The sequence below is a fragment of the Pseudomonas sp. 18175 genome, assembly GCF_050432925.1.
Lineage (GTDB): Bacteria > Pseudomonadota > Gammaproteobacteria > Pseudomonadales > Pseudomonadaceae > Aquipseudomonas.
In genome coordinates this window covers 280877-385735 of sequence record NZ_JBKFTO010000003.1, presented here as the reverse complement: position 1 = coordinate 385735, position 104859 = coordinate 280877, and the positions used below count along the sequence as shown (strand labels likewise).

88 protein-coding genes and 1 pseudogene (1 of these 89 running past the window's edge) are annotated in these 104859 nt (G+C 60.5%); 50 read left to right on the top strand and 39 right to left on the bottom strand.

Annotation, left to right across the window (positions count from 1 at the left end; genetic code table 11):
- Positions 1-214: 214 nt before the first annotated feature.
- Complete coding sequence (locus tag ACLD1Y_RS06740; protein WP_429476561.1) at positions 215-1657, bottom strand: aldehyde dehydrogenase family protein; 1443 nt, start codon at positions 1655-1657, stop codon at positions 215-217.
- Positions 1654-3279 (bottom strand): 5-guanidino-2-oxopentanoate decarboxylase, encoded by a 1626-nt coding sequence (locus tag ACLD1Y_RS06735; protein ID WP_429476559.1) that lies wholly within the window; start codon positions 3277-3279, stop codon positions 1654-1656. Before ACLD1Y_RS06735 ends, ACLD1Y_RS06740 begins: the two co-directional genes overlap by 4 nt.
- A gap of 111 nt (positions 3280-3390) precedes the next feature.
- Here ACLD1Y_RS06735 and ACLD1Y_RS06730 point away from each other — a divergent pair, with 111 nt between their 5' ends.
- Positions 3391-4254, top strand: coding sequence for a LysR substrate-binding domain-containing protein (locus ACLD1Y_RS06730; protein ID WP_429476556.1), 864 nt, complete (start codon positions 3391-3393; stop codon positions 4252-4254).
- Positions 4255-4499: 245 nt separating this feature from the next.
- Here the strand turns inward: ACLD1Y_RS06730 and ACLD1Y_RS06725 are convergent, their stop codons facing one another.
- Positions 4500-5114 (bottom strand): NAD(P)-dependent oxidoreductase, encoded by a 615-nt coding sequence (locus ACLD1Y_RS06725; RefSeq protein WP_429476553.1) that lies wholly within the window; start codon positions 5112-5114, stop codon positions 4500-4502.
- A gap of 32 nt (positions 5115-5146) precedes the next feature.
- Positions 5147-6013 (bottom strand): MBL fold metallo-hydrolase, encoded by an 867-nt coding sequence (locus ACLD1Y_RS06720; protein ID WP_429476551.1) that lies wholly within the window; start codon positions 6011-6013, stop codon positions 5147-5149.
- A gap of 105 nt (positions 6014-6118) precedes the next feature.
- Between ACLD1Y_RS06720 and ACLD1Y_RS06715 the strand changes: the two genes are divergently transcribed.
- Positions 6119-7024, top strand: a complete 906-nt coding sequence (locus ACLD1Y_RS06715) for a LysR family transcriptional regulator (RefSeq protein ID WP_429476549.1) — start codon at positions 6119-6121, stop codon at positions 7022-7024.
- A 100-nt stretch (positions 7025-7124) separates the two neighbouring features.
- A complete protein-coding gene (locus ACLD1Y_RS06710) occupies positions 7125-7304 on the top strand; it encodes a hypothetical protein (protein WP_429476546.1) in 180 nt (59 codons plus the stop codon).
- Positions 7305-7437: 133 nt separating this feature from the next.
- Here the strand turns inward: ACLD1Y_RS06710 and ACLD1Y_RS06705 are convergent, their stop codons facing one another.
- Positions 7438-8316 (bottom strand): helix-turn-helix domain-containing protein, encoded by an 879-nt coding sequence (locus ACLD1Y_RS06705; RefSeq protein WP_429476544.1) that lies wholly within the window; start codon positions 8314-8316, stop codon positions 7438-7440.
- Between the two features lie 180 nt (positions 8317-8496).
- Between ACLD1Y_RS06705 and pobA the strand changes: the two genes are divergently transcribed.
- Together pobA and ACLD1Y_RS06695 are read left to right on the top strand one after the other, a co-directional pair.
- Positions 8497-9690, top strand: a complete 1194-nt coding sequence (pobA, locus tag ACLD1Y_RS06700; protein WP_429476542.1) for a 4-hydroxybenzoate 3-monooxygenase — start codon at positions 8497-8499, stop codon at positions 9688-9690.
- Between the two features lie 129 nt (positions 9691-9819).
- Entirely contained in the window at positions 9820-11274 is a 1455-nt protein-coding gene (locus tag ACLD1Y_RS06695) for an MDR family MFS transporter (protein ID WP_429476580.1), read from the top strand.
- Positions 11275-11419: 145 nt separating this feature from the next.
- Here the strand turns inward: ACLD1Y_RS06695 and ACLD1Y_RS06690 are convergent, their stop codons facing one another.
- Positions 11420-12259: a cache domain-containing protein gene (locus ACLD1Y_RS06690; protein WP_429476540.1), complete on the bottom strand. Its 840-nt coding sequence runs from the start codon at positions 12257-12259 to the stop codon at positions 11420-11422.
- A 318-nt stretch (positions 12260-12577) separates the two neighbouring features.
- Here ACLD1Y_RS06690 and ACLD1Y_RS06685 point away from each other — a divergent pair, with 318 nt between their 5' ends.
- The 7 genes from ACLD1Y_RS06685 to ACLD1Y_RS06655 all read left to right on the top strand — a co-directional run bounded on the left by ACLD1Y_RS06685 (position 12578) and on the right by ACLD1Y_RS06655 (position 24983).
- A complete protein-coding gene (locus ACLD1Y_RS06685) occupies positions 12578-13948 on the top strand; it encodes a glutamine synthetase family protein (RefSeq protein ID WP_429476538.1) in 1371 nt (456 codons plus the stop codon).
- A gap of 90 nt (positions 13949-14038) precedes the next feature.
- A complete protein-coding gene (locus ACLD1Y_RS06680) occupies positions 14039-14638 on the top strand; it encodes a class I SAM-dependent methyltransferase (RefSeq protein WP_429476536.1) in 600 nt (199 codons plus the stop codon).
- A gap of 122 nt (positions 14639-14760) precedes the next feature.
- The gene (gene rnd / locus ACLD1Y_RS06675) at positions 14761-15894 is read left to right on the top strand and encodes a ribonuclease D (protein ID WP_429476534.1); all 1134 of its coding nucleotides are present in this window, start codon (positions 14761-14763) and stop codon (positions 15892-15894) included.
- On the top strand, positions 15891-16184 hold the full coding sequence (locus ACLD1Y_RS06670; protein WP_429476532.1) for a YcgL domain-containing protein: 294 nt from the start codon (positions 15891-15893) through the stop codon (positions 16182-16184). Before rnd ends, ACLD1Y_RS06670 begins: the two co-directional genes overlap by 4 nt.
- 107 nt (positions 16185-16291) lie before the next feature.
- On the top strand, positions 16292-17224 hold the full coding sequence (locus ACLD1Y_RS06665) for a D-2-hydroxyacid dehydrogenase (RefSeq protein ID WP_429476530.1): 933 nt from the start codon (positions 16292-16294) through the stop codon (positions 17222-17224).
- Between the two features lie 136 nt (positions 17225-17360).
- Positions 17361-20531, top strand: a complete 3171-nt coding sequence (locus tag ACLD1Y_RS06660; protein ID WP_429476528.1) for a hypothetical protein — start codon at positions 17361-17363, stop codon at positions 20529-20531.
- A 45-nt stretch (positions 20532-20576) separates the two neighbouring features.
- Positions 20577-24983 carry an SET domain-containing protein-lysine N-methyltransferase gene (locus ACLD1Y_RS06655; protein ID WP_429476526.1) on the top strand — a complete coding sequence of 1469 codons (4407 nt, stop codon included), beginning with the start codon at positions 20577-20579 and terminating at the stop codon, positions 24981-24983.
- A gap of 48 nt (positions 24984-25031) precedes the next feature.
- Here ACLD1Y_RS06655 and ACLD1Y_RS06650 read toward each other — a convergent pair whose 3' ends face one another.
- Positions 25032-25616 carry a nitroreductase family protein gene (locus ACLD1Y_RS06650; protein ID WP_429476524.1) on the bottom strand — a complete coding sequence of 195 codons (585 nt, stop codon included), beginning with the start codon at positions 25614-25616 and terminating at the stop codon, positions 25032-25034.
- 156 nt (positions 25617-25772) lie between these two features.
- Between ACLD1Y_RS06650 and ACLD1Y_RS06645 the strand changes: the two genes are divergently transcribed.
- Positions 25773-26222, top strand: coding sequence for a YcgN family cysteine cluster protein (locus ACLD1Y_RS06645; RefSeq protein ID WP_065950524.1), 450 nt, complete (start codon positions 25773-25775; stop codon positions 26220-26222).
- A gap of 13 nt (positions 26223-26235) precedes the next feature.
- A complete protein-coding gene (locus ACLD1Y_RS06640) occupies positions 26236-27456 on the top strand; it encodes a hypothetical protein (protein WP_429476522.1) in 1221 nt (406 codons plus the stop codon).
- Positions 27457-27599: 143 nt separating this feature from the next.
- Here the strand turns inward: ACLD1Y_RS06640 and ACLD1Y_RS06635 are convergent, their stop codons facing one another.
- The 4 genes from ACLD1Y_RS06635 to ACLD1Y_RS06620 form a co-directional block, all read right to left on the bottom strand.
- Entirely contained in the window at positions 27600-27941 is a 342-nt protein-coding gene (locus tag ACLD1Y_RS06635; RefSeq protein ID WP_429476520.1) for a YgaP family membrane protein, read from the bottom strand.
- Positions 27942-28008: 67 nt separating this feature from the next.
- Positions 28009-28476 carry an RNA methyltransferase gene (locus tag ACLD1Y_RS06630; RefSeq protein WP_003189607.1) on the bottom strand — a complete coding sequence of 156 codons (468 nt, stop codon included), beginning with the start codon at positions 28474-28476 and terminating at the stop codon, positions 28009-28011.
- 194 nt (positions 28477-28670) lie between these two features.
- Positions 28671-29045, bottom strand: a complete 375-nt coding sequence (locus ACLD1Y_RS06625) for a YajD family HNH nuclease (protein WP_003210675.1) — start codon at positions 29043-29045, stop codon at positions 28671-28673.
- A gap of 60 nt (positions 29046-29105) precedes the next feature.
- On the bottom strand, positions 29106-29792 hold the full coding sequence (locus tag ACLD1Y_RS06620; protein ID WP_032888736.1) for a spermidine synthase: 687 nt from the start codon (positions 29790-29792) through the stop codon (positions 29106-29108).
- A gap of 78 nt (positions 29793-29870) precedes the next feature.
- Between ACLD1Y_RS06620 and ACLD1Y_RS06615 the strand changes: the two genes are divergently transcribed.
- Positions 29871-30149: a hypothetical protein gene (locus ACLD1Y_RS06615; RefSeq protein WP_429476517.1), complete on the top strand. Its 279-nt coding sequence runs from the start codon at positions 29871-29873 to the stop codon at positions 30147-30149.
- Here ACLD1Y_RS06615 and ACLD1Y_RS06610 read toward each other — a convergent pair.
- Together ACLD1Y_RS06610 and ACLD1Y_RS06605 are read right to left on the bottom strand one after the other, a co-directional pair.
- Positions 30146-30619, bottom strand: coding sequence for a cyclic nucleotide-binding domain-containing protein (locus tag ACLD1Y_RS06610; RefSeq protein WP_429476515.1), 474 nt, complete (start codon positions 30617-30619; stop codon positions 30146-30148). The two genes, ACLD1Y_RS06615 and ACLD1Y_RS06610, sit on opposite strands and share 4 nt — an antisense overlap.
- Positions 30620-30685: 66 nt before the next feature.
- Positions 30686-32728 carry a S9 family peptidase gene (locus tag ACLD1Y_RS06605; protein ID WP_429476513.1) on the bottom strand — a complete coding sequence of 681 codons (2043 nt, stop codon included), beginning with the start codon at positions 32726-32728 and terminating at the stop codon, positions 30686-30688.
- 24 nt (positions 32729-32752) lie between these two features.
- Between ACLD1Y_RS06605 and ACLD1Y_RS06600 the strand changes: the two genes are divergently transcribed.
- Genes ACLD1Y_RS06600 through ACLD1Y_RS06590 form a run of 3 tightly spaced genes read left to right on the top strand, consistent with a single transcriptional unit; the run spans position 32753 to position 34635 of the window.
- The gene (locus tag ACLD1Y_RS06600) at positions 32753-33283 is read left to right on the top strand and encodes an MFS transporter (protein ID WP_429476511.1); all 531 of its coding nucleotides are present in this window, start codon (positions 32753-32755) and stop codon (positions 33281-33283) included.
- A 21-nt stretch (positions 33284-33304) separates the two neighbouring features.
- A complete protein-coding gene (locus ACLD1Y_RS06595; RefSeq protein WP_024074057.1) occupies positions 33305-34081 on the top strand; it encodes a class II glutamine amidotransferase in 777 nt (258 codons plus the stop codon).
- 11 nt (positions 34082-34092) lie between these two features.
- Entirely contained in the window at positions 34093-34635 is a 543-nt protein-coding gene (locus ACLD1Y_RS06590) for a DUF2937 family protein (protein ID WP_429476509.1), read from the top strand.
- A 127-nt stretch (positions 34636-34762) separates the two neighbouring features.
- On the opposite strand, the gene ACLD1Y_RS06585 is transcribed toward ACLD1Y_RS06590, so the two are convergent.
- The gene (locus ACLD1Y_RS06585) at positions 34763-35683 is read right to left on the bottom strand and encodes a LysR family transcriptional regulator (RefSeq protein ID WP_429476507.1); all 921 of its coding nucleotides are present in this window, start codon (positions 35681-35683) and stop codon (positions 34763-34765) included.
- A gap of 176 nt (positions 35684-35859) precedes the next feature.
- Between ACLD1Y_RS06585 and ACLD1Y_RS06580 the strand changes: the two genes are divergently transcribed.
- Genes ACLD1Y_RS06580 through ACLD1Y_RS06570 form a run of 3 tightly spaced genes read left to right on the top strand, consistent with a single transcriptional unit; the run spans position 35860 to position 38212 of the window.
- Entirely contained in the window at positions 35860-36600 is a 741-nt protein-coding gene (locus tag ACLD1Y_RS06580; protein ID WP_429476505.1) for a 5-oxoprolinase subunit PxpA, read from the top strand.
- Positions 36597-37301, top strand: coding sequence for a 5-oxoprolinase subunit PxpB (pxpB, locus tag ACLD1Y_RS06575; RefSeq protein WP_429476503.1), 705 nt, complete (start codon positions 36597-36599; stop codon positions 37299-37301). The genes ACLD1Y_RS06580 and pxpB overlap by 4 nt, the downstream gene beginning before the upstream one ends.
- A complete protein-coding gene (locus ACLD1Y_RS06570) occupies positions 37298-38212 on the top strand; it encodes a biotin-dependent carboxyltransferase family protein (RefSeq protein WP_429476501.1) in 915 nt (304 codons plus the stop codon). The genes pxpB and ACLD1Y_RS06570 overlap by 4 nt, the downstream gene beginning before the upstream one ends.
- A gap of 105 nt (positions 38213-38317) precedes the next feature.
- Here the strand turns inward: ACLD1Y_RS06570 and ACLD1Y_RS06565 are convergent, their stop codons facing one another.
- The 3 genes from ACLD1Y_RS06565 to ACLD1Y_RS06555 form a co-directional block, all read right to left on the bottom strand.
- Positions 38318-39496, bottom strand: coding sequence for a vWA domain-containing protein (locus tag ACLD1Y_RS06565; protein WP_017736274.1), 1179 nt, complete (start codon positions 39494-39496; stop codon positions 38318-38320).
- The gene (locus ACLD1Y_RS06560; protein WP_003210690.1) at positions 39496-40341 is read right to left on the bottom strand and encodes an AAA family ATPase; all 846 of its coding nucleotides are present in this window, start codon (positions 40339-40341) and stop codon (positions 39496-39498) included. Before ACLD1Y_RS06560 ends, ACLD1Y_RS06565 begins: the two co-directional genes overlap by 1 nt.
- Positions 40342-40557: 216 nt before the next feature.
- The gene (locus tag ACLD1Y_RS06555) at positions 40558-41634 is read right to left on the bottom strand and encodes a DUF748 domain-containing protein (RefSeq protein WP_429476498.1); all 1077 of its coding nucleotides are present in this window, start codon (positions 41632-41634) and stop codon (positions 40558-40560) included.
- A 125-nt stretch (positions 41635-41759) separates the two neighbouring features.
- Here ACLD1Y_RS06555 and cysK point away from each other — a divergent pair, with 125 nt between their 5' ends.
- A complete protein-coding gene (gene cysK / locus ACLD1Y_RS06550) occupies positions 41760-42734 on the top strand; it encodes a cysteine synthase A (RefSeq protein ID WP_429476496.1) in 975 nt (324 codons plus the stop codon).
- 194 nt (positions 42735-42928) lie between these two features.
- Entirely contained in the window at positions 42929-43864 is a 936-nt protein-coding gene (locus ACLD1Y_RS06545; RefSeq protein ID WP_429476494.1) for an aspartyl/asparaginyl beta-hydroxylase domain-containing protein, read from the top strand.
- Between the two features lie 73 nt (positions 43865-43937).
- Here ACLD1Y_RS06545 and acnA read toward each other — a convergent pair whose 3' ends face one another.
- Positions 43938-46679: an aconitate hydratase AcnA gene (acnA, locus tag ACLD1Y_RS06540; RefSeq protein ID WP_429476492.1), complete on the bottom strand. Its 2742-nt coding sequence runs from the start codon at positions 46677-46679 to the stop codon at positions 43938-43940.
- A gap of 196 nt (positions 46680-46875) precedes the next feature.
- Between acnA and rlmM the strand changes: the two genes are divergently transcribed.
- Complete coding sequence (rlmM, locus tag ACLD1Y_RS06535) at positions 46876-47952, top strand: 23S rRNA (cytidine(2498)-2'-O)-methyltransferase RlmM (RefSeq protein ID WP_429476490.1); 1077 nt, start codon at positions 46876-46878, stop codon at positions 47950-47952.
- A 143-nt stretch (positions 47953-48095) separates the two neighbouring features.
- Entirely contained in the window at positions 48096-48347 is a 252-nt protein-coding gene (gene tusA / locus ACLD1Y_RS06530; protein WP_429476488.1) for a sulfurtransferase TusA, read from the top strand.
- On the opposite strand, the gene ACLD1Y_RS06525 is transcribed toward tusA, so the two are convergent.
- Complete coding sequence (locus ACLD1Y_RS06525) at positions 48344-49738, bottom strand: MATE family efflux transporter (RefSeq protein WP_429476486.1); 1395 nt, start codon at positions 49736-49738, stop codon at positions 48344-48346. The two genes, tusA and ACLD1Y_RS06525, sit on opposite strands and share 4 nt — an antisense overlap.
- 161 nt (positions 49739-49899) lie before the next feature.
- Here ACLD1Y_RS06525 and pdxB point away from each other — a divergent pair, with 161 nt between their 5' ends.
- Positions 49900-51042, top strand: a complete 1143-nt coding sequence (gene pdxB, locus ACLD1Y_RS06520) for a 4-phosphoerythronate dehydrogenase PdxB (protein ID WP_429476484.1) — start codon at positions 49900-49902, stop codon at positions 51040-51042.
- 53 nt (positions 51043-51095) lie between these two features.
- Here the strand turns inward: pdxB and ACLD1Y_RS06515 are convergent, their stop codons facing one another.
- A complete protein-coding gene (locus ACLD1Y_RS06515; RefSeq protein WP_429476482.1) occupies positions 51096-51269 on the bottom strand; it encodes a PA1571 family protein in 174 nt (57 codons plus the stop codon).
- A 236-nt stretch (positions 51270-51505) separates the two neighbouring features.
- Between ACLD1Y_RS06515 and ACLD1Y_RS06510 the strand changes: the two genes are divergently transcribed.
- Both ACLD1Y_RS06510 and ACLD1Y_RS06505 read left to right on the top strand, forming a co-directional pair.
- Entirely contained in the window at positions 51506-53281 is a 1776-nt protein-coding gene (locus tag ACLD1Y_RS06510) for an ABC transporter transmembrane domain-containing protein (protein WP_429476480.1), read from the top strand.
- Positions 53282-53344: 63 nt separating this feature from the next.
- Positions 53345-54109: pseudogene (locus tag ACLD1Y_RS06505) on the top strand (Fic family protein); the annotation flags it as partial.
- Between the two features lie 65 nt (positions 54110-54174).
- On the opposite strand, the gene ACLD1Y_RS06500 reads toward ACLD1Y_RS06505, so the two are convergent.
- Positions 54175-56103 (bottom strand): transglycosylase SLT domain-containing protein, encoded by a 1929-nt coding sequence (locus ACLD1Y_RS06500; RefSeq protein ID WP_429476478.1) that lies wholly within the window; start codon positions 56101-56103, stop codon positions 54175-54177.
- Positions 56104-56316: 213 nt separating this feature from the next.
- Between ACLD1Y_RS06500 and ACLD1Y_RS06495 the strand changes: the two genes are divergently transcribed.
- Positions 56317-58239, top strand: a complete 1923-nt coding sequence (locus ACLD1Y_RS06495) for an ATP-binding cassette domain-containing protein (RefSeq protein ID WP_429476476.1) — start codon at positions 56317-56319, stop codon at positions 58237-58239.
- A gap of 218 nt (positions 58240-58457) precedes the next feature.
- Here ACLD1Y_RS06495 and ACLD1Y_RS06490 read toward each other — a convergent pair whose 3' ends face one another.
- On the bottom strand, positions 58458-58898 hold the full coding sequence (locus ACLD1Y_RS06490; protein WP_429476474.1) for a universal stress protein: 441 nt from the start codon (positions 58896-58898) through the stop codon (positions 58458-58460).
- Positions 58899-59003: 105 nt separating this feature from the next.
- On the opposite strand from ACLD1Y_RS06490, the gene ACLD1Y_RS06485 reads away from it, so the two are divergent.
- The 7 genes from ACLD1Y_RS06485 to ACLD1Y_RS06455 all read left to right on the top strand — a co-directional run bounded on the left by ACLD1Y_RS06485 (position 59004) and on the right by ACLD1Y_RS06455 (position 67411).
- Complete coding sequence (locus ACLD1Y_RS06485) at positions 59004-59441, top strand: hypothetical protein (protein ID WP_176995336.1); 438 nt, start codon at positions 59004-59006, stop codon at positions 59439-59441.
- A 485-nt stretch (positions 59442-59926) separates the two neighbouring features.
- Positions 59927-62074: a fatty acid oxidation complex subunit alpha FadB gene (fadB, locus tag ACLD1Y_RS06480; protein ID WP_429476472.1), complete on the top strand. Its 2148-nt coding sequence runs from the start codon at positions 59927-59929 to the stop codon at positions 62072-62074.
- 29 nt (positions 62075-62103) lie between these two features.
- Positions 62104-63279, top strand: coding sequence for an acetyl-CoA C-acyltransferase FadA (gene fadA / locus ACLD1Y_RS06475; RefSeq protein WP_012722845.1), 1176 nt, complete (start codon positions 62104-62106; stop codon positions 63277-63279).
- Between the two features lie 97 nt (positions 63280-63376).
- Positions 63377-63613, top strand: coding sequence for a DUF1653 domain-containing protein (locus tag ACLD1Y_RS06470; protein ID WP_159959419.1), 237 nt, complete (start codon positions 63377-63379; stop codon positions 63611-63613).
- Positions 63614-63727: 114 nt separating this feature from the next.
- Positions 63728-66349, top strand: coding sequence for a type I DNA topoisomerase (gene topA, locus ACLD1Y_RS06465; RefSeq protein ID WP_429476469.1), 2622 nt, complete (start codon positions 63728-63730; stop codon positions 66347-66349).
- Positions 66350-66525: 176 nt separating this feature from the next.
- Entirely contained in the window at positions 66526-67047 is a 522-nt protein-coding gene (locus tag ACLD1Y_RS06460; RefSeq protein WP_429476467.1) for a DUF6586 family protein, read from the top strand.
- 130 nt (positions 67048-67177) lie between these two features.
- Positions 67178-67411, top strand: a complete 234-nt coding sequence (locus tag ACLD1Y_RS06455) for a hypothetical protein (protein WP_159959413.1) — start codon at positions 67178-67180, stop codon at positions 67409-67411.
- 151 nt (positions 67412-67562) lie between these two features.
- On the opposite strand, the gene sulA is transcribed toward ACLD1Y_RS06455, so the two are convergent.
- On the bottom strand, positions 67563-68036 hold the full coding sequence (gene sulA, locus ACLD1Y_RS06450; protein ID WP_058425063.1) for an SOS-induced cell division inhibitor SulA: 474 nt from the start codon (positions 68034-68036) through the stop codon (positions 67563-67565).
- Between the two features lie 10 nt (positions 68037-68046).
- The gene (gene lexA, locus ACLD1Y_RS06445; protein WP_003172575.1) at positions 68047-68655 is read right to left on the bottom strand and encodes a transcriptional repressor LexA; all 609 of its coding nucleotides are present in this window, start codon (positions 68653-68655) and stop codon (positions 68047-68049) included.
- Positions 68656-68918: 263 nt separating this feature from the next.
- Here lexA and ACLD1Y_RS06440 point away from each other — a divergent pair, with 263 nt between their 5' ends.
- The 3 genes from ACLD1Y_RS06440 (at position 68919) to ACLD1Y_RS06430 (ending at position 74203) form a co-directional block, all read left to right on the top strand.
- Positions 68919-69626, top strand: a complete 708-nt coding sequence (locus ACLD1Y_RS06440) for a TetR family transcriptional regulator (protein WP_429476463.1) — start codon at positions 68919-68921, stop codon at positions 69624-69626.
- Positions 69627-69761: 135 nt separating this feature from the next.
- Positions 69762-70772: a beta-N-acetylhexosaminidase gene (gene nagZ, locus ACLD1Y_RS06435; RefSeq protein WP_429476461.1), complete on the top strand. Its 1011-nt coding sequence runs from the start codon at positions 69762-69764 to the stop codon at positions 70770-70772.
- A 125-nt stretch (positions 70773-70897) separates the two neighbouring features.
- Positions 70898-74203: an SNF2-related protein gene (locus tag ACLD1Y_RS06430; protein WP_429476459.1), complete on the top strand. Its 3306-nt coding sequence runs from the start codon at positions 70898-70900 to the stop codon at positions 74201-74203.
- 113 nt (positions 74204-74316) lie between these two features.
- On the opposite strand, the gene ACLD1Y_RS06425 is transcribed toward ACLD1Y_RS06430, so the two are convergent.
- From ACLD1Y_RS06425 to mfd, 3 genes are read right to left on the bottom strand one after another with little or no spacing between them, the layout of a single operon-like run.
- Positions 74317-77007 (bottom strand): DEAD/DEAH box helicase, encoded by a 2691-nt coding sequence (locus ACLD1Y_RS06425; protein WP_429476457.1) that lies wholly within the window; start codon positions 77005-77007, stop codon positions 74317-74319.
- A 9-nt stretch (positions 77008-77016) separates the two neighbouring features.
- Entirely contained in the window at positions 77017-77583 is a 567-nt protein-coding gene (locus tag ACLD1Y_RS06420) for a CsiV family protein (protein WP_429476455.1), read from the bottom strand.
- 11 nt (positions 77584-77594) lie between these two features.
- On the bottom strand, positions 77595-81044 hold the full coding sequence (mfd, locus tag ACLD1Y_RS06415) for a transcription-repair coupling factor (protein ID WP_429476453.1): 3450 nt from the start codon (positions 81042-81044) through the stop codon (positions 77595-77597).
- Between the two features lie 340 nt (positions 81045-81384).
- Between mfd and ACLD1Y_RS06410 the strand changes: the two genes are divergently transcribed.
- Positions 81385-82848: a glyceraldehyde-3-phosphate dehydrogenase gene (locus tag ACLD1Y_RS06410; protein ID WP_429476451.1), complete on the top strand. Its 1464-nt coding sequence runs from the start codon at positions 81385-81387 to the stop codon at positions 82846-82848.
- A 197-nt stretch (positions 82849-83045) separates the two neighbouring features.
- Here the strand turns inward: ACLD1Y_RS06410 and ACLD1Y_RS06405 are convergent, their stop codons facing one another.
- Positions 83046-83567: a chalcone isomerase family protein gene (locus ACLD1Y_RS06405; protein ID WP_429476449.1), complete on the bottom strand. Its 522-nt coding sequence runs from the start codon at positions 83565-83567 to the stop codon at positions 83046-83048.
- Between the two features lie 235 nt (positions 83568-83802).
- On the opposite strand from ACLD1Y_RS06405, the gene sthA reads away from it, so the two are divergent.
- Positions 83803-85197, top strand: coding sequence for a Si-specific NAD(P)(+) transhydrogenase (gene sthA / locus ACLD1Y_RS06400; protein ID WP_429476447.1), 1395 nt, complete (start codon positions 83803-83805; stop codon positions 85195-85197).
- A gap of 42 nt (positions 85198-85239) precedes the next feature.
- Here sthA and ACLD1Y_RS06395 read toward each other — a convergent pair whose 3' ends face one another.
- Together ACLD1Y_RS06395 and ACLD1Y_RS06390 are read right to left on the bottom strand one after the other, a co-directional pair.
- Entirely contained in the window at positions 85240-85962 is a 723-nt protein-coding gene (locus ACLD1Y_RS06395) for a glycerophosphodiester phosphodiesterase (RefSeq protein ID WP_429476445.1), read from the bottom strand.
- 44 nt (positions 85963-86006) lie between these two features.
- Positions 86007-86591, bottom strand: a complete 585-nt coding sequence (locus ACLD1Y_RS06390) for a PilZ domain-containing protein (protein WP_429476443.1) — start codon at positions 86589-86591, stop codon at positions 86007-86009.
- 94 nt (positions 86592-86685) lie between these two features.
- Here ACLD1Y_RS06390 and ACLD1Y_RS06385 point away from each other — a divergent pair, with 94 nt between their 5' ends.
- The 3 genes from ACLD1Y_RS06385 to ACLD1Y_RS06375 are packed head-to-tail and all read left to right on the top strand — an operon-like array spanning position 86686 to position 89930.
- Positions 86686-87936, top strand: coding sequence for a lipoprotein-releasing ABC transporter permease subunit (locus ACLD1Y_RS06385; RefSeq protein WP_429476441.1), 1251 nt, complete (start codon positions 86686-86688; stop codon positions 87934-87936).
- Positions 87937-87943: 7 nt separating this feature from the next.
- On the top strand, positions 87944-88627 hold the full coding sequence (gene lolD / locus ACLD1Y_RS06380) for a lipoprotein-releasing ABC transporter ATP-binding protein LolD (RefSeq protein ID WP_017477213.1): 684 nt from the start codon (positions 87944-87946) through the stop codon (positions 88625-88627).
- A 58-nt stretch (positions 88628-88685) separates the two neighbouring features.
- A complete protein-coding gene (locus ACLD1Y_RS06375; protein ID WP_429476439.1) occupies positions 88686-89930 on the top strand; it encodes a lipoprotein-releasing ABC transporter permease subunit in 1245 nt (414 codons plus the stop codon).
- A gap of 105 nt (positions 89931-90035) precedes the next feature.
- Here ACLD1Y_RS06375 and ACLD1Y_RS06370 read toward each other — a convergent pair whose 3' ends face one another.
- Together ACLD1Y_RS06370 and ACLD1Y_RS06365 are read right to left on the bottom strand one after the other, a co-directional pair.
- The gene (locus ACLD1Y_RS06370; protein WP_429476578.1) at positions 90036-91382 is read right to left on the bottom strand and encodes a heavy metal sensor histidine kinase; all 1347 of its coding nucleotides are present in this window, start codon (positions 91380-91382) and stop codon (positions 90036-90038) included.
- Positions 91379-92059, bottom strand: coding sequence for a heavy metal response regulator transcription factor (locus ACLD1Y_RS06365; RefSeq protein ID WP_429476437.1), 681 nt, complete (start codon positions 92057-92059; stop codon positions 91379-91381). The genes ACLD1Y_RS06370 and ACLD1Y_RS06365 overlap by 4 nt, the downstream gene beginning before the upstream one ends.
- A gap of 156 nt (positions 92060-92215) precedes the next feature.
- Here ACLD1Y_RS06365 and ACLD1Y_RS06360 point away from each other — a divergent pair, with 156 nt between their 5' ends.
- The gene (locus ACLD1Y_RS06360) at positions 92216-92728 is read left to right on the top strand and encodes a cupredoxin domain-containing protein (protein WP_429476435.1); all 513 of its coding nucleotides are present in this window, start codon (positions 92216-92218) and stop codon (positions 92726-92728) included.
- A gap of 61 nt (positions 92729-92789) precedes the next feature.
- Positions 92790-93620 carry an NADPH-dependent 7-cyano-7-deazaguanine reductase QueF gene (gene queF / locus ACLD1Y_RS06355; RefSeq protein ID WP_429476434.1) on the top strand — a complete coding sequence of 277 codons (831 nt, stop codon included), beginning with the start codon at positions 92790-92792 and terminating at the stop codon, positions 93618-93620.
- Between the two features lie 137 nt (positions 93621-93757).
- Here queF and ACLD1Y_RS06350 read toward each other — a convergent pair whose 3' ends face one another.
- Entirely contained in the window at positions 93758-94024 is a 267-nt protein-coding gene (locus tag ACLD1Y_RS06350) for a DUF4404 family protein (RefSeq protein WP_429476432.1), read from the bottom strand.
- A gap of 110 nt (positions 94025-94134) precedes the next feature.
- Positions 94135-94743 carry an HAD family phosphatase gene (locus tag ACLD1Y_RS06345; protein WP_429476430.1) on the bottom strand — a complete coding sequence of 203 codons (609 nt, stop codon included), beginning with the start codon at positions 94741-94743 and terminating at the stop codon, positions 94135-94137.
- 195 nt (positions 94744-94938) lie between these two features.
- Between ACLD1Y_RS06345 and ACLD1Y_RS06340 the strand changes: the two genes are divergently transcribed.
- Positions 94939-95628: an MlaA family lipoprotein gene (locus ACLD1Y_RS06340; RefSeq protein WP_429476428.1), complete on the top strand. Its 690-nt coding sequence runs from the start codon at positions 94939-94941 to the stop codon at positions 95626-95628.
- A gap of 61 nt (positions 95629-95689) precedes the next feature.
- On the opposite strand, the gene ACLD1Y_RS06335 is transcribed toward ACLD1Y_RS06340, so the two are convergent.
- A complete protein-coding gene (locus tag ACLD1Y_RS06335) occupies positions 95690-95986 on the bottom strand; it encodes a PilZ domain-containing protein (protein ID WP_429476426.1) in 297 nt (98 codons plus the stop codon).
- A 276-nt stretch (positions 95987-96262) separates the two neighbouring features.
- On the opposite strand from ACLD1Y_RS06335, the gene rssB reads away from it, so the two are divergent.
- Together rssB and rssC are read left to right on the top strand one after the other, a co-directional pair.
- The gene (gene rssB, locus ACLD1Y_RS06330; protein ID WP_429476424.1) at positions 96263-97444 is read left to right on the top strand and encodes a two-component system response regulator RssB; all 1182 of its coding nucleotides are present in this window, start codon (positions 96263-96265) and stop codon (positions 97442-97444) included.
- Positions 97444-97926, top strand: a complete 483-nt coding sequence (rssC, locus tag ACLD1Y_RS06325; RefSeq protein WP_003172602.1) for an anti-sigma factor antagonist RssC — start codon at positions 97444-97446, stop codon at positions 97924-97926. The genes rssB and rssC overlap by 1 nt, the downstream gene beginning before the upstream one ends.
- A 310-nt stretch (positions 97927-98236) precedes the next feature.
- On the opposite strand, the gene tal is transcribed toward rssC, so the two are convergent.
- The 4 genes from tal to ACLD1Y_RS06305 all read right to left on the bottom strand — a co-directional run bounded on the left by tal (position 98237) and on the right by ACLD1Y_RS06305 (position 102627).
- Entirely contained in the window at positions 98237-99163 is a 927-nt protein-coding gene (gene tal, locus ACLD1Y_RS06320) for a transaldolase (RefSeq protein WP_429476422.1), read from the bottom strand.
- A 176-nt stretch (positions 99164-99339) separates the two neighbouring features.
- A complete protein-coding gene (gene dusA, locus ACLD1Y_RS06315; protein ID WP_429476420.1) occupies positions 99340-100335 on the bottom strand; it encodes a tRNA dihydrouridine(20/20a) synthase DusA in 996 nt (331 codons plus the stop codon).
- 86 nt (positions 100336-100421) lie between these two features.
- A complete protein-coding gene (locus ACLD1Y_RS06310) occupies positions 100422-101240 on the bottom strand; it encodes a lipopolysaccharide kinase InaA family protein (protein WP_429476418.1) in 819 nt (272 codons plus the stop codon).
- Positions 101241-101439: 199 nt separating this feature from the next.
- A complete protein-coding gene (locus ACLD1Y_RS06305) occupies positions 101440-102627 on the bottom strand; it encodes an MFS transporter (protein ID WP_429476416.1) in 1188 nt (395 codons plus the stop codon).
- Between the two features lie 178 nt (positions 102628-102805).
- On the opposite strand from ACLD1Y_RS06305, the gene ACLD1Y_RS06300 reads away from it, so the two are divergent.
- Positions 102806-104859: the 5' portion of an ATP-binding protein gene (locus ACLD1Y_RS06300; protein ID WP_429476414.1), read on the top strand. Its footprint extends 763 nt past the window's final position; only the first 2054 of its 2817 coding nucleotides appear in the window; the start codon lies at positions 102806-102808; its stop codon lies off the right edge, out of view.

Below are 104859 nucleotides of genomic sequence, written 5' to 3'. Positions count from 1 at the left end.
CGAGCCTAGGCGAGGCACCGAGTGGTGGGGCAAGAGCCCTTTGGTTACTTTGGGGCTTTTCCAAAGTGACCCGCCGTAAGGGCGGAACCCATATCAGCCATCACCCAAATAACGGATATGTACTCCGACCAAAAAGCTCCAGCGCCCAACACACAGCTATCGCAGGCAAGCCAGCTCCCACAGTGGTCACCATTTCACCTGGGGATTCTCGGTGTCAGAGGGACCTAATCACATGCTTGATCTCCTGAAACGCCGCCAACCCCCAAGGCCCCAGTTCACGACCAATACTGCTCTGCTTGTAACCGCCCCACGCCGTCTGCGGGAAGATCACCTGCGGCGCATTGATCCACACCATCCCGGCCTGCAACGCGTTGGCCACCCGCTCGGCCGTTTCGGCATTGGCACTGACCACACTGGCCACCAGGCCAAAATCACTGCTGTTGGCCAAGGCCACTGCCTCACTCTCAGTGGCAAAGCGCCTTACACACAGCACCGGGCCAAAGATCTCTTCGTTCCACAACGCGCTGTCCAATGGCACATCGGTAAATACTGTCGGACGAATGAAAAAACCGTTCGGCAGATCCACTGGGCGTTCACCCCCGCACAGCAACCGCGCACCGTCTTCGATGCCACGCTGGATATGCCCCAGCACCTTTTGGTACTGCGCCCGGTTGATCAGCGCGCCCATTTCCACATCGTCGGCAAACGGATCGGCAACGCGAATGCATTCAGCCCGCGCCTGTAAACGAAGCAGGAATTCATCCGCCAGGCTGTCGGCCACCAACACGCGACTGGTGGCGGAACACATCTGCCCGGCGTTGAAAAAACCACCGCCGCACGCCAGTTCAACCGCCAGGTCGAGGTCGGCATCGGCCATGACCAGCAACGACGACTTACCACCCAACTCCAGGCTTACGCCCTTGATGGTTTCGGCGGCGCGTTGCATCACCTGCACGCCGACCGCGTTACTGCCGGTGAAGGAAATTTTGGCCACACGTGGGTCCGCCGCCAGCGGCGCACCCACGGCCAGGCCAGTCCCGCAGACGAGGTTGAAAACCCCCGCCGGCACGCCCGCGTCGGCAATGATCTGCGCCAATTTCAGCTCGGCCAACGGCGTGACTTCTGAGGGCTTGAGTACCACGCAACAACCGGCGGCCAAGGCCGGGGCGAGTTTCCAGGCGGTGGTCACCATCGGGAAATTCCACGGCACGATCAGGCCTACCACGCCGCACGGTTCGCGGCGCAGGCGGGCGCTGAAATTCGCGCTGGGCAGTGCCACCGGGCGGTCCTGCCCGGCGTCCAGCGCTTCGGCGACAGCGGCGTAATACTCGAACGTGGCGATCACGTCGTCCACATCGATACCCGCTTCAAACAGCGGCTTGCCGTTGTTGCTCGACTGCACCTGCATCAGCGGTTCGCGCTGCGCGCTCACACCTTGGGCGATCCTGCGCAACAGTGCGGCGCGATCACGCCCGGTGCTTTTCGACCAGTCGATAAACGCCGCGCTGGCGGCATCCACTGCCAGTCTCACTGCCAACGCATCGCCCACGCTGACCTGGGCCAACGTCGCCTCGCTGGCAGGGTTGATCACGTCCAGCACGGCCTGGCCTTCACGCCAACTTCCGTCGATATACACACCGTTCAACACCGCGCTCATACCGCTACCTCCTTCATCCAAAGTGCCTGGTCAATTTCAATCAGTGTCGGTCCCTGGCGATCTGCGGCGGCGCGCAAGGCGCTGCGCAAGTGCTCGATGCCCTGGATGCTTTCGGCGGCGCAGCCCAGTGCCTTGGCCACGCCGATAAAGTTGGGGGTGTAGATGTCCACGCCAACCGGTTCGATAGCGCGGTTGACCATGTACTTCTTGATCTCTTCGTACCCCTGGTTATTCCACAACAGCACGATGATCGGCGTGCGCGCCTCCACGGCGCTGGCCAGTTCCGGCAGGGTGAATTGCAGGCCGCCGTCACCGATCAGGCACACCACCGGTTGCCCATCGCCACGCCCCAGCCAGGCGCCGATGGCCGCCGGCAAGGCGTAGCCCAAGGTGCCGTAGCCGGTGGAGGAGTTGAACCAGCGGCGCGGATGGTCGGGGTTCAGAGTGAGATTGCCGCTGTACACCGGCTGGGTGGAATCGCCTACCAGCACGGCGCCGGGCAGCGCCTGCAACACGGTGTTGAGAAACTGGGTTTGCGCGCGGGTGGCGGCGTCCCATGCGGGGTTTAATTCGGCCCACAAGCGGGCGACACGCTGGGTGCCCCAGCTGCCATCGCGAGCAGCTAATTCCGTATTGTTCAACTCGGCCAAGAGCGCTTTGGCGGCAATTTGTGCATCGGCTACCAACGCCACGTGCGGCGGGTAGTTGCGCACGGTCTGGTCGGGGTCGATATCGATGCGCAGCAAGGCGCCTGGAATCTCGAAACCGCCGGCAAAGGTGATGTCATAGTCGGTCTCTGCCAGCTCGGTGCCGATGGCCAATACCACGTCGGCTTCGGCTACCAGAGCGCGGGTGGCGACCAGGCTTTGGGTCGAGCCGATCAGCAGCGGGTGGGCGCCGGGCAACATGCCTTTGGCGTTGATGGTCAGCGCCACCGGCGCGCCGAGGGTTTCGGCCAGGCGGGTCAGCTCGGGTGCTGCATCGATGGCACCGCCACCCGCCAGGATCAACGGCCGCTTGGCCGCTGCCAGCAACTGGCTCATCTGCTTCACCGCCTGCGGCGCCGCCCCGGCGCGGGCTACGCTCACCGGCTTGCTACCCAACAGGGCGTCGGCGTTTTCCACCAGCACATCCAAGGGGATCTCGATATGCACCGGGCGCGGCCGCCCGGCCTGGAACAACGCAAATGCCCGCGCCAGTACACCGGGCAACTCTGCGGCTGACATCAAGGTATGGGAGAACGCCGCCACGCCCGCCATCATCGCGCCCTGGTTCGGCAGCTCATGCAACTTGCCGCGCCCGCCGCCCAATTGGCTGCGCGACTGCACGCTGGAAATCACCAGCATCGGGATCGAGTCGGCGTAGGCCTGGCCCATGGCCGTGGTGATATTGGTCATGCCGGGGCCAGTGATGATGAAGCACACGCCGGGCTTGCCGCGGGTGCGCGCATAGCCGTCGGCCATGAAACCGGCGCCCTGTTCGTGGCGCGGGGTGACGTGACGGATGCCGGAGCGGGCCAGGCCGCGATACAGCTCCACGGTATGCACGCCGGGGATGCCGAACACCTGGTCCACACCGTAGCCTTCGAGGAGGTTGACCAATACTTCGCCGCAGGTCGCCATTGAGGTCGCTCTTGTTATGGATTCAAGGCGGTATTGGACCGGCTGGCCGCTAGCGGCAACAATCGATAAAAAGTCATACTAGCTATGTCCTCACGTCATGGCTGTGCCCCGATGAAACGCCTCCCGCCCCTGCCTGCGTTGCACACCTTTTGGGTCACCGCCCAGTGCTGCAACTTCACCCGCGCCGCTGAGCAATTGCACATCACCCAAGGCGCGGTGAGCCGCCAGGTTGCCGGGCTGGAAAACCACTTGGGCTACGCCCTGTTCCAGCGCCAGGCGCGGGGCTTGAGCCTGACCGAAGAAGGCCGCGAATGGTCACTGCGGGCGCAGCAGGTATTTGGCCTGATCGGCGACGCCGTGGAACAGATCGGCCGCCGCCGCCAGACCCTGCAACTCAAGGCCTCCACCTGCGTGATGCGCTGGCTGCTGCCGCGCTTGATGCAATGGCAAAAGGAGCGTCCGGATGTGCCGGTGGAACTCACCACCACCGTGGCCTACACCGTGGACTTTCGGCGTGAGCAATTCGATGCGGCGGTGATCTATGCGCCCATCGCCGAGCAGTCAGCCCAGGCGCGGCATTTGTTTGATGAGCAACTGACACCGGTGTGCGCACCGGCGTTGCTCGGCGGGTTAGGCCGCCCGGCAGACTTACAGCAACAGGTGCTGCTGCACCCCACGCGGGACGAGCGGGATTGGGCGTTGTGGCTCAAAGCGGCGAATACGCGGCTGAGTAATCTGGCCCAGGGGCATCATTTCGAAACCCTGGACTTGGCCATGACAGTGGCGTCCCAGGGGTCAGGCGTGGCGATTGGCGACAGTGCATTGATTGGCGAGGATTTGAAGGCGGGGCGCTTGGTGATGCCGTTTGAACTGCGGGTGCCGACGGGGATGGGGTATTACCTGGTGTATCCGCCGGGGACGCAGCCGTCGCAAGAGCTTGAGGCTCTGATGAATTGGCTCGTGAGCCNTTGGTGATGCCGTTTGAACTGCGGGTGCCGACGGGGATGGGGTATTACCTGGTGTATCCGCCGGGGACGCAGCCGTCGCAAGAGCTTGAGGCTCTGATGAATTGGCTCGTGAGCCAGGCACAACAGCCCTGACACTGTGGATCAAAATGTGGGAGGGGGCTTGCTCCCGATAGCAGTGGATCAGTTACAGATGTATTGACTGGCACACTGCAATCGGGAGCAAGCCCCCTCCCACATTTTTACAGCGTGGTATCAGTAACCCACGGTAAAACGCTGGCGGGAGTGCTTGGGCGATTCGACTTCATCGATCAAGGCGATGGCGTAGTCGGCAAAGCTGATCCAGCTACGACCTTCACTGCTCACCAGCAACTCATCTTTACCCAAGCGGAATTTACCGGTGCGTTCGGTCTCTACAAACTCCGCCGACGGCGACAGGAACGTCCAATCCAGCTCCTTTTCTTGACGCAGCGCTTCAAGAAACTCAGCGCCCGCACTGGCTTCGGCTTTGTATTCCTCTGGGAAACCCTCGCTGTCGATCACGCGAGTACCGTCTGGAAGCAACAATGAACCCGCGCCGCCCACCACCAACAAACGTTTTACACCGGCCTTCTTCACCGGGCCGATCACGGCGCTGGCGGGCAGGGTGGCGAAGTGTGCGGCGCTGATCACCACATCGCTGCCGCTGATGGCCTGTTGCAGGGCTTGGGCGTCCAGCGCGTCGGCTTGCTTGACCGTGACCCCAGGGCGCGCGGCGATCTTGTCGGTATTACGCGCAATAGCCACCACGCTATGCCCACGGCGCAGCGCTTCTTCCAGCAGTTGGCTACCGGCACGGCCGGTGGCACCAATGATTGCAATCTTGCTCATGACGTTCTCCAGTTAGTTAGGGTTTAAGCCATTCACCACTTCATTTCGCCCTTGGCGACTTTGGCGCTCAGTTCAAGCGAACTTTCGTCGGCAAGGGTGGGGTAACGCTTTTTCATCGCCGCGATCAGGGCGGTAGAGTCCTTGGCCTTGGCGGTCTCGGCGTCAAAGGCCTTGATGTAATCGGCCGTGAACGCCACTGATGCCAGGGTTGGCGTGCCCAGGTAGTGACCTGGAATCACCGTGCGCGGTTTCAACTGTTGGATGCGTTGCAGTGTAGCCAGCCAGTCTTTATGAGACTGGGCACTCTGGGTGTCGGCCATCCACAGGTGGATGTTTTCGGCGACGACCACGCCACCGATCACGGCCTTGATCGAAGGAATCCACACAAAACTGCGATCCGGCTGCGGGCCTTCGAGGCCGATCACTTCCAGTTGCTGGCCTTCAAGGCTCAGGCTGTGGCCGTCGAGCACGGCTGGCACGATGGTTTTGGCGGGCTTGTCGGCGCCCATTTTCGGGCCCCAGAATTCCAGTTTGCCGGCCACCGTGGCCTTGATGTGGTCGACCACCGGCTGCGGCGCCAGCACCTTGGCGTCGGGGAACGCCGCGGTCAGGGTGTCCAGGCCGAAGTAGTAGTCCGGGTCGCCATGGCTGATGTAGATGGTGGTCAGGTGCTTGCCGCTGGCGCGGATTTTTTGCACCAATTGTTCGGCTTGGCCTTTGCCGAACTGCGCGTCCACCAGGATCGCGTCCTTGGCACCGCTGACCAACACCGAGGTGACCGGGAAGATCGCTGCTTCGCCAGGGTTGTAGACGTCGAGAGTCAGGTCGGCCGCCGCCGCGTGGGCGGCGAAGGCCAGGGCGGCGGTCGCCAGGGTCAAGCGCTTGAAAGTCGAGAACATGGGGCAGCTCCTGCCATCGTTAAGGGATGCACAGAGCTTAGTTGCACGAAACACAACTAAAAATGCCATGCTGGGACATAGTTTGTTTCTAAAAGCGGGCAGATCATGGATCGTCTTCAAGCAATGCGCGTGTTTGTCACGGTGGTGGACTTGGGCAGCCAGTCGGCCGCTGCCGATCACCTGGACCTGTCGCGCCCGGTGGTGTCGCGCTACCTGGCCGAGCTGGAAGACTGGGTGGGTGCGCGCCTGCTGCACCGCACCACACGCAAGCTCAGCCTGACGGCGGCCGGTAGCGAAACCCTGCCCCGGTGCCGACAAATGCTGGAGCTTGGCAGCGACATGCAGGCCGCCGTCAGCGAGCCGGATGAAGCACCCCGTGGTCTGCTGCGCTTGAGCGTCAGCACCTCATTCGGCCAGGCGCAATTGGCCGAAGCCATCGCCGAGTACGTCAAACGCTATCCGCTGGTGACGGTCGACCTGCAAATGCTCGACCGCACGGTGAACCTGGTGGACGAGCGCATCGACCTGGCCATCCGCACCAGCAGCGACCTGGACCCCAACCTGATCGCTCGCCGCCTCACGCTGTGCCGCTCAGTGGTGTGCGCGTCTCCGGCGTATCTGCTCGAACACCCACGGCCCAAACAGGTGCAAGACCTGGCACGGCATAACTGCCTCACCCATTCCTACTACGGTAAGAGCCTGTGGCATTTCGAGGTGGGCGGCGAGCCGGTGTCGGTGCCGGTGCACGGCAATATCACGGCCAACGAAGCCAGTACCTTGTTGCGCGTGACCCTGGCGGGTGCCGGCGTAGGAATGCTGCCCAGTTACCAGGCGGGCGACTACATCCGCCGTGGCGAACTGGTCCGCCTGCTACCCGAGGCCGAGCCCCGGCAGATGAACATCTACGCGGTGTACGCCTCGCGCAAGCACATGCCCTCGGCGCTGCGCAGCCTGCTGGATTTCCTGGTGCTGCGGTTTCCGGAGCTACCGGCGTGGGACGTCGGCCTGTAAGCCGATATCAAGCGGTTGAATGGCGTCCAATAATGGCAACTCGCCCCGGCTGACCTATGCTTTAAACAGCACTGTTTAGATCCGTGCTGAGGTCTGTGCCATGACTCTAAAAATCAGAAAGTACCTGATGATTTTCTTCCTGTGCGCCTTGGCCACTGCGCTGTATGGCACGGCAGCCTACCGGGTTGAGCAAACACGCATGCAGCCGGTGGCGTTTGCGATCAGTTGTCATCAGGACCAATGTGTTCCGCGTACCGGCAGTTTCAGCGCGTTGCGCTAAAGAAACTGGAGTTATGAAGAACCAAATGTGGGAGCGGGCTTGCTCGCGAATGTGGTGTGTCAGTCACCGTATGAGTTGACTGAACCGCCGCATTCGCGAGCAAGCCCGCTCCCACACTAACCCGCTTGCGCCGTTAGTTGTGTGGCGCATCAGCCTTGAGTTGCTCACGAAACGCCTTGGGTGAAAACCCGACCCGTCGGCGAAACAGCCGTGAGAAGTTGGTCGGGTCGGAAAACCCCAGCACCTCGGACATCTCGTTGATGGTCATACTGGTGTAGGTCAGCAAGCGCTTGGCTTCCAGCAACTGGCGGTCATGCATGATCTGCAACGCGGGCTGCCCGCCCAACTCCCGACAAGTCCCATTCAGGTGTGAGACCGAGATACCCAGCTTGTGGGCCAAGTCCTCAATCTTTGGGTGTTCGCGGTAGTGCTGTTCAACCAATTGAGTGAAACGCCGGAAATACTCGCGGCCACGAGGCGCTCGCGGGTGGCGGCGCTGGATGGCCTGGCGGCTGATCCACACCAGCAACACGCTGACCAGGGCGTGCATCATCATGTCCCGGGCCGGTTGGTCATCGGCGTATTCATCCTGCAGGCGGGCGAACTGATTGTTGAGGTAATGGCTGTCCTTGCCCGCCGGGTAATTGCCCAATGCCTGCAAACCGTCGACCGTTGCCCCCAGCTGCGCCTGCAAATGGCTCACCAGCGGTGCCGATAACGTCACCACGTAGCCTTCAACGTCTTCGGAAAACTTGAAACCGTGCACGCACAACGGTGGCAGTACCTGCAATGTCGCCTCATTGAGGGTGGTGCGTTGGCCTTCGATTTCCAATTGCGCCTGACCCTTGTGCACGTACAGCAACTGGCACAAATCCGCGTGCCGGTGGGGCTGGATTTCCCACTGGTATTCCCGACTGCGCCGGGAAATGGTTTCGCAGTGCAACAAATCGGGGGTGGGCCATTGCTGGTCTTCCCCGTAGAGCTTGAAGACCGGAATCGCGGTTTTGGTCATGGTTTCAATCCGATACCCAGGAGAGTGGTGCGGTAATCGCCCCGATTGGCAAAAAGCGCAGGCTTTGTCTCAGTTTTCACCTTCTTATGCCGGCCACTCAAGTGAAAAATGTCAGCAACAAGACCAATGACAACGGTTTCACTTCATCCGTTCGGATGGAATTTGCAGGCGATAAAAATAATGAAAACCCTCAAAACCCAAGTCGCCATTATCGGCGCCGGCCCCTCGGGGCTGTTGCTCGGCCAACTGCTGCACAACGCCGGAATCCAGACCCTTATCCTAGAGCGCCAGAGCGCCGATTACGTGCAAGGCCGCATCCGTGCCGGGGTGTTGGAGCAAGGCATGGTGGACTTGCTGCGCCAGGCCGGCGTCAGCCAACGCATGGACACCGAAGGGTTGGTGCATGACGGCTTTGAGTTGGCGTTGAACGGCCAGCTCACCCATATCGACCTCAAGACGTTGACCGGTGGCCAATCGGTGATGATCTATGGCCAGACCGAAGTCACCCGCGACCTGATGGCCGCCCGTGCCGCTGCCGGTGCTACCACTCTGTATGAAGTGAGTAACGTGCAGCCCCACGATCTAAAAAGTGATCGACCCTGGCTTAGCTTCGAGCACCAGGGCCAGGCCTTTCGCCTGGAGTGCGACTACATCGCCGGTTGTGATGGTTTCCACGGCGTTGCGCGCCAGTCGATCCCGGCCGACGCGCTGAAAATCTTCGAACGGGTCTACCCCTTTGGTTGGCTGGGAATCCTTGCCGACACCCCGCCCGTGCACCCGGAACTGGTGTACGCCAAACACCCTCGCGGTTTTGCCCTGTGCAGCATGCGCTCCCCGACCCGCAGCCGCTACTACCTGCAAGTGCCGGTGGAAGAGCCTTTGGATGAATGGTCGGATGAGCGCTTTTGGGGCGAACTGAAAACCCGCCTGCCCAGCGCGCTGGCCGAACGTTTGGTGACCGGCCCCTCCATTGAAAAAAGCATCGCGCCGCTGCGCAGTTTCGTGGTGGAACCGATGCAGTACGGGCGCCTGTTTTTGCTGGGAGATGCGGCGCACATCGTGCCGCCCACCGGCGCCAAGGGCTTGAACCTGGCCGCCAGTGATGTGAGTACCTTGTATCGCATCCTGCTCAAGGTGTACGGCGAAGGGCGGGTGGACTTGCTGGAGAAATACTCGGCGATTTGCCTGCGTCGTGTGTGGAAGGCTGAACGGTTTTCCTGGTGGATGACCTCGATGCTGCACCGGTTTCCGGAGGCGGATGGTTTTAGCCAGCGCATCGCCGAGAGTGAGCTGGAATACTTTGTCCACTCCGACGCTGGCCGTAGGACCATCGCCGAAAATTACGTAGGACTTCCTTACGAAGCTATTGAATAGCCTGCTATCGTATCGAGCATTCCCGCAGGCCATCTGCACCTGCGGGCTCCGCTCGAAGGTTTTATCGTGACTCAGTTCGAACACTCCGCTCCACCGGTCCCCGCTGTGCGCAGCATCCTTGTTGCGCTGATGCTGGCGATTTTTCTCGGCGCCCTGGACCAGACCATTGTCGCTGTGTCGATGCCCGCCATCTCCGCCCAGTTCCATGACGTCAACCTGCTGGCCTGGGTGATTTCCGGTTATATGGTCGCGATGACGGTGGCGGTGCCGATCTACGGCAAGCTCGGCGATCTGTACGGGCGTCGGCCGATGATGCTGATCGGCATGGGCCTGTTCACCGTGGCCTCGCTGTTCTGTGGCATGGCCCAAAGCATGGAGCAACTGGTGCTGGCGAGGGTGCTGCAGGGCATCGGTGCGGGGGGGATGATCTCGGTTAGCCAGGCGATCATCGGCGACATCATCCCGCCCCGCGAGCGTGGGCGTTACCAGGGCTATTTCAGCGGCATGTACGCGGTGGCCAGCGTGGCCGGGCCGGTGCTTGGCGGTTATATGACTGAGTACCTGTCGTGGCGCTGGGTGTTCCTGATCAACCTGCCGCTGGGTGCTGGCGCCTGGTATGTGGCCCACCGCACCCTGGTGGGGCTGCCGGTGCCGCAGCGCAAGCCGATCATCGATTACCTGGGCACCGTGTTAATGATCATCGGCCTGACCGCCTTGCTGCTGGGCATCACCGAAATCGGCCAGGGCCACGCCTGGCGCGGCCCGCAAGTACTGGGGTTGCTGGCGTGTGCACTGGTGGCATTGAGCGTGTTCGTGTGGCACGAGCGCCGTGCGCGGGAGCCGTTGCTGCCGATGCACCTGTTCGCCATCCGCAGTGCGGTGCTGTGTTGGTGCACGATTTTCTTCACCAGTTTCCAGGCGATTTCCCTGACGGTGTTGATGCCGCTGCGCTTTCAGACCGTGACCGGCTCGGGTGCCGACAGTGCCGCCTTGCACTTGCTGCCGTTGGCGATGGGCTTGCCCATGGGCGCTTATTTTGCCGGGCGCATGACCTCGGTGACCGGGCGCTATAAACCGATGATCCTCAGTGGCGCAGTGCTGAGCCCCTTGGCAATCCTCGGCATGGCGTTCAGTGCGCCCCAGGCGGTGGGGCAAACCGCGCTGTTCATGCTGTTGTGCGGGATTGCCTGTGGGCTGCAGTTCCCCACCTCGCTGGTGGGCACGCAGAATTCGGTGGAGCAACGGGACATTGGCGTGGCCACCAGCACCACCAACCTGTTCCGTTCCCTTGGTGGGGCGGTGGGGGTGGCGTGTATGTCGGCATTGCTGCTGGCGCTGTTGCAGGATTCGAGTTTCGCGCATTTGGCCAGCGGCGCGCTGGTGAGCGAGGGCGGTTCGGGCAACGTGTTGCTCGATGGGCTCAACGCCGCTCCGGGCCCGGCGCAGGATGCATTGCGCGCAGAGTTGGCGGTGACGTTTCGGCATTTGCTGCTGGTGAGCGCGGCGGTGTCGTTGCTGGGGTTGGCGGCGGCAATTGCGATGCCCAACCGGGTGTTGCGCGGGCGGGAGGACAAAGCGAAGTAACAGCCAAAATGGAGATCCAAATGTGGGAGCGGGCTTGCTCGCGAAAGCGGTGTGTCAGTCAGCTAAGCTTTAACTGATAGACCGCATTCGCGAGCAAGCCCGCTCCCACACCAGCCCGCTCTCACATTTTTGTTCGCGTCCAGCTTCAGGGGCTGTAATACCCCACCGCAACCATGTAGTGCCCCACCTTGCGCACGTACGCATGTTTGTTCTCAACCTTGTCCGTCACCGGGTTCTTCCAGCGGTATTTGTATTCCCCCTGGTCCTGCTCCGCCATCAGCTTGAGAATCGGCTCGCCCACCGGCTTGCCGTCCGGGTCCTTGATCTTGCCGAAGTCGGTGTTGATCAGCCGCAGGTTGGTGCCGTGAGCCACGTAGCGCTGGGTGTCGAGGTCCACCACAAACACATACAGGTCATCCTGCAGGAAACCACCCTGCAATGAGTTGATCGCCTTGAGGGTGCCCGCTTCATCCTTGAGCAGCGCATCTGCCGCTTTATTACGCAGGGCCCTGGCCTGTTCCGGGGTAGCCCGGGGCAGGTAGTAACCCACCGCCAGGATGCGTTCACCGACGCGCTGATAAAACACATGCTTGCGCTCGACCTTGCCGTCGTTCCAGTTCTGCCAGCGGTAGTCGGCCTGCTGGATGCCCTGGCCCTCCGGTGCCTTGAGTGCGTCCTTGAACGACTGGCGCAAGTCCGGCCCCAGCACTTCACTGACATCGCGACCGATCAACGCAGAGGAAGGCCCGCCACTGGCCAGCAGCACGCCCTGGGTATCGACCACGAACACATAGCGATCATGGTCGACAAACTCCCCTTGGCGGCTGAACGCGGCGAAGGCCTTGTCGCCGTTGCTTTGGTAGTAGGCCAAGGCTTTTTCCAGCAGCGCCTTGGCCGCTGCCGCGTCCTGTTCCGGTGTGGTGGCCGCGTGCACCTGGCTGAAACACAACAGCAGCAGCCAAGTGATTCGGAGCATTCCCTTCATGGACCGTTCCTCGTTTTTATTGGTGTGAGCAGAGCGTAGACGCCTGCGGTTCAACCCGCTGAATGTTTAGTCATGCTGCAACCAAACTCCGCGAAGCCTGAATTTATCCACCTATCCAGGCGTGTGACGCTGCTGTGTATCTACTTCACAGTGACGACGGCATGGACGGCTCCTCCGATACGCTCCCCGAGCTGGCCTTCTGGGCACTGTTTCACTGTCGTCACGCCCGCCCGCCAGACTCCTGCCTCCTACGTTGATCCACGCCTAAAGATGGCGCGCGCCTGCGTGCCTGCCCGACACAAACGTATGAGTATTCCCATGAGTGTTTTCGCGAGCCTGCACGAAGCCCAATCCTTCCTTGAGCAGCACCCGAATATCGAGATGTTCGAGCTGTTTATCCTCGACAACAACGGCGTGCCCCGTGGCAAGTTGCTGCACCGCGACGAGCTGTTGGCGGTGTACGAAAGCGGGCGGCCGCTGCCCAGCACGATCCTCGGCCTGACCATCAACGGCGATGATGTGGAAAATTCCGGGCTGGTCTGGGATGTCGGCGATATCGACTGCCGCGCCTACCCGATCAGCGGCAGCTTGCAGCCGATGCCGTGGCGCCTGATTCCCACAGCGGCGGTGCAAGTCAGCATGCACCCCACCGAAGGCTTGCCCGCCACTGTGGCCGATCCCCGGCATTTGCTGGCCAGGGTCATCGACGGGCTCAAGGCCGATGGTTATTACCCAGTGATGGCGGCGGAGCTTGAGTTTTATCTGCTGGACCAGACGCCCGACTGCAACGGCCGCCCGCAACCAGCGCGGGATGTAGGAGGCGGGCGACCACGCTCCACCCAGGTCTACGGCCTGCGCGAACTGGAGCAAATCGAACCCTTCCTCGCCGACCTCTACAGCGCCTGCAAACTGCAAGGCATTCCGGCGCGCACAGCGATTTCCGAATACGCCCCTGGCCAAGTGGAGATCACCCTTGAGCACCGCGCCGACGCCCTGCAAGCCATGGACGAAGCCGTGCGCTACAAACGCCTGGTCAAAGGCGTGGCGCATAAACACGGGATGACGGCCTGCTTTATGGCCAAACCGTTCGACGACCTGGCCGGCACCGGCATGCACATGCACGTGAGCCTGGCGGATGCCCAGGGCAATAACCTGTTCGCCAGCGAAGCGGCCGACGGCACGCCACTGCTGCGCCAGGCGGTGGGCGGCATGCTCAGCACTTTGCTCGATTCGCTGTTGCTGTTCTGCCCCAACGCCAACTCCTACCGCCGCTTCCAGGCCAACAGCTACGCGCCGTTGGCGGCCACCTGGGGCGTAGACAACCGCACCGTCAGCCTGCGCGTGCCCGGCGGCCCGGCCAACTCACGGCATATCGAACACCGCATCTGCGGCGCCGACGCGAACCCGTACCTGGCCGCCGCCGCAATCCTGGCCGGTATCCACCGAGGTATTCGCGAGCAACGCGACCCCGGAGCGCCGGTGGAGGGCAACGGGTATGCCCAGGCTAAGGCGTTACTGCCCACCGACTGGCTCACCACCTTGCGTGCGCTGGAAGGCTCCGCGTGGGCACAGCAAGCCTTCGGCAGCGAGTTCCTCGGCGTATACCTGGCGGTGAAGCGCGCGGAATATCGCCAGTTCATGGGGGAGGTGGGGGAGCAGGATTGGCGTTGGTATTTGCATCAGGCGTGAGCCTCGGTGGTTTCGACCTTTTTTTCACGTTGTGCTGGTTAAGCTGCGAATCAAGGTCGTTCACTACCGTTTCACTCATATGAGCCCGTGATGTCGCCACAACCTCCTTCCTCCATCGAGATCGAATACGCCGAGCGCTGTGGCCGTGAACATGCGAGGGTCTGCGCTGACACGCGTCCGCCTGGGCTGATGCAGCGCCTGGCGTCATGGCGCGACGAATGGTTGGTGCGCCAAGCACTTAAAGTGGCCGGTGAGCCGGGCTTGATCCTCGACCTGGCCTGTGGCTCGGGGCGGTTCTGGCCGGTGTTGGCCGAGCACGTCAACCGGGTGATCCTGGCCTCGGACAACTCCCAGGACATGCTCGACCATGCGCGCACCCATCACCCGGCGGCATTGCTCAAGCGGGTCAAGACGTTCCAGGGCTCGGCGTTTTCCATCGGCCTGTCGGCGAATGCGGTGGACTGTATTTTTTGCCTGGAATTGTTTCGTCATGTGCCCAGCAGCGAGGGGCGCTTGGCCTTGCTGCGCGAGTTTCACCGGGTCAGCCGTGACACGGTGATCGTCTCCGTCAATTCTCGTACAGCAGTAGAGGACGAGTTTCGTCAGGCGGGCTTTGAAGTGTTGAGCCACCAGGAATTCATCCCCGGCTCCAAACTCTGGCGGGTCTACGTACTGCGTAAGAGAGGATAAGCTCCGTCTGTCGGACTATTCTTACTATCCTGTCCGAGTTTTCATGGCTGCCTGTGCACTGCGGATGCTCGCAAGTCCCTTTCGCGATATATACTGCGCGCCATTCTTCAAGGGAGAGCCGTGTGGCCATCGATATTCACTGGATCTGCGACAACGATAGCCTCGGCCAGCATTGCGCCGAATGGCAGCAGTTGCCATTCGTCGCCCTCGACACCGAATTCATGCGGGTCGACACCTTTTATCCCATTGCCGGGCTGATCCAGATTGGTGATGGCGTACGCGCTTACCTGATCGATCCCCTGACCATCGACAACTGGCAACCCTTGGCCGCCTTGCTGGAGAACCCGGCGGTGATCAAGGTGGTGCACGCCTGCAGCGAAGACCTCGAAGTGTTGCTGCGCCTGACCGGCAGCTTGCCGGTGCCGCTGTTCGACACCCAGTTGGCCGCGGCCTACCTGAACCTCGGTTTCTCCATGGGCTACTCGCGCCTGGTGCAAGCCGTGCTGGATATCGAGCTGCCCAAGGGCGAGACCCGTTCGGACTGGTTGCAGCGACCACTGTCCGAGACGCAGATCAGCTACGCTGCCGAAGATGCGGTGCACCTGGCCGAAGTCTACACGCGCCTGCGCCCGCAGCTGTCCGACGACAAGTACGCCTGGGTGTTGGAAGACGGTGCCGAGCTGGTGGCCAACCTGCGCCGCGAAGTCGACCCCTTTGAGGTGTACCGCGACGCCAAGCTGGCCTGGAAACTGTCCCGCGCCCAGCTCGCCGTGCTGCGTGAACTGTGCGCCTGGCGCGAGCAGCAAGCCCGTGCCCGTGACCTGCCGCGCAACCGCATCATCCGCGAACACTCGTTGTGGCCACTGGCCAAAACCCAGCCGGACAACCTCGCGGCCTTGGGCAAGATCGAAGACATGCACCCGCGCACCGTGCGTCAGGACGGCCAGTTCCTGCTGGACCTGATCAAGCGCGCCGGCAGTGTGTCCATCGACCAATGGCCTCCCGCAGTGGCCGAGCCGTTGCCGGTGGACGCCGCTGCGCTGATCAAGCAACTGCGTGCCCTGGGCCAGGCCGAAGCCGAGCGCCTGGACATGGCGCCGGAACTGATGCTGCGCAAGAAAACCCTCGAAGCCCTGGTTAAAAGTGGCTATCCCGATGGGCCTTATAAATTGCCAGACTCGCTGCGTGGCTGGCGCCGCGAGTTGATGGGCCAGGCGCTGCTCGACAGCCTGGCCACTGCCGGAGAACAGCCTTGAAACGTATTTGCTCCATCTACCGCAGCACCAAACGCATCGGCATGTACCTCTATGTGCTCAAGAGCGACGCCCTTGAGCGCGTGCCCGAAGGCCTGCTGACGATTTTCGGCAAACCGGCCCACGCGTTTGACTTGGTGCTGACGCCCGAGCGCAAGCTGCAACAGGAAGACATCGTCCAGGTCCTGGAAAACCTCGAAAAGCAGGGCTACCACCTGCAAATGCCACCGGCCGAGGACGAGTACATCGAGCACTTGCCCGAAGAGCTGCTGCGCCGCAACGACCCGATGTGATCGGTGGGTGCCCTATGCGGGGCACCGTCTTCAATGGAATCGTATTACCGGGCGGTGGCCGTAAGGATGCGGGCGGCCGTCTGCACTGTTTTTGAAAGGTTTTAAGCATGCGTGTTCTGATTGCTGAACAGGATCACCCGCTCTACGCCCAATTGCTGGGCGAGGTGGCGCCAGACCTTGAAGTGTTGACCAGCGGCGACTCGGCCGAACTTTCACGCCTGGCCGCCGATTGCCCGGTATGGCTGGGCCAACCGGACCTGCTGGCCACCTTGTTGCGTCAGGGTCACCAGCCCCAGTGGCTGCAATCGACCTGGGCAGGCATCACGCCACTGCTGGCCGATGGCTTGCCACGCCACTATCGCCTGACCCGCGCCGTCGGCATCTATGGCCAGGTCATGGCTGAATTTGTGCTCACCTATATGCTCGGCCACGAGCGCGAAGTGCTGGCACGCCTGGTCAGCCAGGTGGAACGCAAGTGGGACGGCCGCACCGGCCAGAGCCTGGCAGGGCGCAAGGTGCTGATCGTGGGCACCGGCGATATCGGCCAGAGCGTCGCCGAGTTCCTGGTGCCGTTCGGCGTCAAGCTGTATGGCATCGCCAGTAGTGCACGGGAGCAGGCACCGTTTATCGAAGTGGCGGGTCTGGACCAGTTGGGCCGTTTGGTGGGGGAGGTGGATTACGTGATCAACCTGCTGCCCAACACGCCGAGCACACACGACCTGTACGACGCGGTGCTGTTCAAGCAATTCAAGCCCACTGGCCTGTTCATCAACGTCGGGCGCGGTGTTGCCGTGGTCGATGCCGACCTGGTCGAAGCCTTGAAGGAAGGGCATTTGGCGGGCGCGGTCATTGATGTATGCCGCCAGGAGCCGTTGCCGCAACGCCATCCGTTCTGGACAGCCTGGGGGTTGCTGCTGACCGGGCACAGTTCGGCACCGACGTCACCGCAATTGATGGTGGAGTTGTTTATGCAGAATGTGCGGGCGTATCAGGCCAAGGAAGCGTTGCGCGGCGAAGTGGATTTCGAACGCGGCTACTGACCTGCAACAGCTCCGCCGATACAAAAGCTGACAGTCAAGCTGGAACTGCTTCACTGGGTGTTTACACCCAGTGAGCGCCTACAACGCCGAAAGGTGTGCGGGCGGAAGTTTTTCCATCTATGGACAGGTCGCTCCCATGCACGTCATCAATACCTCTCGTATTCCATCATTACCTGTAACCCGCGCGGCCAACGCCACGCCGACGCCCTCGACGAACTTTGCGCTTCAGTCGCCTACTCCCCAGGTGGTGGCACCGGTGCCGCCTCTGGGCAATTTCAGCGGCGCGCTGGGCTGGCCGATCCCGATGCCGAAATCGGACCAGGATTCGTTGCGCTCATTGTTGCAAAGTGATGCGTCCGGCCTGCCCGGTCTGCCATTGGCCGAAGGGGCCAAAGGGGCGTTGGGGTATTTGCTCAGTGGCAGTGCGGTGTCCGAGCTTGACTTGAAGACACCGGGCAAAGCGCTCGAGAAACTGCTCGGCTCGCCCAAGGCCCAAGCGTTAGGGCAGGCCATACAGGACAAGCTGGCTGGGATCGCCACGGACACCAGCCTCAACGACTACCTTTTGGCAGCTATCCATTTGGGGCTTGATCCTGAGTCCCGTGAGGGTGCTTTACCCAACAGCGTCGCCGGGTTTGACCTGGCGCAGCGTTCCTACTGGGGGGCACCCGCTGCGGCAGTGATCCAAGGCTTGGCCGGGCACTTGGTTACGCAGGGCAGGGCCACCCGCCAAACCGCTGAACTGGCCGCACAGCTGTTGCTGGCCGGCCAGGCGCCTGAGTTTCTGGTCAAGGGCGTGCCCTCCAGCGTGACCTGCGGCAGTCTCCTCTGGACCCAATTTGCGATTGCCACGGCCAAACTTGAGGCGAACTCACCCGGCCGTGTCCTGAACATGAGCTATAGCGAGGTGCTGGCCGCTGCCGAAGAGATCGGCGCCGACTCGCCGGGCGTGCAAGCCACCCAGCGTAATGCCCTGGCCCTTTGGGCGGCGGTCAATGGTGTTGTTGAAAGCAATGCAACCCCGCTTGGCGAAGCTGAAATGGAGCGTATCCGGCTCGCCTACAACCGTCAGCTGAGTGCCCTGACGCGCTCAGTCACCTTGCTGCAAACCGAAGTGCCCGACCGCAAGGCGTTGGCACTGGCCCAGCTCACGGCGGCATTTCCAGAAGTGGATGCCAGCGTTTTTGAAGCCAGGACCTTGCAGAAAGCCTGGCTCAATTCAGGGCGCCCCGGGGTGTTTCCCGGCATGCGTTCCATGCTGGATATCGTCATGGAGGGAGACAAGCTGGGGGATAAGGAACATTGGATTTCCCAGGACAAACGCATTCCGATCCAGCGGTTCTGTGCGCTGTGCGAGAGCGGCAAGCTGGATGTTTCGGGCGCATTCGCCAGCGCCTATGAACAGAGCATAAAGGCCCTTGAAAGCGGGCATAAAGGCTTGGTTCTCTACCTGATTTCCACGCTGCCACCCGAAGATCGCCTGAACTTCGAATATGGCCGGCTGGAGTTCTTTCATACCAATGACTACACCATGGCCATGGACTTCACTACGCCCCTGGCCTTGAAAAAACGCGGGCATACCCTGGATGTGAAGGTGACTCGTGATGGCCAGACCCATATCTATGAGCTCGACACCCGCGCGTTCAGCGTGAAAAAACGCGATTACCTGAAGTCAACGTACACGCCGCCCTATACCGCCGCGAAGCTGGAGAGTCGGGTGGCGAATACCGTCAGCAAGACGGTGCTGTTCGACCCCTTCAAGGATCAGGCGCACCGGGCCGGCGAAAAGACGGTGCAAACAACGACGCCCGATAGCTTGGGGTCCCAGCGCAGCCACTACATTGCGAAGGTCTTCGCCCAATCGCTCGACATGCACAATGACGACCTGCTCAACCATGCCCGGGGCTACACCTCCTACGACCAGGGGCGAGCCAGGAATGATGCCATTGGCGAGTTTTTCCTCAACCTCATTCCCTTGCGTTCGGCCATCGTCAATTTCCGCAACGGCAACGTCGGCGCAGGCCTGTTTGACCTGGGCCTGGACGTGATCGGCCTGGTGACGTTGGGCGCCGGCAAGGCGGCCCAGGCGGGCAAGGTGCTGGCCAAAGGTATTTCCAGCGTCGGGGCGGTGACCAAGGCCGTGCGTTTTCTGGGGGCTACTGCAATCGAGGCGTTCAACCCCCTCAGTGGGCTGGGGGATTTGGCCAAGGGCGGCGTGCGTTTGCTGGGTCAAGGCGCTGCCAAAGGCGTGGAGACGGTCAACAAGCTCAGGGGTGCCAGTGGCAGTTACGACCTGCTTAAAGCTGCGAGTAAACACTATGGTGAAGCGGCGACCGGCAGCCTCAAGGTGGCGGGCAAGCGCACTGAAAACGGCGCGGTGCTGCATAACGGCAAATGGTATGGCTTCGACCCTGACAGGATGCGGCCCTATGGCGCACCTCTTGACGGGTTCACGCCAAGAATCCGCGCCGTGGACGGTGTGATCAAAGCCGCGAATATCGAACCCGCCCGGGCATTGAGCAATACACAATTTGCCAACTACAAGGTGCCAGCTTCGCGAATTGCCGGGCTTACGCCTGACAGTCGCGGTGTCTACGTCGCCGCCGACGGGCACCTGGCGCATATCCGCCACACCGACAGCACCGGCCTGAGTGCTGTGTACGAAGTGCGCCAGGTGACCCGGACCGCAGAGGGGGCCGTGCAGGCGCGGGTTTATCACAACAACCGGCAAACGCCGCTGCTGGTCGAGCATGTCCAGGGTGATCAATGGCAGCGTCTGGGCGCGTTGGGCGGTAGCCCGCCGTCGGTCAAAGCGGACCTTGGGCCGGAAATTGGCCGGGGTGGCGAAGGTATCGTGTACGCGAGCCTGGACGGCAAAAGTGTCTACAAGGACTTGGGGCCTACCCGGTTAACCACGGCTGAGGGGCATATCAACATGGAAGTGGTCAACTTGAACAAATACTACGGTGAAGGCTTTGCCGCCGTGATGGTCGATGAGGGCCGCAAGTACATAAAAATGGGCAGGATCGACGGCGTGGACCTCAGCCAAATCGAAAAGGGCAGCTTGCCTGCGCACGCGCGATCGTTGCTCGATGATGTGCTTGCGCAGATGGAAGCGAAGGACATTTTTCACAACGACCCACAGTTGTCGAACTTCATGTACAGCGCAAAAGACCAGAAGATTTATCCCGTGGACATGGATGCGCTATCGGCGGAGTTCATGGTGCCGGGCGTCAGCGATGTGTACGCCCGGAAAAAGGACAAGGTCCGCCGGGAGTTCAGCGAACTGCTCGCCAAAACGGCTTGATCAGCTCACGCCAGATGACTTGCAACCATAGACAGGACACCTCTCATGACGGTCATTAACCCCCCCCATAACGCTTTGCGTGACGAGCATTCGATTGTGCCGGTCGCCAACCCTCCCTCGACGGCGGTGGCAAATCAGCCCCAGGCGCTGAGCCCGCAGGTCGCTGCGCCTAGCCTGGATAATCCAGCAGCATTGAAAGCCGCTTTTGGCGACAGCTGCAATTGGCAAACCTTGGCTAAAAAGTTACAGACGCTGATCGAGGCAGTGAATAAGCGATTCCCCTCTGGCGTGCCCCTGGAGCAGGGCCAAAACACCACTCAGTTTGCAGCCGAGGTCGTGGCAAACCTGCGAAATAGCTCAATGACGGTGTGCGAAAATTCCACATTTTACCGTCAGCAGGCGCTGACTGTGCCGGGGGGTGTCAGCCTTGAGACGTTTCTGCAAGGTAGTGGCTTGGCCCTTCCTGCCACCTGGGCCGCGTTGTTCGAGCTAAACCAAATCGTGACCAGGCGGGCACAGGTTCACCCGTTGGGCAATTTCAGCGGCGCGCAGGCCTGGCCGATACCGCTCAGTGTGCAGGCGCAACAGTCGATAATCGGCTTGCTGCAAAGCTCAACTACCGGGCTGGCTGGCTTGCCGTTGGCCGACGCGCACAAAGGTGTCCTGGGTTATCTGCTCAGTGGCAGTTCAGTCACTGAGGCCGACTTGCGCGCGCCGAGTGTTGCAGTGGAGAAGTTGCTTGGTTCCCCCAAGGCCCAGGCGCTGGGGAAGGCGATCCAGGCAAAGCTGGAGGGTTTCTCCAGCGACAGCAGCGTTAATGCCTACCTGCTGGCGGCCATCCAGCTGGGGTTGGCCCCGGAATCGTTGGCCGCGCCGGCACGCACTACCGTCGCCGGTTTCGACCTGGCGCAAGACGGGCATTGGGGCCGAACAGCGGCAACGGTCATCGAGAGCCTGGGCCGGCATCTACTGGAAAAGGGGCGGGTGACCACGCAAACTGCCGACTTGGGCGCCCGTCTGTTATTGGCCAAATCGGCGCCGCAATTGCTGGTCAAGGGCATTCCCCCCAGCGTGACTTACGGTAGCCTCACGTGGGTGCAACTGGCGATTGCGACGGCGCGGATCGAGGCCGACTCGCCAGGGCGTGCGCTCAACCTCGATTACGCTCAAGTGCTGACGTTGGCCGAACAGCTCGACACGCCTGAACCTGTGCTTCGCCAGGCGCAGCAAAACGCCCTGACCGACTGGGGTGTGGCAAATGGCTTGCTGAACCCCCCTGCGCCGACAGACACCGAGTATGAGCGAGTAAAGACGGCCTACAACAGCCAGCTGGCGGCCTTGAAGACCGCGAATACCTTGGCGCAAACGCCTATTCCCAGCCGTCGGGAGATGGCGCTGGACGCACTCAAGCAAGCCTTCCCTGAGCTCGACCCCACGGTCTTCGAGGCGCCGACCCTGCACAAGGCATTCCTGATTCCAGGGCGTCCTGGTCGATTTCCCGGCATGCAGTCCATGCTGGATATCGTCATGCATGGCGGCCAGTTGGGCCCGAATGAACATTGGGTGTCCCAGGACTCACGCATTCCCATCACCTCGTTTTGCCAACGCTATGCCGCTGGCAAGCTGGATGTCTCGGCGGCGTTCAAGTCCGCGTACGACCAGGCGATCACCTCCATCGAAGCGGGCCAGCAAGGCCTGGCCAAGTACTTGATGTCCACGTTGCCGCCCCAGGACCGGCAGAACCTGGAACTCGGGCAACTGGAGTTCTTTCATACCAATGACTACACGCTGGCCATGGACATGACCTCCAAGCCTACCCTGACTAATCGCGGGCACACCTTGCAGGTAAAAACCACGCGTGGCGGGGAGGTCAATATCTATGAGATCGACACGCGAAATGCCACGATCAAGCAGCAGAATTATCTGCGGGCACGCTATACACCGCCTTACACGGAAAAAAACCTGCACCACCGCAACGCCAACGTCGTGAGCAAAACGGTGGTGCTTGAACCCTTCAAGAACACACCGCCCAGCCAGATGCCTTCAACGCGCAGTGATTACATCGCTCAGGCATTTGCCAAGTCACTTGACCTGCGTAATGACGACTTGTTGCAGCTGGCCAGGGGGGTGACCTCCTTTGACGAAGCCGCATCGACCAGCAAGGCCATCGGCGAGTTCTTCCTGAACCTGATTCCGCTGAGATCGGCCATCGTCAACTTCAAGAACGGCAATGTGGCCGATGGGTTGTTCGATTTGAGCCTGGATTTCATCGGGCTGGTCACGCTGGGGGCCGGCAAGGCCGCGCAAGCCGGGAAGGCGCTCTCAAAAGGTTTTTCCAGTGTGCGGGGGGCGGCCAGGGCGGCGCGATTCATTGGTGCTACCGCTATTGAAGCGGTCAACCCCTTGAGCGGCGCAGGGGACTTGGCGCTGGGGGGGGCACGGCTCGCCGTCGCAGGCATGCAGCGAGTGCTCTCCAAAGGCCTGGAGGCGGTCAACGCACTCCGGGGCGCGAGCGGCAGTTATCACCTGTTGAAGGCCGTCAGCAAGCAGCACGACGCGGCGGCTACCGGCGCCTTCAAGGTGGCGGGCGAGCGTGTGGAAGGTGGCGCGGTTTTGCATAACGGCCAATGGTATGCGTTCGATACGGCAACAATGCGCGCCTATGGTAGCCCGCTCGACGACTTCACTGCCTATACCCATGCCGTGGAGGGTGTGGCCGGCAGCGCCTACGTGGAACCGGGCAGTGCATTGAGCAACGCCCTGTTTCGGCCGTTCAATGTGCCGGACGCAACCATCAAGGGTATTTCACGCAACAGCCAGGGCGTTTACGTGGCTGCCGACGGCCACTCGTCCTACATCCGCCATACCGACAGTGCCGGGCAAACCGCTGTGTATGAGGTTCGCCAAGTCACGCGCGGCGAAGACGGTGCAGTTCAAGCGCGGATCTATCACAACAATCGGCAAACCGAGCTTCTGGTCCAGCATGTCGAAGGCGATCAGTGGCAGCGCCTGGGCGCACTGGGCGGTGTGTATATCAACGCGGACCACCTGCGCGCGTGGGAAGCGCTTCCCGTTGTGCAACAGCAAAAAATAACCGTGCAAGGTTTCGCCAAGCAGCATCGGCTCAACCCACCCACCTGGGCGCACTTTGTGCAGGCCGATGGCCGCTTGAGCGCTGCGGGAATCATCGTGCGTGATCGCGCGGCGGGTACTGCGCTGAATGCGATCAAACCTGCGCATCTGCGTGATTGGCAGGGGATGACGCAGCAAGCCCGCGATGCAATGACCATGGAGGGTTTTGCCGGTGTGCATAACCTGTCCATCAGCGATTTCAAGGCTCACGTTCTGCAAACCGGCAATCTTGCCGCCCGCGGCGAAGCACTACTGTTCACGGCCGGCGGCGGCACCTACAACACGCTGACCGACGGGCATTTGTGGCAGTGGCACCAGCTTGTCCAGCAGCCTGGCAATCGGGTCACGCCTGCGGCGTTCAGACGTCAGCACAACCTCAGTCCTGTCACGTGGACTGCGTATGTCTATATCGACGGCTCCTTGAGCCCGGCAGGTTTGAGGCGTAGCCGAGGTACGCCTGCGGGCGTCACTGTCCAACCGCCGACATCGCTGCCCACCCCTGGCCCCTCACGTAAACGTCCGGCCTCTGACCCCTTGGATCCGGTGCAGGAGGAACCGCTGGATCTGACAACCCCCAAGGCTCCCGCGCCCGCGCCGGTCGTGCCGCCCGTCATCAAGCTTGAGCCCGATGCCCCCCCGTTGCGCACACTGGGCCCCCATCAGGTGGATAACTCGCTGCCCATCCTGCAAGACCCGTCGAACCCCAAGCTCAGCCTGACCCAGGCGCTGGAGGGGCCTATCGATGACATACGGATCTCCAACTGGAATGGTCTGTTGGACGGGTTGGGTTCGGCGCAGAAAACCTCGGTTGGCAACCGCATCAAGGCCTCGATCAAAGACTGGCTGCGCAGTGAAGGCAATCACGGCGCCAAGTTCGATGAGGCGATGGAGGTGATTACGCCGCTGGACGATGGCGGGCCGGCGCGCGGGGCGTCGGTGTGGGCGCGGCGCGATATTCCCCAGTTCGAAGTGCTGGGGCCATATTCAGGCAAATATCATGCATCCGAAGCGTCGCTGTTTGAGGAGCAGCGCAAGCAAGGCTCGCGGGCGGTGCTGACCTATCTGTTCGGTACACGCTCAGGCAGTCGTTCGGTGAGCGCGCTGAACACCGGCAATACCCTGAGCCTGATCAATACGTCGCAGCTCAGGAACGGGCCGGCGTGGCAGGCGAATAACGTCGCGTCCATTTCGGTGGGGAAGAACTTGACGTTCTACGTGTCGCTCAAAGACATCAAGGCCGGCGACGAGTTGTTGGTGGACTATGGCCCGTTCTACAACCCGGTGCCTGACATTGCGATCAAGCTCGATCCCGACGCCTGATCGGTCACCGCTGAAGCTGCACCTGTCGGGGTGCAGCTGAATGGGGCGTCAAAGGCTGAAATCACCTTCCGACACCAGCTCGCTCAGCGGCCGGCGCGGGCTCGGCGCTTCACGACCTTGCAGGTATTCCGGCAGGGTCGATTTATCCCCCAGCTTGCCCACCGCCACGGCGGCATGCAGGGCATAACCTTCGGGGATTTTCAGCTCTTTGCGGGTCAGTTCCTGATCGAAGCCGGCCATGCCGTGGGTGTGATAGCCGCTGAGGCTGGCTTGCAACGCCAGGTGGCCCCAGGCGGAACCGGTGTCGAAGGTGTGCCACAGCGCTGGGGTTTCTTCGCTGGCGCCGGGGGCGGTGAAGTCGGTCTTCGAGGCGATGATCACCAGCGCTGAGGCGTGCTGCGCCCAACCACGGTTGAATTCATTCAGCAGGCCGAGGAAACGCTCCCAGTCCGGCGTGTCGCGGCGCGCGTACAGAAAACGCCATGGCTGCGAGTTGTAGGCGGAGGGGGCCCAGCGTGCCGCTTCGAAGAAGCTCAGCAGGGTTTCTTGCGGAATGCTCTCGCCGGTAAACGCCCGCGGCGACCAGCGTTCGGTGAACTGAGTGTGGATCGGGTAATCGGCAACACGTGTCATGGGCAGCGGTTCCTGAGGGTCAATTCGGCGTTCAAAGCTACTGCGCGCCCGCTAGACTGACAAGTGTTGTTACACCGCCAGTCGCAAGCACTTGGTTCCACGGGCCTTGGGCACTAGACTGGCGGCCTTTTCACCTACCGATACTGATTTAGAGCCATGGCCGCCAAAGTCGAACCTTTCTGGATACGCAAAACCCTCGAACACCTCGACCAGGAGGAGTGGGAGTCGTTGTGCGACGGCTGTGGCCTGTGTTGCCTGCAAAAGCTTGAGGATGAAGACGACAACAGCGTTTATTACACGCGTATCGCCTGCAAACTGCTCGACCTGAAAACCTGCCAGTGCAGCGACTACCCCAACCGTCGCGCTTCGGTGCCCGACTGCATCCAGCTCACCCCGGGGCAGGCCGACCAGTTCAAATGGCTGCCGCCGACCTGCGGTTACCGCCTGGTCAGTGAGCGCAAGGACCTGCCGCTGTGGCACCACTTGGTCTGCGGCGACCGTGACGCCGTGCACCACGAACGTATTTCCCAGTCCGGGCGCATGCTTAGCGAAGGCAGCGTGCCCGAAGACGACTGGGAGGATTACCTGATCTTCCGCGCAGGCTGAACAAGGAGTGTGTATGAGGGTGGCAACCAAGCTGGCGGCATCGGTCATGGTGCTGGCGCTGAGCATGCCTGCGTGGTGCGCGAAGAAAGTCGACCTGGATTACCACGTCAAGTTGCTGCCCCAGAGCGATCAAGCCGAGGTGCGCCTGAGCCTGTCCCAGGGTGCGGCGGTGCGCAGCCTGGATTTCGACCTGGGCCACGACGGTGACTACAGCGACTTCAAGGCCGACGGCCAGTGGCGTGTCACCGGCAGCCGTGGCCTGTGGCAACCCAGCGCGAGCAAGGCCAGCTTGACCTACCGCGTACGCCTGACCCACGCACGCAAGCCCGGCATCTATGAAGCCCGCATGACGCCGAGTTGGGCGCTGTTTCGTGGCGAAGACCTGGTGCCCACCGCCCGTCTCGACCAACAAGATGGCATCGAGTTGGTCTCACGCCTGGCATTCGAACTGCCGGCTGGCTGGAAAAGCATCGAGACGGCCTGGCCGCGCATCGGCAAGAACACGTTTCGCATCGACAATGTGTCCCGCCTGTTCGACCGACCTACTGGCTGGATGCTCGCTGGCACCCTGGGCAGCCGCCGGGTGCGCCTGGGCGAGACCGAAGTCACCGTGGCCTCGCCCAAGGGCCAGGCCATGCGCCGCATGGACGTGCTGACGTTGCTGACCTTCGTCTGGCCCCAGGTGGAAGCGGCGTTCCCACGGCATCCGGCCAAGCTGCTGGTAGTGGGTGCCAGTGACCCGATGCGGCGCGGTGCTTTTTCGGCGCGTGATTCGATTTACCTCAACAGCCGCACACCGTTGGTCAGTGAGAACGGCAGCAGCCCGCTGATCCGCGAAGTGGTGCAGGCGATTGGTCGCTTCAATGATCACGACACCAGCGACTGGATCAGCGAAGGCATGGCCGAGTACTACGCTATCGAACTGGTGCGCCGTGCGGGTGGTATCACGGATGAGCGCTATCAGGCGATCCAGGCCAGGTTGGCGAAGGAGGGCAAGGACGTGACCACCTTGCGCGGCGAGCACGTCAGCGGCGCGACGGTTTCCCGGGCGGTGGTGGTGTTGCAGGAGTTGGATCGCGAGATTCGGGTGAAAACCCATAACAAGCGCTCGCTGGATGATTTGGCGCAGGCGGTGATGCGGGCGAACAGCATTACCACGGCGGAGTTTGTGCAGTTGGCTGAAAGTGTGATTGGCGAGTCGTCGGTGGTGCTGGACAGCAAGTTATTGCACTGATCCCAAGCCTTGCACAGAACCAAATGTGGGAGCGGGCTTGCTCGCGAAGGCGGTGTGTCAGTTAGCTCATCTTTAACTGACACACCGCATTCGCGAGCAAGCCCGCTCCCACATTTAGATCTCCATTGTTAGGAAGATCGTTGTTAGCCAGTGGTTTTTTCAGCAGCCACTTCGGCTTTGGTCTTTAAGTTTTTCAGCTCGGCACCCGCCCGTTCGATCTTAGTACGCACGCTGTTCATCTCTTGCCGGCTTTGTTCCAACTTGTCCTTGAGCGAACTGTGCCCGGTAAACCCGCGAGCCAGCGCCACACCGCCAATCGCCACCTGGATCAACCCGAAAATCCCACCACGGCGCAGGCCTTTGCCCACCATCATCACACCACCGGCCACCGAGCCGATGCGCTCCCAGCCGTGCACGTTTTGTGTGGGCTGGGTCTCGAAGGGGGTGTGTTCGATGATAGGTCGCAAGGTTTTGCTGTCGCTCATGATCTGTCTCCAACAAGGCTATTGATAAGTAGCTGACTGCGCGCAGGCGCCGGATGTTCCCAAAAGATCAGTACTTGGGGCCAGAACGGGTGTTGTTGCCCTTGGCCAGGCGGTCATACAGCACCACGTTGACGGTGGCGGCGAGGTTCATGCAACCGGTGGTCGGGATATACACCACGTCTTCACACCAGTCGCGGATCTCTTTATCAAGGGAGCCGTCTTCGGGGCCGAAAATGTACAGTGCACGGTCGGGGTGGGTGTACTCCGGCAGGGGGCGGGCGCCTTCCACCAGTTCCACGGCGACGGGAATGCAGCCCAGGGGCAGGATTTTTTTCAGGTCATCGATGCCGATCAGCGGAATGTCGTGGTGGACCTTCTTGGTATCGGTGATGAAATCCCGCGCACGCTCGTAGCGCACGCCGGTGTAGAACACCGAGGCCACGCCGTAGCAGCCGGCGGCGCGCATCACCGAGCCGACGTTTTCGGGGGATTTGGGGTTATACAGGCCGATGCAGCTGTAGCGTTTATTGCCCACGGGGAAGGGTGCCTTGGAGGAAAACGGCGATTATACGGCCTTGGGCTCATGTGGTGTTTGTGGGATCGCCTTCGCGAGCAAGTCGAATCGTCGCACCGCCGCTCCCACATTCGACCGCATTCCAAAAGATGTACGCGAACAAATGTGGGAGGGGGCTTGCCCCCGATGAGGCCAGTACAGGCAACAAAGGACTATCAGTCGTCCTTCTTCATCAACCCCGCCAACGCCGCAAACGGGTTGTGCGTAGCCTTGGCAATCGTCGGGCTGCTGGTGGAGCCTTCGCCGAAGTACTGCTGGTCGGTGTAGCGCGAGTGTTCGTTGTCGTGGCAATACAGGCACAACAACTCCCAGTTGGAGCCGTCCTGGGGATTGTCATCATGATTGTGGTTGCGGTGGTGCACGGTCAGTTCGCTCAGGCGTTTGCCGGCGAATTCGCGGGCGCAGCGGCCGCAGACGTGGGGGTACATCTTCAAGGCTTTGTCGCGGTAGCCCATTTCCCGGTCGCGCTGGGCATCGGCGAGGATGCGGTCCAGCTTGGCGGTGTGGGAGGGCGGGTTGGTTGAGCTCATCATGGCTCCTAATTATCGGGTGGTCACGGATACGCTTGATTCTAGCCGGTCGCGGCGCAATTAGCCCTTGAGCTTTTCCGCAATCCAGATGGTGTGCCGCGTGCCCTTGTTGCCATGGGCAAACACCTGCACTTCCTCGGCCTTGAATCCGGCCTTGCGCAGTTTGTCGCTGAACAGCTTGTCGGCGCTGGCCGACCACACCGCCAGCACACCCTTGGGTCGCAGGGCCTTGGCGCAGGCGGCGAGGCCTCCTGCGGAGTAGAGCCAGCTGTTGGCTTTTTGCGTGAGGCCTTCGGGGCCGTTGTCCACGTCCAGCATGATCGCGTCAAAGCCCTGGGGCTCGGCCTGCAGCACCTTGGCCACGTCTTCCATGCGGATCACCGTGCGCGGGTCCAGCAGTGGGCGGCCGGATTTTTCCCCCAGTGGTCCACGGTTCCATTCCACCACGCCCGGCACCAACTCCGCGACGACGACTTCGGCAGTCTTGCCCAGATGTTTGAGCGCCGAGGCGAGGGTGAAGCCCATGCCCAAGCCGCCGATCAATACCCGTGAATCGGGGCGACCGGCGACCTTGCGGCAGGGAATCTCGGCCAGCGCATCTTCGGAGCCGTGCATGCGCGTGTTCATCAATTGGCCGCCGTCGCCGCCCTGGATCTTGATGACAAAGTCTTCACCGTATTCGAACAGGCACAAGGCACCGCCGTTGTCGGGGATCGGGGTGGTGTCCAGCAGAACGAAACGTTTCATGGAAATCTCATTGGGAAGGGCATTCTTGCGCGGTTGGGAGTAGCCTTGGGGCATTCCGGTCAGGCCATGGAGCCATCGATGAAGTGCAGCATTCTAACGGTCATTGTGCTCGGCGCGCTCACATTGGGTGCGGCCCAGGCTCAGGAGTTGCAAACCGTACCGGTCGCGCCAGCCCCTACGCCAGGCGCACCGGGCACCCCGACGCCAACGTTGTACCCGCAAATCACCCCACCGGCCGTGCCCAAGACAAACGGCGCGCCACCCCTGGTGCCTATCGTGCTGCCGACCCCACCGAAGGACCAGACAGTGCCCGGCCTGCTGCAAAACGACAGCAAGCCCAAGACGCCCGGCGGCTAGTACTGCTGGGACAGCAATTGCCCATCAACCATGCGCAGGCGCTTGGACAGGGCAATGGCAATGGCGCGGATGATCTTGGCGGCCACCCGGGGGGCGTCATGGAGCATCTTTTCCAGGGAGTCCTTGCCCAGGTTCAACAGCACGCAATCGGTGGCCGCCACACAACTGGCCGAGCGGCGCTCGCCGTCGAGCACGGCCATTTCACCGAAGGCCCGGCCACTGCGCAGGGTGGCGATGGTCAGGCGCTGGCCGTCGTGGTTGGTTTTCTGCACCGCCACCTGGCCGCTGTGGAGGATGCACATAAAGGTGCCGGCATCGCCTTCGAGGAAGATCACCTCGTCTTGGGCGATGCTGCTGATATTGAAGTAGCCGGCGGCGACGTGGAAATCTTCCGGCGACAGCGGATCGAACAGGCCGCAGTCCATCAGCATGTCGCGGATTTCGTTATTCAATAAGGTCGGTTGTGACATGGCTGCAATCTGGGTCCATCAAACAGGGGCGGTCCTGTGTTCAGACAGAACTGCCCCGTTAAGTTCCTAAATCAACCCCAGCGCCTTGAACACAAATGCATATTCGAGCGCTACGTCACGTAATCCCTGGTAACGACCGCTCATCCCACCGTGGCCGGCGCCCAGTTCGGTCTTGAGCAGCAGCAGGTTGTCGTCCGTCTTGGTGTCGCGCAGCTTGGCCACCCACTTGGCCGCTTCCCAGTACTGCACGCGGCTGTCGTTGTAGCCGGCGATCACCAGCAGGTGCGGATAGGCCTGGGCGCGCACGTTTTCGTACGGCGCGTAGGCCTTGATGCGTTCGTACACCGCAGGATCTTGCGGGTTACCCCACTCGTCGTACTCGGTGATGGTCAGCGGCAACTCCGGGTCGAGCATGGTGTTGAGCACATCGACAAACGGCACTTCGGCAATCGCTGCCTGGAACAGTTCAGGGCGCTGGTTGAGCACCGCGCCGATCAACAGGCCACCGGCACTGCCGCCGCTGATGGCCAATTGCTTGGAGGTGGTCAGGCCTTCGGCAATCAAGTGTTCGGCGCAGGCGATAAAGTCGCTGAAGGTGTTTTGCTTGTGCTCCTGCTTGCCGTTGCGATACCAGGCTTCACCCAGTTCGCCGCCGCCGCGTACGTGGGCGATGGCAAACGCTACGCCTCGGTCCAGCAGGCTCAGGCGCGCGTGGGAGAACCACGGGTCGAGGCTCGAACCGTAGGCGCCGTAGCCATACAGGTACAGTGGCGTGGGCTTGCCGATCTGGTCGCGCTTGACCACCAGGCTGATGGGCACCTGGGTGCCATCGACGGAAGTGGCCCACAGGCGTTGGCTCACATAGTCATCGGCATTGAACGTGCCGAGCACCGGGGTTTCCTTGAGCACCACTTGAGCGCCGCTGGCCAGTTCCAGTTGGCGCACCTGGGCTGGGCGGTTCAGGGCTTCGTAGCGCAGGCGGATCTTGTCGCTCGGAAATTCCAGGCTGTTCTGTACGTAAAGGCTATAGGCGGCGTCGGGCAATTCCACACGATAGGCCGACAGGCCCTGCGGGTGCACTTCGATCACCGGCAGGCCGCCGATGCGCAGGCTTAGGGTCATGGCGCCGGTGTTCAGGCTCACGCCGTCGAGCATCACCTCGTCGCTGTGGGGGATCAGGTTTTGCCACTCATCCTGGGTCGGCACGTCGCCAATGTCGGTCGCCACGAACAATGCGTAGTTGATGCCATCGCGGTTACTGCGGATAAACCAGGTCCACGCGCCATTCAACTGGCCGTGGTCGACATCGTATTCATGGTCTTCGACACGCGGTGCCAGGCAGGTGAAGTCGAGGTGTGGCTGCTCGGCGTCCAGGGCCCAGACTTCGCTGGTGGTCTTGCTGCCCAACGACAGCAGCAACTGACGCTCGGAGCTGGAACGGTAGCAATGCAGGAAGAAACGCCCGTCAGGCTCGTGGAACACTTGCTGCGCCGCCGTGCCGTCCAGGCGATAGCGATACAGCTTGTGGGGGCGGTGGGTGTCGTCCAGTTCGCCAAAGAACAGCGTGAGGCTGTCGTTGGCCCAGGTCATGCTGCCGTCGCAGTCCTGGAACTCCAGTTCGCTGACCTTGCCGGTGGCCAATTCCTTCACGTACAGGGTGTAGATCTCTTCACCGTTGGTGTCGAGGCTGTAGGCCAGGCGCTGGTGGTCGGGGCTGATGCTGAAAGCACCCAACGAGAAGAAGCCGCCGTTGGCCAGCACGTTGGGGTCCAGCAGCAGTTCTTCGCTGGCATCGTCCACCTGATTGCCGTCATCGGCCGGGCGGCGGCAGCGGTAGTGGCGGGCGTATTCGTCGCCTGCGGTGGTGCGGGTGTAATACAGGTACGGGCCCCACGGAGAGGGCAGGGACAGGTCGGTTTCCAGGATACGGCCCTTGATCTCTTCAAACAGGCTTTCGCGCAGGGCGTGCTGGTCGGCGAGTTGGGCTTCCTGCCAGGCGTTTTCAGCCTTGAGGTAGTCGAGCACCTCTGGCGTGTCACGCTCTTGCAGCCAGGCGTAGGGGTCCTGGCCTGGGGCTTTGCGGGCGATCGGGGCGGTGGAAGTCGGCATGGATCACTCTCTGTCTGGCGGACGGTGGCAGGCTTTGCAGCCGCGACACGCAAAAGTCGTTACTATAGCCGCCTGTTTGCCTACGTTGCCATGGACACCATGACCGAGAACGACTATCTGACCGCTTGGGGCCTTTACGCCTTCGCCGCTTTGGGCTGCCTGTTGGTGTGGTGGCGCATGACCCGCTGGATCTGGCGTTGGTTGCGCGAGCCGCTGCAATTGCTGATGGCGGTGTTGCTGTTCAGCCCGACCGTGGTCGACCCGGTCAAGACCCAGTTTGCACCCGCCGTGGCCATCACCGCCCTGGACCTGCTGCTCAAGGTGGGTAACAACGCCTGGCGGGCGATTTCCGATTTGTTCATGTACACGATGATCGCTTTTGGCGTGTACCTGGTGATCGTGCTGATCCGCTGGCCCATCGAGCGCGCCGCCAATGCCCGCCGTGAGCGCAAGGCAGCGGCCGATGCGGCGCTGGCTGCGGAGCCGGCAGACGATGACGAACCTTTCCGCCGTCCGGCGCCTGTGAGTGGCCTGCGCGTCGAACCGCGCCTTTAACGTTGCAGCGAGAGCCCTGGCATGTGTGAATTATTGGGCATGAGTGCCAACGTCCCCACCGATATCGTGTTCAGCTTTACCGGGCTGATGCAGCGCGGTGGGCGCACCGGCCCCCACCGTGACGGTTGGGGCATCGCCTTCTATGAAGGCCGTGGCCTGCGCCTGTTCCAGGACCCGGCCGCCAGCAGCGAGTCGGAAGTCGCACTGCTGGTGCAGCGTTATCCCATCAAAAGTGAAGTGGTGATCGGCCATATCCGCCAGGCCAACGTGGGCAAGGTGAGCCTGGCCAACACCCACCCGTTCGTTCGCGAGCTGTGGGGCCGCAACTGGTGCTTTGCGCACAACGGCCAGCTGGCGGACTTCAACCCGCGCGCCACGTTCTATCGACCGGTGGGCGACACCGACAGCGAAGCGGCCTTCTGCGATTTGCTCAACCGCGTACGTGAAGCCTTCCCGGAGCCGGTGGACATCGAACAGATGCTGCCGGACCTGATCGCCGCCTGTGCCGAATACCGCAGCAAAGGCGTGTTCAACTGCCTGCTCAGCGACGGTGACTGGCTGTTCTGCTACTGCTCGACCAAATTGGCGCAGATCACCCGGCGCGCACCCTTTGGCCCGGCGCGCTTGAAAGATGTCGACGTGATCGTGGATTTTCAGGCCGAAACCACCCCCAATGACGTGGTGACGGTGATCGCCACCGAGCCGTTGACCGACAACGAAAACTGGACCCGCTACGAACCGGGCCAATGGAGCCTGTGGCGACGTGGTGAATGCGTCAGCCAGGGTATTACCGAGTAAGGATATCGACCATGTTGCTCAGTTATCTGCGGTTGGTGTTGTTTGCCATGGGTTTGTTGGTGGGCGTGCAAGTGCCGGGGTTTATCAACGACTACGCCAAGCGTGTCGAAGCCCATTTGATCGAGGCCCAGACTGGTTTGCGCGGGTTTGAATCCACGGCGCAGCAGTTCTTCAACGGTGATTTGAAGGCCTTGGTGGCCCACTACCGTGCCAGCGATGACCCGGTGTTCCAGAGCGACGCCAACAGCCTGGGCGCCATGCTGGATCGCCAGGTGGCGTTGGACAAGCAATTCCAGGCAATGCAGGGGCCTTGGTACATCCGCGCACTGCAAGTGGCAGTGGCGGCTGACCCGGACATTCGCCAGGAGACCTGGAATGGCTACAGCTACCAGATTTTGCTGACGCCAGAGGCCATGGGCTGGGGCTTGGGCGGGGCGATGTTGTTGTCGTTCGGTCTGGAATGCCTGTTCCGCTTGATCGATTGGGTGGTGTTGGGCGGCAAGCGGTTGCGCCAGAGCCGGCCAATTGAAGAGCGAGATCTGAAAGGTCTCTAAAGCCCAACTCGGTCAAATGTGGGAGGGGGCTTGCTCCCGATAGCGGTGCTTCAGTCACAGATGTATTGACTGACCCACTGCCATCGGGAGCAAGCCCCCTCCCACATTTGGATCTCTATTTTTTCAGTTAGGTTTGTGAGCTCAGTTGCATTCTGTCTTCGCCGACTTCTTCGGCATAGCGGGCAACTACCTTCTGGCACAACCCCACAATCTCTTCCACCAACTCCACCCCCACCCGCCACGACACCACCACCTGCAAATTCGGCAAACGCTGCTCCATTGGCAACATCACCAATTCCCCCTTCGCCAATTCCTCCATCACCAGCACCGGCGGCAGCGCACCAATGCCGAAGCCATCGCGCAACAAGCGGGTAATCGCCGACACCGAGTTCACGCAGTTCATGCGCGGTGCCGCCACGCCGTTGGCTTGCATCAGGCTGAGCACGTCCTGGTGCGGGTGGGAGTTTTTCGAGTAGGTGATGATGCGTTCCTGGGCCAGTTCGGCCAGGGAGGCGTAATCGCGGTGGTAGATCGATTGGCTGGCGACGATCCAGGCCATGGGGTGGCTGCACAATTCTAGGCTGCGCACGGTTTCGAGGCGCAGCAGGTCGGTTTGCAGGATCAGGTCGAGAAAGCCTTTTTGCAGCTGATCGCTGAGGTTCAGTGCGGTATCGGCGACCAACTCGATTTCCACCAGGGGGAAATGGTCCATCAATTCCGCTACCAGTGGGCTCAGCCAGGTGTGGATCACCGTGTCCATGGCACCGATGCGGATGCGTCCGACCTTGCTGCTGGTGGTCTCCAGGGACTGCTTGAGGCCCTGCATGGTCACCATCATCTGCTCGGCGTAATCGAGCACCTTGAGGCCTTCCGGGGTCAGGCTCACGCCGCGCGAGTCGCGCAGAAACAACTTCACCCCCAACTCGCTTTCCAGCACCGCGATGCGGCTGGAGATCGACGCCTGGGTGGTGAACAACTTCTCGGCGGTCAGGCGAAAGCTCTTGAGCTTGGCCACCCAGACGAAGGTTTCGAGGAACTTCAAATTCATGGGATCAACTTTTTCTTATGCATGGATCGGTTTTTATTAGTTGGACGCCGCACGGTGCCAGCGCCAAAAATCGAGCCATTGCACGATAAGCGTCGTTGGGGTGTCAGGACAAGTTGCGAGTTCTGCGTTAAAAATCCCACACTACAAAATAACAATGCCTACAGGAGCACCCCACAGTGAGCCGCCTTCTACTGAACTGTGACATCGGCGAAAGCTTCGGCAACTGGACCATGGGTCTGGACGCCGAGGTCATGCCGTTCATCGATTGCGCCAACGTGGCCTGCGGTTTCCATGCGGGCGATCCGAGCATCATGCGCAAGACCGTCAGCCTGGCGCTCAAGCATGGTGTGCAAGTGGGGGCGCACCCGGCGTACCAGGATTTGCAAGGTTTTGGCCGCCGTTCCATGGCCTACACCCCGCAGGAAATCCAGGACCTGTTGCACTACCAGATCGGTGCCCTCGACGGTATCTGCCGTGCCCAAGGTGCCCGCGTGAGCTACGTCAAACCCCACGGCGCGATGTACAACGACATGATGGCCAACCCGGCCCAATTGCGTGCCGTCATCCAGGCCATCGCGGCCTACGCCGACCTGCCGCTGATGCTGCTGGCCACACGCGACAACAGCGCGGCCCAGGCCTTGGGCGATGAATACGGCGTAACCCTGTGGTTCGAAGCCTTCGCCGACCGTGCCTATGACAGCAACGGCCATCTGGTATCGCGCCAGTTGCCCGGTGCCGTGCACCACGACGCCGAGACCATCGTGCAGCAGGCCCTGACTATTTCCCGTGGTGAAGCCCTGATCGCCAGCGACGGCAGCCCGTTGATCTTGCAGGCCAACACCTTGTGCGTACACGGCGACAACGCCAGCTCAATCGCCGCCGTGCAGCGCATTCGCCAGGCGTTGACGCGCGCATGAAGCCACGGATCGAAGTAGTCGCTATCGACAGCCTGATGGTGCGTCTGTTTGACGTGATCGCCGAAGCCAATATGCCGTGGATGCTCGCCGCCACCCAGCGCCTGCGCGAAGGCTTTGGCGCGGCGTTGGTGGACCTGGTGCCGTCCTACACCACGTTGATGGTGCATTACGATCTCACCACATTGAGCCCGGCCCAGGCGCGGGAGCTGATCGACCAGGCCCTCACTGACCTGCAACCGCAAGCCCAGGGCAGCGGCCAGCGGCATATATTGCCGGTGTGGTACGACCTCAGCGTCGGCCCTGAACTGAGCTTGCTCAGCCAGCGCAGCGGCTTGACGGTCGATGAGGTGATTCGTCGCCACAGCGCCCATGAATACCAAGTGTTTGCCCTCGGTTTCGCCCCCGGTTTTGCCTTTATGGGGCTGGTGGATGAAATCCTCGCCACCCCACGGCTCAACACCCCGCGCAAACGCGTGGCGGCCGGCAGCGTGGGCATTGCCGAGCGGCAGACCGCCGCCTACCCGGTGGTGTCGCCGGGGGGCTGGAACCTGATCGGGCGCACCCCGGCCAAATTATTCGACCGCGAGCGCGACGGCTACAGCCTGATGCAGCCAGGCGATACGGTGCGCTTCGAGCCTGTAGAGCATGCCGAGTTCATCAAGCTGGGCGGCGATGACACGCCACTGGAGGCGCAGGTATGAGCCGCTTGATCATCGAGGCCAGCACGCCGCTGTGCCTGTTGCAGGACGCCGGCCGCTTTGGCGTGCGCCACCTGGGCGTCACCCAGGGCGGTGCGTTGGATTGGGTGTCGATGTCCTGGGCCAACTGGCTGCTGGGCAATGCGCTGGATGCGCCGGTGGTGGAAATTACCCTCGGCGGCTTCACCGTACTGGCCGAGGATTACTGCCTGCTGGCCCTGGCGGGCGCGGACCTCGGCGCTTACATCGACGAACGTGCCGTCAGCCCCGGCCGCAGTTTTATCTTGCAGAAGGGCCAGCGTCTGCGTTTCACCCAGCCATTCAATGGCGCACGGGCTTACCTGGCCGCTCCGGGCGGCTTTGATGCGCCGGATGTGCTGGGCAGTTGCGCCACGGTTGTGCGTGAGGAGTTGGGCGGTGTGGACGGGTTTGGCAAGGCATTGGCCGAAGGTGGGCGGTTGGCCTATTCCGGCGTGGGCGGCGCGATGAAAGTGCTGGGCAACCCAGGCTTGCCTGCCAGCGCCCCATTGGATGTGATCGTCGGCGCCCAGATCGGCCAGTTCAGCGGGCAAAGCCTGTTCGATGCGTTCAACACCGAGTGGGCCCTGGACAGCCGCGCCGACCGCATGGGCATGCGCCTGTTGGGCACGCCGTTGCAGTACCAGGGGCCGTCGTTGATTTCCGAAGGGATTCCGTTGGGCGCGATCCAGGTGCCGCCGGATGGGCAGCCGATTGTGTTGCTCAATGACCGGCAGACCATTGGTGGCTACCCGCGTTTGGGCGCATTGACGCCGTTGTCGCTGGCGCGACTGGCGCAGTGTCTGCCGGGGGAAAAGGTGCGGTTGGCGCCGGTGGTGCAGGAGACGGCGCATCGGCAGCACATTGATTTCTTGCAGCGGTTTCTAAATGGCTAAAAGCATCGCAGGCAAGCCAGCTCCCACATTTGACTGCATTTCAAAGTTGGAATGCATTCCCTGTGGGAGCTGGCTTGCCTGCGATAGCTGCGGTAAATACACCGCCTATTTGGAGAGAAAGCGCATCCCTTCTTCCAACCCGCGTAAGGTCAGCGGATACATCTGATCCTCCACCAATTCCCGCACAATCCCCGTCGACGCTGTATACCCCCAAGTGTCCTTCGGGTACGGGTTAATCCAGATCAACTTCTTGTACTTGGCCATGAAGCGCTGCATCCACACATAGCCCGGCTCTTCGTTCCAATGCTCGACGCTGCCGCCAGCCTGGGTGATCTCATACGGCGCCATCGACGCATCGCCGATAAAAATCACTTTGTAGTCCGCGCCGTACTTGTGCAGCAGGTCTTGTGTAGAGGTGCGTTCCGAGGTGCGGCGCTGGTTGTTCTTCCACACCGACTCGTACACGAAGTTATGGAAGTAGAAGTACTCCAAATGCTTGAACTCGGTCTTGCACGCCGAGAACAACTCTTCGCAGATTTTGACGTGGGCATCCATCGAGCCACCGATATCGAACAGCAGCAGCAACTTGATGGTGTTACGCCGCTCCGGGCGCATCTGGATGTTCAGCAAGCCGGCATCGCGGGCGGTGTGGTCGATAGTGCCGTCGATGTCCAGCTCTTCGGCTGCACCCTGGCGAGCGAACTTGCGCAGGCGGCGCAGGGCGATCTTGATATTGCGCGTGCCCAGTTCCACTTGGTCGTCGAGGTTCTTGTACTCGCGCTGGTCCCAGACTTTGACCGCCTTGCCCTGGCGCTTGCCGGCATCGCCCACGCGAATGCCTTCGGGGTTGTAGCCACCGGAGCCAAACGGGCTGGTGCCGCCGGTGCCGATCCATTTGTTGCCGCCAGCGTGGCGTTCCTTTTGTTCTTCCAGGCGCTTCTTGAATTCCTCGATCAACTTGTCGAGGCCGCCGAGGGATTGGATCTGTGCGCGCTCTTCATCGCTCAGGGAGCGTTCGAATTCCTTGCGCAACCAGTCTTCGGGGATCAGCGCCTGCAAGTGGTCGTCGAGTTTTTCCAGGCCGTTGAAGTAGGCGCCGAAGGCCCGGTCGAACTTGTCAAAATGCCGCTCGTCCTTGACCAGAATCGCCCGGGCCAAATAGTAGAACTCATCCATGTCGGCGAAGGTCACGCGCATTTTCAGCGCGTTGATCAGGTCCAGCAGCTCGCGCACCGACACCGGCACCTTGGCGGCGCGCATCTCATTGAACAGGTTGAGCAGCATCAGCGGTTACCGCGACGGCTCATGAACGCCAGACGCTCCAGCAACTGCACGTCTTGCTCGTTCTTCACCAGGGCGCCGGCCAGCGGAGGGATGGCCTTGGTGGGGTCGCGCTCGCGCAGCACGGCTTCGCCGATGTTGTCGGCCATCAGCAGCTTGAGCCAGTCCACCAGCTCGGAAGTGGAGGGTTTTTTCTTCAGACCCGGCACTTTGCGCACGTCGAAGAACACGTCCAGCGCTTCGCTGACCAGGTCTTTCTTGATGTCGGGGTAGTGCACGTCGACGATTTTTTGCAGGGTGGTGCGGTCGGGGAAGGCGATGTAGTGGAAGAAGCAGCGGCGCAGGAACGCGTCCGGCAGCTCTTTTTCGTTGTTGGAGGTAATGATGATGATCGGGCGCTTCTTGGCCTTGATGGTCTCGTCGATTTCGTAGACGTAGAACTCCATCTTGTCGAGTTCTTGCAGCAGGTCGTTGGGGAACTCGATGTCGGCCTTGTCGATTTCATCGATCAGCAGGATCACCCGCTCCTCGGACTCGAACGCCTCCCACAGCTTGCCCTTTTTCAGGTAGTTGCGTACGTCGTGGACCTTGTCCACGCCCAGTTGCGAATCGCGCAGGCGGCTTACCGCATCGTACTCGTACAGGCCCTGGTGGGCCTTGGTGGTGGACTTGATGTGCCAGGTAATCAGCTTGGCGCCGAAGGACTCGGCCAATTGCTCGGCGAGCATGGTCTTGCCGGTGCCGGGCTCGCCCTTGACCAGCAATGGCCGCTCCAGGGTGATGGCGGCGTTGACGGCCAGTTTCAGGTCGTCGGTGGCAACGTAGGCCTGGGTGCCTTCGAACTTCATCGGTGTTTCCTCGCATTCATCAATGCCCGGACTATACCGCGCAGCCCCGGCGACTGTGAACGCAGACGGGTTATTCAGTCTCTGAATGGGCGGTCACCCGAACCCCTGTAGGAGCGAGCTTGCTCGCGAAAAACGCAACGACACCGCGTTTATCCAAGCAGCCCGCGTTATCGTTGACACTTTTCGCGAGCAAGCTCGCTCCTACAGGTGGCGGGTTTAGTCAGTGCTGGGCTTGGGTTGTTCGTAGCGGGCATTGAACGCCTGGATAAAACCATTGCGCAAAATCGCCAAAAACGCCGAGAACGCGCTGACATCCTGCTGATGCACGCTGCCACTCAATTCCACGCGGGTGGCGAATTGGTTCTTTTGCTGGTTTTTCAGCACGGTCTCGCTGGCGCCGACCACCGCCTCCCAGATCGAACGGAAGATGTTCTTGTCTTTGTTTTCCACGTCCTGCTTCCAGTCGAACACTTCCACATCCCGCAGTAGCGGCTTGATATAGCCAGTGAGCTGGCCTTTTTCCGCTTGGGCTTCGATCACCACATCGCCGGTGCCGGCCTTGAAGTCGAACTTGCCGTAGGCCGAGGCGAAGTCGTTCATGCGCTTGAGTTGCAGGTCTTTGGCGCGAAAGCGGAACTCGAAGTTTTCGAAGTTGCTCAAAGGGTCAAAGGTAGCGGTGGCTTCCAGCGGGGCCTGGCCTTGCAGCAGGGCTTTGCCGTCGAAGCGGGCGTCGCGCTTGCCTTTGACGTCGACGATGTTGGTCAGGTTGTAGAAGCTGGCGTTGACCTGGGTGGCGTTGATGTTCACCGGCGGCTTGGAATTGAAGTTATGGAAGGCGATCTTGCCGTCTTCGATTCGTACTTCGTCGAGGGTGATGGGCGCCAATTTGCTTAACTGCTCGCGCCAGTCGGTGCCCTTACCGGTCTGGGACGCTTGCTTGTTGGCACCGCCGTCGACGAAGTTCACCTCGGGGTTGATAAAGCGCACCTTGGCTACCACCGCATGGTCGTTGATCAGCGATTGCCAGCTCACTGACAGGTCAATCAACGGCGCCTTGAGCAAGGGCACTGGCACCTTGCCATCGACCTTGACGATCTCCAGGCCATTGATCTTGTACGCACCGCGCCACAGGGCCAAGTCCACGTCGCTGACCTGGCCACGGTAGTCGCCCATGTCGGCGAGCTTGTCATTCAAGTAGTTACGCACCAGATAGGGCAGGGCAAGGTCGATGGCGACCAGCACCACCACCAGAGCGGCGACTGTCCATAGCGGCCAGCTGTAGCGACGTTTCATGGGGGCGTTCTCCATACAGGTAGGCGATTGACCGCCGGGGAGCGCGCAACGTTCCTCTGACTGGACGCTTTGCACCCCGAGGCTTACCCTTGTGGCCTTCCTGAAACCGCCAAATAGGACCCGTCATGAGCCGCATCTTTGCAGACAACGCGCACTCCATCGGTAACACGCCCCTGGTGCAGATCAACCGTATCGCACCACGTGGCGTGACCATCCTGGCCAAGATCGAAGGGCGCAACCCTGGGTACTCGGTGAAGTGCCGCATTGGCGCCAACATGATCTGGGACGCGGAAAGCACCGGCAAACTCAAACCGGGCATGACCATTGTCGAACCGACTTCCGGCAACACCGGGATTGGCCTGGCGTTTGTCGCCGCCGCCCGTGGCTATAAATTGCTGCTGACCATGCCGGCATCCATGAGCATCGAGCGGCGCAAGGTGCTTAAGGCCTTGGGCGCCGAGCTGGTGCTGACCGAACCGGCCAAGGGCATGAAGGGCGCAATCGAGAAAGCGACTGAAATCGTTGAAAGCGACCCGGCCCAATACTTCATGCCGGGCCAATTCGAAAACCCGGCCAACCCGGCGATCCACGAAAAAACCACCGGCCCCGAGATCTGGAACGACACCGATGGCGCCGTGGACGTGCTGGTAGCGGGCGTGGGCACCGGCGGCACCATCACAGGCGTCTCGCGTTACATCAAGAATATTGCGGGCAAACCGATCCTGTCGGTGGCCGTGGAGCCCATCGTGTCGCCGGTGATCACCCAGGCCCTGGCCGGTGAAGAGATCAAGCCCAGCCCTCACAAAATCCAGGGCATTGGCGCCGGTTTCGTGCCGAAGAACCTCGACCTGTCGATGGTTGACCGGGTGGAATTGGCCAGCGATGAAGAGTCCAAGGCCATGGCCCTGCGCCTGATGCAGGAAGAGGGGATTTTGTGCGGGATCTCCTGCGGCGCCGCGATGGCCGTGGCGGTGCGCCTGGCGCAGAAGCCGGAGATGCAAGGCAAGACCATCGTGGTGATTTTGCCGGACTCCGGTGAGCGCTACTTGTCGAGCATGTTGTTCAGCGATCTGTTTACCGATCAGGAAAACCAGGCTTGATGTGTGTCTGTGGCGAGGGAGCTTGCTCCCGCTGGAGTGCGAAGCGCTCTCAAAATCGTGGGGCCGCTACGCAGCCCAGCGGGAGCAAGCTCCCTCGCCACAAGGTTTGATAGGTATCAGCCGGTCAGCCAAAGCCTTCTGCATACTGTCCCAAGTGTTTATGATGCCCGGCGCATTTTTTCAGGAGTTGCTCCATGACCTTTTCTTTGGCCGCCAAGCTGTCGGTGCTGCTGGTGTTTATCGGCAGCACGCTGTACGTGCACCTGCGTGGCAAGGCCCGCTTGCCGGTGTTGCGCCAGTTCGTCAACCATTCGGCGCTGTTCGCTCCCTATAACGCCTTGATGTACCTGTTTTCGGCGGTGCCGTCCAAGCCCTACCTGGACCGCAGCAAGTTCCCGGAACTGGACGTGCTCAAGGACAACTGGGAAGTGATCCGCGAAGAGGCCATGCACCTGTTTGACGAGGGTTACATCCGCGCGGCCGAAAAGAACAACGACGCCGGTTTCGGTTCGTTCTTCAAGAAGGGCTGGAAGCGGTTCTACCTCAAGTGGTACGACAAACCCCTGCCGTCGGCCGAGGCGCTGTGCCCCAAGACCGTAGCGTTGGTGAGCAGCATTCCCAATGTCAAAGGCGCGATGTTTGCGCTGTTGCCGGGCGGCAGCCACCTCAACCCGCACCGCGACCCGTTTGCCGGTTCCCTGCGTTATCACCTGGGGCTGTCCACGCCGAATTCCGACGCCTGCCGTATCTTCGTCGACGGCCAGGAATACGCCTGGCGCGACGGTGACGACGTAATGTTCGACGAAACCTATGTGCACTGGGTGAAGAACGAGACCGAAACCACCCGTGTGATCCTGTTCTGCGACATCGAACGACCGCTGAGCAATGGCTTCATGACCCGCGTCAACCGTTGGGTCAGCAAGCAACTGGGCCGCGCCACCGCGCCGCAGAACCTGGATGACGAGCGTGTGGGCGGGATCAACCAGGCGTACGCCTGGAGCAAGACGTTCAGCGACAAGTTCAGTGGGGTGGTGAAGCAATGGAAGCGCAAGCATCCCAAGGCTTACCGCGTTGCGCGGCCGGTGTTGGCGGTGGTTGTGTTGGTGCTGCTGTGGAAGTGGTTGTTCTGACCTGAATCTGTGAATACGGTCAAAAATGTGGGAGGGAGCAAGCCCCCTCCCACATTTGGTTTTGCAGTGTTGCTTAGGACGCAATCAGCTGGCGCAGTACGTAGTGCAAGATCCCCCCCGCCTTGAAGTATTCCACTTCATTGAGCGTATCAATCCGACACAGCACCTCGACCTTCTCCGTACTCCCATCCTCCCGCTTGATCACCAATGTCAGGTTCATGCGCGGCACGATCTCCACGCCCGTCAGCCCCAGAATATCGATCTGCTCCTTGCCCGTAAGGTTGAGGCTCTTGCGGTTCTGATCCAGCTTGAACTGCAACGGCAACACGCCCATGCCCACCAGGTTGGAACGGTGGATACGCTCGAAACTCTCGGCAATCACCGCTTTTACGCCCAGCAGATTCGTACCCTTGGCCGCCCAGTCGCGACTTGAGCCAGTGCCATATTCCTGCCCTGCGATCACCACCAATGGCGTACCCGATGCCTGGTATTTCATCGAAGCATCGTAGATCGCCATCTTCTCGCCGGTGGGGATGTACAGCGTATTGCCGCCTTCTTCACCGCCGAGCATTTCGTTGCGGATACGGATATTGGCAAAGGTGCCGCGCATCATCACTTCATGGTTGCCCCGGCGTGAGCCGTAGGAGTTGAAGTCGCGCGGTTCCACGCCTTGCTCGCGCAGGTAGCGGCCCGCGGGGCTGTCGGCCTTGATGTTGCCAGCGGGGGAGATGTGGTCGGTGGTCACCGAATCCCCCAGTAGGGCCAGGACGCTGGCGCCTTGCACGTCCTTGATTACCGGCAACGGCCCGGCAATATCGTCGAAGAATGGCGGATGCTGGATGTAGGTGGAATCCGCCTGCCACACGTAGGTCGCAGCTTGCGGCACTTCAATGGCTTGCCACTGTGCATCACCGGCAAACACCTCGGCGTATTCCTTGTGGAACATGCCGGTGCTTACCTGGGCCACTGCGTCGGCGATTTCCTGGCTGCTGGGCCAGATGTCCTTGAGGTACACCGGCTTGCCGTTCTGATCGTTACCCAGCGGCTCGCTGCTGATATCGATACGCACGGTACCCGCCAACGCATAAGCCACCACCAAGGGTGGCGAAGCCAGCCAGTTGGTTTTCACCAGCGGGTGAACACGGCCTTCGAAGTTGCGGTTGCCGGAGAGCACCGAGGCGACGGCAAGGTCGGCCTTTTGGATGGCTTTTTCAATCGGCTCGGGCAAGGGGCCGGAGTTGCCGATGCAGGTGGTGCAGCCATAACCCACCAGGTCAAAGCCGAGTGCGTCGAGGTATTGGGTGAGGCCTGCCGCCTTGTAGTAGTCGGTGACCACCTTGGAGCCGGGGGCCAGGGAGGTTTTGACCCAGGGCTTGCGCATCAGGCCTTTTTCCACGGCTTTTTTCGCCACCAGGCCTGCGGCCATCATCACGCTGGGGTTGGAGGTGTTGGTGCACGAGGTGATCGCGGCGATGACCACTGCGCCGTTTTTCAGGCGATAGGTCTGGCCGTCGTATTCATAGTCGGCTTCGCCGACCAAATCCGCATTGCCCACGGCCACACCGCCACCGCCTTCGCTTTCCAGGCGGCCTTCTTCTTTATTAGTGGGTTTGAATTGCAGGTCGAGAAAATCACTGAACGCCTGGCCCACATTCGGCAGCGATACGCGGTCTTGCGGGCGTTTCGGCCCGGCAAGGCTGGCTTCGACGCTGCCCATGTCCAGGGCCAGGCTGTCGGTGAACACCGGTTCCTGGCCAGCATTGCGCCACAGGCCTTGGGCTTTGGTGTAAGCCTCGACCAATTTGACAGTTTCTGACGGACGGCCCGACAGGCGCAGGTAGTCCAGCGTCACCTCATCCACCGGGAAAAAGCCGCAGGTGGCGCCGTATTCCGGGGCCATGTTGGCGATGGTGGCGCGGTCGGCCAACGGCAGGTCGGCCAGGCCGTCGCCATAGAACTCGACGAATTTACCCACCACGCCTTTTTTGCGCAGCATCTGGGTTACGGTCAGCACCAGGTCGGTGGCGGTGATGCCTTCTTTCAGTTTGCCGGTGAGTTTGAAGCCGATCACTTCCGGGATCAGCATCGACACCGGCTGGCCGAGCATCGCCGCTTCCGCTTCGATCCCGCCAACGCCCCAGCCGAGGACGCCGAGGCCGTTGATCATGGTGGTGTGGGAGTCGGTGCCCACTAGCGTGTCCGGGAAAGCATAGGTGCGGCCGTCTTCGTCCTTGGTCCACACCGTGCGGCCCAGGTATTCAAGGTTGACCTGGTGGCAGATGCCGGTGCCCGGTGGCACCACGCTGAAATTGTCAAAGGCGCTCTGGCCCCAGCGCAGGAAGGCGTAGCGTTCGCCGTTGCGCTGCATTTCGATATCGACGTTTTGCTCAAAGGCGTCGGCGTTGCCGAACTTGTCGACCATCACCGAGTGGTCGATCACCAGGTCCACCGGTGACAGCGGGTTGATGCGCTGCGGGTCGCCCCCGGCCTTGGCCACGGCGGCGCGCATGGCGGCCAGGTCGACCACGGCGGGTACGCCGGTGAAGTCCTGCATCAATACACGGGCGGGGCGGTATTGGATCTCGCGGTCGGACTGACGCTCTTTGAGCCAGGCGGCAATGGCCTTGAGGTCGGCGCCGGTGACGGTCTTGTTGTCTTCCCAGCGCAGCAGGTTTTCCAGCAGCACCTTGAGGGACATGGGCAGTTTGTCCAGGTCACCCAGGCGCTTGGCGGCTTCGGGCAGGCTAAAGTAGTGGTAGGTTTTGCTGTCTATTTCAAGGGTCTTAAGGGTTCTCAGGCTATCAAGCGATGACATGACACGACTCCTTTTGGCCCGCACGGCTACGGACCTGACGGGACGAACAGAGCTATCAACTTAGCGCTGTTTTCATTAGCAGGCTAATAACTGGACTCTATGGTTAAGTCCAAGGTTCCGAACTCAGCTATCATGCGCGCGTTTTCATGACAGACATTGCGATAGCGCAATGCCGGTTGAGTCACCAGGAGAGTTGATGAACACCCTTTTTATGCACTGCCGCCCGGGTTTTGAAGGCGAAGTCTGTTCCGAGATCGCGGACCTCGCCGCGCGCCTGAACGTTTCCGGCTACGCCAAGGCCAAGACCGGCAGCGCCTGCGCCGAATTTGTCTGCACCGAAGAAGACGGCGCCCAGCGCCTGATGCACGGCCAGCGTTTTGCCGAGCTGATCTTCCCAAGGCAGTGGGCGCGCGGGGTGTTTATCGACCTGCCGGAAACCGACCGCATCAGCGTGATCCTCGCCCATCTGCGCGAATTCCCGGTGTGCGGCAGCCTGTGGCTGGAGATGGTCGACACCAACGACGGCAAGGAACTCTCGAACTTCTGCAAGAAATTCGAAGTGCACCTGCGCAAAGCCTTGCTCAACGCCGGCAAGCTGGTGGACGACCCGAGCAAGCCGCGCCTTTTGCTGACGTTCAAGAGCGGCCGCGAAGTGTTCATGGGCCTGGCGGAGTCGAACAACTCGGCAATGTGGCCGATGGGTATTCCGCGCCTCAAATTCCCGCGTGAAGCACCGAGCCGTTCAACCCTCAAGCTGGAAGAGGCCTGGCACCACTTCATCCCTCGCGACCAGTGGGACGAGCGCCTGCATGGCGACATGACCGGCGTGGACCTGGGCGCCGCCCCCGGCGGCTGGACCTGGCAACTGGTCAACCGTGGCATGCTGGTCACCGCCATCGACAACGGCCCCATGGCCGAAAGCCTGATGGACACCGGCCTGGTGCAGCACCTGATGGCCGACGGTTTTACCTTCGTGCCCAAGCAGCCGGTGGACTGGATGGTCTGCGATATCGTCGAGAAACCGGCGCGCAACGCGGCCCTCTTGGAAACCTGGATTGGCGAAGGCCACTGCCGTGAGGCGGTAGTGAACTTGAAACTGCCGATGAAGCAGCGTTATGCCGAAGTGAAGCGCTTGCTGGAGCGTATCGAGGACGGCTTCAAGGCGCGGGGTATTCGGGTGGAGATTGGCTGCAAGCAGCTGTATCACGACCGTGAAGAGGTGACGTGTCACTTGCGCCGCCTGGAAACCCCGAAGAAACCCAAGAACCGCTGATCGCAAGCCCAGCACCGCTCAAAATGTGGGAGCTGGCTTGCCTGCGATAGCGGTATAACTGTCGATACCTATGTTGAATGTGCCCCGGTCATCGCGGGCAAGCCCGCTCCCACACAAGAGCGGGCCGGTTTCAGGAGTGAGAGATGAGCCAAACCCAAGATCTACCCGTCGACGGCACCTTGGACGCCACCGGCCTCAACTGCCCGGAGCCGGTGATGATGCTGCACCAGCACATCCGCGACCTGCCGCCGGGCGGCTTGCTCAAGGTGATCGCCACCGACCCGTCTACGCGCCGTGATATCCCCAAGTTCTGCGTGTTCCTGGACCACGAACTGGTGGATCAGCAGGAACAGGGCGGCACTTACCTGTACTGGATTCGCAAGAAGTCCGCTTAACCCTGCGCCTTGGCTGCGCGAATGCGCCGGCGTGCACTGCGCGCCAGGCGCACCAGCAGCATCCCCGCCGCGCAGCTCAGGCCCACGATCAGCCCTTGCCATAAGCCGCTTGGGCCGCTGGGTTCGCCCAGCCAGTCGGTCAGCCCCAGGGCGTAACCCACCGGCAGCCCCACACCCCAATAGGCAAACAGCGTCAGCACCATGGTCACCCGTGTGTCCTGATAGCCCCGCAGCGCGCCGGCCGCCGTGACCTGGATCGAGTCGGAGAACTGGAACAGCGCGGAAAACACGATCAAGGTCGAGGCCAGGTGGATCACGATCGGGTCCGGGGTGTAGATCGCCGCAATCTGTTCACGGAACACCAGCATCAGGCTGCACGACAGGCAGGCGTAGGCCAGTGCGGTGCCCATGCCGACCCCGGCGGCGAAGCGTGCCTCACGCGGCTCGCCGCGGCCCAGTGCCTGGCCGACGCGCACGGTGATCGCCATGCTCAGGGAGTAGGGGATCATGAACACCAGGGAGCTGACGTTCAGGGCGATCTGATGCCCGGACACCACCGTTGCGCCCAGGCTGCCGATCAGCAGGGCGATCACGGCGAAAATGCTCGACTCGGCAAAGATCGCGATGCCGATGGGCAAGCCAATGCCCAGCACGCGCTTGATCACCGCCCATTGCGGCCAGTCGAAACGCTTGAACAGTTCGCTGCTCTGGTAGGCCGCCCCATAGCGTGTCCACACGGCCAGCCCGAGCAGCATCGCCCACATTGAAATGGCCGTGGCCCAGCCGCAGCCCACGCCGCCCATGGCCGGCACGCCCAGGTGCCCGTAGATAAAGATGTAGTTCAGCGGAATATTCAGCGCCAGGCCAAACAGACCCATGACCATGCTCGGCCGGGTACGGCCCAGACCCTCGCTGAAACAGCGCAGCACGTAATACAGCGCAATGGCTGGCATACCGGCGGCAATGCCGTGCAGGTAGCCCATGGACGGTTTGATCAGGTCGGCCTCGACCTTCATCGCGTGCAGGATCGGTTCGGCGCACAGCAGCAACAGCCCGCCCATGGCCCCGACCACAATCGCCAACCACAACGACTGGCGCACCAACGGCCCGATCTCGTTGAACTGCTTGGCACCGTAGCGCTGGGCGACTTTCGGCGTGGTGGCCAGTAGTGTGCCGCTCATCAGCAGGTACACCGGAATCCAGATCGAATTACCCAGACCCACCGCCGCCAGGTCCTGCGGGCTGACGCGCCCGGCCATCACCGCATCGACAAAGCTCATGGCGGTGGTTGCCAGTTGGCCGATCATGATCGGCAAGGCGAGGGTGAGCAGGTCGCGCACTTCCCGGCTGATGCGGGCGGGGCGGGTGAGGAGGGCGGCGGCAGTGTTCACGTACGGGTGTCCAGGAATAAGGGAAACGCAAGGACGGCGGATTCTACGCCTTGACGCAATGGTCAGGAAAAATCCTGTGTTGGGGATTTGTAATCAACCTCCCACACAAGCCCTCCCACATGGGATATGTGTACACTGCCCCTCCGCCAAAGGAGCCTGCCATGCTGATTGTTGCCGACGAAAATATTCCGCTGCTCGATGCCTTCTTCGAAGGGTTTGGCGAGATTCGCCGGGTGCCCGGCCGTGCCATCGACCGCGCTACCGTCGAACAGGCCGATGTGCTGTTGGTGCGCTCGGTGACCAACGTCAACCGTGCGTTGCTGGAAGGCTCTAATGTGCGCTTTGTCGGCACTTGCACCATCGGCACCGATCACCTGGACCTCGACTACTTCAAGCAGGCCGGCATCCAGTGGTCCAGCGCCCCCGGCTGCAACGCCCGTGGCGTGGTGGACTACGTGCTGGGCAGCCTGCAGACCCTGGCCGAGATCGAAGGCGCCGACCTCAACCAGCGCACTTACGGCGTGGTAGGGGCGGGTGAAGTCGGCGGACGGCTGGTCAAGGTGCTCAAGGGCCTGGGCTGGAACGTGCTGGTGTGCGACCCACCTCGGCAGATCGCCGAAGACGGCGACTACGTGAGCCTTGCGCAGATCATCGAGCAATGCGATGTGATCAGCCTGCACACGCCGTTGACCAAATCTGGCAATGGCTCGACCTGGCACCTGTTCGACCGCCAGCGGCTCAATCAACTCAAGCCCGGCACCTGGCTGATCAACGCCAGCCGTGGCCCGGTGGTGGATAACGCGGCCCTGCGCGAAGTGCTACTGGAACGCGAGGACCTGCAAGCGGTGCTGGATGTGTGGGAAGGCGAGCCGCAGGTGGACGTCGACCTGGCCGACCTGTGTGTGTTGGCCACGCCGCATATCGCCGGCTACAGCCTGGAAGGCCGCCAGCGCGGCACAGCGCAGATTTATCAGGCGTTCTGTGCCCATCTGGGCCAGGAGCCGAGCATTCAATTGAGGGATTTGCTGCCGCCCCTGTGGCTGGCCGAAGTTCACTTGAATGCTGAGACAGATCCGGCATGGGCACTGGCAACCTTGTGCCGCAGCGTGTACGACCCGCGCCGTGATGATGCAGATTTCCGTCGCAGCCTTGTCGGTACGGTGGAGGAGCAGCGTAAGGCGTTTGACCTGCTGCGCAAACACTACCCCGCACGCCGGGAGATCGATGGTTTGAAGGTGCGCATCAACGGCGAGTCGCCAGCGCTATCGCAGATCGTCGCGGCACTGGGTGCCCAGGCCATTTAAACCGACATAAAAAACCCGGCCACCAGGGCCGGGTTTGAAAGAGTTCGGGCGCTTCAGCCTTGCTTCGCAGGCTTGACCAGTCGCTGTTCCAACTCGCTGCACGCTCGCTGGATCATCTCTTCGGTGATCTGCACCTCAAAGCCTTTGGCGTCGATGTACGAGCAAGGCAACTGCTGCGGCTGGCGGATCACTTCAATCTTGGCATCGCTGCTGTTTGGCAAGGTCATGGCCTGTCTCCTCATCAGGTTGTGTTCCTACTCTAATACCCCCGCGTGACCGCGCCGTTACAACTCCATACACAATCGGCGGTTCGAACACCCAGTCCACCAGAAACCACTACGGATTTCCAGCCAGGCATTAGACCGATAGCCTCTAGGGGCCCTTATCGGCGGGCATAATTAACCTGACTCATTGCTATTGGCCCAAGTTCCCCCCATGTAGAGGTACAGGTTCCTCATCGGTGATGCCCTCCATGTTCTCAGCCCGTCAACGTCGTGCCATTCGCTTGGCCAGCCGTTTTATTGCGCCTTACCGCTGGCAGGCGCTTGGCGCCCTGGTGGCGCTTATCGTCACCGCAGGCATCACCTTGTCCATGGGGCAGGGCATTCGGCTGCTGGTGGACCAGGGTTTCATGACCCAGTCGCCGCACCTGCTCAACCAGTCCATCGGCTTGTTCATGATTCTGGTGCTGGGCCTGGCAGTGGGTACGTTTGCGCGGTTCTACCTGGTGTCATGGATCGGTGAGCGGGTGGTGGCGGACATCCGGCGTCAGGTGTTCAACCACTTGATCTACCTGCATCCCGGCTTCTACGAGAACAACCGCAGCTCGGAGATCCAGTCGCGGTTGACCACCGACACCACGTTGCTGCAATCGGTGATCGGCTCCTCGCTGTCGCTGTTTCTGCGCAATGCCTTGATGGTACTGGGCGGCATCGTGCTGCTGTTTGTGACCAACCCCAAGCTCACCAGCATTGTGGTGGTGGCGCTGCCGTTGGTGCTGGCGCCGATCCTGATCTTTGGCCGCCGCGTGCGCAGCTTGTCGCGCCAAAGCCAGGACCGTATTGCCGATGTGGGAAGCTACGTGTCCGAGACCCTCGGCCAGATCAAGACCGTACAAGCCTATAACCACCAAGTGCAGGATGAGCGGCGCTTTGCCGTGACCGTGGAGGACGCATTCACCACTGCACGCAAACGCATCGCCCAACGTGCTTGGCTGATTACCCTGGTGATCATGCTGGTGCTGGGCGCCGTGGGCGTGATGCTTTGGGTGGGTGGCATGGACGTGATCGCCGGACGCATTTCCGGCGGCGAATTGGCAGCGTTTGTGTTCTACAGCCTGATCGTTGGCAGCGCGGTCGGCACCCTCAGCGAAGTGCTTGGCGAGTTGCAGCGCGCCGCCGGTGCCGCCGAGCGTATCGGTGAGTTATTGCAATCGAGCAACGAAATCCAGGCGCCCGCTACCGGCAGTGTGCAACTGCCCGAGCGCGTGAGCGGCCGCATGGAGCTGCAAGACGTGCGGTTTTCCTACCCGTCGCGGCCGGACAGCTACGCCATCGACGGCTTGAACCTGACAATCAACCCCGGTGAAACCCTGGCGCTGGTGGGGCCGTCCGGCGCCGGCAAATCAACGATCTTCGACCTGCTGCTGCGTTTCTACGACCCCCAACACGGCCGCATCCTGCTCGAAGGCCACCCGCTGACCGAGCTCGACCCCATGGACCTGCGCCGCCACTTCGCCCTGGTGTCCCAGAGCCCGGCGCTGTTCTACGGCAGCGTTGAAGAAAACCTCCGCTACGGCAACCCGACGGCCACCACCGAGCAAGTCGAAGCTGCAGCTCGCATCGCCCACGCCCACGACTTCATCCTGCAAATGCCCGATGGCTACCAGACCCACTTGGGCGACGGCGGCATGGGCCTGTCCGGCGGCCAACGGCAACGCCTGGCCATTGCCCGCGCCTTGCTGGTGGACGCGCCGATCCTGCTGCTGGACGAGGCCACCAGCGCCCTGGATGCCCAGAGTGAACACCTGATCCAGCAAGCCCTGCCGCAACTGATGCAGGGTCGCACCACCTTGGTGATCGCCCATCGTTTGGCGACGGTGAAGAATGCCGACCGTATTGCGGTGATGGACCAAGGCAAGCTGGTGGCGGTGGGCACGCATCAGCAGTTGATTGCGAGCAATCCGTTGTATGCGCGGTTGGCGGCGTTGCAGTTCAGTGATGGGGTGGAGGTTGATTGAAGCTGCGCAGTGTCGAGCCCTTAGGGCATCATAGGACCTTTCATTATGGAACCGGATGAGGACATGAGCCGCTATCAACCACCGTTGACCTTGACCACAAAGATGCTGGCGCTGGTAGCCGATATCAGTGAGCAGATCGGCCAACTCTCAGTGGCTGGCGATAATCGCCAGACGCCCCAGTTGCGGCGTGGCAACCGAATCCGCACCATTCAGGCCTCGTTGGCTATTGAGAACAACACCCTCAGCGTCGAACAGGTGACCGCTGTTCTGGAGGGAAAGCGAGTATTGGGCTTACCTCGGGAAATCCAAGAGGTACGTAATGCATTTGCGGCTTACGAGGCCATGCCGCAATGGCGTCCGAGTGACCGTGTCGATTTACTGCGAGCACATGAACTGCTGATGTTCGGATTGATCGACGATGCGGGGCAATTTCGTCAGTCCGGGGTTGGTATCTACCGGGGCGAACAACTGGTACATATGGCTCCGCCCGCAAGCCGAGTGACACATCTGGTGGATGACTTGCTGCGATGGCTGTCGGGTTCGGACTGGCACCCGTTGATTGCCAGTTGCGTATTCCATTATGAGTTCGAATTCATCCACCCTTTCGCAGATGGTAACGGGCGAATGGGCCGGCTCTGGCAAACTTTGATTCTTAGCGAGTGGCGCCCTGTACTGGCGTATCTCCCGGTAGAAGCCGTGATACGAGAGCAGCAGGATGCTTACTACGCGGCGCTGTCGGCTGCCGATCAACAGGCAGAAGCGACACCTTTCGTCGAATTCATGTTACAGGCCCTGAGCCAGGCTTTGGCCGAGGCCGTACAAAGCGAGCGTCCAGCAGCTCCATAAAAAATGCCCGCATCTCTCAATGCGGGCATTTTTCATTTCTGGATCATTTACTGATCATCAAAATACCGCTCATGCCAATCCACCAACGGCTGTGGCGAGTTGAGCTTCTGTCCGTAGATCACCGAATAAGACAGCACGTTTTGCACGTACTGACGGGTTTCGTCGAATGGAATGCTTTCCACCCACACGTCGAAACTCAGGTGATCGGCGCCACGCAGCCATTGGCGAACGCGACCAGGGCCGGCGTTATAGGCGGCGGAGGCGAGCACGCGGTTGCCGTTGAACTGGCTATGCACCTGGCTCAAATAAGCTGCGCCGAGCTGGATGTTTTTGTCCGGGTCCAGCACCTGGGCCGGGGAGGCCAGTGGGATGCTGAACTTGCGCGCAGTCTCTTTGGCCGTGCCGGGCATCAGCTGCATCAGGCCACTGGCGCCGACGCCGGAGCGGGCGTCGTCCATAAAGGCGCTTTCCTGGCGGGTGATGGCGAACACCCAGCTCGAATGCAGGCCACGCACCTTGGCTTCACGCACCAGAGTGTCGCGGTGGGCCATCGGGAAGCGGATGTCCAGGTCATCCCAGTACTGCGCCTGGCTGATGGTGCGGATGGCCGGGAAGTACCACTTCATGTCGTAGGCCAGCTTGGCCTGGGCCACCATTTCATCGCGATTGAAGTGGCGGCTGACGTGGTACCACTCGCGGCGGCCATCGACGATCTGGCCACGGGCGTAGAACTCCAGGGCACGGCGTACACCGGGGGTGTTGCGCACCTTGTTCATCAACGCCTGGCTCATCACTAGGGGTTTGTTGGTGAGCTGGTACGGGGATTTGGAGCGGTCGGCGGCGAGGAAGCCGTAGAAATCACGCTCCTTGGCCACGTTTTTGTAAAGCACCAAGGCTTGCGGGTTTTTCGGTTCGGCCAGTTCCAGGCTGCGGGCCTGCCAGTAGCGCCAGCGGTTGGTGGTGGCCAAGTCCTGTGGGAGCTTGCGGGTGAGCTGGTAGGCATCTTCCCAGCGCGCCAGGCGCAACAGCAGGCGTAGGCGCCATTCGGAGACGGTGTTGTCACGCAGCTCCGGGTCGTATTGGGTCATGACGTCCAAGGCCCGCGGGTCATAGCGACGGGCCAGGGTCAGGCCGATTTCGCGGGCGATCGACACTTTTTCGTCACGGGAGAAGTGCATGCTGCTGGCGTAGCCATCGAGCAGGGCCATGGCCTTGTCCGGGTCTTGGCGCGCCAGGCGGCGCAGGCCCAGGCTAACAGCGTCAGACATGGCTTCATTGGCCGGCAGGAAGCGCGACGGGTCGCTGAGCATGTCGGGCTTTTGCGCCACATCCACCATCAGGCGGCCTTGGCCACCCAGGGTGGGCAGGGTTTTCACCAGGCTGTTGGCCAGCGCGTAGTTGCGGGCTTCGGCGGCAAGTTTGGCGCGGTCCCAGATTTTTTGTTCGGTGAGCTGGCCATCGGCAGCCCACTGAGCAAACGTGGCATCACAGGCCGACGGTTGGGATTTGCCGGTGAGCCACAGTTTTTCGGTGGTCTTGTAGCCTTCGGCTTTCAGATTGTGGGTGAGCTGGTATTGGCCATGCAGGCAGTCCAGTTCAACGAAATTGAGCTTGGGGTCGTAGTACTTTTCAAAGGTTTGCCAGTCGCCACGGTCGGCCAGCCAGCGCAACCAGCGCAGTTTCATCCAGTTGGCCTGGGGCAGGTCGCCGTTTTTGGCGAGGAATTGTTCGATTTCCTCGTTGCTCGCGGTTTTCAGGCGTGCGGTCAGCTCGTCGTACGCCAGGTAGGGCGTCAACGGGTAGTCGGCCAGCGCTTGGCGGTATTGCATGTACGGGCCGCTGTCACCCTTGGCCAGGGCGCGCTTGGCTTCATCGTAATACTGGCGTTGGGTGGTGAGGTCCACGGCCTGGGCGGATTGAACGGCGGTGGCGGAAAGAAGCAGACAAGATAAAAAGTTGAAAAGGCGACTGCGCATGAGACGTCCGTGCAGAGAAATCACGACTAGCACCGGCACTGCCGACACTGATTGCCCCTAGCTTAGCCTTTTGCCCGACACGTACGAAAGCTTTGCCGGCCGCTTCGTACTTGTTGGCGAGAAATGTCCTACAGAACGTGTCGGCAACGAAAATGCCGGCCGCATCCCACCCCTAACTCAGGTAGAATGCGCGCCCAGTTTTTGGAGAAGCGTATGACCCTGCTCAAATTCAGCGATGTGTCCCTTGCTTTCGGCGCTATGCCGTTGTTGGACAAGGTGTCCTGGCAGATCGCCCGTGGTGAGCGGGTGTGCATCATCGGCCGCAACGGCACCGGCAAGTCCAGCATGATGAAGCTGGTCAAGGGCGACCAGAAGCCCGATGACGGCTCTGTTTGGCGTGCCCCAGGCCTCAAGATTGGCGAATTGCCGCAAGAATTGCCGGTGGCCGACGGACGGACAGTGTTCGACGTGGTTGCCGAAGGCCTCGACGGCGTGGGCGAGCTGCTGGCCCAGTATCATCACCTGGCGCAGAACTGCGTCACCGAAGAAGACCTGGACAAGCTGATGCACGTCCAGCAAGACCTCGAAGCCCGCGACGGCTGGCGTCTGCAGCAATTGGTCGACAGCACCCTGAGCCGCCTGCAACTGCCGGCCGACAAGACTCTCGCCGAGTTGTCCGGCGGCTGGCGTCGCCGTGTGCTGCTGGCTCAGGCCTTGGTGTCGGAGCCGGACCTGCTGCTGCTCGATGAGCCAACCAACCACCTGGACATCGGCGCGATCGCCTGGCTGGAAGAAGCCCTCAAGGATTTCCAGGGCGCCGTGCTGTTTATCACGCACGACCGTTCCTTCCTGCAAAACCTGGCCACCCGTATCCTCGAACTGGACCGTGGCGGCCTGATCGACTGGAACGGCGACTACGCCAGCTTCCTGGTACACAAGGAAGCTACGCTTGCGGCCGAAGAAACCGCCAACGCGCTGTTCGACAAGAAACTGGCCCAGGAAGAAGTCTGGATTCGCCAGGGCATCAAGGCCCGCCGTACCCGTAACGAAGGCCGCGTGCGCGCCTTGAAGGCCCTGCGCGTGGAGCGCAGCGAACGTCGCGAGCGCACCGGCAAGGCCAATATCCAGCTGGACACCGCCGACAAGTCGGGCAAGCAAGTGATGGTGCTGGAAAACGTCAGCTTCCATCACCCGGAGGGTCCGTTCCTGATCAAGGACTTCTCCATGGTCCTGCAGCGCGGCGACCGTATCGGCCTGCTGGGCGCCAACGGCACCGGCAAGACCACTTTGCTCAAGCTGATGCTCAATGGCCTGCAACCGACCAGCGGCACTGTGGAAGAGGGCACTCGCATCGACGTGGCCTACTTCGACCAGTTGCGCCACCAGTTGGACCTGGAAAAGACCGTGATCGATAACGTAGCCGAAGGCCGTGACTTTATCGACATCGACGGCCAGAGCCGCCACGTCCTCAGCTACCTGGGCGACTTCCTGTTCAGCCCGCAGCGTGCACGTACCCCGGTGAAAGCCTTGTCCGGTGGCGAGCGCGCGCGCCTGCTGCTGGCCAAGCTGTTCAGCAAACCGGCCAACCTGCTGGTACTCGACGAACCGACCAACGACCTGGACGTAGAAACCCTCGAACTGCTGGAAGAAGTGCTGCTGACCTTCAACGGCACCGTGCTGATGGTGAGCCACGACCGGGCATTCCTCGACAACGTGGTCACCAGCACCCTGGTCTTCGAGGGTGAAGGCAAGGTGCGCGAGTACGTCGGTGGTTATCAGGACTGGCTGCGCCAGGGCGGCTCGCCGCGTTTGTTGGGCGTGACCGAGAGCAAGTCCGGCAAGGCCGACTTGAATTCGGCAGTGGTGACGCCAGTGGCCGCTGCTGCTGAGCCGGTTCAGGACGCTGCACCGGCTGCCAAGAAAAAACTGAGTTACAAGCTGCAGCGTGAGCTGGAAGCCTTGCCGGGCGATATCGATGCCAAGGAACAGCAGATCGCCGCGGTAGAAGCGGAAATGGCTGACGGTGGGTTCTACCTGCGTCCGGCGGCAGAAACCGCCAAGGTCATTGCTTCGCTGGAGACGTTGAACCAGGAGTTGGAAGTGCTGGTTGAGCGTTGGGCTGAGTTGGATGCCTGAGTAAATCCAGTGCATTAAAAAACCCGGTGTTCATCAGATGAACACCGGGTTTTTCATATGAAATGCGATCCAAATGTGGGAGCGGGCTTGCTGTGGCGAGGGAGCTTGCTCCCGTTCGACTGCGTAGCAGTCGCCGGCTTTTGGGGGCGCTTCGCACCCCAGCGGGAGCAAGCTCCCTCGCCACAGTAGCCCGCTCCCACATTTGATCTTCATCGGTCTTAAGGGGCTTTGACCAGCTTGACGGCCAGTACATCACACGGCGCACCGTGCAACACATCATTGGCGGTCGAGCCCAGCAACAACGCCAAACCGTGACGACCATGGCTGCCGACCACAATCAAGTCACAACGCTTTTCCTTGGCCAGATGGTGGATTTCCTGGCGCGGTTGGCCGTAGGTCAGATGGCAGTCTTCCTTTTTCAAGTGCGGGTATTTGAGGATCAAACGGTCCAGGCGCTCCTTGGCCTGGTCGAATTGTTGTTGCTGCAACTGGGAAAGGTCCATCGGTACGTCGCCGCCAAAGGCCATGGCCATGGGCTCGACGATATGCACCAGCGATAATATGGCGCCATTGGCCAGTGCAGATTCCTGCGCGCGCTTGATCACCGGATCGCACTCTTCGGTCAGATCGACAGCGACCAGAATATGTTGGTAGGGCATGAGGCGTTCCTCCAGGGGACTGCAATAAATTCAGTATGGCTGCTTTCAAGCGGATGGGGCTGCGTCAGATCAAATCCGCTCATCTAGAAATTCGGGAGTACACATATGACGGTCTGGATAGTGGTGTCAATCCTTGTGGTGGTTTTGAGCCCCTTGGCGTGGCTGCGTCCGTCGCGCCATCAGAGTGGGCGCATGGCCTTGCGCATGGAGGCGCGCCGCATCGGGTTAGCCATGCAATTGGCGCCTCAAGAGTGGCCACACTGGCTCAAGCAGGAACCGCCGAGCCCGTGCGCGCAGTACTGCCGGCCGCGACGGGGCAGCACGCCGGCGATTTGGAGTTACTGGCAGTTGGAGCCCGGGGTTTGGGTCAATCAATGGCGTGAGGTGTGCGAGGACGAGAAGTTGTTGCCGCATTTTGCGACGCTGCCGGCCAATGTCTACAAAGTCGAGGCGGACAAGCAGATGATCGCCTTGTATTGGGGCGAGAAGGGCGAGGCGAGTGTATTGAAGGACATCGATACCTTGCTTAAGGCCCTGGCTTGAAAAAACACCGGCAATAAAAAGCCCGACATCATCATCGGGCTGGAGTTGGCCAGGCAGGCCGGTAAATCTGAGTTTCCCGCGTCGGATGTTCATCCAGGCGCGTTACGGTTGCGGCTAGCCTAGCCGGATATCCCGTGGTGTACAGCCTTTTCCCACAAATTTTCTATTATTGATTCCGTGAATATTTGAATATTGACGGGGTGCGAACCTATGGCTGGGGTTCTGAAATGACTGGAAAGTCGCGTTTTTCCTAGCCTTTGGAGCGATTGACAATTGCCCGGAATTGGATGAAGGTGGCGTACCCAAATCAAACGGGCGTATGAATTGAGCGTTTGTCTGTCAGACCGCTCATACAGAATCCCGACTATCGCATTGGCGGGTGTGCCTGGCGGATTGGCTTGAACATTGACCAAATCATCAATGTCAAACCAGTAGGCCAGCGTCCAATGTGTACTGTTCAGCTTCCATATCGTGGAGATCAGTTGATGATTTACGAAGGTAAAGCCATCACGGTTAAGGCTCTTGAAAGTGGCATCGTCGAACTGAAGTTCGACCTCAAGGGTGAGTCCGTCAACAAGTTCAACCGTCTAACCCTGAATGAATTGCGTCAGGCCGTAGACACCATCAAAGCAGATGCTTCGGTCAAGGGCGTGATCGTCTCCAGCGGCAAGGACGTGTTTATCGTCGGCGCTGACATCACCGAATTCGTCGACAATTTCAAGCTGCCCGATGCCGAGCTGGTGGCTGGCAACCTCGAAGCCAACAAGATTTTCAGCGATTTTGAAGACCTCAACGTACCGACCGTTGCCGCAATCAATGGCATCGCGTTGGGTGGCGGCCTGGAAATGTGCCTGGCGGCAGACTTCCGTGTGATGTCCGCGACCGCAAAAATCGGCTTGCCCGAAGTCAAACTGGGCATCTACCCAGGTTTCGGCGGCACCGTGCGCCTGCCGCGCCTGATCGGGGCCGACAACGCCATCGAATGGATCGCCGCCGGTAAGGAAAACCGTGCCGAAGACGCGCTGAAAGTCGGTGCCGTTGACGCTGTGGTTGCTCCGGACAAACTGGCCGAAGCGGCACTGAACCTGATCAAGGGCGCCATCAGCGGCGAATTTGACTACAAGGCCAAGCGCCAGCCGAAGCTTGAAAAACTCAAGCTCAACGCCATCGAACAAATGATGTCGTTCGAGACCGCCAAAGGTTTCGTGGCAGGCCAGGCCGGCCCGAACTACCCGGCGCCGGTTGAAGCGATCAAGACCATCCAGAAGGCTGCGAACTTCGGTCGCGAAAAAGCCCTGGAAGTGGAAGCTGCAGGCTTCGTCAAACTGGCGAAGACCTCGGCCGCCCAAAGCCTGATCGGCCTGTTCCTGAACGATCAGGAATTGAAGAAAAAGGCCAAGGCCTACGACGAAATCGCCCGCGACGTGAAACAGGCTGCCGTACTGGGCGCCGGTATCATGGGTGGCGGTATCGCCTATCAGTCGGCGTCCAAAGGCACGCCGATCCTGATGAAAGACATCAACGAGCACGGTATAGAGCAGGGCCTGGCAGAAGCCGCCAAACTGCTGGTCGGTCGTGTGGACAAAGGTCGCATGACCGCCGCGAAGATGGCCGAAGTACTTAACGGTATTCGTCCTACGCTGTCCTACGGCGATTTCGGCCACGTCGACCTGGTGGTCGAAGCGGTTGTCGAGAACCCGAAGGTCAAGCAAGCCGTATTGGCCGAAGTGGAAGCCCAGGTTAAAGACGACACCATCCTGGCCTCCAACACCTCGACCATTTCCATCTCGCTGCTGGCCAAGGCCCTCAAGCGTCCGGAAAACTTCGTCGGCATGCACTTCTTCAACCCGGTGCACATGATGCCGCTGGTGGAAGTGATTCGAGGCGAGAAGTCCAGTGAGCTGGCCGTTGCCACCACCGTTGCCTACGCCAAGAAAATGGGCAAGAACCCGATCGTGGTCAATGACTGCCCGGGCTTCCTGGTCAACCGCGTGCTGTTCCCGTACTTCGGCGGTTTCGCCAAGCTGGTCAGCGCTGGCGTGGACTTCGTGCGCATCGACAAGGTCATGGAAAAATTCGGCTGGCCGATGGGCCCGGCCTACCTGATGGACGTGGTCGGCATCGACACCGGGCACCACGGTCGCGACGTGATGGCTGAAGGTTTCCCGGACCGCATGAAAGACGACCGCCGTTCGGCGATCGACGCGCTGTACGAGGCCAAGCGCCTGGGCCAGAAGAACGGCAAGGGCTTCTACGCCTACGAGGCGGACAAGAAGGGCAAGCAGAAGAAAGTGGCCGATCCTTCGGTTCACGAAGTGCTGGCTCCGGTCATCTACGAGCAGCGTGAAGTGTCGGACGAAGACATCATCAACTGGATGATGATCGCCCTGTGCCTGGAAACCGTGCGTTGCCTGGAAGACGGCATCGTTGAAACCGCCGCCGAAGCCGATATGGGCCTGGTGTACGGTATTGGCTTCCCTCCATTCCGTGGCGGTGCGCTGCGTTACATCGACTCCATCGGTGTGGCCGAATTCGTTGCCCTGGCTGACAAATACGCTGATTTGGGCCCGCTGTACCACCCGACCGCGAAGCTGCGTGAAATGGCCAAGAATGGCCAGAGCTTCTTCGGTTAAGCGCCCAATCGACTAGAGCGAGACTATTTATGAGCTTGAATCCAAGAGACGTCGTGATTGTGGACTTCGGTCGCACTCCGATGGGCCGCTCCAAGGGCGGCATGCACCGCAACACCCGCGCCGAAGACATGTCGGCGCACCTGATCAGCAAGTTGCTGGAACGCAACGTCAAGGTCGACCCGAACGAAGTCGAGGACGTGATCTGGGGCTGCGTCAACCAGACCCTGGAGCAGGGCTGGAACATCGCGCGCATGGCGTCGTTGATGACCCAGATCCCGCACACCGCAGCTGGCCAGACCGTGAGCCGTCTTTGCGGTTCGTCGATGAGCGCGCTGCACACTGCTGCGCAAGCGATCATGACCGGCAACGGTGATGTGTTTGTGGTCGGTGGCGTGGAGCACATGGGCCACGTCAGCATGATGCACGGCGTTGATCCTAACCCGCACATGTCGCTGTACGCGGCAAAAGCCTCGGGCATGATGGGCCTGACTGCGGAAATGCTTGGCAAAATGCACGGCATTACCCGTGAAGCCCAGGACGCCTTTGGCCTGCGCTCCCACCAACTCGCCCACAAGGCGACCGTGGAAGGCAAGTTCAAGGATGAGATCATCCCGATGAACGGCTACGACGAGAACGGTTTCCTGAAACTGTTCGACTACGACGAGACCATTCGTCCGGACACCACCCTGGAAAGCCTGGCGGCTTTGAAGCCAGCGTTCAATCCAAAAGGTGGCACCGTGACAGCGGGCACTTCGTCGCAAATCACCGACGGTGCCTCGTGCATGATCGTGATGTCGGCGCAGCGTGCCCAAGACCTGGGCATCCAGCCGCTGGCCGTGATCCGTTCGATGGCAGTGGCGGGTGTGGACCCGGCGATCATGGGCTATGGTCCAGTACCGGCCACACAAAAAGCCTTGAAGCGCGCAGGCCTGACCATTTCCGATATCGACTTCTTCGAGCTCAACGAAGCTTTCGCCGCACAGGCCCTGCCAGTGCTGAAAGATTTGAAAGTACTCGACAAGATGAACGAGAAGGTTAACCTGCACGGCGGTGCGATTGCCCTGGGCCACCCATTCGGTTGCTCCGGTGCGCGTATCTCCGGCACTTTGCTCAACGTGATGAAGCAAAATGGCGGCAACCTCGGGGTTGCAACCATGTGCATTGGTCTCGGCCAAGGCATTTCCACCGTCTTCGAACGCATCTAAGCGTTGGGTTGACGGAAGCCGGGGCCCAGTGCCCCGGTTTTTGTTTTTTGGCAGTTTCGTAATTTTTTTTTAACAAATTTTCCAAGAGGGCTAGAGCATGCAAGTCGAACCAGGGCTCTACCAGCATTACAAAGGTCCGCAGTACCGCGTTTTCAATGTGGCGCGGCACTCCGAGACCGAAGAAGAAGTGGTGTTCTACCAAGCACTGTATGGCGATTACGGCTTTTGGGTGCGCCCCTTGAGCATGTTCCTGGAGACCGTCGAGGTTGACGGCAAGCAGGTCCCGCGCTTTGCTTTGGTTCAGGTTGAACCCAGTCTTTTTTCAGGGCAATAACGGTGGGCCGCGCAGAATGCTGCGCTTGACCTCACCCGGTTGCCACTATATATAGCGTTGCCGCGACAGGCGCCAACTGCCTTTCTCTTTTCGAATTCAGGAATTTTCCGATCCATGGGCAAATCGCTGGTCATTGTGGAATCCCCGGCTAAGGCCAAGACCATCAACAAGTACTTGGGCAACGAGTACGTGGTGAAGTCGAGTATCGGCCATATCCGAGACCTGCCCACCAGCGGTTCGGCTAGCGCCAGCAAGGAGCCTGCCGCCAAGCGCGGCAAGGCGGCTGCGGGCGAAGGTCCGGTGCTCACCCCTAAAGAGAAAGCGCGCAAGCAGCTGGTCTCGCGCATGGGTGTAGACCCGGATCATGGCTGGAAGGCCAAGTACGAGATCCTTCCGGGCAAGGAAAAGGTCATCGAGGAGCTGCGCCGGCTCGCCAAAGATGCCGACACCATCTATCTCGCAACGGACTTGGACCGCGAAGGGGAAGCCATTGCCTGGCACCTGCGGGAAGCCATCGGCGGTGACGACAGCCGCTACAAGCGTGTGGTGTTCAACGAAATCACCAAGAAAGCCATCCAGGAAGCCTTCTCCAAGCCGGGCGAACTGGACATCAACCGCGTCAACGCCCAGCAAGCGCGTCGTTTCCTCGACCGCGTTGTGGGCTACATGGTTTCGCCGCTGTTGTGGGCCAAGATCGCCCGTGGCCTGTCCGCTGGCCGTGTGCAGTCGGTTGCGGTCAAGCTGGTGGTAGATCGTGAGCGCGAGATCCGTGCGTTCATCCCTGAAGAGTACTGGGAAGTCCACGCTGACCTCGGCACCGCCAAGGGCGCCAACGTGCGCTTTGAAGTGGCCCGTGAGAAAGGCGAAGCCTTCAAGCCGCTGAACGAAGCCCAGGCCATGGCCGCGCTGGAAAAGCTCAAGGCTTCCAGCTACAGCATCGTCAAGCGTGAAGACAAGCCGACCAGCAGTAAGCCATCGGCACCGTTCATCACCTCCACCCTGCAACAGGCCGCGAGCAACCGCCTGGGCTTCGGTGTGAAGAAAACCATGATGATGGCCCAGCGCTTGTACGAAGCCGGCTACATCACCTATATGCGTACTGACTCCACCAACCTGTCGCAAGACGCGGTGGCGATGGCGCGTACTTATATTGAAGGCGAGTTCGGCAAGAAGTACCTGCCGGAGAACCCGAACGTCTACAGCAGCAAGGAAGGCGCACAGGAGGCTCACGAAGCGATTCGTCCTTCGGATGCCAACACCACGCCCGCCAAGCTGGCTGGCATGGAGCGCGACGCTGAGCGCCTCTATGAGTTGATCTGGCGCCAGTTCCTGGCCTGCCAGATGCTGCCGGCGCAATACCTGTCCACCACCGTGACCGTGGCGGCCTCCGACTTCGAGCTGCGTGCCAAGGGCCGTATCCTCAAGTTCGACGGTTACACCCGCGTCATGCCGCAAATCGCCAAGCCTGGCGATGACGACGTGCTGCCGGACATGGCCCAGGGCGACACGCTCAAGCTGATCAAGCTTGACCCGTCCCAGCACTTCACCAAGCCGCCGGCCCGTTACTCGGAAGCCAGCTTGGTGAAAGAGATGGAAAAACGCGGTATCGGTCGTCCTTCGACCTATGCGGCGATCATCTCCACCATCCAGGACCGTGGCTACGTTGCGCTGCACAACCGTCGTTTCTACTCGGAAAAGATGGGCGATATCGTTACTGAGCGTCTGTCCGAGAGCTTCTCCAACCTGATGGACTACGGCTTCACCGCCGGTATGGAAGAGAACCTCGATGACGTGGCCCAGGGCGAACGCGACTGGAAAAACGTGCTCGACGAGTTCTATGGCGACTTCAAGAAGAAGCTCGAAGTAGCCGAAAGCCCTGAAAACGGCATGCGCGCCAACCAGCCGGTAATGACCGACATCCCGTGCCAGACCTGTGGCCGGCCGATGCAGATTCGTACGGCGTCCACTGGCGTGTTCCTGGGTTGCTCGGGTTACAGCCTGCCGCCCAAAGAACGCTGCAAGGCCACCGTCAATTTGGTGCCTGGCGATGAAATCGCTGCTGACGACGAGGGTGAATCCGAATCGCTGGTACTGCGTGGCAAACACCGTTGCCCAATCTGCAGTACGGCGATGGACGCCTACCTGCTGGATGAGAAGCACAAGTTGCACATCTGCGGTAACAACCCGGATTGCAACGGCTACGAGATCGAAGAGGGCACCTACCGCATCAAAGGGTATGAAGGCCCGAGCCTGGAATGCGACAAGTGCGGCAGTGAGATGCAGCTCAAGACCGGCCGTTTCGGTAAATTCTTCGGTTGCACCAACCCCACCTGCAAGAACACCCGCAAGCTGCTCAAAAGCGGTGATGCGGCGCCGCCGAAGATGGACCCGGTGAAGATGCCTGAGCTCAAGTGCGAAAAGGTCAACGATACCTACATCCTGCGCGACGGCGCTTCGGGCTTGTTCCTGGCTGCCAGCCAGTTCCCGAAAAACCGCGAGACCCGGGCACCGTTGGTATTGGAGATCGTGCCCCACAAGGATGAGATCGATCCGAAGTACCACTTCCTGTGTGAAGCGCCTAAGAAGGACCCGGATGGTCGCCCAGCCGTGATCCGCTACAGCCGCAAAACCAAGGAGCAGTACGTGCAGACCGAAGTGGACGGCAAGCCAACTGGCTGGAAAGCGTTCTACGACGGTGGCAAGTGGAAGGTCGAGGACAAGCGCCAAGGCGCTTGATCGGCTAATCTGTCCAAATTGTAGGGGGGGGGCTTGCTGTGGCGAGGGAGCTTGCTCCCGCTGGACTGCGCAGCAGGCCCAAGCTTTTGGGGGTGCTGCGCACCCCAGCGGGAGCAAGCTCCCTCGCCACATTACAAAACCAGCATCACGCCTCTTTCGTTGTGGAGACTGCCGTTATGACCAACGAACTCTATACCCGTACCAACCAGAAAATTTACTTCGCGGGTTTGTCCCTGGAAGCCCTCGGTCGCGCCGAGGAAGGGAAGGAGATGAATGCCATCGCGCTGGTCCAGGCGGGGCGTGAAGCGGCGTTGTTCCACCTCTATGGTGCTCTGCTGGGCCTGTGCCATGAAATCGCAGGGTTCTACCGCCTGCCCCAGGCCGGTTCGCCCCGCGCTGAAATGATCATGACCCGCGAAGTGCTGGACGCCATGGCCATTCCTGAGCTGGCGGAGTTGGTGGAAATGGCTCAGAGCCCAGACAGTTGGGTGGCGCGTTTGCTGAAGGCTCATGCCGATATGTTCCAGCCGCCTCGGGTTCCCCATGTGCCCAAGGGTGATGTGACCCAGCCGTTGATCGTGGCCGTTGCCTTGGAGGAGGATGAACCCAAGCCACTGAGCCGGGCAGAGCTGGAAAGCTGGCGCCAAGAACTGAAGAAGATGGCGCTGCGTTTTCGCGAAGGGTTGAACGAGTGCTGATGCGCCCCCATTGTTAAGGAATGCAGCACAGAGCACCGTTCATCAAGCTGTAAAGAAACCTCTTCAGATCCTCAGCGAGGCCGGGTGGATGACTGATATAATCCCGGCCTTTCGTGGAGAACAGACTTTTATGCCAACGTCCTTTCTGGAAATTGTTGAGTTGCCTGACGGCCGAATCGAGCTGCGTCGGGCTGAGGACGAGGGTTCTCTGGTGACTTTGGACTTTTCCGAGGACGCCAAGGCGTTCCTGCAAGGTCAACACGTCGAAGTGGCCAAGGCCATGTTGAGCGTGGGTGTGCAGATGGCCGGTCGCTTGGCAGAAGGCGAGCCGGAGAAGGATGAGGGGCCGCGGGTGCTTCACTGAGAGCCCTTGTAGTGAGCGGGCTTGCCCCGCGCTGGGCTGCGAAGCGGCCCTGAATAGATTAATGCGGTTTATCAGATATTCCACGGTGTTTGGTTTTGGGGCCGCTTCGCAGCCCAGCGCGGGGCAAGCCCGCTCACCACAACAAGCCTGCTCAGCCCAATCGAATATTCAAGCTCTGAGCATCGCCCGTACGCGCGGCGCTGATCAACTGTTGCTTGGCGCTCGCATTCAGCGGGTTCAGCCAGCTCACCACTGTATGGCTACGCCCCAATCGCAAGGCTTCGCAGGTCAATTGCTGGGCACTTTGTGCGCCACGCGGTTGCAGCAGCAGAATGCGCTCACGGTTGAGGCCGGCATCCCGCAGCCAGGCTTGGGTCAGGCTGGCGGGCGGGGCGATCAGCGTCAGCCAGCGTGCGTCCTGCTCCTCGCTGAGTTCGCGAAGGATCGGCGCCAGCAGGCTCAGGCAGCTGCCAGCAGCACCGCGCAACGACAATTCACTGAACGCCTCAGGCTCGGCGCTCCAGGGCGCCTCGACCGTTTCCTTGAGGATGGGCGCAAGGGGTTGGGCCATAAAGGCCTCGAACAGCGACAGTTGTGTGTGTTGTGGGGTGTGCACGAGCTGCATGATGCCTCCTTTAGCGGCGAATGACGCCGACGCTCAAGCCTTCGATCACCAGGTCCTGATCTTTCAGGTTCACTTCAATCGGGGCGAACTCAGGGTTCTCGGCCAGAAGCCAGACCTTGCTGCCTTCACGCTTGAAGCGTTTGACGGTGACTTCATCGCCGATACGGGCGACGACGATCTGGCCATTACGGGCTTCGCGGGTGGTGTGGACGGCCAGCAGGTCGCCATCAAAGATGCCGACGTCCTTCATGCTCATGCCATGGACCCGCAACAGGTAGTCGGCACGAGGGTGGAAGAAGGTCGGGTTGATGTTGCAGGATTCCTCGACGTGCTGCTGCGCCAGGATCGGCGCGCCAGCGGCAACGCGGCCGATGATGGGCAGTGTCGATTCGTCGGCCTTGGCTTCGAAGCCAGGGATGCGAATACCGCGTGAAGCGCCCGGGGTCATCTCGATCGCGCCTTTGCGAGCGAGGGCCTTGAGGTGTTCTTCGGCGGCGTTGGGGGATTTGAACCCCAGTTCCAGCGCAATTTCAGCTCGAGTCGGCGGGTAGCCGTTGTCATCGAGGCAGCGCTTGATAAAAGCCAGAATCTCAGCTTGGCGTGGCGTCAGTTTTAGCATGTTGATCGCTCTGTCTTTTTATACAGTGACTGGGATTATATACAGTGAACTGTACTTGGCAATCATCCTTTTTTGCGACGCCGCTGGACGGTCATTCGTCATCGGTCCTACAAGGCAGAAATAGCGCTGCCTACAGACCTCAGCGGATGTGATTAAATAGCGATGAAATACATGACTGCCCGGCCGGAATGCGAACCCGCAGGCTTGACAAGACACACCCTGAAACGTATGTTTCAAACAAGTGTTTGTCAGGCGGAGTAGCCATGGCCCAGTCGGAAACCGTTGAACGCATTCTCGATGCTGCCGAGCAATTGTTCGCGGAAAAAGGATTTGCTGAAACTTCATTGCGGCTGATTACCAGCAAGGCCGGGGTGAACCTGGCGGCAGTGAATTACCATTTCGGCTCGAAGAAAGCCCTGATCCAGGCGGTGTTCTCGCGCTTCCTGGGGCCGTTCTGCGCCAGTCTCGACCGTGAACTGGAACGCCGCCAGGCCAAGGCCGACAACAAGCCAACCCTAGAAGACCTGCTGGAAATGCTGGTCGAGCAGGCGTTGGTGGTGCAGCCGCGCAGTGGCAACGACCTGTCGATTTTCATGCGCTTATTGGGCCTTGCGTTCAGCCAGAGCCAAGGTCACCTGCGCCGCTACCTGGAAGACATGTACGGCAAGGTTTTCCGCCGCTATATGTTGCTGGTCAATGAGGCCGCCCCGCGTATCCCGCCAATCGAGTTGTTCTGGCGCGTGCACTTCATGCTCGGTGCCGCTGCATTCAGCATGTCCGGGATCAAGGCGCTGCGCGCTATTGCCGAGACCGATTTCGGCGTGAACACCTCTATTGAGCAAGTGATGCGCCTGATGGTGCCGTTCCTCGCTGCTGGCATGCGCGCCGAAACTGGCGTCACCGACCCCACCATGGCCGCCGCCCAACTACGCCCTCGCAGCAAAACCGCACCGGCCGTCGCCAAGGTGTGACCGCCCCGGGTGTGCGCGGCCGCTTGCATCCGCTAAGCTAGCCGCCATGCCGATTTCAGCTATTTACTTGCAACCCGTTGTCCTCACTGCGCTATGTGGGAATGACGGGTTGTGTGCGTTATTTAAGGAAGGTTTATGAGTGCTGCCCTGCAAGGTTCATTGATGGTCGACGTTGCTGGCACCTGGCTGACGGCCGAGGATCGCCATCTGTTGCGCCAACCTGAAGTGGGCGGGTTGATCATTTTTGCGCGCAATATCGAGCATCCACGCCAGGTGCGGGAGTTGAGCGCAGCGATCCGCGCCGTGCGTCCAGACCTGTTGTTGGCGGTCGATCAGGAAGGCGGTCGGGTGCAACGTCTGCGCCAGGGCTTTGTGCGTCTGCCGGCGATGCGTGCTCTGGCGGACAACCCCAATGCCGAATACCTGGCCGAGCAGTGCGGCTGGATCATGGCCACCGAGGTCCTGGCTGTCGGCCTGGACCTGAGCTTCGCTCCGGTACTGGATCTGGACTATCAGCGCAGTGCCGTGGTGGGTACCCGTTCCTTCGAAGGTGATCCTGAGCGTGCTGCCATGCTAGCGGGCGCCTTTATCCGTGGCATGAACAGCGCCGGCATGGCCGCCACCGGTAAACACTTTCCGGGCCATGGTTGGGCTGAGGCCGATTCCCACGTCGCGATTCCCAATGACGAGCGCAGCCTGGAACAAATTCGCGCCAATGACCTGGTGCCTTTCGCACGCCTGAGTAAGCAATTGGCGGCGGTGATGCCTGCACACGTTATCTACCCGCAAGTTGATGCCCAACCCGCTGGTTTCTCGCGCCGCTGGTTGCAGGACATTCTGCGCGGCGAGTTGCAATTTGACGGGGTGATTTTCAGTGATGACCTGTCGATGGCGGGTGCCCATGTGGTGGGCGATGCGGCCAGTCGGATCGAGGCTGCGTTGACTGCGGGTTGTGACATGGGGTTGGTGTGTAACGATCGTGCTGCTGCAGAGTTGGCGCTGAGCGCTGCCCAGAGGATGAAGGTCAAGCCTTCCGCTCGCATTGCGCGGATGCACGGGCAGGCGATTGCTTCCACGGACTATAAGCAGGATCCGCGTTGGCTGACGTCATTGCAGGCGCTACGAGAAGCTCAGTTGATTGAATAAAATAGGCGTGTTTACCTGAAGGGTTAGTCGTCAGAAGTTTCTCTGTAATGCCGATGTTGATTCGTACTGGTAGGTAGGATTCATCCGTCTTTATTTCATCATTCTTTGTTCTAAAGTACTTACCCATGAATGAATTGATCGCTCTGCTCATGAGCCAGGATTGGCAGGAAAATTTCGATGCGCGTACGCTGGGCAGAGGCTTTGAGTATGTGGACCACGACCGTGTCCAGATTGTCGAAGTCGGTGAGCGCAGCGTTGTGGCCAGATGCAAGGGATCTGGTGTGAACATGTATACGCAGCGAATTTCTGTGGCATCGAACGCTTCGCACTGGACCGATCTCCAGTGCGTTTGTTCTTGCCCGGTTGAGATTGATTGCAAGCACGCGGTAGCAGTGTTGTTCAAAGTACTTGATCTGGCATATGCGCAGGAGGCCTCTCAAAAAAACCAAGGCAACCGCCTCAACCCGCAGATTGAGCATTGGCTGAACACCATTCCCACTGCCACCCAGCGCATGGATTCAACTACCAAGGGCAGCACTACTTGTCTGCTCTACCAACTGCAACCCGATCACTATTCAAATGGCTGGTCATTGTCCGTGTATCGGGCGCGCCTCCTGAAAAAAGGCGGCTTTGGCGAGATCAAAGCGTTGTACTCGCTGGATGAAACCCTGAGACGTGCGCCCGGCTACATGCTTGAGCAGGACCGGCGTATTTGCCGGCTTCTATTGATGGGACGGGCCTACGGCAGCTTCGGCAGCAGCTTCTCCCTGGAAGGTGCTGAAGGTGCGCAAGTCCTGCAATTGGCGCTCGACACCGGGCGCTTGTTTATAGATTTTGAAAGCCCTGTGGCGCTCAGTGCAGGTCCAGCCCGTTTTGCACACTTCAACTGGGCTGTTGAGGCTGACGGCAGCTATCGACCGCAGTGGCGAAATGATGATGTTCAGTTGCATGAAGTACTGCCGCTCCAGCCACTGCATTACTTGAACCTCGATAACCTTGAATTGGGTCCGTTGGAGTACCCAATGGAAGATGCTCTTGCGATTCACTTATGCGATTTGCCTGCTATTCCGGCAGGCCAGATTGCCTTTTTCAGCCATCGAATCAGCGCCGTGGCCGAGCAAATACCTCCCCCGCAAGCATTGACCGAGCGGATCATCGACACGCTTGCGCCACAGGCCTGTCTAACCGTGGGTAGTTATGAAACCTATGGGTATAGCGCTAAGCATCGTCAATACATAACGATGCACGAGCACCGTGCAGCGTTGGCTTTCCGTTATGGTGACAACCTGGTCAGTGAAAAGGGAGGCACTGAGATACTCCTGCTGAACGGTACCGAGACCCAGCGTATCCAGCGTAAGCCTGAGACTGAAAAAGCCCTGCGTAAATCGTTAACCAGGTTGGGCTTTTCCAAGTCGAATCGCAAAACGCCAGCGCTGCCGGACAATGCCGGGGAAATGTTTGATCTTGCAACTGATGAAGCCTGGTTGAGTTTCGTAGAAACCCAACTCCCGGCCCTTCGTGAGGCAGGCTGGGAGGTCAGCATCCTGCCTACGTTCTATTACAGCGTAGAGGCGGTGGACCATTGGTACGCTGACATCGAGGAGTCACCGGGCCATGAGTGGTTTGACCTTGAACTTGGGATTGAGGTCAACGGTGAGCGCCATAGCCTGCTGCCAATCGTGCTCGACCTGATGCGTCGCCAGCCCATGCTACTGGACCCTGCCTATATGGCAGAGCGCGGTGATGATGAGCGCGTGCTGGTCACCTTGGGCAATCCTGATCGAGACAAGGTTGCGCTGCCGTACGGTCGCATCAAGCCCTTGATGGCGACCCTCGGTGAACTCTGTCTGCGTGCGCCTGAAGGTGATTCCGTTCGATTGAGTGCACTGGATGCCGCACGACTCAGTGATCTGGAGGGCATTCCCCTTATTTGGCAAGGCGGTCAGCGCTTGCGTGATTTTGCCCAGCGCTTGAAAAGCGCCACCCATGCCCATGTGGTGGCCCCTATGGGGCTGAACGCTGAGCTGCGTGGCTATCAGCTCGAAGGCCTGAACTGGATGCAAACGCTGCGCGAGCTGGAGGTTGGTGGGATTCTTGGCGATGACATGGGCCTGGGTAAAACTTTGCAAGCCCTCGCTCATTTGCTTTGCGAAAAACAGGCCGGCCGTTTGCAGGCCCCCGCGCTGGCGGTGATGCCCACCAGCCTGATCCCCAACTGGATGGACGAAGCCGCACGCTTCACACCGCAGCTCAAGGTGCTGGCCTTGCATGGCGCTCAGCGCCAAAACGACTTCACGCGTTTGACCGATTACGACCTGGTGCTCACCACTTATGCGCTCTTGCCGCGCGATCTTGAAACCTTGCAACCTCAGCGTTGGAACGTGCTGGTCCTCGACGAAGCGCAAAACATCAAGAACCCCAATAGCAAGGCTGCCCAGGCTGCCCGGCAATTGAGTGCCGACCAGCGTTTGTGCCTGAGTGGAACGCCGTTGGAAAACCACTTGGGCGAACTCTGGTCACTGTTCCATTTCCTGCTGCCAGGCTGGCTGGGAGACAGTAAGACGTTCAATCGCGACTACCGAACACCTATCGAAAAGCACGGCAATGCGCAACGTATGCAGCACCTCACTGCACGCATCAAGCCCTTCCTGCTGCGTCGTAAAAAAGAGCAGGTGGCCACCGAGCTGCCGGCTAAAACCGAGATTGTGCATTGGGTGGATTTGAGCGATGCCCAGCGGGATGTTTACGAGACGGTGCGTGTAGCCATGGACAAGAAGGTGCGCGACGAAATCAGTCGCCACGGTGTGGCGCGCAGCCAGATCATCATCCTTGAAGCGCTGTTGAAGTTACGTCAGGTCTGCTGCGACCTACGCCTGGTCAAATCTGCGCCCGCCTCCAAATCGGCGCGGGCGGGTGCGGGCAAGCTTGGCAGCTTGATGGAGATGCTGGAGGAGTTGCTTGGCGAGGGTCGGCGGATTTTGCTGTTTTCGCAGTTCACCTCAATGTTGGCTTTGATCGAGCAGGAGTTGAAGCAGCGCCAGGTTGACTATTCGATCCTCACCGGTGAAACCCAGGACCGTCGCACCCCGGTAAACAACTTTCAGGATGGCAAGACGCCGGTGTTCCTGATCAGCCTGAAAGCGGGCGGCACGGGTTTGAACCTGACCGCTGCCGACACCGTGATCCACTACGATCCGTGGTGGAACCCGGCAGTTGAAAACCAGGCGACGGATCGTGCGTATCGCATCGGGCAGGATAAGCCGGTGTTTGTGTACAAGATGATTGCCAGGGGCACAGTGGAAGAGAAAATTCAGGCGTTGCAGTTGGAGAAGGCGTCTTTAGCCGAGGGTGTGCTTGAGGGTGGTGCGGGTGCGGGTTGGAAGCTAGAGCAGCGGGATATTGAGGCGCTGTTTGCTCCGTTGCCTGGCTGAGGACCGTGTTGCGCCCTTCGCGAGCAAGCCCGCTCCCACATTTTGACCGCGTACTGTCTGAAGAAATGCGGTCGAATGTGGGAGCGGGCTTGCTCGCGAAGGCGGTCTAACCGTCAGCGCTTCTCTTGCTTATTGGGCAGCGGCGCAAACAACGCCTCGATATCCTCATTGCCCAACTGCCAATCCCCGGTCGTGCGCCCATCCAATACACCCGCCGCAAGATCGGACTTTTCCCTCTGCAGGTGTTGGATTTTTTCCTCCACCGTGCCCCGCGCAATCATCTTATAGACGAACACCGGTTTCTCCTGGCCGATGCGATACGCACGATCCGTCGCCTGGTTTTCCGTGGCCGGGTTCCACCAAGGGTCGTAGTGGATCACGGTGTCGGCCTCGGTCAGGTTCAGGCCGACGCCGCCGGCCTTTAGGCTGATCAGAAAAATCTGTAGCTTGCCGCTCTGAAAGTCCTTCACAGGCGTGCGCCGATCCCGGGTCTGGCCGGTGAGAAGGGCATAGGCAACCCCACGTTTTTTCAGCTCGACTTCGATCAGGCTCAACATCGACGTGAACTGGGAAAACAGCAAAATCCGCCGCCCTTCGGCAAACAGTTCTTCGAGCATTTCCATCAGGCTGTCGAGCTTGCCCGAGCTGCTGCCCCGGGCGGGCAGGGTGGCATCGTTGACCAGGCGCAGATCGCAACACACTTGGCGCAGCTTGAGCAGCGCTTCAAGGATGATGATCTGGCTGCGCGCCACGCCCTTGCGGGTGATTTCGTCGCGGACCTTCTTGTCCATGGCCAGGCGCATGGTTTCGTATACGTCGCGCTGGGCTTCGTTGAGATCCACCCAATGGATGATCTCGGTCTTGGGCGGCAGCTCGGTGGCCACCTGCTCTTTGGTGCGGCGCAGCAGAAACGGTTTGATCCGACCATTGAGGTGCTGCAATCGCACATCACTGGCGCGCTTTTCGATAGGCACACGGTAGTCACGGTTGAAGCTTTTTACATCCCCCAGCCAACCCGGCAGCAGGAAGTGGAACAGTGACCAGAGTTCGCCCAGGTGATTTTCCAGCGGGGTGCCGCTCAGGCACAGGCGTTGCCGTGCATTCAGCTCACGGGCGGCCTGGGCGGCCTTGCTGGAAGGGTTCTTGATGTACTGGGCTTCATCGAGGATCAGTACATGCAGCGGCTGGGCGGCGAGCCGTTCGATGTCTTTGGGCAGTAGGGCGTAGGTGGTCAGCAGCAGGTCGTAATCCTGCAGGTTCGCGAAATGTTTCTTACGCCCGGCGCCATACAAAGCCAGCACCTTGAGCTGCGGCGTGAAGTGCGCGGCTTCATCCAGCCAATTGGGAATCAGGCTGGTGGGCATCACCACCATGCACGGTCGGTCCAGGCGGCCGGCGGCTTTCTCGGTGAGAATATGCGCCAGGGTCTGGAGGGTTTTGCCCAGGCCCATGTCATCCGCCAGAATGCCGCCGACGTCCAGCTGGCGTAGCGACTGCATCCAGCTCAAGCCTTCGAGCTGATACGGGCGCAAGGTCGCGTTCAGTCCCTCGGGGGCCACGCTGGTGAAGTCCTTGATGTCCCGCAACCGCTGGGCGAAGTTGCGGATTTTCTCGCCGCCTTCCCATTGCAAGGGCAGGTCTTCCAGCGGGTTCAAGCGGATTGCATCGGCCTTGGCCAGGCGCAATGTGGTGGTGCCGGATTCCTGTAGGTAAAACTCACCGAGGGTTGCCAGTACGGGTTTCAAGCGGCCGTAGGGCAGCGCCACTTGCAATGGACCGTGGCCGTTGGGCAGACCCGGAATATTCACCAGGATCAACTCATCGTCGCGGCGCCGCGCCAGTTTCTCCGGGTTGAGGATCTCGGTGTGGGAGCGCATCAGGTTCAACAGGATCGGCAGCAAGCTCAGCCGCTCACCATTGACGATGATCCCCAGCTCTAGATCAAACCAATCGCGCTCCGGGCCTTCATCGACCGTGGCGTACCAATCGTCCACCGCGCTTAGGTCGAAGCCGAAATCTTCATCGATCTGTAACTCCCAACCTTCGGTGCGCAACAAGGGCGAAGCGTTGAGGGTGAAGTTAAGCCAGGCACTGTCATTAACCATCTCGAACAGTTCGCCAGCACTTTCCGGCAGTGCCTTGCTCTGGCGCGTTGCGATCTTGAAACCCAGCAGGCGCAGTTGTTCGCGATACGGCTGCTCCAGCTCCGGGTGCCGCTTGATCCGCAGGCTCTGGGTTTCCTGGCGCACGATGATATCGGCGTTCTTCTGCCCGCTGACATAGTTACCCAGATAGTTGAATGACAACGCCGCCCGGTGTTGGATATAGCGCTGCATCTTGCCGTTGCGCGGTTCAAACGCGCTGAACTCCACGCTGGCCATCCACAAGCGTGGCACCGGCGGCACATCTTCCATCACCACCTGGGGCAGTGCGACGCGGTTTTCCAGCACGGCCTGGAGTTTTTCCAGCAGCTCGGCATCCTGGGCGGCGGCGGGGTAGGCCAGGGTTTCCTGGACCTTGAGCAGCACCGCAGCGATGTGTTTGCAGTTGGTGTGCACCGGGCAGGTGCAGCGGCTGTCCACTAGGATCAACGCGCCCTTGGCCGATTCGCGCAGGGAGATGGTCTGCCGGTAAACGTTGCCGCCCGAACCTTCGCAACTGGCGACGATGGTGCTGTCGCCGGACTCGACGATGCGTACCCGATTCTCCAAGGCATAGCGTCGCCCGCGCTCAAGGCTTTGCTCTTTAAAGCGATTGGCCCACGAAGGGGCCAGGGGCTTGGTCAATTGCGACGTCAGGGGCATGGCGCTGGATCAGTCCTGAATGTCGGGCGGAGGCGCGCTGGGTGGCTTGGCAGTCAGCGAGGTGATCTTGATCAGCAGCGCCAGGTGGCCGCCGTCCAGGTAATTGAGCTGGTTGTTCTTGGTGCGCACGTCGGTCTGGCTCAGGTGCTCGCTGGCGATCACGCTGCCGTTGCTGTCGAACTGGTTGATCCAAAAGTCGGCGTCGATATCGGTGAAGCGCCCCAGTTGCAGGCTCAGTATGCCCTCGATGGGGAACTGGCCGAACTGTTCCTGGCCATCGGTAATGGCGATTTTTACTGGTTGCTCACCGAGATTCTGCTCCCAGGCCTTGTGTGCCAACACGGTGTAGCTGTTGTCGGCACGCAGCTTGTCGACGATGTTGTTCAAGCGCGGTGGGCTCATTTTATCGCCCAGGTGCGCCGCCCCGGCATCCCAGTTTTCCGGCGCGGCGCGGCTGTTGATCACCGGCTCCGCGTTCTGGCGCACCAGGATCATTTCCACCTGGTACGGGCTGTCGGCGAACGCCGACGGGGCCACGACCACCAATAACAGGCTCAGGATGCGGAACAGGCGCATGACGGCGTCCTTCAAACAGATTTCGGGATGAGGCGCTCGAACAACGCCTCCAATGTATTAAAGCGTTCTTCGGCGCGTTCCATCGGCACCATGAACTTGAACAGCGTAGCCCCTTCGAACTTGTAGCGGTTGGGCTGGCCCTGGATCAGCTTGATCAGCACCAGTGGGTCCACCGGCGTCTGCGCTTCAAATTCGATACGCCCACCTTGCGGCCCCGCGTCGACCTTCTTGATGCCCAGTTGCTCGGCCTGCAGTTTGAGCAGGGTCAGGCGCACCAGGTTCTTGGTCGGTTCCGGCAACAGGCCGAAGCGGTCGATCATCTCGACTTGCAGGTCCTTGAGGCCTTCTTCGTCGGTGGCCGAGGCGATGCGCTTGTACAGGATCAGCCGCGCATGCACGTCCGGCAGATAGTCTTCGGGGATCAACGCGGGCAAGCGCAGGTTGATTTCCGGGCCACCGCCCAGCGGTTGATCGAGGTTTGGCTGTTCACCCTTGCGGATCGCTTTCACGGCGCGTTCGAGCATTTCCATATAGAGGGTGAAGCCCACCGCCTGAATCTGCCCGCTCTGACCGTCGCCCAGCAGTTCACCGGCGCCACGGATTTCCAGGTCGTTGGTGGCCAATACAAACCCGGCGCCCAGGTCCTGGGTGTTGGCGATGGCTTCCAGGCGCTTTTCCGCATCGGAGGTGATCTGTTGGCGCGGCGGCGTCAGCAAGTAGGCATACGCCTGGTGGTGACTGCGCCCGACGCGACCGCGCAATTGGTGCAACTGCGCCAGGCCGAACTTGTCGGCCCGCTCGATGATGATGGTGTTGGCGCTCGGCACGTCGATACCGGTCTCGATGATGGTCGAGGCGATCAGTACGTTGAAGCGCTTGTGATAGAAGTCGCTCATCACCTGTTCGAGTTCGCGCTCGCGCATCTGCCCGTGGCCGATGGCGATACGGGCTTCGGGCACCAGTTCGGCGAGGTCGGCGGCGCATTTCTCGATGGTTTTCACGTCATTGTGCAGGTAGTACACCTGCCCGCCGCGCAGCAATTCGCGCAGCAGCGCTTCCTTGACCGTGCTTTTGTTCTGCTCCATCACAAAAGTGCGCACCGACAAACGGCGCGCCGGCGGCGTGGCGATGATCGACAGGTCGCGCATGCCCGACACCGCCATGTTCAGCGTGCGCGGAATCGGCGTGGCGGTGAGGGTGAGGATGTCGACTTCGCTGCGCAGGGCCTTGAGCTGTTCTTTCTGGCGCACACCGAAGCGGTGTTCTTCATCGATGATCACCAGGCCCAGGTTCTTGATCTTCACATCGTCCGACAGCAGCTTGTGGGTGCCGATCACGATGTCGATCTTGCCTTCGGCCAGGTCGGCGACCGCCGCATTCACTTCTTTGGCCGACTTGAAGCGGCTCATCACTTCGACGGTCACCGGCCAGTCGGCAAAGCGGTCGCGGAAGCTGTTGTAGTGCTGCTGGGCGAGGAGGGTGGTGGGCACCAGGATCGCTACCTGGCGGCCGCCATGCACGGCGATAAAGGCCGCACGCATCGCCACCTCGGTCTTGCCGAAGCCCACGTCGCCGCAGACCAGGCGGTCCATGGGCTTGGGCGCGAGCATGTCGGCACGCACCGCTTCGATGGTGGTTTGCTGGTCGGGGGTTTCTTCGAAGGCAAAGCCTGCGCTGAAGGTGGCGTAGTCGGCTTTCGGGTCGGCGAACGCGTAACCTTCGCGGGCGGCGCGGCGGGCATAGATGTCGAGCAGTTCGGCGGCCACGTCGCGCACCTGTTCGGCAGCTTTGCGCTTGGCTTTCTGCCAGGTTTCGGAGCCCAGGCGGTGCAACGGCGCCAGGGCGTCGTCGCTGCCGGTGTAGCGGGCGATCAGGTGCAGGTTGGCCACTGGCACGTAGAGCTTGGCGCCCTCGGCGTATTCCATGGTGAGGAATTCGGCGGCCTGGTTGTCGATCTCCAGGGTTTGCAGGCCCAGGTAGCGGCCCACGCCGTGGTCGATGTGCACCACCGGCGCGCCTTCGCGCAGCTCGGTGAGGTTTTTGATCACCGCGTCGTTGTTGGCGTCGGCGCGTTTTTCACGGCGACGCCGCTGCATCACGCGCTGGCCGAACAGCGGGCTCTCGGCGATCAGCGCCAGGGCCGGGTCTTCCAGCAGCAAGCCTTCGTCCAGCGGTGCGATGGTGATCGCCAGGCGGTCTTTGCTTTTTACAAAGTCGGGCCAGCTGTCGACGGTTTTCGGTCGCAGCTTCAGGCGTTCGAGCAGTTCCAGCAGTACTTCGCGACGGCCGGCGGATTCGGCGGTAAACAGCACGCGGCCGGGGAAATCGCCAAGGAAGTTGGACAGCGCTTCCAGCGGCTGATTGGCCTTGGCTTCAATCGCCAGGTTAGGCAGCGCTTGCGCGGGGAAGCGCTCGCGGCCGCTGCCGGTGTCCACGTCCTGTTGGCTGGCGACCACGCGCGGCCAGCTTTTCAGGCGGGCGAAGCAGTCTTCTACCGGCAGGAACAGCTCGGCGGGTGGTAATAAAGGCCGGGACGGATCGACGCGACGTTCTTCGTAGCGGTTGCGCACGTCATTCCAGAAGTTTTCCGCCGCCTGTTCGATGCCCGGCAGGGAGAACACCTGGGTGTCCTGGGGCAGGTAATCGAACAGGGTGGAGGTTTCGTCGAAGAACAGCGGCAGGTAGTACTCGATACCGGCCGGGGTAATCCCGCTGCTCAGGTCTTGGAAAATCGGGCAGCGGCGGAAGTCGACGTCGAAGCGTTCACGAAAGCGCGCCTTGAAGCGCGTGACCGCGTCTTTTTGCAGCGGGAACTCGCGTGCGGGCAGCAGCTTGATCGAGTCCACTTTGTCGATGGAACGCTGGTTCTCGGGATCGAAGGTGCGCAGGGTCTCGATTTCGTCATCGAACAGGTCGATGCGGTAGGGCAACTTGCTGCCCATCGGGAACAGGTCGATCAGCGCACCGCGCACCGCGAACTCACCGTGCTCGTACACCGTGTCGACGCAGCGGTAGCCGCTGGCTTCCAGGCGCGTGCGCATTTGCTCCACATCCAGCTTCTGGCCGACGTCCAGCACCAGGCTGCTGCCCAGCAGGAACTTGGTCGGCGCCAGGCGATGCAGCGCGGTGGTGATCGGCACCACTAGCACGCCGTGGGCCAGTTCCGGCAAGCGGTACAGGCTGGCGATGCGCTGGGAGATGATGTCCTGGTGCGGCGAGAACAGGTCGTAGGGCAGGGTTTCCCAGTCGGGGAAATGCAGCACCGGCAAATCGGGGGCGAAGAAGCTCAGCTCCTGCTCCAGCCGTTCGGCACTTTGGCTGTCGGCGGTAAGCAGCAGGGTAAAGCGCTTGGCTGCGCTGGCAGCCTCGGCAATGGCCAGGCTCAGGGCGGCACCGGGCAGGTTGCCCCAGTGCTGTTTGCCTGCCGCAGCAGGGAGAAGCGGTAGACGCAGGACGGGCACGGAAGGTTGAGCTCCAAGCGTTGCGACAAAGTCGGTAATTGTAACGGTGCGGGGCGCCGTCTGTCAGTTGCTGACTGAGCCTATTACGGTTTGTAGGAAATGTAGTGGCTAAGACAAACAATGGTGTGTTTTGACTCAATATGTAGTGCCAAAACCTGCGAGGTTTTCGGAGGGTTACGGACAAGTCGGCGTGCGCGCTCAACTAGTGGCCTTCTGAAACCCGCGTATTTACTGGGCTCCAGCGGGGTGCGTTTTTTTCGCAAGCGGTTTTTGTTGCCTGGGGCGCATTGCTCCGAGTGCGGTCGGGCGGCATAATGTAGCCCCTTTTTTCTGCCCCTACATGTGGAAGGTTACCGTGACTCAGAAGCCCGACCAGTGTCTTGGTGAATGGATCGACCGTGAAGCACTCGCAGAAGCGATGATTCCGCTTATCGGCCAGCTGTACCGCAATAACAATGTGGTGAGCTCGATCTATGGCCGCAGCCTGATCAACCAGTCTGTCATCGCGATTCTCAAAGCTCACCGCTTTGCGCGTCATCGTTCTGCCGACGACAGCGAACTCTCCGTCCACGAAACATTCCCACTGCTTAAAGCCATGAGCGAGCTCAAGCTCGGCGCGGCTTCGGTAGACCTGGGCAAGCTGGCCTATAAATTCCGCAAGGAAGGTGCCGGCCGCAGCGCTGAGCAGTTCGTGCGTGAAGAGATGGCCGATGTGGTTGGCCAGCAAAACGCTGCTGGCCGCAAAGGCACCGACGTTGTGCTGTACGGCTTTGGTCGTATCGGCCGCCTGCTGGCGCGCATCCTGATCGAAAAAACCGGCGGCGGCGACGGCCTGCGCCTGCGGGCCATCGTGGTGCGCAAAGGCGCCGAGAACGACCTGACCAAGCGCGCAAGCCTGCTGCGTCGTGACTCGGTACACGGTCCGTTCAACGGCACCATCGTCATCGACGAAGAAAACAACACCATCACCGCCAACGGTAACCTGATCCAGGTGATCTACGCGAAGAACCCGACTGAGGTGGACTACACCCAGTACGGCATCAAGGACGCCCTGTTGGTGGACAACACCGGCGTATGGCGTGATGCCGAAGGCCTGGGCCAGCACTTGGCCTGCCCAGGTATCGACCGCGTGGTCCTGACCGCACCGGGCAAGGGCAAGCTCAAGAACATCGTGCATGGCATCAACCATGGCGAAATCACCGCTGACGACAAGATCGTGTCCGCCGCTTCCTGCACCACCAACGCCATCGTGCCGGTGCTGAAAGCTGTGAATGACAAGTTCGGCATCGTTAACGGCCACGTTGAAACCGTTCACTCGTACACCAACGACCAGAACCTGATCGACAACTTCCACAAAGGCGATCGCCGTGGCCGTAGCGCCGCGTTGAACATGGTGATCACCGAGACCGGTGCTGCTACCGCCGCTGCCAAGGCCCTGCCTGAGCTGGCCGGCAAGCTGACCGGTAACGCGATCCGCGTGCCGACGCCAAACGTGTCGATGGCCATTCTCAACCTGAACCTTGAGACAGCCGCCACCCGTGAAGAGATGAACGAGTACCTGCGCTTTATGGCGCTGCACTCCGATCTGCATAAGCAAATCGACTTCGTCAACTCGCAGGAAGTGGTCTCCACCGACTTCGTGGGCTCGCGCCACGCCGGTGTGGTGGACGCCGAGGCGACCATCACCCAGGACAACCGTGTTGTGCTGTACGTGTGGTACGACAACGAGTTCGGCTACAGCTGCCAGGTGGTTCGCGTGATGGAAGACATGGCTGGGGTTAACCCGCCTGCGTTTCCGCGCTAAGCGACAGCCTTGAATGAAAAAGCCCCGACTGGTTCGGGGCTTTTTTGTGGCCGTGGGCTCTGTGTTGGCTAGGAGGGCCTCTTCGCGAGCAAGCCCGCTCCCACATTGACTGTATTTACAGATCAAAAACTGTGAACCCAATCCAATGTGGGAGCGGGCTTGCTCGCGAAGACGGCCGTCCAGTCAATGCATCACTTTCAGTCCAGCAACCCCTCCGACAACCCCTTGGGCGCCAACCAAATTCCCAGGTAAGCCTTTGCCAATCCATCATCGGGGCTGCTGAACACCACCTCCCCATTGATCTCCAGGTTCAACCCACGCCCAGGGCGAAAATCCAGCGCATAGCGATCACCCTGTTGGATGTCGCGAAAGCGCGCATGCAGCCTGTCCACCTCTGGCTTGAACCGGGCGCTGACTTGCTGGCGCTTCAATGTGGTATTGGCCGCCTTGATCACATCGCTGCGGTCAATATCGCGAAAGTAATACAGCTCAAGGCGCAGAGCCTTTTGTTGCTCCCAGGCAAGCCTTGCACGCACGTCTGCCGGGGCGTACAGCGCCGCCGCGTACACATCCGCCCAGAGGTAGGTCAGCACCACCTGGTTTTTCAGGGCTAATCCATGGGATTGCGCAGCAAAACCGGCTTGTCGCAGGCGATCTGCCTCATTGGCTTGCACCGTGACCGACAGCAACAGCAATAAACACAAAGCGACATGTCGCATAATGGCCAACCCTGCAAAGGTGCGTGCTGGCAGTGTAATTGCAATTTCCTTACCCTGTAGTAACGGCAAGGCTGGCCTACGACGCGACCAAGGGTTAATGTGCGCGGCGTTGAGCCTTATATAGACTGTGCCCCGGTTCACACACTTGAGCCAAAATGTCCTTCATGACCGCTGGCCGCGGCATGATTTAGCCAGGCGTCCCAACCGTGCGCCTGGCCTGTTCTGAGGAGTACGCATGGCTGTCTACAACTACGACGTGGTGGTACTGGGTTCCGGCCCGGCTGGAGAAGGTGCGGCGATGAACGCCGCCAAAGCTGGGCGCAAGGTGGCGATGGTCGATAGCCGTCGCCAGGTCGGCGGCAACTGCACCCACCTGGGTACCATCCCGTCTAAGGCCTTGCGTCACTCGGTGCGCCAGATCATGCAGTTCAACACCAACCCGATGTTCCGGGCCATTGGTGAGCCGCGCTGGTTCTCGTTCCCGGACGTGCTCAAAAGCGCCGAGAAAGTCATCTCCAAGCAAGTGGCCTCGCGTACCGGTTACTACGCCCGTAACCGTGTCGACCTGTTCTTCGGCACCGGCAGCTTCGCCGACGAGCTAACCATCGAAGTGGTCTGCCCCAATGGTGTGGTCGAGAAGCTGGTGGCCAAGCACATCATCATCGCCACCGGTTCGCGCCCTTATCGCCCGGCCGATATCGATTTCCACCACCCGCGTATCTACGATAGCGACACCATCCTGAGCCTGGGCCACACCCCGCGCAAACTGATCATCTACGGCGCTGGCGTGATCGGCTGTGAATACGCCTCGATCTTCAGTGGCCTGGGTGTGCTGGTTGAGTTGGTGGACAACCGCGACCAGTTGCTGAGCTTCCTCGACTCGGAAATTTCCCAGGCGTTGAGCTACCACTTCAGCAACAACAACATCACCGTGCGCCATAACGAAGAATATGAGCGGGTCGAAGGCCTGGACAACGGGGTGATCCTGCACCTCAAGTCCGGCAAGAAGATCAAGGCCGACGCCTTGCTGTGGTGCAACGGCCGTACCGGCAACACCGACAAGCTGGGCATGGAAAACATCGGGGTCAAGGTCAACAGCCGTGGCCAGATCGAAGTGGATGAGAACTACCGCACCTGCGTGCCGAACATCTACGGCGCCGGCGATGTGATCGGTTGGCCAAGCCTGGCCAGTGCCGCGCATGACCAGGGCCGCTCGGCCGCTGGCAGCATTGTCGACAATGGCAGCTGGCGTTATGTGAACGATGTGCCGACCGGGATCTACACCATTCCCGAGATCAGCTCCATCGGCAAGAACGAGCACGAGTTGACCAAGGCCAAGGTGCCTTACGAAGTGGGCAAGGCGTTCTTCAAGAGCATGGCGCGTGCACAGATCGCCGGTGAGCCCCAGGGCATGCTGAAGATCCTGTTCCACCGTGAAACCCTGGAAGTCCTCGGCGTGCATTGCTTCGGCTACCAGGCCTCGGAGATCGTGCACATCGGCCAGGCCATCATGAACCAGCCGGGTGAACTCAATACCCTCAAGTATTTTGTGAACACCACGTTCAACTACCCGACCATGGCCGAAGCCTATCGGGTAGCGGCCTACGACGGCCTCAACCGGCTTTTTTGAGCGGCTCCGGCCGGTGGCCTGAGCCGGCCGGGGAGACCGATTTCAGTAATTCTCGAGGGTGGCAGTGGCCAAACCGGGAAAGTCTGTAATCAGGCTATCTACGCCGAAGTCGGCGAGCCTGCGCATCAGCGCAGGTTCGTTGACCGTCCATACGGACACGTGCAAGCCCTGGCGCTGGGCTTTCTCCAGACGCTCAGGGGTGCACAACGTCCAGTTCAACGCCAGAATCTCACAGCCGTAGTTCTGCGCGACCTTCAACGGGTCGAGCCAGGCGTATTCGGCTACCAGGCCGCGTGACAGGTCGGGGGTGAGCTCAACCGCGGCCTTCAACACTTCTCGCGAGCTTGAGGTCACGGTGACCTTGTCCATCAAGCCGTGGCGTACGGCCATTTCGCGAATCGCCAGCACGGTGGTGGCCGCGCGGGTGCGCGAAGCGCTTTTGACTTCCAGTTGCCAGTGATCGAAGTCGCACTGTTCGAACAGCTCTTCCAAGCGTGGGATCGGGCAGGGCGTGATCCAGCCTGGGCCGCCTTTGCGGGCGTCCATCTTTACCAGGTCTGCTGCCGAGTACTCGACGACCTTGCCGCGCCGGTCGGTGGTGCGTTTGAGGGTGGGGTCGTGGATGACCATCAACTCGCCGTCCATGGACAGGTGCAAATCCAGTTCGCAGCGGCGTACGCCGTGCTTGAGGCATTCCTGAAAGCTGGTCAGGGTGTTTTCCGGTGCTTCGCCTTTGGCACCGCGGTGGCCGTAGATCAGGGTCACAGTTGCTCCTTTGCGCCAGCTCGTCTGGCGGGGTGAATGCTTGTTCAGGTGTCTTGGGCGTCGCTTTGTTCCCGCGCCAGGCGGCGTTCCTGGGCTTGTTTCTGCAGGATGTAGCGTGCCAGCAGTTGGCGTTGGGCGTCGGTCATGGCTTCGAATTCGGTGCCTACGTCAAAGCTATCGCCCTTGGGGTCGCAATGGGTGACCCGTGCGCGCAGCAGCAGCCCGAGCGCCTGGGGCATCAGCACCAGCTTAATGGCCAGGTGTGCGCCGGGGGCGAGGGGCGTGGGGTGTTGGAAGTCGATGCCGCCTTCGGAGATGATTACCGGCTGCGGGGCGCCGACTTCATCGCGCAGGCTTTGCGCCATGACCTGGCTGAGCAGATCCAGGCGTTTGTTCTGGACTTTGAGGAAGGCGGCCAGGCTGCGGTCTTTCTCGCTGATCTGGCGCAGCAGGTGCTGGGCTTCGAATTCGCTGAGGTGCAGTTCGCTGAGCAGATTGAACAGCGGCGACTCATCCTGCAACACTTCCTTGCTCGCCGCTTCGGGGGCTGACAGGCTTTTGATTTGGAGTGCGATCATGTCGTCGATACGGTAGTATTCGCGGCGCTCTTCTTCATCTAATGTCGACATGGCGAACCCCAGCTATCGGTAATGGTCAGAGTGTAAAGCTGCTTACCAGACCCCGCCACCGGGACGTCTTCTTTTCCTCCGAACAAGCCCCGACATGTTCAGACCTCTCTTCGTATTTATCGGCACGCGTTATACCCGTGCAAAGCGCCGCAATCATTTTGTGTCGTTCATTTCCTTGACCTCGATGATCGGGCTCGCCTTGGGCGTGGTCGTGATGATCGTGGTGCTGTCGGTGATGAACGGCTTCGATCATGAGATGCGCACCCGCGTGCTGGGCATGGTGCCCCACGCGACCATTGAAGGCGATGCGCCGATCAGTGACTGGCAAAGCCTGGCCGACAAGGTCAAGCAGAACCCCAAGGTATTGGCGGTTGCGCCCTTTACCCAGATGCAGGGGCTGCTGACCAATGACGGCAAGGTGCAGAAAATCCTGCTCAATGCCATCGACCCGGCCCAGGAACGCAAGGTCTCGATCATCGATAAGTTCATGCTGCAAGGCAAACTCGATGACCTGGCGCCCGGCGAGTTCGGCATCGTGATTGGCGACAAGGCCGCGGCCAAGCTCGGCGTTGCCCTGGGCGACAAGCTGACCTTCGTCGCCCCGGAAGTCACCGTGACCCCGGCCGGCATGTTCCCGCGCATGAAGCGCTTTACCGTGGTGGGCACCTTCCACGTCGGCGCCGGCGAAATCGACGGCTACCTGGGCCTGACCAACCTCACCGACCTGGCCCGCCTGCATCGCTGGCAGCCAGACCAGGTGCAAGGCCTGCGCCTGAAGTTCAACGACCTGTTTGACGCACCGCGTGCCTCGTGGGAAATCGCCCAACACCTGGGGGACAGCCAGTACTACGCTCGCGATTGGACCCGTACCCACGGCAACCTGTACCAGGCCATCCGCATGGAAAAAGCCATGATCGGCCTGTTGTTGTTGCTGATCGTTGCTGTGGCTGCGTTCAACATCATCTCCACGCTGGTGATGGTGGTGAATGACAAGAAGGGTGACATTGCCATCCTGCGCACCCTTGGCGCCACGCCGGGGCAGATCATGGCGATCTTCATGGTGCAGGGCACGGTGATTGGCGTGGTCGGCACCTTGATCGGCACGGCGGTCGGCATCCTGGCTGCGCTGAATGTGAGCGCCGCCATTGCCGGGCTCGAAACCCTGATCGGCCACAAGTTTCTCAACGCCGATGTCTACTTCATCGACTACTTGCCGTCCCAGGTTCAGGCCCAGGACGTGTTGATGGTGGGCGGCGCTGCGTTGGTATTGAGTTTCCTTGCCACCCTGTATCCAGCCTGGCGCGCGGCACGTACCCAGCCAGCACAGGCCTTACGTTATGAGTGAATCGGGCATGAGTGAAAAAGCAATCTTGAGCTGCCGCAACCTGGGCAAATCCTACGAGGAAGGCCCGGAATCGGTGGTGGTGCTGTCCAACCTGCAACTGGAGTTGCACCCGGGCGAGCGCGTGGCGATTGTCGGCAGCTCCGGCTCTGGCAAAAGTACCTTGCTGAACCTGTTGGGCGGCCTCGATACGCCGTCCCAGGGCAGCGTATGGCTGGCGGGCGAAGAGTTGTCGGCCCTCGGTGAAAAGGCCCGTGGCCAACTGCGCAACCGCTCGCTCGGTTTTGTGTACCAGTTCCACCACTTGCTGCCGGAATTCACCGCCCTGGAAAACGTGTGCATGCCGCTGTTGATTGGCAAGACCGCAATTCCGGAAGCCCGCCAGCGCGCCAAGGCCCTGCTGGAACGCGTTGGCCTGGGCCATCGCCTGGAGCATAAACCGGCCGAATTGTCCGGCGGCGAGCGTCAGCGTGTGGCCATCGCCCGCGCCCTGGTCAACAACCCAGGGCTGGTGATGCTCGATGAGCCAACCGGCAACCTCGACTCCCACACCGCCCAGGGCATCAAGGATTTGATGCTGGAGCTGAGCACCCAGATGCGCACCGCGTTCCTGGTGGTGACCCATGACATGAGCATGGCCCGCCAGATGGACCGCGTGCTGCACCTGCAGGAAGGTCATCTGGTCGCCATCTGACCTGTTTCAAACCCGGTGTCTGACATCGGGTTTTCTATTTTTCCAACGGTGCCCGCGAATGTTCAGACCGTTATCGATTTTCATCGGCACGCGCTATACCCGCGCCAAGCGCCGCAACCGTTTTGTTTCGTTTATCTCGATGACCTCGATGATCGGTCTCGCCCTGGGCGTGCTGGCGATGATTGTGGTGTTGTCGGTGATGAACGGCTTCCAGCGCGAAATGAGCTCGCGCATCCTCGGCATGGTGCCCCACGCGACCATCGTCGGTGTCAACCCGATTGACGACTGGCAGCCGGTGGCCGCCGCTGCGATGAAGAACCCTGAGGTAACTGCCGCAGTACCCTTCACGCAAATGGATGGCATGTTCTCCTACAAGGGCGCGATGCAGCCGATCGAGATCAGCGGCGTCGACCCGGCCCAGGAAGGCAAGGTGTCGATCGTGGCCCAGCACATCGTGCAGGGTAAGCTTGAAGACCTGAAACCCGGTGAGTTCGGCGTGGTGGTGGGGGAAATCACCGCCCGGCGTTTTCGCCTCAATGTGGGCGACAAGCTGACCCTGATCGTGCCGGAAATCAGCACGGCACCGGGTGGCATCACCCCGCGCATGCAGCGCCTGAACGTAGTGGGCATCTTCAAGGTCGGCGCCGAGCTGGATGGCTCCATGGCCCTGATCAACATGGCCGACGCCGCCGAGATCCAGCATTGGCAGCCGAACCAGGTACAAAGCGTACGCCTGGCGGTGAAAGACCTTTACGCAGCGCCCAAGGTCTCGGCGGACGTCGCTGCCAGTCTGGGCGCGGCCTACAAGGCCGATGACTGGACCCACACCCAGGGCAGCCTGTTCAGCGCGATGAAGATGGAAAAGACCATGATCGGCCTGCTGTTGCTGATGATCGTCGCGGTCGCCGCGTTCAACATCATCGCCACCCTGATCATGGTCGTTAACGACAAGGGCGCGGATATCGCGATCCTGCGTACCATCGGCGCCACGCCGCGGCAGATCATGGCGATCTTCATGGTGCAGGGCACGGTGATCGGCATTGTCGGCACCTTGATCGGTGGCGTGCTGGGTGTGATTGCCGCGCTGAACGTGAGTGAACTGGTGGGCTGGATGGAGCGGGTCACCGGGCAGCATATCTTCAGTTCGGACGTGTACTTCGTCAGCAACCTGCCTTCGGAGCTGCAAAGCGGGGATGTGGTGCTGATTTGCACGGCGGGGTTTGTGCTGAGCTTTTTGGCGACCCTTTATCCTGCTTATCGGGCGGCGAAGATTGAGCCGGCGCATGCCCTTAGGTATTCGTAGTATTTAAGACCGCCTTCGCGAGCAAGCCCGCTCCCACATTTGACTGTGTTCACAAATCTAAATGTGGGAGGGGGCTTGCCCCCGATGGGGCCGGTTCAGCTTGCATCAATGTTCCTGTGGCAACTCAATCACAAACCTTGCCCACCCCGCCTCAGACTCACAATAAATCCTCCCCCCATGCGCCCGCACAATCGACTGGGTAATCGCCAATCCCAGCCCCGCATGTTCGCTGCTGCCCTCATGCCGTGACGGGTCAGCCCTGTAAAACCGGTCAAACAGCCTAGGCAGCAACGCGGTTGGAATGCCTTCCCCGGTGTTCTCCACCACCAGCCTCACCCCGTCCTCCATCCGCACCCGTACTTCGCCCCCAGCCGGGGTAAACCGCAATGCGTTATCCAGCAGGTTCGACAGCGCCCGCCGCAGCATCCCGCGATCCCCGCAGATGTGGGCCGAGCCTTCGCGGACCAGGCTGACCTGTGCGTCCTCAGCCAGCAACGCAAAAAACTCCAGCAACGCATCCACTTCATCGGCGAGGGCCAGCGGTTCGCGCTTGGGCACGAGTAACCCGTGGTCTGCCTTGGCCAGGTACAGCATGTCGTTGACCAGCTGCGCCATCCATTGCAACTCTTCCAGGTTGCTGTGCAGCGCCTCGCGGTAATCCTCCAGTGGGCGCGGCTGGGTGAGAATGACCTGGGTGTGGGTCAGCAGGTTTGACAGCGGGGTGCGCAGTTCATGGGCGATATCGGCGGAGAAGGCCGAGAGGCGCTGAAAGGCGTCGTCCAGGCGACCGAGCATGGCGTTGAAGGCCTGGGCCAGTTCCGCCAGTTCCACCGGCATATGTGCCTGGGGCAGGCGCTGGGTCAGGGAGTGGGCGGACACGCCGGCCGCCACTTCACCCATGCGCCGCAACGGCCGCAACCCACTGCGTGCGGCCCAGGCGCCGAGCAGCGCGGTGGCCAGGGCCGAGAGACCGACGGTGAGCCAGATCAGGTGCTGCATGCGTTGCAGAAAGTGCTGGTGATGGGTGATGTCGAGCATCAGGCTCAGTTGCGGCGAACCTGCCTGGCCGGCGAGCAACGGTACGTTGTACACGCGGTAGTCGGTGCCAGCGCTTTGCAAGCGATGCAGGCCGGGTGATTCGGGCAGCACGACGCCGGGGGCGCCGTCAAACCAGCGCTGGCCGGCAGCGCTGATGCGCAGGGCCAGATCGGGTTGGCGGTTGAGTTCGGCGCGCAACTGCGCTTCCCGATGAGCGAATAGCTGTGGCGTGTCGACGCCCTGCAAGGTGCTGCGCAGAGCCACCAGCTTGCTGTCGAGCAGTTGCTGGTCCAGCTCGATAAAGTGCGCCTCACTGGCATGGCTGAACAGTACGCCCGCCATTAGCGACACCACCGCAGTGCAGGCAGCAAACAGCAGCGCCAGGCGGCTGGCCAGGGACAGGCGCTGGATCAACTGCATCGCTCCTCCAGCACATAGCCCATGCCGCGTACTGTGTGGATCAGTTTGTTGGAGTAGTTGTCGTCGACTTTCAGGCGCAGACGGCGAATGGCGACTTCGATGATGTTGGTGTCGCTGTCGAAGTTCATGTCCCAGACCTGGGAGGCGATCAGTGATTTGGGCAGCACTTCACCCTGGCGGCGCAGCAGCAGTTCCAGCAGGGAAAATTCCTTGGCTGTGAGGTCAATGCGCTGGCCGTCCCGTTCGACGCGGCGGCGGATCAGGTCCAGTCGCAGGTCGGCCAGTTGCAGCGCGGTTTCCTGGGGCGTGCTGCCCCCTCGGCGCAACAGGCTGCGCACCCGGGCCAGCAGTTCGGAGAAGGCGAAGGGTTTGACCAGGTAATCGTCGGCGCCCAGCTCCAGGCCGTGCACGCGGTCCTCTACGGCATCACGGGCGGTAAGGAACAACACGGGCGTTTCCAGGCCGGCGCTGCGCACGGCTTGCAGGATTTGCCAGCCGTCGCGGCCTGGCAGCATCACGTCGAGGATCAGCAGGTCGTAGTCGCCGGTCAGTGCCAGGTGCTGGCCGGTGGTACCGTCGGCGACCAATTCGGTGGTAAAGCCTGCTTCGGCCAGGCCCTGGCGCAGGTAGTGGCCGGTTTTCGGTTGGTCTTCGACGATCAGCAGTTTCATGGGCGACTCTGGGCAATAGGGCGCGGCGGGCTTTATACCTTGGGCGGCGAGGTAAGGGCGTAACCTGACAAAGTTGTAATCTAGCAGTCAGCTGGCTGGCAGCGGTGCCATCTTAGAGTGCCCCTCATGCTGATCCCACATTTTTGGAGAATAGAGATGGCCTTGCGTACACCCCTGTTGTTGGCGGGTTGCCTGTTGGTATTGAGTGTTGATGCGCTGGCGGATGCGGCCCATACCTACGGGTTCGGCCATGCAGCGCCCGCGACCGAGGCAACGCGCACAGTGGAAGTGACGCTGCAGGATATTGCCTTTACGCCCAAGTCTCTGGATGTAAAAGCCGGTGAAACCGTACGCTTTGTACTGGTCAACAAGGGCCAGTTGCTGCATGAATTCAACCTGGGCGATGCGGCGATGCATGCCGACCACCAGAAGGAAATGCTGCAAATGCAGGCCAGCGGTATGCTGACCTCCACCGGTATGGGCAAGATGGATCACAGCGCGATGGGCCATGGCGCGATGAAGCATGATGATCCCAATAGTGTGCTGGTCGAGCCTGGCAAAACGGCCGAACTGACTTGGACTTTTACCCAGACCACGGGCCTTGAGTTTGCGTGCAACCTGCCCGGGCATTACCAGGCGGGCATGGTCGGCAAGCTGAACGTCGAGTAGGCCGCAAAGACGGGGCCAAAGGCTGGTAGACTGGCGCGGTTTATTTAGCCAGGTTTCCGCCATGCATCCCGCAGCCGAACATTCGCCGCTGGGCAAGTCCAGTGAATACATCTCCACCTACACGCCTTCGTTATTGTTTCCGATCCCTCGTGCCGCCAAGTGGGCCGAGCTGGGCCTGAGTGCCGAGACCTTGCCCTACAAGGGTGTGGATTTCTGGAACTGCTTCGAACTGTCCTGGCTGCTGCCGTCGGGCAAGCCGGTGGTGGCCATTGGTGAGTTCAGCATCCCGGCGGACTCGCCAAACATCATCGAGTCCAAGTCGTTCAAGCTGTACCTCAACTCGCTGAACCAGACCGCGTTCGCCGACACCGGCACCCTGGAAGCGACCCTGCGGACCGACCTCAGCGCTGCTGCGGGCAAGCCTGTGAGCGTGCGCATACGCACTCTGGCCGAGATCGAGGCCGAAGGTGTGATGGCGTTGCCGGGGGTGTGTATTGATGATCTGGATATCAGTGTCAGCAACTATGAACATCCGCGCCCTGAACTGCTGCGTTGCGATGACTCGCGTGTTGTCGAGGAGAGCGTGCACAGCCACCTGCTCAAATCCAACTGCCCGGTCACCAGCCAGCCGGATTGGGGCAGTGTGGTGGTGCAATACCGTGGATCGGCGCTGGATCACGCAAGCTTGCTGGAATATATCGTGAGCTTTCGCCAGCACTCGGACTTTCACGAGCAGTGTGTAGAGCGCATCTTCCTGGACTTGCAGCGCTTGCTGAAGCCGGAGAAGTTGACCGTGTATGCGCGTTATGTGCGCCGAGGTGGGTTGGATATCAACCCGTATCGCAGTACTGAGGCGGTAGCGTTCCAGAACGTGCGGTTGGCGCGCCAGTAAACTTCACCCAGTACCCAATGTGGAAGCGGGCTTGCTCGCGAATGCGGTCTGTCAGTATCAGATGTGCTGACTGATACACCGCTTTCGCGAGCAAGCCCGCTCCCACATTTTGCTTTTGTACTTGGCTTGGATTGGAATCAAATCCCGATATTGCCCAAGGTGATCATGATATTGCGCAATGTCCCGGAAATGACCGGGTGCTCAGCGTCAAAATCTATGACGGCCTTGTCTACATCATCGGAGATACTGGGTGACTGCGTAGCCGGCTCCAGGTCAAGCTGCACTTCAAACTTGGCAATCAACCCTTGCAGCGCTTCGCGTTTTTCGTCCGACAGCGGTGGCTCCTGTTCCAGTTGCCCGCGCAGAATCTCGACCTGTTCTTCCAGCTTTTTGCGATCAGGCATGACGTTCTTCCTTTTATCGATAGTCACTGGCATAGACCGCGGCACGCCGTGAAAGGTCTACGGGCTGACCTGTAGATTAATCCACCGGCGCCGACTGTGCATGATCTCGATCAGGGCTTCTCGCCTTTGAGTTGGCGCAGGCTGATATCGTCCAGGCACGTGCCCAGTTCGCCAAGGTGATCGATCACCGAATGCACTCCCAGCCCATACAGCGCTACCGTGGCCTTGCCGCGCTTGTGTTCGCGTTCCTGTTCGCTCAGTGCCTGCCATTGTTCGGGGGGCAGGCCGCACAGCGATCCACAGGAGGCCAGGCCGATGGTCCACAACCCGGCGTTGAGTCCCGATTGCAGTAAGCGCGGTTCACCGCTGACCAGTACGCAACCTTCCAGGCGTTCGATGTTCAATGCCATCAAGGCTTGCCAGCACGCATGGGGCGCGGGCCAACGGATGGAGGAGGGGGGCGTCGCCTTGAGCCAATCGGGTAATACGGCGGCCAGCGGCGTGGTGATGGCGCTGGGCAGCTCATCCAGCCAGGCGCAGGGCACGCCTTGGTCTTTCAGGCTGCGCAAGATTTTCAAGGCGCCTGGTGTGGCCTGGGAGTCGGCGCAGGGGGAATCGGTGCGCGCCTGGGAACCGAAGTCCACCAGGCAGCCACTCAGACCAAACAAAACGGCAGTCAAGGCGGGCGAGCTGGCAACGGCAATCTCGGCGTGGGGCATATCGACATCCCTGAAATAGCTGTGACGCTATCGAGGTCGGATGACAAGCCGATGACATAGGCGTTAATTGTAGGATTTTAGTCAATTTGTATTAGGACTTTTCCCTGCTGCTGCCTAAATGCGTACTTCCGTCATATACTCACGGCCTTATTCAGGGCATAGCGCCCATGACAGACCATTCAAGGAGCAAAAGCTATGCGCTGGAGCCACTACTTCGCTCAGCTGTCGGTGTGTGCCACTGTCCTGCTGGCCCCGTTTGCCGTTCAAGCTGCGTCGGAAGATGATCCCTGGGAAAGCGTCAACCGCCCGATCTTCGCCTTCAACGACACGGTTGACACCTATGCCCTCAAGCCATTGGCTCAGGGCTATCAGTTCGTGACCCCGCAGTTCGTTCAAGACGGCGTGCACAATTTCTTCCGCAACATTGGTGACGTCGGCAACCTGGCCAACAACGTATTGCAGCTCAAGCCGCACGCGGCGGGTACGGATACTGCGCGTTTGCTGATGAACACCACCTTCGGTGTTCTTGGCTTAATCGACGTAGGCACCAAAATGGGGCTGCAGCGCAGCGATGAAGACTTCGGCCAGACCCTCGGCTACTGGGGCTTGGGCAGCGGTCCTTACGTGATGCTGCCGCTGCTGGGCCCAAGTACCTTGCGCGATGCGCCGTCCAAATACGTGGACAGCTACACCCAGCCGTACCGCTACATGAACGATATCGACTGGCGCAACAGCGCTATCGGCCTGAACATTGTCGATACCCGTGCCAGCCTGCTCGACAGCGAGAAGCTGATCACGGGCGACAAGTACACCTTCATCCGTAACGCTTACCTGCAGAACCGTGAGTTCAAGGTTAAAGACGGCAAGGTTGTCGACGACTTTTAAGCTGTGATGTTTTGAAATGAAAAAAGGCGACCCAGTTGGTCGCCTTTTTTGTGTGCGGGTTTCAGCGCATATTCAGGATCTTGAGCCCCAGGTGTTGGTCTTCGCCGTTGGTTTTGGTCCATACCACCTCGGTGTCGGCCTCCAGGCCTTTAAGGGCGGTGTGTTCCGAGTCGATGCGCACCGTCAGGTGGTCGCCGACCTGGAACTGGCGGGGTGCCTGTACCTGCATGCCGGAGCTGGAGAGATCCACGCAAACCCCGGAAATCTCTTGCCCGGCGTGGATCAGAGACACATCGGCATCCACGCGCATACGGATGAAATCGCGTTTTTCGGCGTAGTCGCGCTCGCGTTCGCTCATGGGTTCCATCCTTACTTTGAGTTGTGGTCGTGACTGTTCTTATAACTCCCGGTGATTTGCGGTGTAAAGACGTCCAGCGACCATCGGCATGAGCTTGAAACCCCTGGCGGATGGGAGTACCGTCTGCGCCTTAGAAGGGCACCTCTGCTTTACCGTTGTGCATAGGCCAAAAGCCCGTGCTTTGTAGGACAGAGAGGCTAGAAAGCGAATCCAGTACGTGAGTCCGGCCATTGCCGAACCACCTACGCCAACCTAATTCTGGCGCCGTTTGCCCACATGCAAAAAACCAGTGCCACGCTGCTGATAATCGATGACGACGAAGTAGTGCGCGCGAGTCTCGCGGCCTATTTGGAAGACAGTGGGTTCAGCGTCCTGCAGGCCAGCAATGGCCAACAGGGTCTCCAGGTATTCGAGCGCGACAAGCCCGACCTCGTGATCTGCGATCTGCGCATGCCCCAGATGGGCGGCCTCGAATTGATTCGCCAGGTGACCGAGCTTGCCCCGCAGACCCCGGTGATCGTTGTGTCGGGTGCCGGGGTGATGAACGATGCCGTCGAGGCGCTGCGCCTGGGCGCTGCCGACTACCTGATCAAGCCCCTGGAAGACCTGGCGGTGCTGGAGCACTCGGTGCGCCGCGCCCTGGATCGTGCGCGGCTGTTGCTGGAAAACCAGCGCTATCGCGAAAAGCTCGAAACCGCCAACCGCGAACTCGAAGCCAGCCTCAACCTGCTCCAGGAAGACCAGAACGCGGGTCGCCAAGTGCAGATGAACATGCTGCCGGTCAGCCCTTGGACCATCGACGAATTTCAGTTTGCCCACCAGATCATCCCATCACTGTACTTGTCGGGTGATTTTGTCGACTATTTCCGCGTCGACGAGCGGCGCGTGGCGTTCTACCTGGCCGATGTGTCCGGCCATGGTGCTTCCTCGGCGTTTGTCACCGTGTTGTTGAAGTTCATGACCACGCGGCTGTTGTTCGAATCCAAGCGCAATGGCACCTTGCCGGAGTTCACTCCCTCTGAGGTGCTGGGCCACATCAATCGGGGCCTGATCAGCTGCAAGCTGGGCAAGCACGTGACGATGGTCGGCGGCGTGATCGATGAAGAAACCGGTCTTTTGACCTACAGCATTGGCGGTCACCTGCCGATGCCTGTGTTGTACACCCCTGACAGTGTGCGTTACCTGGAAGGCCGTGGTCTGCCTGTTGGCTTGTTCAATGAAGCCACCTACGAAGACCACATCCTGGAGTTGCCGCCGACGTTCAGCCTGACGCTGATGTCCGATGGCATCCTGGACCTGCTTCCAGAGCCTACACTCAAGGAGAAAGAAGCCGCCTTGCCCCAACGGGTCAAGTCGGCGGGCGGCAGCCTGGATGGCCTGCGGCAAGTGTTTGGATTGGCCACGCTGGGGGAGATGCCGGATGATATCGCCCTATTGGTGTTGAGCAGGAATCTTTGATGAGTACCGGAAGAATCCAATTCGCCGAGCAAGACGGGACTTTTGTCCTGAAATTTGTCGGTGAAGTGCGCCTGACCTTGTGTTCGGCGCTGGATGCGACGATTGAGCGGATTTTCACAGCGCTGAATTTCTCGGCGATCGTGATCGATCTGACCGAAACCCGCAGCATCGATAGCACCACCCTTGGGTTGTTGGCCAAGCTGTCCATTCTGTCTCGGCAGAAGGTTGGCCTGTTGCCGACCGTCGTCACTACCCACGAAGACATCACTCGTCTGCTGCAGTCCATGGGCTTTGACCAGGTGTTCAACATTGTTGATCGCCCGATTCCATGCCCGGAATGCCTGACTGACCTGCCATCCCAGGATCAGTCCGAGGAAGTCGTGCGGGTCAAGGTATTGGAGGCGCACAAGATCCTGATGGGCTTGAACGAGTCCAATCGTGAAGCCTTTCACGACTTGGTCAACGCGCTAGAGCGCCACTGATCTCGACTTGAAACACAATCTAAATGTGGGAGCGGGCAAGCCCTAATGCCAGTCAGTTAAGGGCAAACACCGTCAGTGTGGCGAGGGAGCTTGCTCCCGCTGGGCCGCGTAGCGGCCCCAAAGATGGGACTGCTGCGCAGTCCAGCGGGAGCAAGCTCCCTCGCCACAGGTTAGCTTTTACTCTTTCTAACCCTTAACTGACTGGCATTAGGGCAAGCCCGCTCCCACAGTTGAGCAGTGATCGGCATGAGATTGCACAAAAAAGGGCGGTACCCTCACAGGTACCGCCCTTTTTTTGCTGCTGCCGGCTTTACAGCTTGGCAGTTAGCAGTGCTTCCAGCTTCTCCTGATCCCGAGCAAACTGACGAATGCCCTCCGCCAGCTTCTCGGTCGCCATCGCATCTTCGTTGGACTCCCAGCGGAATTGCGCTTCAGTCAGATGCACGCGGGCTTCACCGGCATGCCCTGGCGACAGCTTGCGCTCCAGCTTGCCGTTGTCGGCCGCCAGTTTTTCCAGCAGGTCCGGGCTGATGGTCAGGCGATCACAGCCAGCCAGCTCTTCGATCTGGCTCAGGTTGCGGAAGCTTGCGCCCATGACCACGGTCTTGTAGCCATTGGCCTTGTAGTAGTTGTAGATGCGCGTTACCGACTGCACGCCCGGGTCATCGGAGCCGGTGTAGTCATTACCGTTGGCCTTCTTGTACCAGTCGTAGATACGGCCTACGAACGGCGAAATCAGGAACACACCCGCTTCTGCGCACGCCACGGCCTGGGCGAAGGAGAACAGCAGGGTCAGGTTGGTCTGGATGCCTTCTTTTTCCAGCTTTTCGGCGGCGCGGATGCCTTCCCAGGTGGAGGCGATCTTGATCAGCACACGGTCGCGGCCAATGCCGGCCTTTTCGTACAGGTCGATCAGGCGGTGCGCACGCTTGAGCACGGCGTCAGTGTCGAACGACAGGCGGGCATCCACTTCAGTGGAGATGCGGCCTGGTACGACTTTGAGGATTTCTTGACCCACCGCCACTGCAAAACGGTCACTGGCCAGGCCGACATCACCGTTGCAATCCTGTACGCATTCATCCAGCAACTTGGCATAGGCCGGGATCGACGCGGCTTTGAGCAGCAGGGAAGGGTTGGTGGTGGCGTCTTGCGGTTTGACACGAGCGATAGCTTCAAAATCGCCAGTATCGGCTACGACGGTGGTGATTTGTTTGAGTTGTTCCAGCTTGGAAGTCATGGGCGTGCTCTGTCCTATGGGTCTGATGACATTACCCGAGCGCAGACAGCCACTCAAGGGCGCAAATGCGTTCAGCGGCCCGTCATGGCAACAACCTGAGAACAGTCGTTTGAATGACGGGCCTGACTGCTAAATAGGAGGGCAAAACGTGCCGCAGGTTCAACTCGACAGCGCGTTCAGCGTCCTTCCAGCAATTCGCCAGCTTTATCCAGTAGCGCCAACGGATCCGCTGCCTTGTGAATATCGACCGACAACAACTGCCGAAACTTACGCGCCCCCGGGAAACCCGTGCCCAGTCCCAGGATGTGGCGGGTGATGTGATGCATGGACCCACCCGTTGCCAGGTGCTCTGCAATATAAGGCCGTAGTTGTACCAGCGCCTCGGCCCGAGTGATCACCGGCTGCGTGCTGCCAAACAACTGCTGGTCCACCTCTGCCAGCAGATACGGGTTGTGATAAGCCTCACGGCCCAGCATCACCCCATCAAACGTCTGCAAATGTTCATGGCATTGTTCCAGCGTCTTGATGCCGCCGTTGAGCACGATCTCCAGCTCAGGGAAGTCCTGTTTCAACTGTGCTGCCACGTCATAGCGCAACGGTGGAATATCGCGGTTTTCCTTTGGCGACAACCCTTCGAGAATCGCAATCCGAGCATGCACGGTAAAGCTGGTGCAGCCAGCATCCTTCACCTGGCCGACAAAATCACAAAGCTCGGCATAACTGTCCCGGCCATTGATCCCGATCCGATGCTTGACCGTTACCGGGATCGACACCGCATCACGCATCGCCTTCACGCAATCGGCCACCAGGGCTGGATGCCCCATCAGGCAGGCGCCGATCATGTTGTTCTGCACCCGGTCACTCGGGCAGCCGACGTTAAGGTTCACCTCGTCATACCCGCCCGCCTCAGCCATACGCGCGCAGGCCGCCAGGTCGGCCGGAACGCTTCCGCCCAATTGCAGCGCAAGCGGGTGCTCGGCTTCGTTATGGCGTAGGAAACGCTCATGGTCGCCATGCAGAATCGCGCCCGTGGTAACCATCTCGGTGTAAAGCAGGGCGTGTTTGGAGAGCAGGCGCAGGAAGAAGCGGCAGTGGCGGTCTGTCCAATCCATCATCGGCGCGACAGAAAAGCGGCGGGAAAGAGCTTGCGGTGAAGCGGTCGTCAGGGGCATTGGGCAATCTGAATGGGTAGGGCAGAGGGCGTGAGTTTATCAGGAATCCATTGGTAGGATTCCCAGTCAGCCTCTGCGACTCATCGTCAGCCCGTAACAACCGTCCCATTATGAAAAATCTCGCGCCGGGCCCGGCGGCTGATGTTTTCATGTTTGCTCAGCAGGTACATCTCATTAAAGCGGCTCATATCAACGCCGGTGTATTTGCCGAGTTCTTCATGAACCATCCGGTCGTAGTCCCGCTCGATCACGAACCGGAAAATCTCCCGGCGGTAATAGAAGCCGAATTGGAACGCCAGCACTTCGGTCAAATGATCAGTGGGGGTAAGGAAGCAGTTTTCCAGGTCGATCGCCTTGGCGAGCGTGGGTTGCTCCAGGTTCACCATCACATTGTTGGCCCAGAAGTCCATGTGCACGATGTTTTTGCTGTGCAGGGCATGTAGCAGATTGAACGACACGCGGATCAGGCTCTGGATGTCGCGTTCCTGCTTGAGCCATTCCAGCCCATTGAGGTGGCCATCGAGCATCTCGGTGAAGATGAAGAACTCTTGGATCAAGCCCAACGCAGACTTGCGGTAGCCGAAGCCGTACAGGCTGGCGACTGGGGCGCCGCGTTGCTGTGCGCCGAAGGTGTTGATGACTTCTTCTACCGGCCAGTCGAATGCGCCATCGCGCTTTGCACGGCCGAAAGTGACTCTCAGTTTGGGGCGCAGGCTGTCGAGCGGCTGGGATTTGGCGAACAGGTCGCTCTCCATCCCTTTCAGTGGGGCGCTGATACGGTCTTGCAACTGATGCCGTGCGTCGATCAGATCCTGAATCGCCTGCTGAGCGCTGATGTCAGTGCTGTCTGCGGTGAACACCGTCGCGTTGCGATGGTTGAGTGTCGTGGGAAAACTCTGAAGCACACTTCTGTCAGGAAAACTCAAAACACGTCCTTGTCATACATGAAATATGTAGGACATATTACAGGCGGATGTCATTGGATCCAACCTGAACCTTACCTGTCTGAAAATGAAATTAAGTTCATGAGTGGGTGTTTAAGGGTTTTCCATAATTGACAGGCATTATTTGTTATGGGTGTTTTTTATGCCTGCCCCTATCGCTTTAATGCCCGCCCTGCATCCGTCGGGCGATCAAGTAAATCCCGAGTCCCGCCAATGCCGTGGCCGCGCCAATATAGCCGGTGCTGGTCCAGCCCATCCCCGCCGTAATCGCCATCCCGCCAAACCATGGGCCCAGCGCGTTAGCGAGGTTGAACGCCGCGTGGTTGGACGCAGCCGCCAGGCTAGGTGCCTCATGAGCAATGTCCATCAGGCGGATTTGCAGCGGTGCGGCCAGCGATATCATGGTGCCAACAAGGCCGATGCCCAGCAGTACGCCCCACACGGACCCTGCCGCAAACGGGAAGAACACCAGCACGGCCATCGACCACACCAGGATCAAGCCCACTGCGCGGAACTGCATGCGATCGAACAGCTTGCCGCCGGCGATGTTGCCGATGATCCCGCCCACGCCAAAGGCGGCCAGGCCGAAGGGAATCCACTGGGGCGACACTTTGGTCACTTCGAGCATGGTCGGTGCCAGGTAACTGAACACGCAGAACATCCCGGCAAAACCGATGGCGCCAATGGCCAGGGCCATCCACACCTGCGGTTTGGTGAAGGCGCGCAGCTCCTTGCGTGGGTCGCTGCGGGGTTCGTCGTGGCGGTCGGGAACAAATTGCCAGACCAGAGCGATGGTGCACAGGGCGATAACGCTTACCAGCGCAAACGCCGAACGCCAGCCCAGGTATTGGCCAAGGAACGTAGCAATCGGGTTGCCCAACAGCATCGCCAGGGTCAGCCCCATCATCACCCGCGCGACGGCGCCCGCACGTTTGTCGTTGGGCACCATGCTTGACGCCACCACAGCGGCAATACCGAAGTAGGCGCCGTGGGGCAGGCCGCTGATAAAGCGGAAGGCCACCAGCGAGCCGAAGGTCGGCGTAAACGCGGTAGCCAGGTTGCCCAGGGCGTACAGCCCCATCAGCAACAGCAACATATGTTTGCGCAGCAACTTGGCGCCCAGGATCGCCAGCAATGGCGCGCCGACCATCACCCCCAGCGCGTAGGCGCTGATGGCATGGCCCACTTGGGGCTCGCTCAGGTGCAGGTTACTGGCGATGTCTGGCATCAAGCCCATGATGGCGAATTCGCCGGTACCGATAGCGAACGCGCCCACGGCCATGGCAGCTTCCATTTTGGCAGCGCTGCGCGCGGGCAGGACGTGCCCGGGTGTTTGGTGGATAGACATGGATCGCTCTGTTTGAGTGGATTGCACGAAGGAGCCGCCGATGCTACGCAAGCAACGACGAAGGTGTCTAGAACGGCAGTTGGCGTGAGAGTTCAATGCAGGTTCGGCTAACTGGCGTAGCAAGCCTTTGAGATCCGTCTTATTCACCGTCGCGCCTGTGGCCCTCATTCTTGCGAGGATGAAACTCAAACATTTCCTGCAACCCCTCGATTCTTCCTTCTCCACCCCCAAGGCTGCGCGCAAATTGTTGCGACTGTTCGCCCTTGCGCTGGTGCTGGGGGTGTACGTGGGCGCCTACAGCTACCTGCGTGCTGCGTTCAATGAGGAGATTTCGCTGCGGCGCAGTTATATGAACGAGGCCATCTCCGATGCGCAGAGTTTTTTTGTCAGCCGCCAGACGCTGCTCAAGAGCCTGGGCCTTTCCACTGTGCGCCATCTCACGCCGCCCAAAGGCAACCTCAATGAAGTGCCGGCCGAAGAAGTGCATATCACCCTGGGCGAAGCCGGCAATATCTGGAGCCTATGGTTGACCCGGCGCATGCTGGATTATCTACAAAGCAACCAAGTCAATTTGATCTACGTGGCCCAGCGTGCTGAGCCGGTGGTAGAGCGTTTGTTCACGGTGGCGGCCACCCCAGGCGACGTGCCGGAGCCTGTGCTGCGCCGATTGATGGCGGTGGACACCGGCAACGTGTCGGTCAGCGACGAGTTGTGGCTGACCGAGCAAAGCCAGCTGGATTCGCCGCTGTATATCTTCACCCGCCTGGACGAGCGCAACCCCGCCTCGGGCTGGCTGGGCCTGGAGGTGGACGGCCCGGACCTGATCAACGCCTTGCAGCATGAAAAGGCCGGCGACTTTATGTTGCTCGACGGCGCCGGTGAGTTGATTTTCAGCAGTGCGGCCCATCAACCGACGGTGGCGCAGGTATTGCGCCAGCATCACGCCACGGCCCGTTTCGGCTGGGAAGGTAGCCGTTGGTTGCCGGATCGCTTGGCCATTCGTAAACGATTGGGTTACTCGCAGTGGCAGATCGTTTATAGCTTGGAGCTCAGTTCCCTGATGCCCAGCCTGGCCTTGCCGTCGCTGGTCTGCTTATTGGTCTGTGTGTTGGCCAGTGTGCTGATGGTGCGCCTGGTGCGGCGCATCGATCAGCGCTTGATCATTCCGGCGGCCAATCGCATCGAGGCCTTGGTGGAAAGCGAGGCGTTCAGCAGTGCTGTGATTCGTATCGCGCCGGTGGCCTTGTGCGTACTGCGCCGCAGCGACGGTGAAGTGGTGTTGGAAAACCCCTTGTCGCGCCAATGGCTGGGCAATGGGCGCGAACGTCGGCAGCTGTGCCACGATTGGATTCGCCGCGCGTTCGATGACGCCGAACAAAGCAGCACCGATGAGCTGCAAATGGCCGATGGTCGCCACCTGTTCCTGAGTTTTGCACCCACCCGTTATCAGCGTGAAGAAGTGCTGATCTGTGCGTTCAGCGATATCACCGAGCGCAAACAGGTGGAACTGGCCTTGCAGCAGGCGCGCACCCTCGCGGACGCGGCCAACGAGGCCAAGACCCTGTTCCTGGCGACCATGAGCCACGAGATCCGCACGCCTCTGTATGGCGTGCTCGGCACCCTGGAACTGCTGGCCCGCACCGATCTGAACAACCAGCAGCGCGGCTACTTGAATGCCATCGAAGGCTCATCCGCCAACCTGCTGCAACTGATCTGCGATGTGCTGGATGTATCAAAGATCGAGGCCGGGCAACTGTCCTTGGAGCTCACCGTGTTTTCGCCGCTGGAACTGGTGCAGGAAGTGATCCAGGGCTACGCCGGCGCTGCGCAAAGCAAGGGCCTGCAACTGTTCGCCTGCCTTGACCCGCAGTTGCCCGACCAGGTGCGCGGCGATGTCACGCGCATCCGCCAGATTCTGAACAACCTGCTCAACAACGCACTGAAGTTCACCGAAAGCGGGCGCATCGTCTTGCGCTTGCGCCTGGAGAGCCGGGAAGGGGAGCGCGCCATGTTGCAATGGCAAGTGGTGGATACCGGTAAAGGTATTGCGGCGCAGGATCAACAGTACCTGTTCGAGCCATTTTTCCAGGCCAATGGCAATGCCAATGTGGTGGCGGGCACCGGGCTTGGATTGTCGATCTGCAAGCGCCTGGTGCACTTGATGAACGGCACCTTGCGGGTGGTCAGCGAGCCGGGGCTGGGCAGCAGCTTTACCTTTATTTTGCCGCTGGA

Excerpts from the sequence above, each read along its gene's own strand:
- ACLD1Y_RS06740 (WP_429476561.1), bottom strand. The coding sequence starts at position 1,657 with ATGAGCGCGGTGTTGAACGGTGTGTATATCGACGGAAGTTGGCGTGAA.
- ACLD1Y_RS06735 (WP_429476559.1), bottom strand. The coding sequence starts at position 3,279 with ATGGCGACCTGCGGCGAAGTATTGGTCAACCTCCTCGAAGGCTACGGT.
- ACLD1Y_RS06725 (WP_429476553.1), bottom strand. The coding sequence starts at position 5,114 with ATGAGCAAGATTGCAATCATTGGTGCCACCGGCCGTGCCGGTAGCCAA.
- ACLD1Y_RS06720 (WP_429476551.1), bottom strand. The coding sequence starts at position 6,013 with ATGTTCTCGACTTTCAAGCGCTTGACCCTGGCGACCGCCGCCCTGGCC.
- ACLD1Y_RS06715 (WP_429476549.1), top strand. The coding sequence starts at position 6,119 with ATGGATCGTCTTCAAGCAATGCGCGTGTTTGTCACGGTGGTGGACTTG.
- ACLD1Y_RS06710 (WP_429476546.1), top strand. The coding sequence starts at position 7,125 with ATGACTCTAAAAATCAGAAAGTACCTGATGATTTTCTTCCTGTGCGCC.
- ACLD1Y_RS06705 (WP_429476544.1), bottom strand. The coding sequence starts at position 8,316 with ATGACCAAAACCGCGATTCCGGTCTTCAAGCTCTACGGGGAAGACCAG.
- pobA (WP_429476542.1), top strand. The coding sequence starts at position 8,497 with ATGAAAACCCTCAAAACCCAAGTCGCCATTATCGGCGCCGGCCCCTCG.
- ACLD1Y_RS06695 (WP_429476580.1), top strand. The coding sequence starts at position 9,820 with ATGCTGGCGATTTTTCTCGGCGCCCTGGACCAGACCATTGTCGCTGTG.
- ACLD1Y_RS06690 (WP_429476540.1), bottom strand. The coding sequence starts at position 12,259 with ATGAAGGGAATGCTCCGAATCACTTGGCTGCTGCTGTTGTGTTTCAGC.
- ACLD1Y_RS06685 (WP_429476538.1), top strand. The coding sequence starts at position 12,578 with ATGAGTGTTTTCGCGAGCCTGCACGAAGCCCAATCCTTCCTTGAGCAG.
- ACLD1Y_RS06680 (WP_429476536.1), top strand. The coding sequence starts at position 14,039 with ATGTCGCCACAACCTCCTTCCTCCATCGAGATCGAATACGCCGAGCGC.
- ACLD1Y_RS06665 (WP_429476530.1), top strand. The coding sequence starts at position 16,292 with ATGCGTGTTCTGATTGCTGAACAGGATCACCCGCTCTACGCCCAATTG.
- ACLD1Y_RS06660 (WP_429476528.1), top strand. The coding sequence starts at position 17,361 with ATGCACGTCATCAATACCTCTCGTATTCCATCATTACCTGTAACCCGC.
- ACLD1Y_RS06655 (WP_429476526.1), top strand. The coding sequence starts at position 20,577 with ATGACGGTCATTAACCCCCCCCATAACGCTTTGCGTGACGAGCATTCG.
- ACLD1Y_RS06650 (WP_429476524.1), bottom strand. The coding sequence starts at position 25,616 with ATGACACGTGTTGCCGATTACCCGATCCACACTCAGTTCACCGAACGC.
- ACLD1Y_RS06645 (WP_065950524.1), top strand. The coding sequence starts at position 25,773 with ATGGCCGCCAAAGTCGAACCTTTCTGGATACGCAAAACCCTCGAACAC.
- ACLD1Y_RS06640 (WP_429476522.1), top strand. The coding sequence starts at position 26,236 with ATGAGGGTGGCAACCAAGCTGGCGGCATCGGTCATGGTGCTGGCGCTG.
- ACLD1Y_RS06635 (WP_429476520.1), bottom strand. The coding sequence starts at position 27,941 with ATGAGCGACAGCAAAACCTTGCGACCTATCATCGAACACACCCCCTTC.
- ACLD1Y_RS06625 (WP_003210675.1), bottom strand. The coding sequence starts at position 29,045 with ATGAGCTCAACCAACCCGCCCTCCCACACCGCCAAGCTGGACCGCATC.
- ACLD1Y_RS06620 (WP_032888736.1), bottom strand. The coding sequence starts at position 29,792 with ATGAAACGTTTCGTTCTGCTGGACACCACCCCGATCCCCGACAACGGC.
- ACLD1Y_RS06615 (WP_429476517.1), top strand. The coding sequence starts at position 29,871 with ATGAAGTGCAGCATTCTAACGGTCATTGTGCTCGGCGCGCTCACATTG.
- ACLD1Y_RS06610 (WP_429476515.1), bottom strand. The coding sequence starts at position 30,619 with ATGTCACAACCGACCTTATTGAATAACGAAATCCGCGACATGCTGATG.
- ACLD1Y_RS06605 (WP_429476513.1), bottom strand. The coding sequence starts at position 32,728 with ATGCCGACTTCCACCGCCCCGATCGCCCGCAAAGCCCCAGGCCAGGAC.
- ACLD1Y_RS06595 (WP_024074057.1), top strand. The coding sequence starts at position 33,305 with ATGTGTGAATTATTGGGCATGAGTGCCAACGTCCCCACCGATATCGTG.
- ACLD1Y_RS06590 (WP_429476509.1), top strand. The coding sequence starts at position 34,093 with ATGTTGCTCAGTTATCTGCGGTTGGTGTTGTTTGCCATGGGTTTGTTG.
- ACLD1Y_RS06585 (WP_429476507.1), bottom strand. The coding sequence starts at position 35,683 with ATGAATTTGAAGTTCCTCGAAACCTTCGTCTGGGTGGCCAAGCTCAAG.
- pxpB (WP_429476503.1), top strand. The coding sequence starts at position 36,597 with ATGAAGCCACGGATCGAAGTAGTCGCTATCGACAGCCTGATGGTGCGT.
- ACLD1Y_RS06570 (WP_429476501.1), top strand. The coding sequence starts at position 37,298 with ATGAGCCGCTTGATCATCGAGGCCAGCACGCCGCTGTGCCTGTTGCAG.
- ACLD1Y_RS06565 (WP_017736274.1), bottom strand. The coding sequence starts at position 39,496 with ATGCTGCTCAACCTGTTCAATGAGATGCGCGCCGCCAAGGTGCCGGTG.
- ACLD1Y_RS06560 (WP_003210690.1), bottom strand. The coding sequence starts at position 40,341 with ATGAAGTTCGAAGGCACCCAGGCCTACGTTGCCACCGACGACCTGAAA.
- ACLD1Y_RS06555 (WP_429476498.1), bottom strand. The coding sequence starts at position 41,634 with ATGAAACGTCGCTACAGCTGGCCGCTATGGACAGTCGCCGCTCTGGTG.
- cysK (WP_429476496.1), top strand. The coding sequence starts at position 41,760 with ATGAGCCGCATCTTTGCAGACAACGCGCACTCCATCGGTAACACGCCC.
- ACLD1Y_RS06545 (WP_429476494.1), top strand. The coding sequence starts at position 42,929 with ATGACCTTTTCTTTGGCCGCCAAGCTGTCGGTGCTGCTGGTGTTTATC.
- acnA (WP_429476492.1), bottom strand. The coding sequence starts at position 46,679 with ATGTCATCGCTTGATAGCCTGAGAACCCTTAAGACCCTTGAAATAGAC.
- rlmM (WP_429476490.1), top strand. The coding sequence starts at position 46,876 with ATGAACACCCTTTTTATGCACTGCCGCCCGGGTTTTGAAGGCGAAGTC.
- tusA (WP_429476488.1), top strand. The coding sequence starts at position 48,096 with ATGAGCCAAACCCAAGATCTACCCGTCGACGGCACCTTGGACGCCACC.
- pdxB (WP_429476484.1), top strand. The coding sequence starts at position 49,900 with ATGCTGATTGTTGCCGACGAAAATATTCCGCTGCTCGATGCCTTCTTC.
- ACLD1Y_RS06515 (WP_429476482.1), bottom strand. The coding sequence starts at position 51,269 with ATGACCTTGCCAAACAGCAGCGATGCCAAGATTGAAGTGATCCGCCAG.
- ACLD1Y_RS06510 (WP_429476480.1), top strand. The coding sequence starts at position 51,506 with ATGCCCTCCATGTTCTCAGCCCGTCAACGTCGTGCCATTCGCTTGGCC.
- ACLD1Y_RS06500 (WP_429476478.1), bottom strand. The coding sequence starts at position 56,103 with ATGCGCAGTCGCCTTTTCAACTTTTTATCTTGTCTGCTTCTTTCCGCC.
- ACLD1Y_RS06495 (WP_429476476.1), top strand. The coding sequence starts at position 56,317 with ATGACCCTGCTCAAATTCAGCGATGTGTCCCTTGCTTTCGGCGCTATG.
- ACLD1Y_RS06490 (WP_429476474.1), bottom strand. The coding sequence starts at position 58,898 with ATGCCCTACCAACATATTCTGGTCGCTGTCGATCTGACCGAAGAGTGC.
- ACLD1Y_RS06485 (WP_176995336.1), top strand. The coding sequence starts at position 59,004 with ATGACGGTCTGGATAGTGGTGTCAATCCTTGTGGTGGTTTTGAGCCCC.
- fadB (WP_429476472.1), top strand. The coding sequence starts at position 59,927 with ATGATTTACGAAGGTAAAGCCATCACGGTTAAGGCTCTTGAAAGTGGC.
- fadA (WP_012722845.1), top strand. The coding sequence starts at position 62,104 with ATGAGCTTGAATCCAAGAGACGTCGTGATTGTGGACTTCGGTCGCACT.
- ACLD1Y_RS06470 (WP_159959419.1), top strand. The coding sequence starts at position 63,377 with ATGCAAGTCGAACCAGGGCTCTACCAGCATTACAAAGGTCCGCAGTAC.
- topA (WP_429476469.1), top strand. The coding sequence starts at position 63,728 with ATGGGCAAATCGCTGGTCATTGTGGAATCCCCGGCTAAGGCCAAGACC.
- ACLD1Y_RS06460 (WP_429476467.1), top strand. The coding sequence starts at position 66,526 with ATGACCAACGAACTCTATACCCGTACCAACCAGAAAATTTACTTCGCG.
- ACLD1Y_RS06455 (WP_159959413.1), top strand. The coding sequence starts at position 67,178 with ATGCCAACGTCCTTTCTGGAAATTGTTGAGTTGCCTGACGGCCGAATC.
- sulA (WP_058425063.1), bottom strand. The coding sequence starts at position 68,036 with ATGCAGCTCGTGCACACCCCACAACACACACAACTGTCGCTGTTCGAG.
- lexA (WP_003172575.1), bottom strand. The coding sequence starts at position 68,655 with ATGCTAAAACTGACGCCACGCCAAGCTGAGATTCTGGCTTTTATCAAG.
- ACLD1Y_RS06440 (WP_429476463.1), top strand. The coding sequence starts at position 68,919 with ATGGCCCAGTCGGAAACCGTTGAACGCATTCTCGATGCTGCCGAGCAA.
- nagZ (WP_429476461.1), top strand. The coding sequence starts at position 69,762 with ATGAGTGCTGCCCTGCAAGGTTCATTGATGGTCGACGTTGCTGGCACC.
- ACLD1Y_RS06430 (WP_429476459.1), top strand. The coding sequence starts at position 70,898 with ATGAATGAATTGATCGCTCTGCTCATGAGCCAGGATTGGCAGGAAAAT.
- ACLD1Y_RS06425 (WP_429476457.1), bottom strand. The coding sequence starts at position 77,007 with ATGCCCCTGACGTCGCAATTGACCAAGCCCCTGGCCCCTTCGTGGGCC.
- ACLD1Y_RS06420 (WP_429476455.1), bottom strand. The coding sequence starts at position 77,583 with ATGCGCCTGTTCCGCATCCTGAGCCTGTTATTGGTGGTCGTGGCCCCG.
- ACLD1Y_RS06410 (WP_429476451.1), top strand. The coding sequence starts at position 81,385 with ATGTGGAAGGTTACCGTGACTCAGAAGCCCGACCAGTGTCTTGGTGAA.
- ACLD1Y_RS06405 (WP_429476449.1), bottom strand. The coding sequence starts at position 83,567 with ATGCGACATGTCGCTTTGTGTTTATTGCTGTTGCTGTCGGTCACGGTG.
- sthA (WP_429476447.1), top strand. The coding sequence starts at position 83,803 with ATGGCTGTCTACAACTACGACGTGGTGGTACTGGGTTCCGGCCCGGCT.
- ACLD1Y_RS06390 (WP_429476443.1), bottom strand. The coding sequence starts at position 86,591 with ATGTCGACATTAGATGAAGAAGAGCGCCGCGAATACTACCGTATCGAC.
- ACLD1Y_RS06385 (WP_429476441.1), top strand. The coding sequence starts at position 86,686 with ATGTTCAGACCTCTCTTCGTATTTATCGGCACGCGTTATACCCGTGCA.
- lolD (WP_017477213.1), top strand. The coding sequence starts at position 87,944 with ATGAGTGAAAAAGCAATCTTGAGCTGCCGCAACCTGGGCAAATCCTAC.
- ACLD1Y_RS06375 (WP_429476439.1), top strand. The coding sequence starts at position 88,686 with ATGTTCAGACCGTTATCGATTTTCATCGGCACGCGCTATACCCGCGCC.
- ACLD1Y_RS06365 (WP_429476437.1), bottom strand. The coding sequence starts at position 92,059 with ATGAAACTGCTGATCGTCGAAGACCAACCGAAAACCGGCCACTACCTG.
- ACLD1Y_RS06360 (WP_429476435.1), top strand. The coding sequence starts at position 92,216 with ATGGCCTTGCGTACACCCCTGTTGTTGGCGGGTTGCCTGTTGGTATTG.
- queF (WP_429476434.1), top strand. The coding sequence starts at position 92,790 with ATGCATCCCGCAGCCGAACATTCGCCGCTGGGCAAGTCCAGTGAATAC.
- ACLD1Y_RS06350 (WP_429476432.1), bottom strand. The coding sequence starts at position 94,024 with ATGCCTGATCGCAAAAAGCTGGAAGAACAGGTCGAGATTCTGCGCGGG.
- ACLD1Y_RS06345 (WP_429476430.1), bottom strand. The coding sequence starts at position 94,743 with ATGCCCCACGCCGAGATTGCCGTTGCCAGCTCGCCCGCCTTGACTGCC.
- ACLD1Y_RS06340 (WP_429476428.1), top strand. The coding sequence starts at position 94,939 with ATGCGCTGGAGCCACTACTTCGCTCAGCTGTCGGTGTGTGCCACTGTC.
- ACLD1Y_RS06335 (WP_429476426.1), bottom strand. The coding sequence starts at position 95,986 with ATGAGCGAACGCGAGCGCGACTACGCCGAAAAACGCGATTTCATCCGT.
- rssB (WP_429476424.1), top strand. The coding sequence starts at position 96,263 with ATGCAAAAAACCAGTGCCACGCTGCTGATAATCGATGACGACGAAGTA.
- rssC (WP_003172602.1), top strand. The coding sequence starts at position 97,444 with ATGAGTACCGGAAGAATCCAATTCGCCGAGCAAGACGGGACTTTTGTC.
- tal (WP_429476422.1), bottom strand. The coding sequence starts at position 99,163 with ATGACTTCCAAGCTGGAACAACTCAAACAAATCACCACCGTCGTAGCC.
- dusA (WP_429476420.1), bottom strand. The coding sequence starts at position 100,335 with ATGCCCCTGACGACCGCTTCACCGCAAGCTCTTTCCCGCCGCTTTTCT.
- ACLD1Y_RS06305 (WP_429476416.1), bottom strand. The coding sequence starts at position 102,627 with ATGTCTATCCACCAAACACCCGGGCACGTCCTGCCCGCGCGCAGCGCT.